Annotated in this window: 101 protein-coding genes and 4 pseudogenes (2 of these 105 cut by a window edge); 45 read left to right on the top strand and 60 right to left on the bottom strand. The window is 71.0% G+C overall.

The annotated features are described in order from the left end of the window. Window positions 1–25, top strand: partial view of a prephenate dehydratase gene (locus ACP4E5_RS07020; protein WP_425825978.1) — the end only. The gene continues 821 nt to the left of window position 1, outside the view; the window shows 25 of its 846 coding nt (coding positions 822–846); the start codon falls outside the window, past its left edge; it ends in the stop codon at window positions 23–25. A gap of 195 nt (window positions 26–220) precedes the next feature. After that, window positions 221–1,201, top strand: a complete 981-nt coding sequence (locus ACP4E5_RS07015; protein ID WP_425841129.1) for an NADPH:quinone reductase — start codon at window positions 221–223, stop codon at window positions 1,199–1,201. 18 nt (window positions 1,202–1,219) lie between these two features. Here the strand turns inward: ACP4E5_RS07015 and ACP4E5_RS07010 are convergent, their stop codons facing one another. The 7 genes from ACP4E5_RS07010 to ACP4E5_RS06980 form a co-directional block, all read right to left on the bottom strand. Beyond that, complete coding sequence (locus ACP4E5_RS07010) at window positions 1,220–1,465, bottom strand: hypothetical protein (protein WP_425825976.1); 246 nt, start codon at window positions 1,463–1,465, stop codon at window positions 1,220–1,222. Window positions 1,466–1,727: 262 nt separating this feature from the next. Next, a complete protein-coding gene (locus tag ACP4E5_RS07005; RefSeq protein ID WP_425825974.1) occupies window positions 1,728–3,074 on the bottom strand; it encodes a serine hydrolase domain-containing protein in 1,347 nt (448 codons plus the stop codon). Between the two features lie 153 nt (window positions 3,075–3,227). Next, entirely contained in the window at window positions 3,228–3,755 is a 528-nt protein-coding gene (locus ACP4E5_RS07000; protein ID WP_425841126.1) for an NUDIX hydrolase family protein, read from the bottom strand. A 68-nt stretch (window positions 3,756–3,823) separates the two neighbouring features. After that, complete coding sequence (locus ACP4E5_RS06995; RefSeq protein WP_425825972.1) at window positions 3,824–4,348, bottom strand: P-loop nucleotide/nucleoside kinase family protein; 525 nt, start codon at window positions 4,346–4,348, stop codon at window positions 3,824–3,826. Window positions 4,349–4,399: 51 nt separating this feature from the next. Further along, window positions 4,400–5,086, bottom strand: a complete 687-nt coding sequence (locus ACP4E5_RS06990; RefSeq protein ID WP_425825970.1) for a DUF4232 domain-containing protein — start codon at window positions 5,084–5,086, stop codon at window positions 4,400–4,402. Between the two features lie 141 nt (window positions 5,087–5,227). Further along, the gene (locus ACP4E5_RS06985) at window positions 5,228–6,703 is read right to left on the bottom strand and encodes an amidohydrolase family protein (protein WP_425825968.1); all 1,476 of its coding nucleotides are present in this window, start codon (window positions 6,701–6,703) and stop codon (window positions 5,228–5,230) included. A 163-nt stretch (window positions 6,704–6,866) separates the two neighbouring features. Then, the gene (locus ACP4E5_RS06980) at window positions 6,867–8,519 is read right to left on the bottom strand and encodes a glycine/sarcosine N-methyltransferase (RefSeq protein ID WP_483030241.1); all 1,653 of its coding nucleotides are present in this window, start codon (window positions 8,517–8,519) and stop codon (window positions 6,867–6,869) included. 394 nt (window positions 8,520–8,913) lie between these two features. On the opposite strand from ACP4E5_RS06980, the gene ACP4E5_RS06975 reads away from it, so the two are divergent. Further along, window positions 8,914–11,286 carry a glycoside hydrolase family 127 protein gene (locus ACP4E5_RS06975; protein ID WP_425825966.1) on the top strand — a complete coding sequence of 791 codons (2,373 nt, stop codon included), beginning with the start codon at window positions 8,914–8,916 and terminating at the stop codon, window positions 11,284–11,286. 8 nt (window positions 11,287–11,294) lie between these two features. On the opposite strand, the gene ACP4E5_RS06970 is transcribed toward ACP4E5_RS06975, so the two are convergent. From ACP4E5_RS06970 to ACP4E5_RS06960, 3 genes are all read right to left on the bottom strand, one after another. Next, on the bottom strand, window positions 11,295–12,665 hold the full coding sequence (locus ACP4E5_RS06970) for a M1 family metallopeptidase (protein WP_425825964.1): 1,371 nt from the start codon (window positions 12,663–12,665) through the stop codon (window positions 11,295–11,297). A gap of 95 nt (window positions 12,666–12,760) precedes the next feature. Beyond that, window positions 12,761–16,654, bottom strand: coding sequence for a Pls/PosA family non-ribosomal peptide synthetase (locus ACP4E5_RS06965; RefSeq protein ID WP_425825962.1), 3,894 nt, complete (start codon window positions 16,652–16,654; stop codon window positions 12,761–12,763). 205 nt (window positions 16,655–16,859) lie between these two features. Then, on the bottom strand, window positions 16,860–18,458 hold the full coding sequence (locus ACP4E5_RS06960; RefSeq protein ID WP_425825960.1) for a GMC oxidoreductase: 1,599 nt from the start codon (window positions 18,456–18,458) through the stop codon (window positions 16,860–16,862). Between the two features lie 137 nt (window positions 18,459–18,595). Between ACP4E5_RS06960 and ACP4E5_RS06955 the strand changes: the two genes are divergently transcribed. Beyond that, window positions 18,596–19,249 carry a TetR/AcrR family transcriptional regulator gene (locus ACP4E5_RS06955; protein ID WP_425825958.1) on the top strand — a complete coding sequence of 218 codons (654 nt, stop codon included), beginning with the start codon at window positions 18,596–18,598 and terminating at the stop codon, window positions 19,247–19,249. Window position 19,250: 1 nt separating this feature from the next. Here ACP4E5_RS06955 and ACP4E5_RS06950 read toward each other — a convergent pair whose 3' ends face one another. Both ACP4E5_RS06950 and ACP4E5_RS06945 read right to left on the bottom strand, forming a co-directional pair. Continuing rightward, window positions 19,251–20,567: a glycoside hydrolase family 125 protein gene (locus ACP4E5_RS06950; RefSeq protein ID WP_425825956.1), complete on the bottom strand. Its 1,317-nt coding sequence runs from the start codon at window positions 20,565–20,567 to the stop codon at window positions 19,251–19,253. 87 nt (window positions 20,568–20,654) lie between these two features. Then, window positions 20,655–21,242: a dihydrofolate reductase family protein gene (locus tag ACP4E5_RS06945; protein WP_425825954.1), complete on the bottom strand. Its 588-nt coding sequence runs from the start codon at window positions 21,240–21,242 to the stop codon at window positions 20,655–20,657. 161 nt (window positions 21,243–21,403) lie between these two features. Here ACP4E5_RS06945 and ACP4E5_RS06940 point away from each other — a divergent pair, with 161 nt between their 5' ends. The 3 genes from ACP4E5_RS06940 (at window position 21,404) to ACP4E5_RS06930 (ending at window position 25,321) form a co-directional block, all read left to right on the top strand. Further along, window positions 21,404–22,609, top strand: a complete 1,206-nt coding sequence (locus ACP4E5_RS06940; protein ID WP_425825952.1) for a cytochrome P450 — start codon at window positions 21,404–21,406, stop codon at window positions 22,607–22,609. Between the two features lie 171 nt (window positions 22,610–22,780). Continuing rightward, window positions 22,781–23,725 carry an alpha/beta hydrolase gene (locus ACP4E5_RS06935; RefSeq protein WP_425825950.1) on the top strand — a complete coding sequence of 315 codons (945 nt, stop codon included), beginning with the start codon at window positions 22,781–22,783 and terminating at the stop codon, window positions 23,723–23,725. A gap of 3 nt (window positions 23,726–23,728) precedes the next feature. After that, window positions 23,729–25,321: a flavin-containing monooxygenase gene (locus ACP4E5_RS06930; RefSeq protein ID WP_425825948.1), complete on the top strand. Its 1,593-nt coding sequence runs from the start codon at window positions 23,729–23,731 to the stop codon at window positions 25,319–25,321. Window positions 25,322–25,347: 26 nt separating this feature from the next. Here ACP4E5_RS06930 and ACP4E5_RS06925 read toward each other — a convergent pair whose 3' ends face one another. Further along, on the bottom strand, window positions 25,348–25,881 hold the full coding sequence (locus ACP4E5_RS06925; RefSeq protein WP_425825946.1) for a TerD family protein: 534 nt from the start codon (window positions 25,879–25,881) through the stop codon (window positions 25,348–25,350). A 206-nt stretch (window positions 25,882–26,087) separates the two neighbouring features. On the opposite strand from ACP4E5_RS06925, the gene ACP4E5_RS06920 reads away from it, so the two are divergent. Then, window positions 26,088–26,525: a VOC family protein gene (locus ACP4E5_RS06920; RefSeq protein ID WP_425825944.1), complete on the top strand. Its 438-nt coding sequence runs from the start codon at window positions 26,088–26,090 to the stop codon at window positions 26,523–26,525. A gap of 24 nt (window positions 26,526–26,549) precedes the next feature. Here the strand turns inward: ACP4E5_RS06920 and ACP4E5_RS06915 are convergent, their stop codons facing one another. Then, window positions 26,550–27,722 carry a cytochrome P450 gene (locus ACP4E5_RS06915; protein ID WP_425825942.1) on the bottom strand — a complete coding sequence of 391 codons (1,173 nt, stop codon included), beginning with the start codon at window positions 27,720–27,722 and terminating at the stop codon, window positions 26,550–26,552. 246 nt (window positions 27,723–27,968) lie between these two features. Here ACP4E5_RS06915 and ACP4E5_RS06910 point away from each other — a divergent pair, with 246 nt between their 5' ends. The 3 genes from ACP4E5_RS06910 (at window position 27,969) to ACP4E5_RS06900 (ending at window position 30,385) form a co-directional block, all read left to right on the top strand. Next, window positions 27,969–28,508 (top strand): hypothetical protein, encoded by a 540-nt coding sequence (locus tag ACP4E5_RS06910; RefSeq protein WP_425825940.1) that lies wholly within the window; start codon window positions 27,969–27,971, stop codon window positions 28,506–28,508. 100 nt (window positions 28,509–28,608) lie between these two features. After that, a complete protein-coding gene (locus tag ACP4E5_RS06905) occupies window positions 28,609–29,718 on the top strand; it encodes a sensor histidine kinase (protein ID WP_425825938.1) in 1,110 nt (369 codons plus the stop codon). Next, window positions 29,711–30,385: a response regulator transcription factor gene (locus ACP4E5_RS06900; RefSeq protein WP_425825936.1), complete on the top strand. Its 675-nt coding sequence runs from the start codon at window positions 29,711–29,713 to the stop codon at window positions 30,383–30,385. The genes ACP4E5_RS06905 and ACP4E5_RS06900 overlap by 8 nt, the downstream gene beginning before the upstream one ends. A 7-nt stretch (window positions 30,386–30,392) precedes the next feature. Here the strand turns inward: ACP4E5_RS06900 and ACP4E5_RS06895 are convergent, their stop codons facing one another. Next, window positions 30,393–30,743 carry an STAS domain-containing protein gene (locus ACP4E5_RS06895; protein ID WP_425825934.1) on the bottom strand — a complete coding sequence of 117 codons (351 nt, stop codon included), beginning with the start codon at window positions 30,741–30,743 and terminating at the stop codon, window positions 30,393–30,395. A 243-nt stretch (window positions 30,744–30,986) separates the two neighbouring features. Next, window positions 30,987–32,573 (bottom strand): FadD3 family acyl-CoA ligase, encoded by a 1,587-nt coding sequence (locus ACP4E5_RS06890; RefSeq protein WP_425825932.1) that lies wholly within the window; start codon window positions 32,571–32,573, stop codon window positions 30,987–30,989. A 232-nt stretch (window positions 32,574–32,805) separates the two neighbouring features. Between ACP4E5_RS06890 and ACP4E5_RS06885 the strand changes: the two genes are divergently transcribed. Next, window positions 32,806–33,762 carry a GlxA family transcriptional regulator gene (locus tag ACP4E5_RS06885; protein ID WP_425825930.1) on the top strand — a complete coding sequence of 319 codons (957 nt, stop codon included), beginning with the start codon at window positions 32,806–32,808 and terminating at the stop codon, window positions 33,760–33,762. A gap of 128 nt (window positions 33,763–33,890) precedes the next feature. After that, window positions 33,891–34,889, top strand: coding sequence for a type I glyceraldehyde-3-phosphate dehydrogenase (gene gap / locus ACP4E5_RS06880; protein WP_425825928.1), 999 nt, complete (start codon window positions 33,891–33,893; stop codon window positions 34,887–34,889). Between the two features lie 114 nt (window positions 34,890–35,003). On the opposite strand, the gene ACP4E5_RS06875 is transcribed toward gap, so the two are convergent. The 3 genes from ACP4E5_RS06875 to ACP4E5_RS06865 form a co-directional block, all read right to left on the bottom strand. After that, window positions 35,004–36,527, bottom strand: coding sequence for a catalase (locus tag ACP4E5_RS06875; protein WP_425825926.1), 1,524 nt, complete (start codon window positions 36,525–36,527; stop codon window positions 35,004–35,006). A 162-nt stretch (window positions 36,528–36,689) separates the two neighbouring features. Beyond that, on the bottom strand, window positions 36,690–37,406 hold the full coding sequence (locus ACP4E5_RS06870; RefSeq protein ID WP_425825924.1) for a hypothetical protein: 717 nt from the start codon (window positions 37,404–37,406) through the stop codon (window positions 36,690–36,692). A 422-nt stretch (window positions 37,407–37,828) separates the two neighbouring features. Next, a complete protein-coding gene (locus tag ACP4E5_RS06865) occupies window positions 37,829–38,515 on the bottom strand; it encodes a DUF2848 domain-containing protein (RefSeq protein ID WP_425825922.1) in 687 nt (228 codons plus the stop codon). 148 nt (window positions 38,516–38,663) lie between these two features. Between ACP4E5_RS06865 and ACP4E5_RS06860 the strand changes: the two genes are divergently transcribed. Both ACP4E5_RS06860 and ACP4E5_RS06855 read left to right on the top strand, forming a co-directional pair. Then, window positions 38,664–40,013, top strand: a complete 1,350-nt coding sequence (locus ACP4E5_RS06860; protein WP_425825920.1) for an MFS transporter — start codon at window positions 38,664–38,666, stop codon at window positions 40,011–40,013. A 37-nt stretch (window positions 40,014–40,050) separates the two neighbouring features. Continuing rightward, a complete protein-coding gene (locus ACP4E5_RS06855; RefSeq protein ID WP_425825918.1) occupies window positions 40,051–40,875 on the top strand; it encodes a carbon-nitrogen hydrolase family protein in 825 nt (274 codons plus the stop codon). 39 nt (window positions 40,876–40,914) lie between these two features. Here ACP4E5_RS06855 and ACP4E5_RS06850 read toward each other — a convergent pair whose 3' ends face one another. Continuing rightward, entirely contained in the window at window positions 40,915–41,544 is a 630-nt protein-coding gene (locus ACP4E5_RS06850) for a GntR family transcriptional regulator (RefSeq protein WP_425825916.1), read from the bottom strand. A gap of 115 nt (window positions 41,545–41,659) precedes the next feature. Between ACP4E5_RS06850 and ACP4E5_RS06845 the strand changes: the two are divergent. Continuing rightward, window positions 41,660–42,053, top strand: a pseudogene (locus tag ACP4E5_RS06845) (NAD-dependent dehydratase); the annotation flags it as partial. Window positions 42,054–42,090: 37 nt separating this feature from the next. Here the strand turns inward: ACP4E5_RS06845 and ACP4E5_RS06840 are convergent. After that, window positions 42,091–42,951, bottom strand: coding sequence for an alpha/beta fold hydrolase (locus ACP4E5_RS06840; protein ID WP_425825914.1), 861 nt, complete (start codon window positions 42,949–42,951; stop codon window positions 42,091–42,093). 120 nt (window positions 42,952–43,071) lie between these two features. On the opposite strand from ACP4E5_RS06840, the gene ACP4E5_RS06835 reads away from it, so the two are divergent. The 4 genes from ACP4E5_RS06835 (at window position 43,072) to ACP4E5_RS06820 (ending at window position 45,836) form a co-directional block, all read left to right on the top strand. After that, window positions 43,072–43,506 (top strand): winged helix-turn-helix transcriptional regulator, encoded by a 435-nt coding sequence (locus ACP4E5_RS06835; protein WP_425825912.1) that lies wholly within the window; start codon window positions 43,072–43,074, stop codon window positions 43,504–43,506. Between the two features lie 8 nt (window positions 43,507–43,514). Continuing rightward, on the top strand, window positions 43,515–43,997 hold the full coding sequence (locus tag ACP4E5_RS06830; protein ID WP_425825910.1) for a hypothetical protein: 483 nt from the start codon (window positions 43,515–43,517) through the stop codon (window positions 43,995–43,997). 34 nt (window positions 43,998–44,031) lie between these two features. Then, entirely contained in the window at window positions 44,032–44,931 is a 900-nt protein-coding gene (locus tag ACP4E5_RS06825) for an NADP-dependent oxidoreductase (RefSeq protein ID WP_425825908.1), read from the top strand. Between the two features lie 89 nt (window positions 44,932–45,020). Further along, window positions 45,021–45,836, top strand: coding sequence for an alpha/beta fold hydrolase (locus ACP4E5_RS06820; protein WP_425825906.1), 816 nt, complete (start codon window positions 45,021–45,023; stop codon window positions 45,834–45,836). Between the two features lie 69 nt (window positions 45,837–45,905). Here the strand turns inward: ACP4E5_RS06820 and ACP4E5_RS06815 are convergent, their stop codons facing one another. The 3 genes and pseudogenes from ACP4E5_RS06815 to ACP4E5_RS06805 form a co-directional block, all read right to left on the bottom strand. Then, window positions 45,906–46,583 (bottom strand): TIGR00266 family protein, encoded by a 678-nt coding sequence (locus ACP4E5_RS06815; RefSeq protein ID WP_425825904.1) that lies wholly within the window; start codon window positions 46,581–46,583, stop codon window positions 45,906–45,908. 274 nt (window positions 46,584–46,857) lie between these two features. Further along, window positions 46,858–47,193, bottom strand: a complete 336-nt coding sequence (locus ACP4E5_RS06810; RefSeq protein ID WP_425841120.1) for a PPOX class F420-dependent oxidoreductase — start codon at window positions 47,191–47,193, stop codon at window positions 46,858–46,860. After that, window positions 47,186–48,441 (bottom strand): annotated as a pseudogene (locus ACP4E5_RS06805) (RNA-guided endonuclease InsQ/TnpB family protein); the annotation flags it as partial. The gene ACP4E5_RS06810 and the pseudogene ACP4E5_RS06805, both read right to left, overlap by 8 nt. Before the next feature lie 25 nt (window positions 48,442–48,466). On the opposite strand from ACP4E5_RS06805, the gene tnpA reads away from it, so the two are divergent. Then, window positions 48,467–48,883 carry an IS200/IS605 family transposase gene (tnpA, locus tag ACP4E5_RS06800; protein ID WP_425825902.1) on the top strand — a complete coding sequence of 139 codons (417 nt, stop codon included), beginning with the start codon at window positions 48,467–48,469 and terminating at the stop codon, window positions 48,881–48,883. A 41-nt stretch (window positions 48,884–48,924) separates the two neighbouring features. Here tnpA and ACP4E5_RS06795 read toward each other — a convergent pair whose 3' ends face one another. Next, window positions 48,925–49,269 (bottom strand): hypothetical protein, encoded by a 345-nt coding sequence (locus tag ACP4E5_RS06795; protein ID WP_425825900.1) that lies wholly within the window; start codon window positions 49,267–49,269, stop codon window positions 48,925–48,927. A 240-nt stretch (window positions 49,270–49,509) separates the two neighbouring features. On the opposite strand from ACP4E5_RS06795, the gene ACP4E5_RS06790 reads away from it, so the two are divergent. Genes ACP4E5_RS06790 through ACP4E5_RS06780 form a run of 3 tightly spaced genes read left to right on the top strand, consistent with a single transcriptional unit; the run spans window position 49,510 to window position 52,939 of the window. Further along, window positions 49,510–49,776, top strand: coding sequence for a DUF3311 domain-containing protein (locus tag ACP4E5_RS06790; protein WP_425825898.1), 267 nt, complete (start codon window positions 49,510–49,512; stop codon window positions 49,774–49,776). Next, window positions 49,773–51,269 (top strand): sodium:solute symporter family protein, encoded by a 1,497-nt coding sequence (locus tag ACP4E5_RS06785; protein WP_425825896.1) that lies wholly within the window; start codon window positions 49,773–49,775, stop codon window positions 51,267–51,269. The genes ACP4E5_RS06790 and ACP4E5_RS06785 overlap by 4 nt, the downstream gene beginning before the upstream one ends. Then, on the top strand, window positions 51,266–52,939 hold the full coding sequence (locus tag ACP4E5_RS06780) for an HAL/PAL/TAL family ammonia-lyase (RefSeq protein WP_425825894.1): 1,674 nt from the start codon (window positions 51,266–51,268) through the stop codon (window positions 52,937–52,939). The genes ACP4E5_RS06785 and ACP4E5_RS06780 overlap by 4 nt, the downstream gene beginning before the upstream one ends. A 23-nt stretch (window positions 52,940–52,962) precedes the next feature. Here the strand turns inward: ACP4E5_RS06780 and ACP4E5_RS06775 are convergent, their stop codons facing one another. Continuing rightward, complete coding sequence (locus ACP4E5_RS06775; protein WP_425825892.1) at window positions 52,963–53,916, bottom strand: PDR/VanB family oxidoreductase; 954 nt, start codon at window positions 53,914–53,916, stop codon at window positions 52,963–52,965. 206 nt (window positions 53,917–54,122) lie between these two features. On the opposite strand from ACP4E5_RS06775, the gene ACP4E5_RS06770 reads away from it, so the two are divergent. After that, window positions 54,123–55,328, top strand: a complete 1,206-nt coding sequence (locus ACP4E5_RS06770) for a cytochrome P450 (protein WP_425825890.1) — start codon at window positions 54,123–54,125, stop codon at window positions 55,326–55,328. Between the two features lie 15 nt (window positions 55,329–55,343). On the opposite strand, the gene ACP4E5_RS06765 is transcribed toward ACP4E5_RS06770, so the two are convergent. Next, window positions 55,344–56,162 carry an IclR family transcriptional regulator gene (locus ACP4E5_RS06765; protein WP_425825888.1) on the bottom strand — a complete coding sequence of 273 codons (819 nt, stop codon included), beginning with the start codon at window positions 56,160–56,162 and terminating at the stop codon, window positions 55,344–55,346. A gap of 336 nt (window positions 56,163–56,498) precedes the next feature. Between ACP4E5_RS06765 and ACP4E5_RS06760 the strand changes: the two genes are divergently transcribed. Then, window positions 56,499–58,412, top strand: coding sequence for a serine/threonine-protein kinase (locus ACP4E5_RS06760; protein ID WP_425825886.1), 1,914 nt, complete (start codon window positions 56,499–56,501; stop codon window positions 58,410–58,412). Here ACP4E5_RS06760 and nhaC read toward each other — a convergent pair. The 3 genes from nhaC to ACP4E5_RS06745 form a co-directional block, all read right to left on the bottom strand. Next, complete coding sequence (gene nhaC / locus ACP4E5_RS06755) at window positions 58,400–59,896, bottom strand: Na+/H+ antiporter NhaC (protein WP_425825884.1); 1,497 nt, start codon at window positions 59,894–59,896, stop codon at window positions 58,400–58,402. The two genes, ACP4E5_RS06760 and nhaC, sit on opposite strands and share 13 nt — an antisense overlap. Before the next feature lie 114 nt (window positions 59,897–60,010). Then, a complete protein-coding gene (locus ACP4E5_RS06750) occupies window positions 60,011–61,147 on the bottom strand; it encodes a DmpA family aminopeptidase (RefSeq protein WP_425825882.1) in 1,137 nt (378 codons plus the stop codon). Next, a complete protein-coding gene (locus ACP4E5_RS06745; protein ID WP_425825880.1) occupies window positions 61,144–61,875 on the bottom strand; it encodes a GntR family transcriptional regulator in 732 nt (243 codons plus the stop codon). Before ACP4E5_RS06745 ends, ACP4E5_RS06750 begins: the two co-directional genes overlap by 4 nt. 285 nt (window positions 61,876–62,160) lie before the next feature. On the opposite strand from ACP4E5_RS06745, the gene ACP4E5_RS06740 reads away from it, so the two are divergent. The 4 genes from ACP4E5_RS06740 (at window position 62,161) to ACP4E5_RS06725 (ending at window position 65,489) form a co-directional block, all read left to right on the top strand. Next, window positions 62,161–63,189, top strand: a complete 1,029-nt coding sequence (locus ACP4E5_RS06740; RefSeq protein ID WP_425825878.1) for an asparaginase — start codon at window positions 62,161–62,163, stop codon at window positions 63,187–63,189. A gap of 86 nt (window positions 63,190–63,275) precedes the next feature. Further along, a complete protein-coding gene (locus ACP4E5_RS06735; RefSeq protein ID WP_425825876.1) occupies window positions 63,276–63,566 on the top strand; it encodes a hypothetical protein in 291 nt (96 codons plus the stop codon). Next, window positions 63,553–64,302, top strand: a complete 750-nt coding sequence (locus tag ACP4E5_RS06730) for a hypothetical protein (protein ID WP_425825874.1) — start codon at window positions 63,553–63,555, stop codon at window positions 64,300–64,302. Before ACP4E5_RS06735 ends, ACP4E5_RS06730 begins: the two co-directional genes overlap by 14 nt. Window positions 64,303–64,310: 8 nt before the next feature. After that, entirely contained in the window at window positions 64,311–65,489 is a 1,179-nt protein-coding gene (locus ACP4E5_RS06725; protein WP_425825872.1) for a putative T7SS-secreted protein, read from the top strand. Window positions 65,490–65,500: 11 nt separating this feature from the next. Here the strand turns inward: ACP4E5_RS06725 and ACP4E5_RS06720 are convergent, their stop codons facing one another. From ACP4E5_RS06720 to ACP4E5_RS06710, 3 genes are all read right to left on the bottom strand, one after another. Further along, a complete protein-coding gene (locus ACP4E5_RS06720; RefSeq protein WP_425825870.1) occupies window positions 65,501–65,695 on the bottom strand; it encodes a ferredoxin in 195 nt (64 codons plus the stop codon). Between the two features lie 49 nt (window positions 65,696–65,744). Next, the gene (locus ACP4E5_RS06715; protein ID WP_425825868.1) at window positions 65,745–66,977 is read right to left on the bottom strand and encodes a cytochrome P450; all 1,233 of its coding nucleotides are present in this window, start codon (window positions 66,975–66,977) and stop codon (window positions 65,745–65,747) included. A gap of 256 nt (window positions 66,978–67,233) precedes the next feature. Beyond that, window positions 67,234–68,568, bottom strand: coding sequence for an NAD-dependent succinate-semialdehyde dehydrogenase (locus ACP4E5_RS06710; protein ID WP_425825866.1), 1,335 nt, complete (start codon window positions 68,566–68,568; stop codon window positions 67,234–67,236). A gap of 274 nt (window positions 68,569–68,842) precedes the next feature. Here ACP4E5_RS06710 and ACP4E5_RS06705 point away from each other — a divergent pair, with 274 nt between their 5' ends. Next, the gene (locus tag ACP4E5_RS06705; RefSeq protein ID WP_425825864.1) at window positions 68,843–70,060 is read left to right on the top strand and encodes an alpha-hydroxy acid oxidase; all 1,218 of its coding nucleotides are present in this window, start codon (window positions 68,843–68,845) and stop codon (window positions 70,058–70,060) included. Window positions 70,061–70,117: 57 nt separating this feature from the next. Here the strand turns inward: ACP4E5_RS06705 and ACP4E5_RS06700 are convergent, their stop codons facing one another. Beyond that, window positions 70,118–71,662 (bottom strand): FMN-binding glutamate synthase family protein, encoded by a 1,545-nt coding sequence (locus ACP4E5_RS06700; protein ID WP_425825862.1) that lies wholly within the window; start codon window positions 71,660–71,662, stop codon window positions 70,118–70,120. A 162-nt stretch (window positions 71,663–71,824) separates the two neighbouring features. Further along, a complete protein-coding gene (locus tag ACP4E5_RS06695) occupies window positions 71,825–72,340 on the bottom strand; it encodes a DUF4232 domain-containing protein (protein ID WP_425825860.1) in 516 nt (171 codons plus the stop codon). A 313-nt stretch (window positions 72,341–72,653) separates the two neighbouring features. Between ACP4E5_RS06695 and ACP4E5_RS06690 the strand changes: the two genes are divergently transcribed. Together ACP4E5_RS06690 and ACP4E5_RS06685 are read left to right on the top strand one after the other, a co-directional pair. Continuing rightward, window positions 72,654–74,642 carry a glycoside hydrolase family 3 protein gene (locus ACP4E5_RS06690; RefSeq protein ID WP_425825858.1) on the top strand — a complete coding sequence of 663 codons (1,989 nt, stop codon included), beginning with the start codon at window positions 72,654–72,656 and terminating at the stop codon, window positions 74,640–74,642. Window positions 74,643–75,094: 452 nt separating this feature from the next. Continuing rightward, a pseudogene (locus tag ACP4E5_RS06685) lies at window positions 75,095–75,340 on the top strand (LLM class flavin-dependent oxidoreductase); the annotation flags it as partial. A gap of 24 nt (window positions 75,341–75,364) precedes the next feature. Here the strand turns inward: ACP4E5_RS06685 and ACP4E5_RS06680 are convergent. After that, entirely contained in the window at window positions 75,365–76,477 is a 1,113-nt protein-coding gene (locus tag ACP4E5_RS06680; RefSeq protein ID WP_425825856.1) for a Gfo/Idh/MocA family protein, read from the bottom strand. Beyond that, window positions 76,462–77,205 (bottom strand): ThuA domain-containing protein, encoded by a 744-nt coding sequence (locus ACP4E5_RS06675; protein WP_425825854.1) that lies wholly within the window; start codon window positions 77,203–77,205, stop codon window positions 76,462–76,464. The genes ACP4E5_RS06680 and ACP4E5_RS06675 overlap by 16 nt, the downstream gene beginning before the upstream one ends. 224 nt (window positions 77,206–77,429) lie before the next feature. Here ACP4E5_RS06675 and ACP4E5_RS06670 point away from each other — a divergent pair, with 224 nt between their 5' ends. Then, complete coding sequence (locus ACP4E5_RS06670; protein ID WP_425825852.1) at window positions 77,430–78,497, top strand: LacI family DNA-binding transcriptional regulator; 1,068 nt, start codon at window positions 77,430–77,432, stop codon at window positions 78,495–78,497. Between the two features lie 37 nt (window positions 78,498–78,534). Here ACP4E5_RS06670 and ACP4E5_RS06665 read toward each other — a convergent pair. From ACP4E5_RS06665 to ACP4E5_RS06620, 10 genes and pseudogenes are all read right to left on the bottom strand, one after another. Then, a pseudogene (locus tag ACP4E5_RS06665) lies at window positions 78,535–78,579 on the bottom strand (hypothetical protein); the annotation flags it as partial. 51 nt (window positions 78,580–78,630) lie between these two features. Then, the gene (locus ACP4E5_RS06660) at window positions 78,631–79,839 is read right to left on the bottom strand and encodes a sulfite oxidase (RefSeq protein WP_425825851.1); all 1,209 of its coding nucleotides are present in this window, start codon (window positions 79,837–79,839) and stop codon (window positions 78,631–78,633) included. Window positions 79,840–79,917: 78 nt separating this feature from the next. Beyond that, the gene (locus ACP4E5_RS06655) at window positions 79,918–81,534 is read right to left on the bottom strand and encodes an acyl-CoA dehydrogenase family protein (protein ID WP_425825849.1); all 1,617 of its coding nucleotides are present in this window, start codon (window positions 81,532–81,534) and stop codon (window positions 79,918–79,920) included. Next, the gene (locus ACP4E5_RS06650; RefSeq protein ID WP_425825847.1) at window positions 81,531–82,754 is read right to left on the bottom strand and encodes an acetyl-CoA C-acetyltransferase; all 1,224 of its coding nucleotides are present in this window, start codon (window positions 82,752–82,754) and stop codon (window positions 81,531–81,533) included. Before ACP4E5_RS06650 ends, ACP4E5_RS06655 begins: the two co-directional genes overlap by 4 nt. A 78-nt stretch (window positions 82,755–82,832) precedes the next feature. Next, entirely contained in the window at window positions 82,833–83,573 is a 741-nt protein-coding gene (fabG, locus tag ACP4E5_RS06645; protein ID WP_425825845.1) for a 3-oxoacyl-ACP reductase FabG, read from the bottom strand. Window positions 83,574–83,581: 8 nt separating this feature from the next. Beyond that, a complete protein-coding gene (locus ACP4E5_RS06640; protein ID WP_425825843.1) occupies window positions 83,582–84,862 on the bottom strand; it encodes a CoA transferase in 1,281 nt (426 codons plus the stop codon). Between the two features lie 38 nt (window positions 84,863–84,900). Beyond that, complete coding sequence (locus ACP4E5_RS06635) at window positions 84,901–85,671, bottom strand: enoyl-CoA hydratase/isomerase family protein (RefSeq protein WP_425825841.1); 771 nt, start codon at window positions 85,669–85,671, stop codon at window positions 84,901–84,903. Further along, on the bottom strand, window positions 85,668–86,816 hold the full coding sequence (locus ACP4E5_RS06630; protein WP_425825839.1) for an acyl-CoA dehydrogenase family protein: 1,149 nt from the start codon (window positions 86,814–86,816) through the stop codon (window positions 85,668–85,670). The genes ACP4E5_RS06635 and ACP4E5_RS06630 overlap by 4 nt, the downstream gene beginning before the upstream one ends. A gap of 23 nt (window positions 86,817–86,839) precedes the next feature. Beyond that, window positions 86,840–88,987 (bottom strand): acetate--CoA ligase family protein, encoded by a 2,148-nt coding sequence (locus ACP4E5_RS06625; protein WP_425825837.1) that lies wholly within the window; start codon window positions 88,985–88,987, stop codon window positions 86,840–86,842. A gap of 46 nt (window positions 88,988–89,033) precedes the next feature. Beyond that, on the bottom strand, window positions 89,034–90,359 hold the full coding sequence (locus tag ACP4E5_RS06620) for an MFS transporter (protein WP_425825835.1): 1,326 nt from the start codon (window positions 90,357–90,359) through the stop codon (window positions 89,034–89,036). A 232-nt stretch (window positions 90,360–90,591) separates the two neighbouring features. On the opposite strand from ACP4E5_RS06620, the gene ACP4E5_RS06615 reads away from it, so the two are divergent. Further along, window positions 90,592–91,497 carry a LysR substrate-binding domain-containing protein gene (locus ACP4E5_RS06615; protein WP_425825833.1) on the top strand — a complete coding sequence of 302 codons (906 nt, stop codon included), beginning with the start codon at window positions 90,592–90,594 and terminating at the stop codon, window positions 91,495–91,497. 37 nt (window positions 91,498–91,534) lie between these two features. Here ACP4E5_RS06615 and ACP4E5_RS06610 read toward each other — a convergent pair whose 3' ends face one another. Both ACP4E5_RS06610 and ACP4E5_RS06605 read right to left on the bottom strand, forming a co-directional pair. Then, window positions 91,535–92,227 (bottom strand): class F sortase, encoded by a 693-nt coding sequence (locus tag ACP4E5_RS06610; RefSeq protein ID WP_425825831.1) that lies wholly within the window; start codon window positions 92,225–92,227, stop codon window positions 91,535–91,537. A gap of 58 nt (window positions 92,228–92,285) precedes the next feature. Beyond that, the gene (locus ACP4E5_RS06605; RefSeq protein WP_425825829.1) at window positions 92,286–92,699 is read right to left on the bottom strand and encodes an excalibur calcium-binding domain-containing protein; all 414 of its coding nucleotides are present in this window, start codon (window positions 92,697–92,699) and stop codon (window positions 92,286–92,288) included. A 255-nt stretch (window positions 92,700–92,954) separates the two neighbouring features. On the opposite strand from ACP4E5_RS06605, the gene ACP4E5_RS06600 reads away from it, so the two are divergent. Then, on the top strand, window positions 92,955–94,838 hold the full coding sequence (locus ACP4E5_RS06600) for a TerD family protein (protein WP_425825827.1): 1,884 nt from the start codon (window positions 92,955–92,957) through the stop codon (window positions 94,836–94,838). Between the two features lie 177 nt (window positions 94,839–95,015). On the opposite strand, the gene ACP4E5_RS06595 is transcribed toward ACP4E5_RS06600, so the two are convergent. Further along, window positions 95,016–95,708, bottom strand: coding sequence for a GntR family transcriptional regulator (locus ACP4E5_RS06595; RefSeq protein ID WP_425825825.1), 693 nt, complete (start codon window positions 95,706–95,708; stop codon window positions 95,016–95,018). A gap of 151 nt (window positions 95,709–95,859) precedes the next feature. On the opposite strand from ACP4E5_RS06595, the gene ACP4E5_RS06590 reads away from it, so the two are divergent. From ACP4E5_RS06590 to ACP4E5_RS06560, 7 genes are all read left to right on the top strand, one after another. Next, a complete protein-coding gene (locus ACP4E5_RS06590) occupies window positions 95,860–96,969 on the top strand; it encodes a DUF1989 domain-containing protein (protein ID WP_425825823.1) in 1,110 nt (369 codons plus the stop codon). Beyond that, complete coding sequence (locus tag ACP4E5_RS06585) at window positions 96,962–97,594, top strand: flavin reductase family protein (RefSeq protein WP_425825821.1); 633 nt, start codon at window positions 96,962–96,964, stop codon at window positions 97,592–97,594. Before ACP4E5_RS06590 ends, ACP4E5_RS06585 begins: the two co-directional genes overlap by 8 nt. 62 nt (window positions 97,595–97,656) lie before the next feature. Next, window positions 97,657–98,859, top strand: coding sequence for a substrate-binding domain-containing protein (locus ACP4E5_RS06580; protein WP_425825819.1), 1,203 nt, complete (start codon window positions 97,657–97,659; stop codon window positions 98,857–98,859). 12 nt (window positions 98,860–98,871) lie between these two features. Next, window positions 98,872–99,672, top strand: a complete 801-nt coding sequence (locus tag ACP4E5_RS06575) for an ABC transporter ATP-binding protein (RefSeq protein WP_425825817.1) — start codon at window positions 98,872–98,874, stop codon at window positions 99,670–99,672. Continuing rightward, complete coding sequence (locus ACP4E5_RS06570) at window positions 99,669–100,472, top strand: ABC transporter permease (RefSeq protein WP_425825815.1); 804 nt, start codon at window positions 99,669–99,671, stop codon at window positions 100,470–100,472. The genes ACP4E5_RS06575 and ACP4E5_RS06570 overlap by 4 nt, the downstream gene beginning before the upstream one ends. Window positions 100,473–100,765: 293 nt before the next feature. After that, entirely contained in the window at window positions 100,766–101,377 is a 612-nt protein-coding gene (locus ACP4E5_RS06565) for a class I SAM-dependent methyltransferase (RefSeq protein ID WP_425825813.1), read from the top strand. 121 nt (window positions 101,378–101,498) lie between these two features. After that, window positions 101,499–102,095, top strand: coding sequence for a gamma carbonic anhydrase family protein (locus tag ACP4E5_RS06560; RefSeq protein WP_425825811.1), 597 nt, complete (start codon window positions 101,499–101,501; stop codon window positions 102,093–102,095). Between the two features lie 94 nt (window positions 102,096–102,189). Here the strand turns inward: ACP4E5_RS06560 and ACP4E5_RS06555 are convergent, their stop codons facing one another. After that, on the bottom strand, window positions 102,190–104,205 hold the full coding sequence (locus ACP4E5_RS06555) for a GxGYxYP domain-containing protein (protein ID WP_425825809.1): 2,016 nt from the start codon (window positions 104,203–104,205) through the stop codon (window positions 102,190–102,192). Window positions 104,206–104,406: 201 nt separating this feature from the next. Next, window positions 104,407–104,817, bottom strand: coding sequence for a RidA family protein (locus ACP4E5_RS06550; protein WP_425825807.1), 411 nt, complete (start codon window positions 104,815–104,817; stop codon window positions 104,407–104,409). A gap of 120 nt (window positions 104,818–104,937) precedes the next feature. Between ACP4E5_RS06550 and ACP4E5_RS06545 the strand changes: the two genes are divergently transcribed. Both ACP4E5_RS06545 and ACP4E5_RS06540 read left to right on the top strand, forming a co-directional pair. Continuing rightward, the gene (locus ACP4E5_RS06545; protein WP_425825805.1) at window positions 104,938–105,306 is read left to right on the top strand and encodes a winged helix-turn-helix transcriptional regulator; all 369 of its coding nucleotides are present in this window, start codon (window positions 104,938–104,940) and stop codon (window positions 105,304–105,306) included. 143 nt (window positions 105,307–105,449) lie between these two features. Further along, the gene (locus ACP4E5_RS06540) at window positions 105,450–106,421 is read left to right on the top strand and encodes a D-alanyl-D-alanine carboxypeptidase family protein (protein ID WP_425825803.1); all 972 of its coding nucleotides are present in this window, start codon (window positions 105,450–105,452) and stop codon (window positions 106,419–106,421) included. A gap of 91 nt (window positions 106,422–106,512) precedes the next feature. Here ACP4E5_RS06540 and ACP4E5_RS06535 read toward each other — a convergent pair whose 3' ends face one another. From ACP4E5_RS06535 to ACP4E5_RS06500, 8 genes are all read right to left on the bottom strand, one after another. Continuing rightward, window positions 106,513–108,087 carry a PTS ascorbate transporter subunit IIC gene (locus ACP4E5_RS06535; RefSeq protein WP_425825801.1) on the bottom strand — a complete coding sequence of 525 codons (1,575 nt, stop codon included), beginning with the start codon at window positions 108,085–108,087 and terminating at the stop codon, window positions 106,513–106,515. Window positions 108,088–108,124: 37 nt separating this feature from the next. Further along, the gene (locus tag ACP4E5_RS06530) at window positions 108,125–108,913 is read right to left on the bottom strand and encodes a PTS sugar transporter subunit IIAB (protein WP_425825799.1); all 789 of its coding nucleotides are present in this window, start codon (window positions 108,911–108,913) and stop codon (window positions 108,125–108,127) included. A 182-nt stretch (window positions 108,914–109,095) separates the two neighbouring features. Beyond that, the gene (locus tag ACP4E5_RS06525) at window positions 109,096–109,350 is read right to left on the bottom strand and encodes a hypothetical protein (protein WP_425825797.1); all 255 of its coding nucleotides are present in this window, start codon (window positions 109,348–109,350) and stop codon (window positions 109,096–109,098) included. A gap of 125 nt (window positions 109,351–109,475) precedes the next feature. Continuing rightward, entirely contained in the window at window positions 109,476–110,414 is a 939-nt protein-coding gene (locus ACP4E5_RS06520; protein WP_425825795.1) for an ABC transporter permease, read from the bottom strand. Then, entirely contained in the window at window positions 110,401–111,198 is a 798-nt protein-coding gene (locus tag ACP4E5_RS06515; protein WP_425825793.1) for an ABC transporter ATP-binding protein, read from the bottom strand. The genes ACP4E5_RS06520 and ACP4E5_RS06515 overlap by 14 nt, the downstream gene beginning before the upstream one ends. Before the next feature lie 56 nt (window positions 111,199–111,254). Continuing rightward, the gene (locus ACP4E5_RS06510) at window positions 111,255–112,361 is read right to left on the bottom strand and encodes an ABC transporter substrate-binding protein (RefSeq protein WP_425825791.1); all 1,107 of its coding nucleotides are present in this window, start codon (window positions 112,359–112,361) and stop codon (window positions 111,255–111,257) included. Window positions 112,362–112,493: 132 nt separating this feature from the next. After that, window positions 112,494–112,595: a putative leader peptide gene (locus ACP4E5_RS06505; RefSeq protein WP_425825789.1), complete on the bottom strand. Its 102-nt coding sequence runs from the start codon at window positions 112,593–112,595 to the stop codon at window positions 112,494–112,496. Window positions 112,596–112,715: 120 nt separating this feature from the next. Continuing rightward, window positions 112,716–113,160: the end of an acyl-CoA dehydrogenase family protein gene (locus tag ACP4E5_RS06500; protein WP_425825787.1), read on the bottom strand. The gene runs 785 nt beyond the window's last position; only the last 445 of its 1,230 coding nucleotides appear in the window; the start codon falls outside the window, past its right edge — the gene reads right to left on this strand; the stop codon is at window positions 112,716–112,718.

Genomic DNA, 113,160 nt, shown 5'->3' with positions numbered 1-113,160 from the left:
CCGGCTGGGGGAGCGGAGCGTGTGAGGAGCGGGGCGCCGCGGCACGGGCGGGGTACTGCTCGGCCGCGTGTCGGGCCGGGCAGTGGCGGTGGAACGCCCCTGGTCGTGGATCATGAGGGGCCGGCGGCACTGCCGTGACCACGAACGACGACCAGACTGGCACGGACGCCCCTCCATGCTCGTCACATCCGTGGACCCATAGCCGATGAAAGGCGCTCCCGTGCTTGCTTCCTGGTACGACGCACAAGGCCCGGCCACCGAGGTGCTGCAGGTCGGCGAGCTGCCCGACCCCGCCCCCGGGCCCGGAGAGGTCCGGGTCCGCGTCAGTGTCTCCGGCATCAACCCCGGCGACACCAAGAAGCGGCGCGGCTGGACCGGATCCGGCATGGCTTATCCGCGGGTGATCCCGCACAGCGACGCCGCCGGCGTCATCGACGCGGTCGGCGACGGCGTCGACGCGTGCCGCACGGGCCAACGTGTGTGGGTATATGGCGCCCAGTCCTACCGGGCCTTCGGCACCGCCGCCCAGTACACCGTCGTGCCCACCGAGCTGGCGGTCCCGCTCCCCGACCACCTCCCCGACGAGCTCGGCGCGAGCCTGGGTATCCCCGGTGTCACCGCGCACCGCACCGTCTTCGCCGACGGCCCCGTCGACGGGAAGGTCGTCCTGGTCAACGGCGTCCTCGGCGGGGTCGGCTCGCTGGCCGCGCAGCTCGCCGCCTGGGGCGGCGCCACAGTCATCGGCACCGTCCGCCGCGCCGCCGATCTGGACCGCGTCGACCCGGCGGCCGTCTCGCACGCCGTCGCCCTGGACGCCACCGATCCGGCCGCGGAGATCCGCGCCCACGTCCCGGGTGGCGTGGAGCGGATCATCGAGGTGTCCCTGTCCGACAACGCCGACCTGGACGATGCCGTCGCCGCGAACGGGGCGACCATCGCCGCGTACGCCACCCGCGCCGACCGCACCGAAATCCCCTTCTGGACCCTCCTGTTCAACAACGTCACCCTGCGCCTGATGGGCAGCGACGACTTCCCCGCCGACGCCAAACGCCAAGCCGTTCGGGACCTGACCTCCGCCGCCGCTGTCGGCGCGCTGACCGTCAATGTCGGTGACCGCTACCCACTCGCCGACATCGCCGAGGCCCACGACCGCACCGACGCCGGCGGCCCCGGACGCGTCCTCCTCACGATCCCCGGCTGACGCCTTCCCCCGGGACGTTCAAGCAACGATCCGCTGCCGAAAGGTCACGCAGGTGGACGCGGCGCTGACCGAGGGAGCGGTGCTCACGATCGCGTACCTGATGTCGGCCTCGGAGCATCCGGAGTCCTTGAGCGTGGCGATGAGTTCGACGTGGAGTTCCGCGAGGAGCAGGTGAGCCGTGTATTCCGCGCCGTTCGTCTCGCGCGCCGCGAGCAGGCCCGGGTTCTCCAGCTTGAAGTTCAGCAGTTGCTCCAGGATCGACACGACCCGGTCGGCTGCCGGTACATCGGGGCCGATTGGGGATCCGGCGCGGTACAGCTCCTTGCGCCAGGGATTCAGAGCGTGCCCTTGTCGACCGGCCCGCTGCCGCGATGTCGTCCATCGTGACCGCGTCGGGGCTGTGGAGGCGGCCCCACGGATGCCGCTCGCGTGTTCCGGCTCGCGGCTGTGCGCGGTGCCCGGGACTGCTGGAGGACCTCGACCGATCCGAGTACTTCACCAGCTGAGCACAGTGACAGGCTGCCGGTCAGCCCGGGAAGCGGGCCGCCGCGCGGCTGTTGTGGAGGTACTGCGACCGGCCGTTCGCGTCCTTGCCGACCAGGACGAACACCTCGTGCCGGCCCGCGCGTTCCTCGACGGTGATCAGTCGGTCGGGGCCGAGCCCCACCAGTTGCTGGGTGATGCTGTCCGTGCCGAGCAGTACGCGTGCCTCGCTGGTGCGCGGCGTCGTGGTCAGCCACGTGGTGCCGTCGTCGTGGACGGTCAGGTCGAAGTCGAGCATCGTGGAGCGGTACGTGCCGGTGGCGCGGTGCGCGTCGACCGGCACCGGCTCCTCGGGGACCCGGGGCAGGGCCGCGAGTCGTACGCCGGCGAGTTCGCCCAAGAGGTGCGTGCCGACGTCCTGGAAGAGTGCCGCGGCGTCGCCGCCGTTGGTGAGCACGGCGACCGCGACGCCCGTCTCCGGCACGACCCGCAGGAACGCGTACTGGCCGATCGTGCCGCCGTCGTGGCCGATCATGGAGTGCTCGGGCTGGTCGAAGAGCATCCATCCGAGCCCCCAGCGGTCACCCAGTGCTCCCAAGGGCGGCACGGTCACCTGCGTCTCGCGCATCACGTCGAACACGCGGTCGTGGAGGTGAAGTTGGACGAATTCGAGCAGGCTCCGCGCCGGCATCGCCAGTGACGCGCCGGCCGGGGCGGTGGACGGCGGCAGCCCGTAGACCGGCGCGGGCTGAGGGTCGGGGCCGAGGTGGCCGATGGCCGGCAGCTCCAGGATGGCCTCATCGACATGGGTCGCCACGTGGGGGAGGCCCAGCGGCGTGACCAGGCGCTCGCGCAGCGCCGCGTTGAAGGTCTGCCCGCGCAGCACCTCGACGAGGCGGCCGAGGACGACGTAGCCGCTGTTGCAGTACGAGAACTGCTCGCCCGGCGGGTACAGCTGCTCGGCGTCCGCGAGGGTGGGCAGGTAGCGTTCGACCGCGTCGTCGTTCGCGCCCGTGTCGGTGAACCGGTCGCCCTCGACGCCCGAGGTGTGGCATAGCAGTTGGCGGACGGTGACGGTGGCGGCGGCGTGCTCGTCGGCCAGGGTGAACTCCGGCAGGTACTCCCGCACGGGACGGTCGAGGTCGAGCCGGCCCTCGTTCGCGAGCTGCTGGATCAGGGTCGCCGTCCAGACCTTGGTGATCGAACCGATCTGGAAGACCGCGTCCGGCGTCACGGGAACCCCGGTGGCCCTGCTCACCACACCGGAGGCGGCGTCCACCACCTCGTCGTCCACCAGCACGGCGACCTGGGCGCCGGGCACCTTGTGCACGGCGATCAGCTTGGCCAGATTCTCCGTGATCCAGGTCTGTGCGGCGGCCGCTCGTGACATGACGTCTCCTCGTGGGCGCGGGCTCGTTGGCGCAACTGGGTCAGCCAATGGTGCTACCGGCCCCGGCATTTCGGAACTGCGCGCGGGCGCCGGGCCGGTGCCCGAAGCCGAACCGGTTCACGTTCACGAAGCCGGCCGGCCGCCGCGGCGGGGTCAGAGGCCGAGGCCCGCGTGCGCGAGGGCCTGCTTGAGCAGGGCGCCGTGGCCGCCGGGCATCTCGCTCTGCATGGCCGCCGAGACCGCGTCCTCGGGGCTGAACCAGACCAGGTCGAGCGCGTCCTGACGGGGCTGGCAGTCCCCGGCCACCGGAACGATGTAGGCCAGCGAGACCGCGTGCTGGCGCGGGTCGTGGAACGGCGTGACGCCCTGCGTCGGGAAGTACTCGGCGACGGTGAACGGCTGAAGGGAGGCCGGTACGCGGGGCAGCGCCACCGGGCCGAGGTCCTTCTCCAGGTGGCGCAGGAGGGCGTCGCGGACGCGCTCGTGGTGCAGTACGCGGCCGGAGACCAGGGTGCGGCTGACGTTGCCGTCGGTGCCGATGCGGAGTAGGAGGCCGACGCTGGTCACCTCGCCGCTGTCCGCGACGCGCACCGGCACGGCTTCGACGTAGAGGATCGGCATGCGGGCACGGACCAGCTCCAGCTCATCGGAGGCCAGCCACCCGGGCGTTGTCTCTGTCATGTCGGGCATGGCGTGATCATATTTCAGCGTCCGCGTCCTGTGGCCGAATTGGGCCCGGCCCGAGGGAATCAGCCGAGTGACGGCCACCGGTGCGCGGCCCACTCCCGCCACCCCGGCCACCCGGGCGGCGGGCCGTCGATCCGCTCGCCCCCGAGCTCCGCCGCGTCGGGTTCCTCGAACAGCGACCTCCAGCGCAGGAGTTCCGCCTCGCTCATGGGAAAGGTCTGGTCCGGGGTGGTCGCCTGGCGGTGGGCGACGCGGGCGCGCTGGGTGGCGTGGTCCACCGGCACGTACACCAGATGGAAGGACGCGCCCTCGGATGTCACGAGCCAGCGGATCGCGGATCTTTCGTCACGGGTCCAGCAGCCGAAGTCCAGTACGACGTCGGTACCGACCCGCAGTGCCTCCAGGGCGACCCACAGCAGGCGCCCTTCCAGCACGTCGCGCTTTCCGTTCGCGTCCGGGTCGCCGTACAGCGGAATCATCCACTCGTCCGGCGTCAGCCGAAGAGCCCCGTGTTCCCCGGCCAGTTGCCGGGCCCGCGTGGTCTTGCCGGCCCCGGGCAGGCCGACCGTCAAGAACAACTTGGTCATGCCCGAAGCATCGCCGTACGAGTGGAGGGATTGCACGCAGCCCCGACGGTTCTACTTCGTGGTGTGCGTGGGGTAGACCTGAACGTCGGTGTACGCGCCCTTGATGTCTCCCGCGCCCGCGGGCCAGTCAAGGGTCACGCTGTGGGTCTCGTTCGGGGGCGTCACCAGGATGTTGGTCGGGGACGCGAGGCTCTTACCGGAGCTGTCGATGTCGTAGGCGAGGTCGAAGATCGCGGCGTCGCCGGGCTTGAGGATGGTGACACGCGGCTCGGCGTGGCCGCGCTCGATGGGGCTGGAGGTGTTGTCCGCGTCCTTGATGTCGACGCCCGCGAAGCCCGTCGCCGAGCAGGTGGTCGAACCCCGGTTGACCATCGTGATGTTGATCCGGCCTGAGGTCTTGTCCGGCGCGGCGTCCGTCGCGTCGATGGCCAGGTCCTCCGTCTTGCAGAACGTGGTCTTGCCGCCGGACTTCGTCCCGCTGTTCGCGGCGTCGGCCTGGACCTCGGTGTCGCTGCCGGAGCCCGCCTTCGCGTCGCCGGCCTCCGAGCCGCCCTCCGACTTCGAGCCACTGTCCGAGGACGGGGACGAAGACGTGGACGAAGACGCGGACGAATTCGACGAGGACGAGGAGCCCTTGGAGGAAGTGTCCGTACCGGAGTCACCGCCGCCGCACGCGGTCAGCGACAGGGTGGCGGCGACGCCGATCGCGGCGAAAGCGGAGATGCGGGTGTACTTCATGGTGACTCCCCGTGGGTGGTGCGGTGTCTTGCGGTCTGAAGTATTTGTATCCCGCACCGAGTCACAGGGAGTCCTCAGCGACGTCTTCGTTCTGTCACAGGCGCCCTGGTGACAGGCCTAATGCGACGGATCCCGGCCGCGTCAGACGGGTTCGCCCCGCAGCGGCCGGCCGGGAAGCGCGTCCGCCTGGAGGACTCCGTCCGAGACGACCGGCACCCCTCCCACGTACACGTGCCGGACGCCGCGCGAGGAGCGTGTGGGATCGGCGTACGTGGCCGTGTCGGTCACCGCATCCGGGTCGAGTGCCACGAGGTCGGCGTCGGCGCCGACGCCGAGGTGGCCCTTGGCGCGGGCCGCGGGCGCCACGTCGTCGAGGACCCGCGCAGGCAGGAAGGAGCAGCGGCGGAAGGCCTCCAGCCAGCTCCAGGCCCCGCTCTCACGCACCATCAGGCGCAGTGTCTTGGCGAAGGTTCCGGCGGTGCGCGGGTGGGTCGTGCCGCCGGCCGGCAGCGGCCACCGTGTGCTGTCGTGGCTGCCGTCCGGGAAGAAGACCGGCATCGCGTCGCTGGCGACGATCGCGTCGGGGAAGGCGAGGGCCTGCCGCAACAGCGCCAGGTCGCGCGGGTTCTCCTCGTCGAGGAACTCCAGGAGGCAGGGCGCGCCCGGATCCTGCGCCCGCAACTGCTCCAGGCGGGCCGCGTCCGCGATCCGCTCGCCGGTCTCGACCATGATGACGCTGCTGGGGCCGAGGCCCTTCAGGCGCAGCCGCTCCGGGGCGATGAAGGCCGCGCCGACGGCCGTGCTGCCCGCCCCGTACGGATACGCCTCCACCGTGACACGCGAGCCCGACCGCCGTGCGTCCTCAAGGGTGTTGAGAACCCGGTCGACGTGCCGGCCCGAGGTGCTGTTGACATGGCAGTGGTGCATCGCCGCGCCGGTCTCGGCGGCCGCGATCGCGATCTCCGTGGATCCGTCGACGGGGATGGCCGGATCCATTTCGACCAGTTCCCTGACGTGTGTGAACGTGGGCGCGCCGGCCTTCGCGGCGAGCCGCGCCACGGCCTGGAACTCGGCGGGCTCGGTGGCGGGCGCGTAACCCATCAGGACACCGATCCCGAGCGCTCCCGCCGCAAGCTCCCCCTCCAGCAGCGACAGCCAGGCCGCCAACTCCCGCGGGGACGAGGACCGTTGCCAGCGCGGGTCGCCGAGCACGGCGAGGCTGGACGCGATCCGGGCGTCGGGTGCGATACCGGCGAGCACCTGAGCCCGCGCGCCGCCCCAGGAGGCGGAGAAGCCGAAGTGGAGCGGTCGGCCGGCGGCCGAGGCCTCGGCGTAGGCCCGCTCCACCGGCATCAGTCCGGCCTCCAGGTCGAGCGCGGTGGTCACGCCGTCCATCGCCTGCAACCGGTGCCCGGCGATGGAGTGGACGTGACTGTGGAGGTCGACGAAGCCGGGCCCGACGACGAGCCCGCTGGCGTCAATCACCGTGGCGTCGGGCGGTGGTGTGAGGCCGGTGCCGACAGCGGCGATCTTCCCGTCCGTCACGAGCACGTCGGCCGTCCCGTCGAACCCGCCGGCCGGATCGATCACGCGGCCGCCCCGCAACAGTGTCTGCATACCCGTCTCCCTCTCAACGCCACTCGGCCGCACGGCCGTTGGGGATCAAGGCTATGCCGGTCCCGACCGGCCGGTCCCGTACGTCTCTCGGGGCCGGCCAGTGGAACGTCACCCAGTCGCGGTGCTCAGCCGTTCGCTCAGTGGTGCCGCTCAGTCGTCCCAGTCAGGCGTCGGTACCGAGCCTGAAGTGGAAGATGCCCCACGTGAGGTGGGCGTCGCGGCCACCGTCGACCCAGTGGCCGAGCCCCGCCTTCATCTGGGTGAGGTAGTCGTGGCTGATCCTTCTGGCGAGACCCTCGGCCTCCAGGCGTTCGGTCTCTTCGAGGACCCGCGCGTAGTGGTTCACCAACTGCTCGCGGTGCTCCTCGAAACCGCCGTCGACGGCGGTGAATCCGAGCTTGTTCAGCTCCCGGGTGTAGAAGCCGGGGGAGCCCATGTCGTCCAGGTGGATCCGGTCGAGGATCGGCTGAAGCACGTCGGCGCTGCCGCCGTCCTTCGCCGCCATCGGGTCGGTGAAGATGACATGGCCGCCGGGCCGCAGCACCCGGGCGATCTCCTTGAGGACCTGGGTCCTGTTCCCGCTGTGCAGGAAGGCGTCCTGGGACCAGACGACATCGACCTGGCCGTCCGGGTAGGGGATGTCCTCGAAGGACCCGTCCACGACCTCGATCCGGTCGGTGAGCCCGCGGGCCGCGTTCAGCTCCTTGTGGCGCTGGTTCTCCACCTCGCTGAGGTTGAGGGCCAGGACCCGGCAGCCGTACGTCTGCGCCAGGTACCGCGCCGAACCGCCGAAGCCGGAGCCGAGGTCGAGCACCACGGAATCCCGGGTCAGTTCGAGCTTCGACGCCATCTGCTCGACGGTCCGCCGGCTCGCGTCCGCGATGGGTTCCTCGGGGCGCTCGTACAGGCCGATGTGGATGTCCTCGCCGCCCCACACCGTGGCGTAGAAGGTGTCGGCGTCGGGCGAGTTGTAGTAGCTGCGGGCGGTGCCGACCGCGCCCTTGTACTGCTCCTCTCCCTCCGTCCTGTACTCCTTCTCCGCCACATGGATGAAGAAGTCCGGCTGCTCGCGCCGGTAGGTGTGCTGGAAGTCGCCGTACGTCTCGATGCGCTGGAAGCCCACGTCGGACATCAGCCGCCGCGTGTAGTCCTTCCGCAGCGGAAACATGTTGAGGTAGTACATGGAGCTGTCCGGGAAGCTGTACCGCATGCGGCACAGGCCCTCGTCGACGTACTCCGGTTCCACGATGACGTCCTCACCGCAGTAGTAATAGCGGTGCTTGCTCGTGTACCCGTCGTCCAGGATCGCGTCGTAATTGCGCTGGTCCAGGATGAGAATTCCGTCGTGCTTGAGCATCGCGTAGAACTCGGCCAGTGCCTTGCGCCGGTCGCGTTCCGAGAAGAGGTGCGTGAAGGAGTTGCCGAGACACACGATGGCGTCGTACTCCCCGTGGACGTCCCGGTTGAGCCACCGCCAGTCCGCCTGAACTACCCGCAGGATGTGCCCGCCCTGCTTCTGGCCGTTCTCGAAGGCCCTCGCCAGCATTTCCGCACTGCCGTCCGCGCTGACCGTTTCGAATCCGGCGGACGCAAGCGCCACGGAGTGGAATCCCGTGCCCGTCGCGACGTCGAGCACGCTCTTCACCCCCCACTTCCGCAGCAGGTCGATGAAGAAATTGCCTTCGCTTTCCGCCCTCTTCTCCCAATCGATGAGGGAGTCCCACTTCTCGACGAAGCTGGGGACGTACTCCTCCGTGTAGTGCCCGGTTTCGCGTACTTCGACAGGGTTGTCGCCGAACTCTTGGGCCGGTTGCACGATGATGGGGAACCCTTCAGCTAGGAGGAAACTTGCCCTGGCGCGGCAGCCCAAGACGGCACAGAACTCCAGAACCCGGGAGCCGCACGGTCTGAGCGGATCGCTGTCCAAGACTGCGCGGTCTCATGCCTCCAAAATTCGTATACAGGTACGGAGGTGAGGCGAAGAGCGGCTCTGGCCAGCACCTCTGCGCGTCAGGATTACTTGGCGCGGACAGGGTGCAGGTGTCTCGCATTCGGGTCATTCGCGGGCGAACCACCGAACCGGCCATGCAGAGGTGTTGACGTGCGGTCCGCTCTGCGTGAGATCTTGGGGCCCGTTCAGGACTGTTCGGTAGGTCAGAGGCAGTTCGGTATTCCGAACAAAGCCGCAACTCCCGTGAAAGGGGAGGGACATGACGACATCCGGTGGCGGGCCCATACGTCGGCGTCACTTCATGGCCGCTTCGGCCCTCGGCACCGCCGCCGTGGCAGCCGGATCCTGGCCGGCGTCCGCCCAGACGGCCGCGCCCGGCATCGGCACCGGCACCGGTGCGGGTCACGCGCTCGCCAAGGAGCTGCCGCCGTACGTCGGCGCCGGCAGCACCGCGCCCGTCCGGCCCTTCCGGCTGAACGAAGTCGCCCTGGGTAAGGGCCTGTTCCAGGAGAAGCGCGACAGAGTGAAGGCGTTCGTCCGCGCCTACGACGAGCGGCGCTTCCTCGTGCTGTTCAACCAGACCGCGGGCCGCCCCAACCCGCCCGGTATCGAGGTGCCCGGCGGCTGGGAGGACGGCGGCCTGCTCAGCGGCCACTGGGCCGGCCACTACCTCACCGCCCTCGCCCAGTCCCACGTCGACCAGGGCGAGAAGGTCTACAAGGACAAACTTGACCGGATGGTGTCCGAACTGGCCGCCTGCCAGGACGCGTTGAAGGGCAAGACGGTGCATCCGGGCTACCTCGGCGCGCTGCCCGAGGACACCGTGCTGCGCGCGGGCCCGCCCCGGTTCGCCGTGTACGGCAGCGACCCGGACAAGAACACGTGGGCGCCCTGGTACACCCAGCACAAGATCATGCGCGGGCTCCTCGACGCGTACACCCTCACCGGCAACGAGCAGGCCTTCGGGGTCGTCAAGGGCATGGCCGACTGGGCCCATCTGGCCCTGACGCTCGGCGACATCGAGCACCCCGACTACAAGGGGCCCGTCACCCGCGACGACCTGAACTACCTGTGGGACACGTACATCGCGGGGGAGTACGGCGGCGCCAACGAGGTGCTCGCCGAGATCCACGCCCTCACCGGCGACGCACGCCACCTGGAGACGGCCCGGCTCTTCGACAGCCGCGAGTCCCTCTTCCAGGCCTGCGTCGAGGACCGCGACATCCTCGTCACCACCGACGCGAACCGCCCCGGCCGCAGACGCCCCAACCATCTGCACGCCAACACGCACGTCCCCAACTTCATCGGATATCTACGGGTCTTCGAGCAGAACCGGGACGACGACTACCGGCGCGCGGCGGAGAATTTCTTCGGCATGGTCGTCCCCCACCGGATGTTCGCGCACGGCGGCACCAGCGGGACCGTCCCCGGCAGCAACACCAACCCCGAGGCGTTCCAGAACCGCGACAACATCGCGAACGCCATCGCCGGTGACGGCGCCGAGTCCTGCACCACGTACAACCTGCTGAAGCTGGCGCGCAATCTCTTCACCCTCGACCCCGACCCGGCCTACATGGACTACTACGAGCGCGGACTGGTCAACATGGTGCTCGGGCAGCGCGCCGACACGGACCTGACGGACGATCCGCAGCTCGCCTACTTCCAGCCGCTGACCCCCGGCGCCGCCCGCGAGTACGACAACACCGGGACCTGCTGCGGCGGCAGCGGACTCGAGGGCGGCACCAAGTACCAGGAGACGGTGTACTTCCGCTCGGCCGACGACAGGACCCTGTGGGTCAACCTGTACATCCCCTCCACCCTGCGCTGGCGGGACCGGGACTTCACGATCACCCAGAAGACCGGCTTCCCGCGCGAACAGAGCAGCACGCTGAAGGTCGACGGCCGCGGCCGGCTCGCCCTCAAACTGCGCGTCCCCGGATGGGTGGACGACACCCGGGACGGCTTCGCGGTCTCGGTCAACGGGCGCCGCGTCACCGGCCCGCGCCCGAAGCCGGGCAGCTACCTCACGATCGACCGCGACTGGCGGCCCGGCGACACCGTCGACGTCTCGATGCCGTTCACCGTCCGCATCGAGCGCGCCATCGACCGGCCGGAGATTCAGTCGGTCTTCTGGGGCCCGCTGATGATGCCGGTGCTCGGCGAGGTGGCCAAGGGCGAATTCCAGGAACTGACGCTCTACCCGCACCTCAAGCGCGACGGCGACTACGCCCGCGCGGCGCTCACACCGAACCGCGCCCAGACCCTCGCCGCCGGCAACCGCACCCTGCGCCCGCACTACGTCGGCGACCGGCAGCCCCAGTCCGCCTACTTCAAGCGCGTCGAACCCGAGGTGGTCTTCGGCTCCCTCGCCACCGGCGTGCCCAACCGCAAGCGCGACGACAACCTGCCGAACTACGACGTGCCGGTCGAGGGCGTCACCTCACCCGGCGACGAGGGCCTCACCTTCCTCGACGTGGTGTGGGACGGCGCCCCGTTCGCCGCACACCGCGACTTCGTCCGCCGGGTGGAGCGCACCGCGGACGAGTGGGTTGCCGCCGGCCTCTTCACGAAGGACCAGCGCGCCACCGTCGTCGAGCGCGCGACCGCGGCGGAGCGGGAGCTGACGCCGTAGGCGCGTCCCTACGGCGTACCGGCCAGGGCAGGCAGTTCCGGCAGTGCCGTCTCGTACACCCACGTCCGGAACACGTCGTCCACGGGCTGTCGCGCGAAGCGCTCCATGTGGGCGGCGAACATCTCCGTCGTGACGGCGCCGTGGCGGTGCAGGTCGGTCCAGGAGCGCAGGGCCTGGAAGAACGCCTGGTCGCCGAGTGCGCAGCGCAGCGCGTGGAGGGCGAGGGCGCCGCGTTCGTAGAGGCGGTCGTCGAACATGTTCTTGCGGCCGGGGTCGGCCAGCGACAGGTTCTCGGGGAGGCCGGCGAGCAGGCGGTGGGCCGAGGCGGCCAGGTCCTGGGCGCCTCGGCCGCCCGAGCGTTCGCACCAGAGCCACTCCGCGTACTTGGCGAGGCCCTCGTTGAGCCAGATGTGCTGCCAGTCGGCGACGGAGACGCTGTTGCCGAACCACTGGTGGGCCAGTTCGTGGGCGATGAGGCGCTCCGCCCCGCGGGCGCCGTCCACGTGGTTGGTGCCGAACAGCGACAGGCCCTGCGCCTCCACGGGGACGTCGAGCTCCTCGTCGGCGACCACGACCGCGTACTCGCCGAAGGGGTAGGGGCCGAACAGCTCCTGGAACAGGTCCATCATCCGCGGCTGGCGCGCGAAGTCGCGGGAGAAGTCGGTGAGCAGATGGGCCGGGAAGTGGCCGGTCTGCGGGACCCCGTCGAGCCCCGGATCGCCGAGCAGCGCCGTCTGGAATCTGCCGATGGCGAGGCCCACCAGATAGCTGGAGGTGGGCGCGGCCTGTTCGTACACCCAGGTCGTGGTGGAGGCCCTGGTCGTACGGGTGAGGAGGCGGCCGCCGATCACCACCTGGTACGCGGAGGGCGTGGTGAGCGAGATCTGGTACGCGGCCTTGTCGGCGGGGCGGTCGTTGCACGGGTACCAGGAGGGGGAGCCGACCGGCTGGCTGGCGACGAGCGCGCCGTCGGTCAGCTCCTCCCAACCCAGGCCGCCCCAGGGGCTCTTGACCGGCTTGGGGTTACCGGAGTAGTGCACCTCGACGGTGAACGCGGCGCTCGCGGCCAGTGGCTTCGCGGGCCGGATCCGCAGCCGGCCGCCGCGCAGCGTGTAGTGCGCGGGCCGGCCGTCGACCCTGACCCGGCCGATCCGGAAGTCGGCGAAGTTCAGCTGGAACTCGTCCAGTTCGGCGCGGCCCGCGATGGCGCTGAGCCGGGCCGTGCCGGCCAGCCGGTTGGGCTCGGGCCGGTAGTCCAGGTCGAGTTCGTAGCGGTGCACCCGGTAGCGGGGGTCCCCGTTGGACGGGAAGTACGGGTCCGGCCCGTGCTGCCCGTGGTGCCCGCTGTTGTGGTTCTGACCGTAGTGCTGCCCGTTCACGACTCGTCCGCTCCCTGTCCCCGTACCCGTACCCGTTCTCGTCCTCGTGCGCGTCCTTCGACGGCACGGCCAACGCCCGGCCGGGGCCCGCCGGTTCACGGGCGCCAGGCCTCGATCGGGTTGCCCAGCCACCGGCTGTCCGGCGGCACCGACTCGCCGGCCATCACCAGGGACGCGGGTCCCAGCGTGCTGCCGCGGCCGATCTCGCTGCCCGGCAGCACGATTCCGCCCGGTCCCAGCGTGGCGCCCTCGCGGAGGATCACAGTATCCGTCCGCAAGATCCGGTCGTGGAAGAGGTGCGTCTGCAGGACACAGCCCCGGTTCACGCTCGCCCCGGCCTCCAGGGTCACGAGGTCGGTCTCCGGCAGCCAGTAGCTCTCGCACCAGACGCCCGCCCCGATGTGCGCGCCGAGCCCGCGCAGCCAGGCGGTCAGGACCGGGGTGCCGGGCACCGAGCCGGCGAGCCACGGCACGGCGAGCATCTCGACGAACGTGTCGGCCAGTTCGCCCCGCCACACGAAACCGCACCACAGCGGGTGCTCGCCCGTGCGGTGGCGGCCGACGAGCAGCCACTTCGCCACGATCGACACCGCGCACGCGAGGACGCCCGCGGCCAGCAGGACGGGGCCGCTGACGAGCGCCGCCGCCCACAGCCCGTGCCCCGCCGCGACGGCGGCCAGCGCGCCGAGCACCAGCATGACGAGCGCGGCCGAGCAGAACACCGGGACGAGACGGCCCAGTTCGACCACGGCACGCGCCCAGCGCAGCCGGACCGGCGGCGCGTAGGTGCGGCTCGGATCGGCGCCGGTGGCCGGGCGGGGCAGCCGGACCGGTGGCAGCCCCAGGTACGAGCTGCCCTGCTTGGCCTTCTTCGGGGTCGCCGACAGGACGCCCACCAGACCGTCGTCCGGCACCGAGCGGCCGGGCGCCGTCATGCCCGAGTTGCCGAGGAACGCCCGGCGGCCGATCCGGGCGTGCCCGATCCGCACCCAGCCGCCGCCGAGTTCGTACGGCGCGGTCAACGTGTCGTCGGCGAGGAACGCGCCGTCGCCGACCGTGGTGAGGCCGGGCAGCGCGAGCACCGTGGACACCTCGGCGTCCCGGCCCACGCGCATGCCGAGCAGCCGCATCCACACGGGCGTGACAAGCCCCGCGTACAGGGGGAACAGCGTCTGCCGGGACAGGTCCATCAGCTGGGTGACGGTCCAGGACTGCCAGCCCGCCCGGCTGTGCACCGGGAACGTGCCGGCGGCCAGGCCGAACCCGGCGAGGCGGACACCGGCCAGGATCAGCACGGCGTACGTGAGCCCGTAGGCGAGCGCCGCGGGGGCGACCGCGAGCAGCCCGCCGCGCACGGCCGCGCCGAGCCCGGCGCCCGCGGGCACGAAGGTGCGCGCGACCAGCAGGGCCGGGAGGGCGGACAGGAGCGGGAGGAGCGTGAGGGCGAGGCCCGCGGCGCCGTACATCGCACGCCAGCCCGCCGTACGCGCGGGCCGCTGCTTCGGCCACTCACGCTTGGCCTTGCCGAGCTTGACCGCAGGGGAGCCGGCCCAGCGCTGACCGGTCGGGACGTGGCCCTGGACGGCGGAGCCCGGCACGATCTCGGCGCGCTTGCCGACCCGGGCGCCCGGGAACAGGACGCTGCGGGTGCCGACCACCGCGCCGGCGCCGACCTTCACGGCGCCGATCTCCAGGCGGTCTCCGTCGAGCCAGTGCCCCGACAGGTCGACCTCGCTCTCGACGGCGCAGCCGCGGCCGAGCTTGAGCAGACCGGTGACCGGGGGCAGCGAGTGCAGGTCGACCTCGGGTCCGACTCGGGCGCCGAGCGCGCGGGCGTAGCGCTGGAGCCAGGAGCCGGTCAGCGAGGTGGCTCCGCTGTGCTCGGCGAGGCGTTCGGCGGCCCACAGCCGCAGATGGACGCTCCCGCCGCGCGGATACGTGCCCGGGCCGACGCCGCGCAGCAGCAGCCGGGCGCCGCCCGCCGCGACGGCGAGCCGCCCCGGCGGACTGAACAGCAGCAGCGCCGCAGGGGCAAGCAGCCACCACGAGGCGGACGGGGCCCACGCGTAGCCGCCGAACCGGTGCAGGACGTCGGCCGCCGCGCCGAGTGCGACGGTCCAGCGCAGGCCGTTCAGGGTGAACAGCGGTATGAGGAGCAGCAGTTGGACGAGCTGCGCGCGGGTCGGGACCGGGGCGATCACGCGGTCCGTGCCGTCGTCCTGGGCCGACTTCTCCAGGCGGCGGGCCAGCTTGCGCAGGACGGGCCGCTCGTAGAGGTCGATCACGGCGGCGCTCGGGTAGCGGGTGCGCAGCCGGGTGGTGAGCTGGGCGGCGGCGAGGCTGCCGCCGCCGATGGCGAAGAAGTCGTCGTGCGCGCTGGTGACGGGGACGCCGAGGGTCTCGCTCCACTGCTCGGCGAGCCAGGCCTCGGTGCCGTAGAGCTGCTCGGCCGGGGCGTGCGCGGCCTCCACGTCGGGCAGCGGCCACGGCAGGGCGTCGCGGTCGACCTTGCCGGAGGTGCGCGTGGGCAGTTCGGCGACGGGGGCGAGCAACGGCACCAGCGCGGCGGGCAGTTCGGACCGCAGCTTGTCAACGGCCGCCGCGTGCTGCCAGCCCTCCTGGGTGACGAGGTAGCCGACGAGCAGCTGGTTGCCGCCGCGGGCGGTGCGCACGGCGCAGGCCGCGCCCGCGACACCGGGCAGCGCCTGCAGCGCGGCGTCGACCTCGCCGAGCTCGATGCGCCGCCCGCCCAGCTTGACCTGCTCGTCGCCGCGCCCGAGGAAGACCAGGCCCTCGGGGTCGGCCTTGACCAGATCGCCGCTGCGGTAGGCGCGCTCCCAGCCCAGGGCGGGGAGCGGCGCGTACTTCTCGGCGTCCTTGGCCGGGTCGAGATAGCGCGCCAACCCGACGCCGCCGATGACGAGTTGACCGCTGGCGCCCATCGGAACGGGCCGGTCGGCCTCGTCGACGACGGCCAGTTCCCAGCCGTCCAGGGGCAGCCCGATGCGGATCGGCTCGGCGCCGGTCATCAGGGAGGCGCAGGTGACGACGGTGGCCTCGGTGGGCCCGTATGTGTTCCACACCTCGCGGCCCTCGGTGACAAGGCGCTGGACGAGTTCGGGCGGGCACGCCTCGCCGCCGAAGATCAGCAGCCGGACGTCGTTGAGGGCCTCCGGCTCCCACAGGGCGGCCAGCGTCGGCACGGTGGAGATGACGGTGATCTCCTGCTCGGCCAGCCAGGGGCCGAGGTCGGCGCCGCCGCGCACCTGGGCGCGCGGCACCGGCACCAGGCAGGCGCCGTGCCGCCACGCCAGCCACATCTCCTCGCAGGACGCGTCGAACGCGACGGACAGGCCCGCCATGACCCGGTCGCCGGGCCCGATCGGGTCATCGGCGAGGAAGAGCGAGGCCTCCGCGTCCACGAACGCCGCGGCGCCTCGATGGCTGACGGCGACACCCTTGGGCCGCCCGGTCGAACCGGACGTGAAGATGATCCACGCGTCGTCGTCGGTCCCGGGCCGCCCGGCGGGGGCGGAGGAGGGCAGCGCGACGCTGAAGGCGAGTTCCGCACCGATCACGGCCCGCACTCCCGCCTCGCCGAAGACGAGTTCGGCCCGCTCGTCCGGGTCCTCCGCGTCCACCGGGACATAGGCGGCGCCCGCGGCGAGGACGCCGAGGATCGCGACGTACAGGTCGTTCGTGCCCGAAGGCACCCGCACGCCGACCCGGTCGCCGCGCCCCACACCGGCCGCGGCCAGACGGCGGCGCAGCCGGCCGACCTCGGCGTCCAGCGCGCGGTACGTCAGACGGCGCACGCCGTCGTCGAGGGCGAGTTCGTCGGGATGTTCGCGGACGGTCGCGTCCAGGATGTCGACCAGGGTGCGCGGGGCCGCGGCGTCCTGCGCGAAGTAGCGCGCCGGAGCGTCGAGCCGTGCGGTCAGCTCCGCTTCGAGCAGGCTGAGCTCGTCGTGTGCGCGAGTGGCGTCCATCGGGTCCCAACGTCGAGAGGGCGGCAGCCCGGCGGGCGTGACGCACATGCCCCCGAACTGCCCCGGAGTTGTCCGGCCGGGGCCGGACAACCGGGACATGTTACGGCTACCGGGGCGTTGGGCGCGGATCGTGCAGGTCAATCGGGGCGTGGTGAACTCCCCTGGGGCGGTGCCCGGTTGGCTGTGGGCGCCGTGCGTCGGGCGGTCAGATGACCGTTCCGACGTCCTTCGCGGTGATGCTGTCCATCGCGCGTTCGGCCACCGCGGCGATGGTCATCGACGGGTTGCAGGCGCCGGTGGTGCCGGGGATGAGCGCGCCGTCGAGTACGTAGAGGCCGCGCTGCCCCTGGACGCGTCCCTCCAGGTCGCACACGGTGCCCATCGGGGCGCCGCCCAGCGGGTGCCAGGTGCTGTTGACCAGGGAGTTGGTGTCCGTGAGGGTGCCGAGGCCCCGGGAGATCGTCGTGACCCGCTCGTGGATGGCGCGGTAGCTCGTGGTGTCGCCGTTCTTGGGCCAGTGCAGGGACACGGAGTCGGTGGCGGCGTCGTAGCGCAGGTGGCCGCGGTCGGGGCTGACGCCGAAGCCGACCAGCATGGTCGTGCGGATGTCGAGGCCCAGGGGCGGGAGGGAGGCCTGGATGACGGTGTTCGCGGTGGACGGGTCGGCCCAGTCCTTGCTGCCGTAGACGACGGGCCCGCCCTGCTTGCCGCCGAAGTCCTCCTGGAGGTTGCTCCATGCGTAGATGCGGTCGCCGTTGGTGCCCCAGCCCTCGCCCACGCCGTCGGGGAGGTCGGGGATCGCTCCGGTCGCGCCCGCCCGGACCAGGAGCTTGCTGGAGTTGATGCTGCCTGCCGCCATGATCAGCGCACGGGTGGTGAGCACCTTCTGTTCCAGCACGGTGCCGGAGTCGTCGGTGCGGTCGACGTGCACCTCCCAACGGCCGTCGGCGGCGCGGGCCACGGACGTGACGTTGTGGTGGGTGGCGACGGTGACTTTGCCGGTCGCCTCGGCCTGCCTCAGATACGTCACGTCCACGGAGTGCTTGCCGCCGTTGTTGACGCCGAGCGCGCAGTCGCCGTTCGTGTACGAGGGCTTCATCTCGCCGCGCAGCTCGGCCAGGGCGTAGTCCCAGTCGATCGGCATGGGGATCTTCTCCAGCCCGTATCCCGCCTTGCGGACCCGCTCGCCGAAGACCCGTGACGCGTAGTACGTGGGCGAGTCGATCAGCTGGTCGGGGGCGGTGTCCGCCTGGAGCATGCGGGCGACGCGGGGGTAGTGGAGCTTGTCCATGCGCCGGTAGTCCAGGGCCTCGGGCAGCCAGGTGTTGAACACGCTCTCGGAGGGCTGGAGGGTCATGCCCTGGTAGACGAGCGATCCGCCGCCGACGCCGGCCGCGCACATGCTCAGGATGTTCTCCCCGAGAATCGGTTCGAGGAGGCCCGTGTAGGGCGCGAAGCCGAGCGGGGTGCCGATCAGCCGGGCGAGCGGCCGGACGGCCTCGGGCAGGGTGCCGTACCAGAGCACGCGCTTGTCGAGGCTGGAGATGCGGGGGAACGTGTCGGCGTTCGGGCCGGTCGGCCAGCGCCGCCCGCGCTCGAGGACGGTCACCGGGACGCCGGCCTCGGCGAGCCGCAGCGCGGAGACACCGCCGCCGAATCCGGATCCGATGACGACGACGCGGTGTTCCTCGCGGGTCAGCCGTACGCGGGCCGGCGCGGCTGCCGCGACCGATGACGGAAGGGCGGTCGCGGCGGTGAGGGCGGCGGCGCCGGTGAGCACGGCGCGCCTGGTGGGGGAGGGCATGAGCGACTCCTTGACCGAGTGAGGGGGGGAGGGCAAAGGGGCAGACGCCTGCCAACTCCGGTCGAGAGCACGGTGGTTACTCGCCGGTCAGCTACCGCAGGGTAGAGTCGCGTGTCACTCAGTGACAAGATGGCGGCATGCGACAGATGCCATGGGAAGAGTGGCGGCAGGAGGATCCGACGGGCTCGGGCGAACGGCCGTCGCTCGCCGAACGCCGCAAGGCCGCGCTCCGGTTCGAGATCGCCTGCGAGGCGGTGCGCCTGTTCACCTCCCAGGGCGTCACCGCCACGACGGGGGAGCAGATAGCGCAGGCCGTCGGCGTCTCCTCACGCACGCTGTGGCGCCACTTCCCGACGAAGGAGAGCTGCGTGCTCCCGCTGCTCGCGGCGGGACTCGACTTCGCCGTGACCCAACTGCGCCACTGGCCCGCGCGGATGACCCTCTTCGACTTCTTCACCGAGACGCGCGGGACGGGCGACCTGCCGCCGGGCACGCCCACCATCCTCGCCCTGATCCGCATGACCTCGACCGAGCCCGCGCTGCGCGCCGTCTGGCTCCAGGCCCACGACGACGCGCTCCCCGTCCTCGCCCGGCTGCTCGCGGAACGCTCCGGCGGCGCGGCCGACGACCTGCGCGTGACGGTGCACGCGGCGACACTCAACGGCGCCCTGCGCGCGGCCGCGGAGGACTTCGCCCGACGCTACGCGGACCACCCCGAGGCCTCGTACGACGAGTTCGCCGTGTGCCTCGAAATCGCCCTGCGCGCGGCGTCGGAAGGGCTGCCGTACTGAACTAGGCCAATGCCCCCAACGACGCGTCCCACAGGGAGCGGGTGCCGAATCCGGCCAGGTCCAGGGCGAGTTCGGCGTACATGGCGTTGGCCCAGGAGAACCAGTCGCGCGTGAACCTGTCCGGGTCGTCCTTGTGGAAGGACTCGTGCATCGCCCCGGTTCCGGCGTCGGTGTTGACGAGCGTGTGCAGCAACTGGAGTCGCCGGGCCGGGTCGTTGCTGGTCAGTCCCTCCACCGCCAGGGCGATCGGCCAGATGTGCCCGTCAGGCGTGTGCGGGCTGCCCACGCCCTCGGCGGCCGTTCCGCGATACCAGGTCGGGTTGGCGGGCGAGAGCACGAACGCGCGGGTGGCGAGGTAGCGCGGATCCGTCGGCGAGACGTCGGCGACCAGCGGAAGGGACAGCAGGCTGGGCATGTTGGCGTCGTCCGTCAGGAGCGCGTTGCCGAGCCCGTCGACCTCGTAGGCGTAGATCGAGCCGTGGTCGGGGTGGTCGACGATGCCGTGCCGCTGGGTCGCCGCGCGCAGCTCGCCGGCCAACTCATCTGCTTCGTCGGCGAGTTCGCTGTCCTGTACGTGCCGCGCCATCCTGGCGACCCCGTCGAGAGCAGCGGCGGCGCACAGGTTCGCGGGCACGTTGTACCCGTAGGTGCACGCGTCGTCGCTGGGCCTGAACCCGCTCCAGGTCATCCCCGTGGGGCCGACGGGTGTTCCGCGTCCTCCGTCCGACAGGGTCTCGGTCGGCGGGACGTTCGCCCGCACGAAGCGGTACGTGGAGAGGTGCTCGTGGTCCTGCTCCGTGCGCCATACGGAGATCGCGGAGCGCGCCGCGTCCAGCGCCTGAGCCACGTGGTCGACGCGCCCGGTCGCCCGCCAGAAGCGGTGGGCCAGCAGGAGCGGGAAGGCGAGGGAATCGACCTCGTACTTCTCCTCCCAGACCCACGGGTCCTCGCACAGGTCGTCCGGATCGTAACCGGCCCCGGACGCCTCGGCGTTGAACGCGTTGGCGTACGGATCGTGCGCGATCTGCTGGAACTGGCGGCGCAGCACGGCGAGAAGGAGATCCTGCAACGCCGGGTCGTCCTTCAGGAGCGCCAGGTAGGGCATCATCTGCGTCGTCGAGTCGCGCAGCCACATCGCGGGGATGTCGCCCGTCACGACGAAGGCGGTGCCGTCGGGCATCGGGCGGATGGTGCGGGCCAGCGTGTCGTCCAGGCAGCGCAGCAGCGTCTGCCCGAAGCGGGGGTCGCCGAGCTCGTCGAGCCGGCGGACCGCCCGCTGTACGACCGGATTGTTCTTGACGCTGGTGGGGAACGGCATCGTCGGCCTTTCGGTGGCGGGGCGATGCCAAACGTAGATCACGACTGAGGGGCGGGGAAGGCCGAGGGCGCCGCCCCGCCGCCCCGGCTATCGACGGACCGGGTATCGCAGGTGCAGGGCGCGGCGCCCCTGGATGACGATGGGGTCGTCGAGCAGCAGGTGGCCCCGCGCCAGCTTCGCGAAGTAGGGGATCCCCTCGCCGAAAAGCACCGGCACGAGGCTGACGCACACCTCGTCCACCAGGCCGAGGTCGAGCGCCTGCTGGGTGACGGCCGCGCTCGCGATCGTGACGTCCTGTTCGCCCGCGATCTCCTTGGCCCGGGCGATCGCGGCCTCGACTCCGTCGACGAACGTCGTGGTCGGCCACTTCGTGGCGGCATCCTCGGGCGCGCGATGCGTGACCACGACGACGGGCGCGCCCGCCGGATGCTTGTCACCCCAGCCCTGAGCGATGTCGAACAGGCGCCGGCCGGCGACGAGAGCACCGCAATTGCCGGTCATCTCCTCCAGCATCCGCGCGCCGGCGTCGTCGACCTGGAAGGTGACCGTCTCGTTCGGGTTCGGGACGTTCACGGGCCCGGCCTCGTACCACTCGAACAACTCCCCGACCTCGTCCCGCGGACTCGCGATGAACCCGTCGAGGGACATCGTCATGTGCGTGAACACCTTGGCCACGGTGCGTCTCCAGCCACTCGTCGTCCGACTCGTCCGTCACGGTCACAGACCTCCCGTGACCGTGAAACTCATCGGCGTCCCGGGACCGTCCCTTGAATCCGTGCCCGGCGCCCGCCCGCCCCGCCATTGACAGTGCGTCAGGTCTCGCCCACCGTGCCGCCATGAGTATCGTCCCGCCGCCCGCCCGATTCCTTCCCCGCGGTGCCGAGTCCTGGCGCGATCCCTACGCGATGTACGCGGCCCTGCGCGACCACGATCCGCTGCACCACGTCGAGGAAGGCGACTACTGGGTGCTCTCGCGCTACGACGACGTCCTGGACGCGCTGCGCCACCCCGAGGTGTTCTCGTCGCGCCAGGGGCTGACGGTCACCCGCGACGACATGGCCGCCGCCGGTGTCGACGTCGCGCCGCCGCTGGTCATGCTCGACCCGCCGGAGCACACGGAGTTCCGCGGGCTGCTCACCAAGGGGTTCACACCGCGCCGCGTGGAATCCGTGGCGGACCCGGTACGCGACTTCGTGCGCGCCCGGCTCGACGCGATCGCCGAGCGGGCCGCGGCGGGTGACACGGTCGACATCGTCGCCGAACTGATGCGGCCGCTCCCGTGTTTCGTCGTCGCCCACTATCTGGGTGTCGACGCGGCCGACCGGCGGCGATTCGCGGGCTGGACCCAGGCGATCGTGCAGGCGGGCGCCGACGGCCACGCGCTCGACGCGCGGGAGGCGGTCGCCGACCTCTTCGCGTACTTCGCGGAACTGGTCGAGCGGCGCCGCGCGCACCCCGCCGACGACACCGTCTCCGACCTCGTCCGTGTCCTGGCCGACGATCGGCGGGCCGTGATCCGGATCCTCGGATTCGCCTTCACCATGATCGCCGGCGGGAACGACACGACCATCGGCCTCCTCACCACGGCAGCCCAACTACTCACTGAACAGCCCGGGTTGAGGAGCCGTATCGCATCGGACCCCGATTCGGTCGGCCCATTCGTCGAGGAGGCGCTGCGCCTGGCGTCGCCGGTGCAAGGGCTGGCCCGCACCCTCACCGAGGACCTGACGCGGCACGGCAGGACGGTGCCCGCCGGTCGCAAGGTGCTGCTGCTCTACGGCTCCGCCAACCGCGACCCGCGCGCCTTCGGGCCCCGCGCGGACGAGGCCGACCTGGGGCGGACGACGCCCCAGCACCTGGCCTTCGGCTATGGCCCGCACCACTGCCTGGGCGCCGCCGCGGCCCGCCTCCAGGGCCGCGTGGTGATCACCGAACTGCTCGCCCGGTTCCCCGACTTCACGGTCGACGCGCTCCGCGGTACGTTCGCGAACGGCTGCTACGTGCGCCGGTACGAGACGCTGCCGTTCGCGGCCGGCGGGTGACGACGAAGGGGAACGGGCGCGAGCCGACCCGTGCCGAGGTCTGGACCCGGTCCGGATCTCCGGCGACCATGGTCCGTGCACGGTACAGCGGCCGGTGCGCGGGGCCGACCCGCGTGCCGTACGAGCATCACCTCCGAGAAGGCCCGGCGGGATCGACGAGGGGACGGCCGTATGCCACTGGAACCGGTGACCCAGGCGTTTCTGGCGGAACTGGCCAAGGCCGAAGGACCGGCGATGCACGAGTCCACTCCGGCCGTCGCCCGGCTGCACGGCCCGATCCTCTCCGGCCTCAGCGGCCGGGGCCCGGAGGTCGGCGCGGTCCGTGACGTCAAGATCGAGGGGCGGGACGGTGGACGGTTCCGCACACGGGTGCTTCGCCCCGCGGGCACGCCGCAGGCGGTCGTCGTGTACTTCCACGGCGGCGGCTGGGTCCTCGGCGACATCGACCTGCAGTACGACCACGTGGGCCGCAGGCTCGCGAACGCGACGCAGGCCACCGTGGTGCTGGTCAACTACCGCAAGGCGCCCGAGTATCCGTTCCCCACGGCGATCGAGGACAGCTGGGCGGGACTGACCTGGGCCGCCGAGCACGCGGCCGAACTCGCCCCGCAGGGCGCCCCGTTGCTCGTCGCCGGCGACAGCGCGGGCGGCAACATCGCCGCCGTCATGGCCCGCTGGGCCCGCGACCGCGGCGGGCCCGCCGTCGACTACCAGGCCCTGATCTACCCCGTCACCGACTGCGACCTGGACCGGCCCTCGTACACGGACCCGCAAAACCAACTCCTCCTCGCCCGCGACACCATGGTCTGGTTCTGGGACCACTACCTGCCGGACGAGCGGGCCCGCACCCGGCCCGACGCCTCCCCGCTGCGCGCCGACCGGCTCACGGGGCTGCCGCCCGCGCTCGTGTACGTAGCCGAGTACGACCCGCTGCACGACGAGGGCGTCGCCTACGCGCACGCGCTGCGCGACGCGGGTGTCCCGGTGGCGCTGGAGGAGGCGGCGGGGCAGATGCACGCGTTCTTCCAGATGGCGGGCATCCTGCCCGGCTTCGAGGACGGGCTGCGGCTGGTGGCCGAACACATCAACAAGTTCGTCGCCGAAAGGGCGGTGTGAGCCATGGCCGACCACGACGTCATCGTCATCGGCGCCGGTTTCGCCGGCCTCTACCAGCTGCACAGGCTGCGGGCGCTCGGCTTCGACACCCGCGTGATCGAGGCCGGTGGGGACGTCGGCGGCACCTGGTACTGGAACCGGTACCCGGGCGCCCGCTGCGACATCGAGTCCGTCGAGTACTCCTACTCCTTCGACGCCGACCTGGAGCAGGAGTGGGACTGGAGCGAGCGCTACGCCGCGCAGCCGGAGATCCTCGCCTACGTGCGGCACGTGGCCGAACGCTTCGACCTGCGCAGGGACATCGTCCTCAACACCCGTGTCGAAGCGCTCCGTTGGGACGACGCGGCGCAGCGGTGGACGGTCACGGCCTCCGACGGCGTGCCCCGCACCGCCCGCCATGTCATCGCGGCGACCGGTTGCCTGTCCGTGCCCTCCCGGCCCGCCTTCGAGGGCCTCGCCGACTTCGCGGGCGACGTGCTGTGGACGTCCAGCTGGCCCCACGAGGGCGCCGACCTGGCCGGCAAGCGGGTCGCCGTGATCGGCACCGGTTCGTCCGGGCTACAGACGATCACCGCGATCGCCCCGCAGGTCGGCTCCCTCACCGTCTTCCAGCGCACCCCGTCCTACGCGGTGCCGGCCCACAACGGGCCCAACGCCGCGCGGCTCGCCGAGGCGCGGGCGCGCTACCCCGAACGGCGCGAGATCTCCCGCGCCTCGTCGAAGGGCTTCGACTGCGACGAGGACGCACAGGTGCGGCTCGTCGAGACTGAAAAGGAAGAGATTCTGGGGGAGTTGGACCGGCGCTGGGACACCGGCGGCCTCTGCTTCGGCAGCGGATTCAGCGACCTGCTCAGGGACGCGGACGCCAACGAGGCCGTCGCCGAGTACGTCCGCGCCCGGATCCGCGAGAAGGTGAAGAGCCCCGAACTCGCCGAGCGGCTCACCCCGCGCACGTACCCGATCGCCAGCAAGAGGATGTGCGTCGACACCGGCTACTTCGAGGTGTTCAACCAGGACAACGTCACGCTGGTCGACCTCGCCGAACGGCCGATCGCCCGGATGACCGAACGCGGGATCCGCACCGAGGACGGGTCCGCGTACGACGTCGACGTCATCATCATGGCGACCGGGTTCGACGCGATGACCGGCGCCCTGAACGCCATCGACATCCGCGGCGCCGACGGGGCCTCCCTGCGCGACAAATGGGCCCACGGCCCGCGCACGTACCTGGGCCTGATGTCGGCCGGCTTCCCCAACCTCTTCACGGTGACCGGACCCCAGAGCCCATCCGTCCTGTCGAACATGATGACCTCGATCGAGCACCACGTGGACTGGATCACCCGCGCGCTCACGCACCTGCGCGAACGCGGACTGCGACGCATGGAGGCCGACCCCGACGCCGAGGACAACTGGGTCAACACCACGAACGACCTCGGCGACCTCACGCTGATGCCGCAGGCCGCGTCCTGGTACATGGGCGCCAACATCCCCGGCAAACAACGGGTGTTCATGCCGTTCGTCGGCGGCGTCGGCCTCTACCGCGACCTCACCAACGGCGTCGCGGTGAGCCACTATCACGGCTTCGACCTCAGCTGACCTACCGACCGGCGCGGCGAGCGAGGTCAACCGTGCCGGGCGCTGCCCATCACGGTCGGGAACGTCGTCGCGTCGCAGTCGAAGCCCAGGATCAGTTCGTGGAGCTTCCAGGCGCCGGCGTCATTGCGCCGGAACTCCACGATCGTCGCTGCGGTGGACCCGGCCACCGGCGTGAAGTCGGTCTCCAGGAGATCCGTGTACTTCTCCACGATCACGACGCCGGCGTTCTCGATGTCGGAGAAGGTGCGCGGGTCGGCGTCCTGATGGATCACCACTCCGACGACCACGCGCGCGTAGGACGACGCCAGCCGGTCGAGTTCGAGCGCCATGACCTCGACGAAGCCGAAACCCATCCCGGTCTCGCTGTGCCGGGTCATGTTGATGGTGCCGTCGGGGGAGCGGCTGTCGTAGTGGACGACGTACGCGGGTTCCCCCTCGGGCGCGTCACTGGAGTACGTCGCCGCGACGATGTCCAGATGGCGCGGTGACTCCCCCACGGGACTTGGGTCCCAGCGAAGCCTGACTTCGATCTTCTTCAGTCCCGTCGTGACGCTGCTCACCGGACGCCGCCTCCCTGCTCCGAATCAACGAGAGGCCATCCCGCCCCCGTGCCCTCAAGTATGGCCCGCGACCAGCACCTTGATGCTCCCTTGACACAATCCGCAAATGCGTGACCTACCCCCGGACCAAGGAGGCGCTGCCGCACTTCCTGGTGTCGCGGCGCAACGACCGCCCATCGGGCCCTCCGGCTCGTAGCATGCAGCGCATGCCCATCAAACTTGAGAACGTCGCCATCGCTGTCCGCGACCTCGAAGCAACGATCTCCTTCTTCACCGACCTCGGTCTCAGCGTGCTCGGCCGGGACACTGTCAGCGGCGAGTGGACCGACACCGCCGTCGGTCTCGACGGAAACCACGCCAAGATCGCGATGCTCCAGACGCCGGACGGCCACGGCCGCCTCGAACTCTTCGAGTACATCCACCCGGACGCGATCGAGACGGAGCCGACGCTTCCCAACGAGATCGGGATGCACCGCGTCGCCTTCTCGGTCGACAACATCGACGAAGCCCTGGAGACGGCGGCCAAGCACGGATGCCACCCGCTGCGCGGTGTGGCCACCTACGAGGACATCTACAAGCTCACCTACGTCCGCGGCCCCAGCGGCATCATCGTGATGTTCGCCGAGGAACTGAAGAAGGGCTGACGCGACAGCCGGTCGGGTCACCGGCTACGTGGCGACCCGGACCTCCAGGTGTTCGAGGCCGCGCAGGCCGTTGTTCAGCAGTGGCGTCGAGGACAGGGTCTCGAAACGGGTCACCCGGTCGGCGAGGCGGTCCAGCAGCGCGCTCATTTCGAGACGGGCCAGGTGCATGCCCACGCAGACGTGCTCGCCGCGGCCGAAGGCCAGGTGGTCCGAGGGGCGGCGGGTGATGTCGAAGCGTTCCGGGTCCGGGTAGTGGCGGTCGTCGCGGTTGGCGGAGCCGTAGAGGAGGGCCACCCGGCTGCCGGCGGGGAGGGCGACGCCGTCGATCACGTGGTCCTCGGTGAGGACCCGGCTGAACTGGGGGACCGGGGTCTCCAGGCGCAGCGACTCGTTGATCGCGTGGGGGATGAGCGACCGGTCGGCGCGCAGCAGGCCCCACTGGTCCGGATGGGCGGCGAAGAGGGCGATCGTGTTGGCGATCGCGAGGATCGTCGTGTCGAGGCTCGGCGTGACGTAGTCGAGCATCAGCGCCGGGCACTTCTCGCGCGGCAACTCGCCGCGGTCCGCGGCCTGGTGGAGGTTGGCGGCCCAGCCGTCGGGGTCGATCCGCCCGGGGACCGCCTCGTGGGCGACGTAGTCCATGAACTCCCCGACCACGGGCGCCGCCTTCGCGAAGCGCTCGTTGGCCGGGCCCTGCATGTCCCACATGGCCGCGGCCCACTCCAGCATCTTGTCGCGCCCCCGGTCGGGCAGGCCGACGAGGTCCGAGACGACGGTCATGGGAAGGTGCTCGGCGAGCTCCGTCGCGGCGTCGAACCGGCCCCGCTCGACCAGCTTCGCGACGATCCGCTCGGCCTCCGCCTCGATGGTGGGGGTGACGTCGCGCATCCGGTCCTGACGCAGCGGGCGGCCCAGTACCGCGCGCATCGCGGTGTGCTCGGGCGGGTCGCTGCAGAGCGTGATGCCTTCGAGCTGCGCGTTCATGTCCGGATCGACGAACACCCCGCGGGCCGAGGAGAACGTCCGCCAGTCCATGAGCGCCGCGCGCACCTCCTGGTAGCGGGGGAGGGCGTAGAGGTCGTAGCGGGACAGGTGGACCACCGGCCCGAGCGCCCGTAACTCCTCGTAGATCGGGTACGGGTCGGCCCGCGCCCCGGGCGTGTAGAGATCGACATCGCTGACGGGTATCGCGGACATACACGCTCCTGGGGACGGGGGGCCCAACACCGGTCGGCGCGGGCCCGGTTCGTCATCGGGCACGGAAGGTCACTTCGATCGTTGCATGCGGTACGCGACGGTGTGGGGAGGACTGTCGAGAAGATTCGGTTTTCGGCCGGAGAAGACGGAGAAGGCGGTCTCCACCGTCCCGCCCGGTCGATGTCCACCCGGAGGTCCACCCGTGGGTCCAGGTGATCGGCGCCCCGCCGCAGCAGTCTTAGGGGCATGAACACGACTGAGTGGATCACCGACATCGTTCTCGTCCTGGTCGTCTTCCGGCAGCTGCGCGAGGGCCGGCTCGACTGGAAGTCCTTCCTCATCCCGCTGGGAATCGTGGGCTTCGTGGCCTACAAGTACCTCGGCTCCATTCCGACCGACGGCAATGACCTGGCGCTGGTCGGCACCCTGGTGGCCGTGGGCGCCGCGCTCGGAATCGGTGGCGGCGTCTACACCCGGATCCGGGTCTCAGGGGACCACCTGCTGATCAAGGCCGGCGTGGTCTCCGCGGTGCTGTGGGTGCTGGGCATGGGCGCACGCCTGGGGTTCCAGCTGTGGACCGAGCACGGTGGCGGTGACGACGTCGCCCGCTTCAGCATCACCCACCACATCACCAGCGACCAGGCGTGGGTCGCCGCCCTCGTCCTCATGGCTCTCACCGAGGTCGTGACGCGGCTGGCCACCATCTTCATCCGCGGCCGCGTCATGGGCCGTGACCTGCGCAAGCCGGTCGCACCTGCTGTCCTGAGCGTGGACCGCGCCGCCTGATGGTGGGTTATCGTCGCGCCGTGGCAGTAGCTGAGAGCCGTACGGACCCCGGGCCCGCCCGGGGTCCGGGCACGCGTCGGTCCCGCGCAGGGACCCGAGGATGCACTGGGCCGTCACGCTGGTCGTCATCGCCAGCGGCTTCGTGACCGTCCGGCCGTTGGGCATCAGCGGCCGGGGTCTGGCGGTCGCCGCCCTCCTCGTCGTGTGTTCGGTGGCGGTGCTGGCCCGGCATCTGCCCCAGGACAGGTTCCCCCCGCGCCGCGTTCTCGCGGGAATGACGGTGGGAGTCGTCGCCTCGGCCGCGCTGATCGGCGTCAGCAGCACCGGGACCAGCTATCTGTTCTCGTTCTTCCTCATCGGCCACATCGGCTACCGCTTTCCTCCCAAGTGGTCGGTTCCGCTGGCCGCGTTGAGCGGTCCCCTGTGCGGAGCGGTGCTCTACTTCGACGTCGGCCCGGGGCACACGGAGCTGCCCTGGGGCCTGGGACTCACCACCGGTCTCCCCGTGGTGGCGGGCATGCTCAGCCGGAGCAAGCAGCGTGCGCTGGAAGCGGTGATCGGAGCGGCCGAGTCCGCCGAGCGCGCCGCGCGCGCCGAGGCCCGGACCGCCGTACTGACCGAGCGCGGCCGGATCGCCCGCGACGTGCACGACGTCCTCGCGCACTCGCTGGCCGGGATCAACATGCAGCTGGAGCTGGCCGACGCCCTGCTGGACACCGGCGACCTGGACAAGGTCCGCGAGGCGAACCAGAAGGCGCACAGCATGGTCAAGGAGAGCCTCAAGCAGGCGCAGTGGACGGTGCACGCACTGCGCGAGGACGCGCTGCCGCTGGTCGAGACGCTGACCGCGATGCTGGAGTCGTCCGGCCACCGCGACGTGCTCACCGTCACCGGCACCGTACGGCCGCTCTCGGCACGCGGCACGCAGAACCTGCTGCGGATCGCCCAGGAGGCCCTGACCAACGCGGGCCGGCACGCTCCTGGTGGGACGGTCGCGGTGGAGCTCGCGTTCGACGAGGCGTCGACGAGGCTGACGATCCGCAACGGACCGGCCGCCCGCGCGGTGACCGCGGCACTCGGCAGCGGGATGGGGCTCATCGGGATGCGTGAACGGGTGGCACTCCTGGGTGGCACTCTTACTGCGGGACCGGTCGCCGAAGGACCGGACGCAGGCGGCTGGCAGGTGGAGGCAGTGATCCCCGATGAGTGAACAGGCAGATGGGCAGCGGCGGTTGAAGGTGATCGTCGCCGACGACCAGGCGGCCGTCCGTGAACCGCTGGCGGCGGTACTCGCCCTGTCCGAGGACATCGACGTGGTCACGGCCGCGGCCAACGGCACGGAGGTGCTGGCCGCCGTGGCGGCGGGGCCGGTCGACGTGGTGCTGATGGACCTGCGGATGCCGGAGATGGACGGCACCGAGGCGACCCGCCGGCTCAGCGAGGAACACCCCGGCGTGGCCGTGGTCGTGTTGACCACCTTCGCCGACGACGAGTCCATCCTGGCCGCGCTGAGCGCCGGCGCCCGCGGCTATCTGACCAAGAACGCCGGCCGGCAGGACATCCTGCGGGCGATCCGCGCGGCCGCCGCCGGCCAGTCCGTCCTCGACCGCGAGGTCCAGGACCGGCTGCTGGCCACGGCGCGCACCACCGCTCCCGCTGCCGCGGCCGCCCCGCAGTCGCTGCCCGCGGACCTCACGCCGCGCGAGCGCGAAGTGCTCGCCCTCATCGGCCAGGGCCTGCCCAACCGCGCCATCGCCGAGAAGCTCTTCATCAGCGAGGCCACCGTCAAGACGCACATCAACAACCTCTTCGCCAAGGCCGACATCCGCGACCGCGCCGACGCCGTCCGCCGCGCGATCTCCGCGGGCCTGGCCTGACCCGGGGTCAGGAGCCGGTGGCCTCCTGCGGCGGGGGTTCGGGGGCCGCGAGCAGGAGGCAGGCGGTGCCGGAGATGTCCAGGACCCGGCGGACCGGCTTGCTCACCGCGATCAGGCGCAGGCTGCCTCCCGCGTCGGCGGCCGACTGCTGATGGCGCACGAGCAGGTTGATCCCGGTCGAGTCGGTGAACGGCACGTCGGCGAAGTCGAGTTCGCAGCGCCGCGGGTGCAGGGGGACCAGCGCGCGGTCGAGGGCGGGCGCGGTGTTCAGGTCGAGTTCCCCGCGCGCATGGAGGAGGACGAGGTCTCCGGCGTCGACGACGTGGATGTCGAAGAGGGGTGAGGTCGGCGTGCTCATTGTTGTTGCTCCTCGGCCTACCCGCTTGAGGTGCGTTGAATGTTCCATGGAAGCACCGAGCGCACCGTCCTGGCACCGGATCCGGCAGAAGCCGGCCAAGGTTGCTTGCTGGTCATGCCTACGGCATATGGTGGAGCACTCTGTCGGCGGCGAACAGACGGTCCTCGACGCGCGTTGGCATGTGGCACTGCCAACTTGCTGCCGCCGTCGTGCCGCCGCCGAGGCTCAGCGTCGTACCGTACTTCATGAGGGCTCCGTACGCCCCGAAGTGGTCGGGGACGGCCGCTCCTTGCGGGCGCGTTCGCGCAGCGCGACCTTGTCGACCTTGCCCGCCGCGTTGTGCGGCAGGGCGTCGACGGGGACGAAGGCGCGCGGCACCTTGAAGTTGGCGAGCCGCTGCCGCGCCCAGCCGGTCAGCTCCGCCGGGTCGATCCCGCAACCGTCCGCCGCGACGCAGTACGCGACACCCACCTCGCCGAGCCGCTCGTCCGGAGCGCCCACGACGGCCACGTCGGCGAGGGCCGGGTGGCCGCGCAGCGCCTGCTCGATCTCGGCCGGGTAGGCGTTGAACCCGCCGACGAGGAACAGGTCCTTGAGCCGGTCGGTGATCGTCAGGAAGCCGCGCTCGTCGAGGCGTCCGACGTCCCCGGTGCGCAGCCAGCCGTCGGCGTCGAGCGCGGTGGCGGTGGCGTCCGGGTCGTCGAGATAGCCGCGCATCACCTGGTAGCCGCGGACCAGGACCTCGCCCTCGCCGTCGGCGAACCGGCCGACCGAGGCGTCGATACGGATCTCGGTGCCGGGCATCGCGGGCCCGACCGTGTGGGCGAGGGTGTGCGCGTCCTCGTGGGGCGGGCAGATGGTGGCGAAGCCGTTCGTCTCGGTGAGCCCGTACGCGGTGAACACGGTGTGCGCGCCGAGTTCGCGGATCTGCTCGATGAGCTTCACGGGGATGTTGGAGGCCCCGGTTCCCGCCATGCGTAGCGACGACAGGTCGTGGGCGGGCCGCCGCGGGTGGTGCAGCAGGGAGAGGAACACGGTGGGCGCGCCCGTGAGCACGGAGACACGGTCGCGCTCGATCCGCTCCAGTGTCCGCGCCGCGTCGAACAGCGGCTCCGGCAGCACCGTCGCCCCCGTCAACAGGCAGGCCACGAAGCCCGCTTTGTAGCCGAACGTGTGGAAGAACGGGTTGACCAGCAGATACCGGTCGCCGAACTGGAGGGTCACCGACCGCGCCCAGTCCCGGGACGCCCGCACCACCTGGCCGTGTTCGCCGATCACGCCCTTGGGGTGGCCCGTGGTGCCCGAGGTGAACAGCAGGTCGCTCGGTGCGTCCGGGGTGACGGCCGCCGACCGTTCCTCGCGTTCGCGGGTGGTGACCGCGTCACCGGAAGCGAGGAACGTGGCCCATGCGACGTCGTCGTGCAGGGCCACCACTCGTTCCAGGGCGGGCAGTTCGTGGCCGTGCGCGAGTTCCGCGCGGTAGTCGCGGCCCAGGAAATCGTGCTCCGTCAGCAGCACACGGGCCCGCGCCCGGCGCAGGATGTCGGCGGCCTCCGCCGCGCGATAACGGGTGTTGACCGGGACGAGGACGCCGCCCGCGGCGAGTGCGCCCAGCGCGGCGATCACCCACCGGTCACTGTTGGACGCCCAGACCCCGACCGATTCGCCGGGCCGCAGCCCTTGCGCCATCAGGGCCCGCGCGGCGCGGTCCACTTGATCGCGCAGGGTACGGAACGTCCAGACCGTTCCCCGGAACGTGAGGGCCTCCGCGTCGCCGTGGACGTCGGCCGCCCAGTCGGCGAGACGGGCCAAGGTGTGCGGGCCGCCCATGTGTTGTCGTCCTCCCGGTCGCCGTGGCAGTGCAGAGCATCAAGCGGTCGGAGCGTGGCACGGGGGAGGGGCGGGCGCAGCGGGGTGTTCCCGGTGGGCGGGAACTCCGGCGGATCGACGGGGTGCCGACGGCGGACCGACGGCGTATCGACGGCGTATCGACGGCGTATCGACGGCGCCGACCGCGGGGCGGGTTCCCGGCCTCGCGGGGGCCGCCACGTACCCTCCTCCTGTGCCAGCCTCCCGCCCGCATCGCGTCGCCGTCCTCGTGCTCGAGGGCGCGAAGCCCCTCGACGTAGGAATTCCCGCGCAGGTGTTCACGACCCGCGCGAGCATGCCGTACGAAGTGCGCGTGTGCGGCGCGGCGCCCGGGCTCGTGACCGGCGGCGACGGCCTCGCGTACTCCGTGGCGCACGGCCTCGAAGCGCTCGCGTGGGCCGACATCGTGTTCGTCCCCGGCTACCGGTTCCCCGACCGTGAGGACCCGCCGGAGGCCGTCGTCGACGCGCTGGTCGCCGCGCACGAGCGGGGCGCGCGGCTCGCCGCCATCTCGACCGGCGCCTTCGCGCTCGCCGCCACGGGACTCCTCGACGGCAGGCGCGCCACGACGCACTGGCACTACACGCGTGCACTCGCGGCCAGGTACCCGCGCGTCCAGGTCGACGAGAACGTGCTGTTCGTCGACGAGGGCAGCGTGCTCACCTCCGCCGGTGCCGCCTCCGGCATCGACCTGTGCCTGCACATCCTGCGCGGCGACCTCGGAGTGGCCGCGTCCAACCACGCCGCCCGCCGCCTCGTGGCCGCCCCCTACCGCAGCGGGGGCCAGGCCCAGTACGTGCCACGCAGCGTCCCCGAGCCCCTCGGCGAACGCTTCGCCGCCACCCGCGAATGGGCGCTGCACCGACTCGGCGAACCCCTCACCCTCGACACACTCGCGCGGCAGGCCGGCGTGTCACCGCGCACCTTCTCCCGGCGCTTCGTCGACGAGACCGGCTACACGCCCATGCAGTGGGTGATGCGCGCTCGTATCGACCTGGCCCGCGAACTGCTCGAGCGCTCGCAGCGCAGCGTCGAACAGATCGCGGCCGACGTCGGGCTCGGCACCGGCGCGAACCTGCGCCTGCACTTCCAGCGCATCCTCGGCACCACACCGAGCGAGTACCGGCGCACCTTCACTCCCGGCGAGTGACCCGCCGCGGCAGCATGTGGCCGCACGTGGCTGCATGTGGCTGCATCCTTGCGAACCCTGGCGATCCCGCCACTGTCAGCGGCGCGGGCCGCGAGCGAGCCTGGAGGGGAACGGAAGGGACACCATTCATGACTCGCATCGCCATCAACGGATTCGGCCGCATCGGACGCAATGTGCTGCGCTCCCTGCTGGAGCGCCACAGCGACCTCGAGGTCGTCGCCGTCAACGACCTGACGGAGCCCGCCACGCTCGCCCGGCTGCTCGCCTACGACAGCACGGCGGGACGGCTCGGGCGCCCGGTGACCGCGGACGGGGACACCCTCGTCGTCGACGGCCGGCGGATCAAGGTGCTGGCCGAGCGCGAACCGGCGCGGCTGCCGTGGGCCGAACTCGACGTCGACCTCGTCCTGGAGGCCACCCGCCGCTTCACCTCGGCCAAGGCCGCCCGCGCCCACCTCGACGCGGGCGCGAAGAAGGTACTCGTCAGCGCCCCGTCCGACGGCGCCGACGTCACGCTCGCGTACGGGGTCAACACCGACGCCTACGACCCGGCCGTGCACACGATCGTCTCGAACGCCTCCTGCACCACCAACGCGCTCGCCCCGCTGGCCTCGGTCCTCGACGAACTCGCCGGTATCGAGCACGGGTTCATGACGACGGTGCACGCCTATACGCAGGAGCAGAACCTCCAGGACGGCCCGCACCGCGACGCCCGCCGCGCCCGCGCCGCCGGGGTCAACATCGTGCCGACCACGACCGGCGCCGCCAAGGCGATCGGCCTGGTCCTCCCGAACCTCGACGGCAGGCTGTCGGGCGACTCGATCCGCGTGCCCATTCCGGTGGGCTCGATCGTCGAACTCAACACGACCGTCGCCCGCGACGTGACGCGCGACGAGGTGCTGGCCGCCTACCGCACGGCGGCCGAGGGCCCGCTCGCCGGCGTCCTCGAGTACTCGGAGGACCCGCTCGTGTCGTCCGACATCGTCGGCAACCCCGCCTCGTCGATCTTCGACTCGGCCCTCACCCGCGTCGACGGCCGCCACATCAAGGTGGTCGCCTGGTACGACAACGAGTGGGGCTTCTCGAACCGCGTGATCGACACGCTGGAACTCCTCGCCGCCGGCTGACCGGACGGCTCCGCCCCGGCCCGCTGTCGCGCGGACCGGGGCGGCTCACTGCCTCGTGTACTCAGCCTCGTGTACTGAGCCAGGGCCAGGTGTACTGAGCCTGGTGTATTTACCTCAGGCCTTGTCCTGCATGCTGCTGCGCGCCGGGTTGGCCTGCTCCGCGGCCTTGGGGTCCTTCTCGTCCGCCTTGGCGCGCACGCCCTGCCGGATGCGCTCGCCGATGGACTTGTCGATGTTGGACCAGTACTCGAAGGCCCTGGCCAGGACCGGTTCGCTCACGCCGTTGAGCAGGTGCCCCACGACGTTGTCCACGAGCCGGTCGCGCGCGGCGTCGTCGAGGACCTCGCGCACCATGGTGCCTGCCTGGCCCCAGTCGTCGTCCTCGGCATGGTCGACGTACGCGGCGCGCGTGATGTCACCGTCCGCGTACCAGCTGGGCGGGGTGCCGTAGCGGTCCGTGTCGGCCGCCGGGCCGCCCTTGGAGTTCGGCGCGTACACCGGGTCGGAGGCCTTCCGGTAGGCCATGGCCCCGTCCTTGGAGTACGTGTGTACGGGGGCGATCGGCGCGTTGACCGGCAGTTGCTGGTAGTTGCCGCCGATGCGATGACGGTGCGCGTCGGCGTAGGAGAAGAGCCTCGCCAGCAGCATCCGGTCGGGGCTGGGGCCGATGCCCGGGACCAGGTTGTTCGGCTGGAACGCGGCCTGCTCGATCTCCGCGTGGTTGTCCGTCGGATTGCGGTCCAGCGTCATCTTGCCGACCTCGACCAGCGGGTAGTCGGCGTGCGGCCACACCTTCGTCAGGTCGAACGGGTTGAAGCGGTAGTCCGCCGCGTCCTCGTACGGCATGACCTGCACGTACAGGGTCCAGCTCGGGAAGTCCCCGTCACGGATGTGCTCGAAGAGATCCCGGGTGTGGTAATCCGTGTCGGCCGCGGCCATCTGGTCGGCCTCGTGCTGGGTGAAGTGCTCGACGCCCTGGTCGGTCTTGAAGTGGTACTTCACCCAGAACCGCTCGCCCTGCGCGTTGATCCACATGTAGGTGTGCGACGTGTAGCCGTTCATGTGGCGCCAGGTACGGGGGATGCCCCGGTCGCCCATCAGCCACGTCACCTGGTGCGCGGACTCCGGCGAGAGCGTCCAGAAGTCCCACTGCATGTCGTGGTCGCGGAGGTTGTTGTCCGCGCGGCGCTTCTGGGATCGGATGAAGTGCTGGAACTTCATCGGGTCCTTCACGAAGAACACGGGGGTGTTGTTCCCCACCATGTCGTAGTTGCCTTCGGTGGTGTAGAACTTCACCGCGAACCCGCGGGGGTCGCGCCACGTGTCCGGGCTCCCGCGCTCACCGGCGACGGTGGAGAACCGTGTCACCAGCTCGGTCCGCGTCCCCGGCTGGAACACCGCGGCCTTCGTGTACGGGCTGACGTCCGCGGTGACCTGGAAGTGGCCGAAGGCGCCGCTGCCCTTGGCGTGCGGCTGCCGCTCCGGGATCCGCTCCCGGTTGAACTGCGCCATCTGCTCGATCAGGTAGGAGTCCTGCAGCAGGATCGGGCCACCGGCGCCGACCGTGAGCGAGTGCTCATCGCTTTCGACCGGAACGCCGGCATCCGTGGTCGTCGCTTTGGCTGTGTCGTCACTCATGGGCTACGCGTGCCTTTCGACGGGGGGTGCTAAACGCCGCGGCGCCCTGCGGATGCAGCCTCGGAGGACGTTTCGGGCGAAGCCTCCTGTGGAGGGGCACACCGGGCAACCGACGACATGACCATGCTGCGGCCTCCGTACGGACACGGCCATTCGGGCGGCTCAGGCCGAGTGGGCGCCCACCCGCCGCGCGGCGACGCAGAGCAGGGCGACCGCGGCGACGGCCAGGAGGACGTGACCGGCGAGGTTGACGGCGCCCGCGGAACCCTGGTCCGGGGCCTGGCCGAAGCCCACCCAGGCGTACGTCAATGTGGCGCCCGCGGCGAGGGCGAAGGTGTGGGACGGACCCCAGTCACGCGCGTGTGACCAGTGGTGAACCAGGCCCGCCGCCGCGACGGCGATCGCGAGCGAGGCGGCCACGCCCAGCCAGCTCGGCTGAAGGACCAACCAGAACGCACTGGTGGCCGCGCACGAGGCGACACCGGCGATCAGCGGCCGGGGTGCGCCGCGGGAGCCGAGACCGGCGCGGGTGCGGGGGATCAGGAACGCGGCGGCCACGAGCGCGGCCACCACGGCGGCCGTGCCGGCCAGCAGCGGCCACGGGGCCATGAAGCCACTCTCGTCATAGCTGCCCCAGCCGACGACCACGGCCCCCACCACCAGCAGCACGGCCGTGACGGTGAGCCCGGCGCGTCCGAGCCACGGACGCGCCGCGCGCCGCGGGACGAGGGCCTCCATGAGCGCGATCGGCACGGTGATGCTCCACAGTGCGTGCACGGCCAGGACGGAGATCAGGCCGTAGGCGCCGGTGCCGACCAGGGGGATGGGCGTCACGGTGACCATGTCGTAGTTACCGGAGTAGTCGGCGTTGAACAGCATCTGGTCCAGCAGGCCCTCCTCCAGCAGCGCGTACGCGGCGCCCAGCAGCAGGATGGCCCCCCACCCGCGCCCGCTTCTGCGAACGACCTCGCGGATGAGCAGCGCCCACCGCCGGTATGCCGCTTCTCATATCGCCGACGCTACGGACACCCGCCCCACGCGCGGGTCGACCGAGCGGTGGTGGTGGGTGGCCGGGCGGCTACGGATGAGCGGCCACAAGTATCCGAAGGTAGGTGGCGGGGCGACTTTGGGTGGATGCGGTAGGACGCACTCGACTGCGCGCCGCCGGTCAGTTCCGCCTCTCCCAAGGGACCGCACGATGAGCACCCCGGCGCCTTCGGGAGCACCGGCTGGTGGGGACTGGCCTGGCTCAGGGCCTACGATCGCCACGTGCACCCGACTTCTGTGTGCTGCGCCCCCGCTCAGCCGATCGGCACCGGCAGCCGTGTCACCGTGTAGGACAGCGTGATGGTGTCGCCGGCCGACGGGTCCGAGAGTTCCACGCGCCAGGCCTCGCCGAACTGGTCGACGTTCTCGGCCATCGGGATGGTGCCGGAGATCAGTACCGTGCCGGGCAGCAGCTCGCCGCGCTCGCGCAGCACCTCGGCCCAGTAGGACGGCGTGAGCAGTTCCGCGAGGGAGCCGTCCTGGATCAGGGACTCCTCGCCCTGCACCGTGACCCAGGCGCGCAGCGTCAGGTCGTCCAGGCGGCCCTCCACGTCCGAGAGGCGCCAGGCGCGGCGGGCCAGGACGTCCGGGCTCGCGTTCTTGCTCCAGGCCACGCCGTGCACCTCGAGCTCGCGGTCCGTGTGGTCGCACGCCGCCGTGAGCAGCAGCTCGCCGTCCTCCGCCACGACGAGCGCCCACTCGGCCTCGCCCGAGGTCCGGCCGTGCTGCACCGCGACCCGCTCGGTCTGCTGCGCGAGGTAGGGGGAGATCGGGTAGAGCGCCGGGGTCGTGGTCGGCGCGGGCACACCGAGTTCGGCGAGTTCGGCGACGTGCGCGGCGACATCGTCCTGGCTGCGCCCGGCGTAGCCGGCGTTGAGGACCTGGGTGACATGCACGTCGCGGGTGGAGCCGTCGGGGAGTTCGAAGGTGAGCAGGGCCATGGAAATCTCCAGGGGTGGGCGGGGCGGAGGGTTGCGAAGCGGTTAACTTCCCGTTCGGGGCTTGCGCATACGACCTGTATACAAGAAGTATGCCGGAAGGTCGATGTCTCGCCCCGATACCCCCGAGTCCCCCGATCCGAGGACCGAAATGCTGCAAGACTCCCCACGCGGCCCGGCCGCCGCACCGGTCGTCGCCCCGAACCGCTCCGGTCTCGTCCGGGCCTTCTTCGCGAGCCTGACCGGCACCGCCCTGGAGTGGTACGACTTCGCGGTCTACTCGGCCGCCTCGGCCCTGGTCTTCGGTGACCTGTTCTTCCCCTCCGAGGACCCGCTCACCGGCACCCTGCTGGCCTTCTCCACGTACGCCGTCGGCTACGTCTCGCGCCCGCTCGGCGGCATCGTCTTCGGGCGGCTCGGCGACGTGATCGGCCGCAAGAAGGTGCTGATCGCGACGCTCGTGCTGATCGGCGCGGCCACGTTCCTGATCGGTCTGCTGCCCACCCACAGCAGCATCGGCGCCGCCGCGCCCATCGCGCTCGTCGTACTGCGGTTCGCGCAGGGCGTGGGCGTCGGCGGCGAGTGGGGCGGCGCCGTACTGCTGTCCAGCGAGTTCGGCGACCCCAAGAAACGCGGTTTCTTCGCCTCGGCCGCACAGGTCGGACCCCCCGCGGGCAACCTCCTCGCCAACGGCGTCCTGGCGGCGCTCGGCGCCCTGCTGACCGAGGACCAGTTCCTCTCCTGGGGCTGGCGCGTCGCCTTCCTGGTCTCCGGTGTGCTGGTCGGCTTCGGCCTGTGGATCCGCGCGAAGCTGGAGGAGACCCCGGTCTTCAAGGCGATGGAGGCCGAGCAGACCCGCCCCGAGGCGCCGGTGCGCGAGGTGCTCACCAGGCAGCCCCGCGCCCTGATCGCCGCGATCCTCGCCCGCGTCGCCCCGGACGTGCTGTACGCGCTGTTCACCGTGTTCGTGCTGACCTACGCCACCGACGAGCTGGGCATGTCACGGGGCTCGGCGCTGACCGCCGTACTGATCGGCTCCTCGCTCCAGATCGTCCTCATCCCGCTCGCGGGCGCCCTGTCCGACCGGGTCAACCGGCGTCTGCTGTACGGCTGTTCGGCCGTCGGCGCCGGTGTGTGGCCGTTCGCCTTCTTCGGCATGGTCGACGGCGGCTCGTGGGGGCTTCTGGTGCTCGGCGTCATCGTCGCGCTCGTGCTGCACTCGCTGATGTACGGCCCGCAGGCCGCGTTCGTCGCCGAGCAGTTCTCGCCGCGGCTGCGCTCCACCGGGTCCTCGCTCGCCTACACGCTGGCCGGCCTGATCGGCGGCGCAATCGCTCCGCTGCTGTTCACGGCGCTGCTCGGCTCGTTCCACAGCTGGGTACCCCTCGCCGTATACGTTGCCGTCACCGCGGCCGTGACCGTCACCGGGCTGCTGCTGGGGCGTGACGCGGTGGCGGCCACGGACGAGGACAATCGACTGGTCGCGCAGGCGACCGCCTGATCCGTCACACCTACCGCCCCACCAGGAGGGACACCTCATGCGCATCGCCCTGAGCCAGCTCACCACCGGGCCCGACCCGGCCAAGAACCTCGACCTGATCGAGGAGCAGGCGCGGCGCGCGGCCGACGCGGGCGCCCGCGTCGTCGTCCTCCCCGAAGCGGCGATGGCCTGCTTCGGCACGCCGCTCGCCCCGCTCGCCGAGCCCCTCGACGGCGCGTGGGCGAACCGGCTGCGGGCCATCGCCGAGGCGGCCGGCATCGTGATCGTCGCCGGGATGTTCACCCCGGCCGACGACGGGCGGGTGACCAACACCCTGCTCGCGACCGGCCCGGGCGTCGAGGCGACGTACGACAAGATCCACCTCTACGACGCCTTCGGCTTCGCCGAGTCCAAGGGTGTCGCCCCCGGTACGCGGGTGGTGACCGTCGACGTCGACGGCGTCCGCCTCGGCCTCGCCACCTGCTACGACGTACGTTTCCCTGAACTCTTCCGGGCCCACGCCGACGCGGGCGCCGTCGCCACGCTGCTGCCCGCGTCCTGGGGTGCGGGCCCCGGCAAGCGCGAGCAGTGGGAACTCCTCGTACGGGCCCGGGCCCTGGACGCCACGGTGTGGGTCGCCGCGGTGGACCAGGCCGACCCGGCGGCGAGCGGCATCGCCGCCTCGGGCACGGCGCCGACGGGCATCGGGCACAGCATGCTGGTCGGCCCGGACGGCACGGTACGCGAGTCGCTGGGCGCCGAACCGGGCCTGATCGTCGCGGAGTTGGACGTCGCCGAGGTCGACCGGGTGCGCGAGAAGACGTCGGTCCTCGCCAACCGCAGGCTGGGGCAGGCCGATTCGGTGATCACGTACCCGAAGTGACCCCGCAGGGCCGGTCCTTGGACTCCGGGCCGGCCCCGGTCACCCCGCGAGCAGTACCTTCAGCGTCGACTCCAAGTGGCTGTCGATCGCCGCGACCACCGCGCCCGCGTCACCCGCGGCGAGCGCGTCCAGGATCAGTTTGTGCTCGTCGATGACCGACTTCTGCCGTCCGCTCTGGTTGTACAGCGCCACGACGCCCGCGCGCACCTGGCGGCTGCGCAGCCCGTCGTAGTGGCGGTCGAGAAGGCCGTTGCCGACGGCCGAGACGATCGTCGCGTGGAAGAGGTGATCGATGGCGATGAACTCCTTGGCGTCGTCGGGCCCGCTCAACCCGCGCTGCCGCTCCAGGAGTTCGCCCAGCTCGTCGAGCGGCACCCGGCCCGCCTTGATGGCCTGTTCCGCCGCGTACCGTTCCACCATGCCGCGCAGTTCCATCAGTTCGCTGATCTGCCGCCCGGTCAGCCGGGAGACCCGCGCGCCGCGCCGCGGCACCATCTCGACCAGGTCCTCCGCGGCGAGCAGCAGCAGGGCCTCGCGGATGGGTGTGCGGGAGACGCCGATGCGGTCGGCGATCTCCTGCTCGGAAAGGAACTCGCCCTGCATCTCCGGGTCGGTGAGCACCGTCCCCTTGAGGTAGGCGTACGCCTTCTCCCGACCGGACGTCGCCATGAGAGCTCCTGTGGACCGTGGACCAGAATCGCATACAAGTTGTATACGGAAGTTACCACGGGGCGGGGTCACCGGGCGTGCGGGATCGTGAGGCGGAACAGGGCGCCGCCGCCGGGCGCGCGGTATCGGCGCGGACATGATGCCCCTGTCGCACTGGTACGCCTTCGAGCTGCCGGTGACGATGGTGCGCCCGTTCAACACGTACGGCCCCCGGCAGTCGGCCCGCGCGGCCATCCCCACCATCCTCGCGTCCCGGCGCCCGGTCGCACGCGGCGAGCGCGAGGAAGCAGCGGGCGGTGTCGGTGGCGTAGGAGAAGTCGCGGATGGGGGTGGGGGAGCCGAGCTTGATCTCGCGTCGGCCGGCGTGCAGTTGGCTGTCCGGCAACTCCCCCACCCGCGACTGGGCGGGCCGGGAACCGGAGGTCCCGCTCGACGAGGGGCTGCGCCGCACCTCCGCCTGGGTCGCGGACAACCCGCGCCTCTTCACGGGGGATCGCTACCAGGTCTGACGGTCGGTGGGCCGCGCACGGATGGCGGCCGTGCTCATCAGTCGCACTGCGCCGCTCTCGACTCCGTACCGGCCAGGAACGGACGTAGCAGCGCGAGCAGGGCGCGTGGCCGGTGCAGCGGGATGATGTGGCCGCAGTCCTCGATGAGGTGGGCGGTCAAATCGTCGGTGACCGGGCGGAGTTGGCGTTCCAGGGCCGGGCCGACCGGCCGCGCGCCCAGCGCCATCGTCGGCACCGTCAGGCGGGCCGCGGCGACCGCGCCGGCGATCTGTGCCGCGCTCTCGGGCAGGGCCCGGTAGTACGAGAACGCGCGGCTCAGCGCCTGGCGCCCTGTGTACGCGCGCACGAAGGCGTCCCGGACGGCGGGGCGGACGCCGTCGCCGAGCGTGCCGGCGTTCAGGAACCAGTCGACGTATTCGGCTTCATGGCCCTCCAGCACGGTCTCGGCCAGGCCGGGCGCGGCGGAGTGGAAGCCGAACCACCACGGCGGGCCGCCGGCGAGGAAGTCCTCGGCGCCCGGCAGCGTGCCCAGCAGCGACTCCATCACCACCAGGCGGCGGACGAGCCCCGGGCGGCGCACGGCGAGGAGGAACGCCGGCGCGGTGCCCGCGTCGATGCCCACCACCGCGGCCGAGGACACACCGAGCGCGGTGAGAAGCGCCGCGGCGTCCTCGGCCAGGGTGCCCGCGTCGTACCCGGACTCGGCGCCGCCGCTCGCGCCGAACCCACGCAGGTCCGGGGCGATGACCCGGTAGCGGTCGGACAGTCCGGCCATGACGTCCGTCCACAACTCCCAGGTGTGCGGGAAGCCGTGCAGCAGCAGGACGGCCGGACCCGATCCGGCGAGGGCGACGTTGAGTTCGACACCGTTGGCGCGGACGCGCCGGAGCTCGGGCATGGCGGGACTCCAAGGGAGAGAGGCGTAGAGGAAGGCGGTGAGGAATAGTGACAACGTCACGGTAGGCAACTAGCCTGGTCCGCCCAAGACGGCACTTCTCCTTCAGGTGGTGAGTCCCAGGTGACCACGTCGAAGTCCGACGCACGTGACCAGCGGCGCGGCGGGCGCGGTGACCTGCTGGACCCGCTCTGCCCGACCCGCCGGCTGCTCGACCGCATCGGCACCAAGTGGACGTCGATGGTGGTCAAGGTGCTGGCCGAGCAGGCCCCGGGCGAGCTGCGCTTCGCGGAACTGCGGCGCCGCGCCCCGGGCATCTCGCAGAAGATGCTGTCCGTCACGCTGCAGAGCCTGGCCCGCGACGGCCTGGTGGCGCGCCGAGTGGAACCCACCGTGCCGCCCGCCGTCCACTACCGGCTCACCGAACTCGGCCTGTCCCTCGAAGCACCGCTCGCGGCCCTGCGGGTCTGGGCCGAGACACACATGCCGGAGATCGACCACAACAACCAGCTCGCCGACGGCACAACGACGTCGGGCCCTCTCGCCCATGAGGCATGATCGGGGCCATGGAGCATCCGCATCTGGCGAGTACCGAGGCCGCCGTGGCGGCGGTTCGTGAGGTCGCCCGGGAGCACCACCTCGAGGTGTCCGTCACCGACGACATCGGCGCCGACCAGACGTCCCGCCGTACCTCGGCCGGCGCCTTCGCGGTACTGGACCCGGACGGCACGCTGCCGCACGAGGCACACATCGACCTCGGCGGCACGCCCGCCGTGTCCGTCCGGATCTTCCCGGACGACGATGCGAAAATCACCGTAGAGAACGTCGACTTCGACGACATCCCCCAGGACGCAGTCCCTGCGTTCCTGCGATCCGTCTACGGCGGCCTGGCCCACGTAAAGCGAAGGGTGTTCCCTCCCGCGCTGTGGCTGATCGTTCCGCTGCCCGGTGATGACACCTACAAGGAGCTGATCCTGCCCAATGCGCTCAGCCCCTGGCTCGCCCGCAACGTCCGCGACGCCCACACGGTCCGCAACGTCCGCGACTAGGACGACAGTCCGCTCAGGAACGGAACAACACCCCATGAAGGCAGCCCAGTTCAGCCGGTTCGGCGGGCCCGAGGTGCTCGAGATCGTCGAGCTGCCCGATCCCCACCCGGGAGCCGGGGAGATCCGTATCGCGGTGCGCGCCGCCGGTGTCAACGCCAGCGACTGGAAGAAGCGGCAGGGGCTCATGGACCAGGAGCTGCCCCAGACGATGGGGTACGAGGCCGCCGGAATCGTCGACGAGATCGGGGACGGGGTCGAGGGGGTCGCCCTCGGTGACCCGGTGTTCGGCTTCGGTGGTGGCGGCGCCGCGCAGGCGGAGCGTGCCGTGCTGTCCGCATGGGCGCGCATCCCCGCCTCGCTCGACTTCGCCGGCGCCGCGGCCCTGCCGTCAGCCGTCGAGACGGCGGCGAGGGCCCTCGACCAGCTCGGCGTCCGCGGCGGCGTCACACTCCTCATCAGCGGGGCGTCCGGCAGCGTAGGCAGCGCCGCCGTCCAACTCGCCGTCGCGCGCGGTGCGCAGGTGATCGGCACCGGCAGCCCGGCCACCCACGACCGGCTCCGCGAACTCGGCGGGGAACCCGTCGCGTACGGCGAAGGCATGGCCGACCGTGTCCGGGCCGTCGCACCGCGTGGTGTCGACCTGGCGCTGGATGTCGCGGGCAGCGGGATCCTGCCCGAGCTGATCGACCTGGCCGGCGGTGCGGACCAGGTCATCACCGTCGCCGACTTCGCCGGGGCGCAGGAGCACGGTGTGCGCTTCAGCCGCGGAGACACCGGCCGTGCCGTCTACGCACTCGGTGAAGTGGCGGATCTGGTCGAGGCCGACCGGTTCACGCTTCCCGTCGGGCGGGCCTTCGCCTTGGCCGACGTCGCGGAAGCGCACCGGGTGGGGGAGTCCGGCGCCGTACGCGGAAAGCTCGTCCTCCTGGTCTGACACGCACCATGCGGCGATGAGGTTTGCCCCCGGCCGGAGTCCTACCTTCGTCACCGCGATCGCGGTGACCGCCCATGGAAGGACGACCCATGACCACCACCCACACCCTCGACGTAGCCGGTGCGCGCCTGCACTACGAAGTCCGCGGCTCCGGACCGCTGTTGCTGGTCATGGGGTCGCCGATGGACGCGGAGGCGTTCGGGCCGCTGGCCGACGCGCTCGCGAGCGACCACACGGTCGTCACCCACGACCCGCGGGGCATCTCGGGCAGCGTCCTCGACGACCCGGAGCAGGATTCCACCCCCGAACTCCGGGCGGACGACGTCGCCGCCCTCCTCGACGCCCTGGAAGCGGACTCCGCCGACGTGTTCGGCAGCAGCGGCGGGGCGGTCACGGGGCTCGCGCTGGTCGCGCGGCACCCCGGGCGGGTGCGCACGCTCGTCGCGCACGAGCCTCCGCTGCTGGAGCTGCTTCCCGACGCCGCGGAGCAGGTCGCCGCGGCGGCCGCCATCGTCGAGACCTTCCACCGGGAGGGCGTGGGCGCGGCGTGGATGCAGTTCATGGGCAACGCGGGATTCGAGGTCGGCGGTGGCGAGGATGCCGCACCCACGCCGCCGCCCGGAGAGCCCTCGGAGCGGGACCTCGCCAACAGCGCCCGCTTCTTCGCCCACGAACTCATGGGCACCAGCCGCTACGCACCCGACATCGGCGCGCTGACGGCCGGCGCGGCCCGCGTCGTCGTCGGCATCGGCGCCACGTCGGGAGGCCTGATCACGGCCCGGACCTCCAGGACACTGGCCGACCGCCTCAAGGCATCTCCGGTCGAATTCCCGGGCGACCACGGCGGGTTCGTCGAACAGCCCAAGGAGTTCGCCGAGCGACTGCGGGAGGTACTGAAGGGCTAGGCAGGCAGTGCGCACGGGCGGGGCGGCGCCGTCAGCCCCGCGCGCCAGCGTCAGTTCCGCGCGGCGGCGTCAGCTCCGCGTGAAGGGGAGCTTCGCCGTGAGCCACGTGATCAGCGCGCTGGGGTTGCGGCTCTGGGTCCACACGCGGCCGGGGCCGGTCATCTCGAAGACCAGGCCCTCGCCGGACTTGAGGGTCTGCATCAGCCCGCGGCTCACCTTCCGGGTGGTGTACGTGACGCTGTCGTCGAACGCGACCATGTGTCCGGAGTCGAGGACGATCTTCTCGCCGGCCTTGAGGTCGAGCACGTCGAGCGCCCCGTAGCAGGACGCGAGGACCGTGCCCCGGCCCTCGGCCCGCACCAGGAAGCCGCCTTCCCCGCCGGCGAGGTTCTTGAAGCCGCCCCACTTGGTGTCGAGCTCGATCCCGTCGGACGAGCAAAGCCAGGCGCCGCGGGCCAGGTTGAGGCCGCCGTCCACCTCGACGTCGGTGACGTCGCCGGGCAGGTTCGCCGCGAGGTCGACCCAGCCGCCCTCCGGACCGGCGGTCAGCCGGGTGACGAACAGCGACTCGCCGCCCAGGACGCTCCGCTTGAGCCCCTTGAACAGGCCGCCCTCGGTCTTCGCCTCGACGTCGATCCCGCCGGACATGGCCATCATCGCGCCGGACTCGGCCCGGACGCTCTCCCCGGCGGCCAGCAGGACGCGCGCCACCGCGAAGGACGGACTGTGACGGACCTCGATGTGCATGCCTGGCCTCTTCTCGCGTGGGGGAGGACGACGGTTCGCCGTCCTCTTCCATCGTCCCGCGCGGATCGTCGCCGCAGGTCAACCCGTACGCCCGACTCGCCTGCGACCGGAGGAGGATCCACCCCGTGGGCCGATCCTCCTGACGGATGACCGGCCCTCCCGGCCGGCGGCCCAAGAGCGTACGGGCCTGGCTAGAAGGTGACCTCGAGGCCGATCACGGGATGCCTGCGGTGGCGTCCTGAGATCGCCGAGTACCAGTCGCCGATGCGTGCCATCACGTACTTCCGCCGCAGCAGCGCCCCGCCTTCTTCGTCCCCTCCTCGTCCAGCACCCGGCCGGTCCCCGTCGCCCGTACGGCGTCCGGGGCGACGCGCCCGCGAACGTCGCAGACGGCGACCTCGGCCCGGGAGTCGCGCCGCAGCCGCTTGACCTTCCAGGCGTCGGCCGCGCTGCGCACGTACAGCCGCTCCCCGTCCATGGCGTGCCAGACCGCGGTGGCTCTCGGCGTGCCGTCCTTCCGGTACGTGGTGAGACTGACTTGACATGTAACTCCTTCCCGAAGGAAGGAGATTCTGGCCGTCCCGCTCGGTGCTGTGCCCCTTCGCGGCACTGGCCACGGGCGGGATTCCGTGACTTCCCGTTTCTTCACGCTGTGCCCCCACGCAGGGTGGGGGTCTTACCTGCGCTCCACCGGCTTGAGTAACCGCTCGTCCAGCGGCCCGTCGAATCCCAGTCCCGCAGCTCGTTTCACATTGCGTGCGGCGTTCACGTCCCGGTCATGGACGCCCCCGCAGGTGAGGCAGGTCCATTTGCGGATGTGCAGCGGTTTGGGGCCGTCGCGGTGTCCGCAGGCCGAGCAGACCTGGCTGGTGGGCTCGAACCGGCCGATCCGCACAAACTGCCGCCCGTACCGTTGCGCCTTGTACTCGATCATGTCCACGAACTGGGACCAGCCCGCGTCATGGACGGACTTGGCCAGTCTCGTACGCGCCAGACCCTTCACCGACAGGTTCTCCACCGCGACCGCTTGGTTCTCGCGGACCAACCGAGTGGAGAGCTGATGGTGGAAGTTCTTGCGCGCGTCGGCGGCCTGCGCGTGTGCGCGGGCCACCTTGAGCCTGGCCTTCTCCCGATTCCTGGACCCTTTCTGTTTGCGTGACAGCTCGCGCTGGGCGCGTTTGAGTTTCTTCTCCGCGCGGCGCAGGAACTTCGGCGTCTTGATCTTTGTGCCGTTGGAGAGGGCCACGAAGCAGTCCAGGCCCAGATCGATCCCGACCCCCGCGTCCTCCTCCGGCTGCGGCATGGCCTCGTGGTCGGTGTCCGGGTCGGTCTCAATGACGAAGCTGGCGAAGTACCGCCCGGCCGCATCCTTGATCACCGTGACCGAGGACGGCACCACCGGCAACTGCCGCGACCACTTCACCATCACCTCGCCGATCTTCGGCAGGCTCAGACGCCCCTTGCCGGTGATCGACCAGCGGGCGTTGGCGGTGAACCGGATCGCTTGACGGTGGTCCTTGCGTGACTTGAACCTGGGCTCACCGACCTTCGGCCCTTTGCGCTTGCCCGAGAGGGAGCAGAAGAAGTTCCGGTAGGCCGATTCCGCGTCGCGCAGCGACTGCTGCAGCACGACCGCGGGGGCCTGGCCCAGCCAGGAGCGTTCGGGACTCTGCTTGGCCTGGGTGATCAATCGCCTGGACAGCTCCCCGATCCCGGGGAACGCGTCCCCGTCCGCGTACGCTTCCCTGCGGGCTTGGACAGCGTCGTTGTACACCACGCGTGCGCACCCGAACGCCTGGGCCAGCGCGGTGCGTTGGCCCGGCTGCGGGTAGAGGCGAAAGGTGTACCGGAGCTGCATGAGACACAACCTACATAATTGGGTTATGGCTGAGACGGAGAACATCAGGGCTGGTCGCCACCGTGCGTTCGTGATGCATGTCCACTTGGTTTTTGTGACAAAGTTTCGGCATCATGTCTTCGCCGACCGGCACTTGGCCCGCATGGAGGAGATCATGCGGGCGGTGTGCGCGGACTTCGAGTGCGAACTGGTCGAGTTCAACGGCGAGGACAACCATGTTCACCTCCTCGTGAACTTCCCGCCCAAAGTCGCCGTGACCAAACTGGTCAACTCCCTCAAGGGCGTCTCCTCCCGGCGCCTGCGCCAGGAGTTTCCCGACCTGGTCCGGCACTACTGGCGGGCCAACAAACTCTGGTCCGGCTCCTACTTCGCCGGCACGGTCGGCGGCGCACCCCTCAGCGTGGTGCGGCAGTACATCGAGCAGCAGAATCGTCCCGCGTGAGCAGAGCCCGGCTCCGCCAGGACGAACCACGACGCTCCGCGTCACAGCCACAGATTCGCTTCACCACCGGCCTGAGGGCCGAGCACCGCGAATGAATCCCGGTAGCGGCGGCGCTCGAGCGCGGCGAGTGTGTCGCGGTCGAGTGAGGTCGCAGGGGGACGGTGCCGGGAGGTGAGGGCGGGGTTCCCCTCGGCGTCAGCGGCCGGAGAGTATCCGTGGCTGGATCGTGGTGGGCGAGACCAGGATCGACCGCCGGTGGGCCACAGCTCGTGCTGTTGCACGGTCGCGGCCCACTGCTCGTACAGCTCGGCGAACGCCTCGCGCTCACCCGCGCGCAGGCGTCTGCGCAGATCTACCCAGGAGATCGTCGTGGGAGCGAGCGTCAAGTAGGCATCTGAGCACGACGGAACGAGTACGGCGGAACGAGCACGACCGATACGCGTACGACAGCCCGGCGCGGAGCGATACCGCGCCGGGCTCCGCCGTTCCTGCACCGTGAGAATCCGCCATTGCCAAGATCCGTTCACCGGGCAAGCATTCCCCGCGCGCCCGCCCGGTGGCCCGATGGCCCGGTCCTCCGGACGGGGGCCTGCCCATGGCCCGTCCGTCCGGAGGGAGCACGTCCCGTGTCACGCCGCTGGATCCTCTATCTGCTCAGCGCCGTCCCGGTCGCCGGGTCGTTGATCGTCGTCAATACCGAGCGGCCCTACGTCCTGGGGCTGCCGCTGGTGGTGTTCTGGGCCGCCCTGTGGGTGGTGCTCACCACCGTCGTCATGGCGGTCGTCTACTGGCTCGACCCCGCCAACCGCGAACCCGATGAACTGCCCGACGAGCGCGGCGAGTTGGCGGGCGACGCGGCGCCTGGTGCCACCGTTGAAGGAGCCGCCCGATGAACACCGCCCTCGCCATCCTCGGCAGCGCGTTCGTCCTCGTGCTCATCCTCGGGCTGCTCGCCCGCCGCGGTCGCACCATGGACCTCGAACAGTGGTCCCTCGGCGGGCGCGGCCTCGGCAGCCTGCTCGTGTTCCTCCTCGCGGCCGGCGAGAACTTCACCACGTACACCTTCCTCGGTGGCAGTGGCGGCGCCTACTCGATGGGCGGGCCGATGATCTACATGTTCTCGTCGATCTGCTACGTCGTCTTCTACTGGCTGGCCCCGCCGATCTGGGCGTACGCCCGCCGCCACAAGCTGCTCACCGCCCCGGACCTGTACGCGCACAAGTACCGCTCGAAGGGCTTCGGCGTGCTCACCGCGGTCGTCGGCGTGGTGTCACTCGTGCCGTATCTGGTGTTGCAGCTCAAGGGGCTCGGCATCATCGTCCACGAGTGCTCGTACGGGCGGATCTCGCAGGGCGCCGCCGTGTGGATCGGTGTCGCCGTCATCGCCGTGTACGTCACCGTGTCCGGGCTGCGCGGCACCGCCTGGAACGCGATCATCAAGGACACGTTGATGCTCGTCCTCGTCGTGGGGCTCGGCCTGTACCTGCCGATCCACTACTACGGCGGGCTCGGTGACATGTTCCAGGCGCTCTCCGCCGCCCACCCGCACTTCCTGACGCTGCCGGACCACGGGTACAGCGTGTGGTGGTACATCTCGACCAGCCTGCTGTTCGCCCTCGGCATCTGTACGTGGCCGCACATGATGCCCGGCATCCTGGCCGCCCGCAGCGCCAAGGCACTGCGCCGCAATGCCGTGATCACACCCGCGTACCAGATCGTTCTGGTGATGGTCCTCGTCATCGGGTTCACCGCCGTGCTCAAGGTGCCGGGGCTCAAGGACGGGGACCTCGCGCTGCTCTCGCTGGCCAAGGACGCGCTGCCGCCGTGGCTGGTCGGGCTCGTCGGGGTCGCCGGCATGCTCGCCGCGCTGGTGCCCGGCGCGATGCTGTTGCAGTCCGCCGCGATGCTGGTCGCGAAGAACATCTACCAGACGGCCCGTCCCGCCACGAGCGAGCGGACCGTCGGGCGGCTCAGCCGTCTCCTGGTGCCGGTGCTCGCGCTGGTCGCCGCCGTGCTCACCTTCCGCGGCGGCGAGGCCATCGCGATGCTGCTGATCATGGCGTACGGGTTCGTGGTGCAGCTCTTCCCGGTGCTCGTCGCGTCGATGTGGCGGCGCAACCCCGTCACGACCGCCGGTGCCTGGGCCGGTGTGTGCACCGGCGTCGCCATCGTCAGCTGGACGACGCTCACCGACGCCACCAGCGCGAGCCTGCTGCCGTGGGCGCCGCGGCCCGTGCAGGACCTCGACGTGGGTGTCGTCGCCATGGTCGCCAACATCCTCGTACTCGCCGTCGTCAGCGCGGCCACCCGCCACCGCGCCGGACACCGGGACGACGACCCCCGCCCCGCCGCTGCCACCACCGTCCCGGAAGGAGCCGCCCTGTGACCACCACAGCCGTCACGGCCACCGCACCCCTCGTCCTCGGCGACGGGCCGCTCACCCTCGACGACCTCGTCGCCGTCGCCCGCCACCACCGGCCCGTCACCCTCGGCGAGACCGCGGAGAAGGCCATGGGGCCGAGCGCCGCGTGGATCGCCCGGCTCACCGACGACATGGCCGAGGGTGAGGCCGCACGCCCCGTCTACAGCGTCAACACCGGCTTCGGCTCGCTCGCCGGACGGCAGGCCTTCGAGGCCCCCGAGGACGCCGTCGAACTGTCCCGCCGCCTCATCGTCTCCAACGCCTGCGGCGTCGGCCGCCACTGCGGCGAGGACATCGTCCGCGCCACCATGCTCATCCGCGCCTCCAGCCTAGCGCGCGGCTACGCGGGCGTGCGCCCCGACGTCGTGCACACCCTGCTCGCCATGCTCAACTCCGGTGTCCACCCGGCGATCCCCGAGTACGGATCGCTCGGCGCCAGCGGCGACCTCATCCCGCTCGCCCACCTCGCCCTCGCCCTCAGCCGTCCCGCCGGTGACACCGACCCGGACGAGGACAGCGGACTCGCCCACTACGAAGGCGAGTTGGTCAGCGGGCGCGCCGCGATGGCGGCCGCGGGCATCGACCGGCTCGCCCTCGGCGCCAAGGAAGGCCTCGCCCTCACCAACGGCACCTCGTACTCCACCGCGCTGTGCGCCCTCGCCCTCGCCGACGCCGAGAATCTCCTGGCCACCGCCGAGGTGACCGCCGCCATGAGCATCGAGGCGCTCCTCGGCTTCGGCGACGCCTTCCTGCCGCAACTGCACGAGGCCCGCGGCCACCCCGGGCAGATCGCGACCGCGGCCCGGCTGCGCGAACTCCTCGACGGCAGCGCCTTCGTCGACGGCGCCGCCGACACCGATCCCGTACGCCAGCCACCCCAGGACGCGTACTCGCTGCGGTGTGTGCCGCAGGTGCTCGGTCCTGTGCGGGACACCCTCGGCTTCGTCCACGGCATCGTAGAGACCGAACTCAACGCGGCCACCGACAACCCGCTCGTCGTGCCCGGCCTGCCGCGCGACCTCAAGGCCGTCTCCGGTGGCAACTTCCACGCCCAATACCTGGCGTTCGCCTCGGACTTCCTGTCCATCGCCGTCACCGAGATCGGGTCGATCGCCGAGCGCCGCCTGTTCCGGCTCAACGACGGCACACTCAACCGCGGGCTGCCGGACATGCTCGTCGACGGGGAGAAGGTCGGCATGGACTGCGGGTACATGCTGCCCCAGTACCTGGCCGCCGCCCTGGTGTCGGACTGCAAGACGCTCGCGCACCCGGACAGCGTCGACTCCATCCCCACCTGCTCCAACCAGGAGGACCATGTCTCGATGGCCTCCAACGCGGGACGCCACGCCCGCCAGGTCGTCGCCAATATCGAGGCCGTCGTCGCCACCGAACTGTTGATGGCCGGTCAGGCGCTGGAGCTGCGGCTCGCCGAGCAGGGCAGGGGCCCGGAGGCCCTCGCCCCGGCCACCCGCGCCGCACTCGACCGGCTGCGCGCCACCCCCGCCACCGACGGACGGCCGATCGACCACCTGACGCGTGATGTCGTCCTGTACCCGAGGGTGCACGCGGCGCTCGACCTCGTCCGGTCAGGTGCGGTCGTGACAGCGGCGGACGAGGCGACGCACGTGGGGTGACCCCTACGAGGGGTGTCCGGGCCTCACACGTCGAGGACCAGACGATCCCCCTGGCACCGCGATACGCAGATCATCATGACGTCACCCGCGGCCCGCTCCTCCTCGCTCAGGAGCTGGTCGCGGTGGTCGGGGGTGCCCCCGAGCACCGGTGTCTCGCACGTCCCGCACACACCCTCCCGGCACGACGTGAGCGTACGCACCCCGGCCCCCGTCAGGGCGTCGACGATGGACTGACCGGCGCCCACCTCGATCTCCTGCCCGTCGGCGGTCTCCACCGTGAACGGCCGGTCGTCATCCCGCACATGGCCCTCCGGCGCCGCGGCGAAGCGTTCGAGCGTCAGCTGCGACCGCGGGTGCGCGTCGGCGTACTCCTGCACCGCCGCGAGCAGCCCGGCCGGGCCGCACGCGTACACATGGGACCGCGCCGCGCCCATGCCGTCCAGTTCCGCGGCCAGGTCCGCGACGCCCGAGACATCATCGCGGTGCAGGCGCACCCGGTCGCCGTACCGGGCGAGCTCCCCGGTGAACGCCATGCTCTCCGCGCTGCGCCCCAGGTACAGCAACCGCCAGTCGGCACCCGCCTGTTCGGCCGCCGCGAGCATCGGCAGGATCGGCGTGATCCCGATGCCGCCGGCGACGAACACCAGCCGTGGTGTGTCCAGATCCAGCGCGAACGTGTTGCGGGGCGCGCTCACAAGAAGGGTGTCGCCCGCTTCGACCCGGTCGTGCAGATACGCCGAACCGCCCCGGCCCTCGGGCTCCCGCAGCACCGCGATGCGCCAGCCGGCCTCCTCGGGCGCCGACGACAGCGAGTACTGCCGGACGAGGTCCCGGGACAGGACGACATCGATGTGCGCGCCGGGAGTCCACGCGGGCAGCGTCCCGCCCTCCCGCGCGGCCAGCACCAGGGAGCGCACCCCCGCGGCCTCGGAGCGCGTCTCCTTCACGGTCACGGTCAGACGGTGCTGCGTAGGCATGCCGCTTCCTCCCTCTCGTTCCGGCCGGCCCGCCCCGCCCGACGGCGGAACGTTCCGTGCACAGCCGCATCGTCAGAAACCCGGACGCACGGCGGCAACAGCGGTTCTCAGCAGGTGATAACGCCCATGTCCGGCCGCCCGCCCGCCGGTCTACGTTGCGTGTGCCGGACCTGCCAGGCCCGCCCCGCCGTACCCAAGGAGGCCAGATGTCCGCCCCGGCCGACACCCCCGTCGCACACCTCGCCGACGACCCCTACGACGACACCCACCTCACCGACCCGTACCCGCTCTTCACGCGGATGCGCGACGCGGGGCCCGGGGTGTGGCTGGAACGCTACGGGGTGCACGCCTTCACGCGGTACGCGCAGTGCCGGGAGATCCTCACCGACCACGAGACGTTCCTGTCGGGCGCCGGGGTCGGCCCGCGCAACTACCACCAGGAACCCCCGTGGAAGCCGGCCGGCATCCTCGACTCCGACCCGCCGACGCACACACCGCTGCGGACCGCCATGTCCGGTGTCATCTCCCCGCGCAACGTGCGCGCGCTGCGCACCGCGTTCCGTGCCCACGCCGAGCGGCTCGTCGACGAACTCCTCGACAAGCGCGAGTTCGACGCGGTGACCGAGATGGCGGAACCGTTCCCCATCGAGGTCTTCGGCAACGCCGTCGGCATCCCCCGCGAGGGCCGCGCCGAGAACCTGCTCCCGCACGGAGCCATGAACTTCTCCGCCTTCGGACCCGAAGACGCCCGCTACGCCGAGTACTTCGCCGCCGGCGAGCACACCGTCGACTGGGTCATGGAGAACTGCGCCCGCGAGAACCTGACGCCCGACGGACTCGGCGCGAAGATCTGGGAGTACGCCGACCAAGGTGTCATCACCGGCGACGACGCCACCCGCCTCGTGCGCGCGCTGCTGTCGGCGGGACTCGACACCACGGTGCTCACCCTCGGCAACACCATGAGGTGTCTGTCCGCCAACCCCGACCAGTGGGCGATGCTGCACGCCGACCCGAAGCTGACCCGGTTCGCCGTGGACGAGGCGCTGCGCCACGAATCGCCGTTCCAGTCCTTCTTCCGCACCACGGCGCGCGAGGTCGACTTCCACGGCGTCCGCATCCCTGGGGACACGAAGATCGCCCTGTTCACCGGGGCCGCCAACCGCGACCCGCGCCGCTTCGGCGACGACGCCGACAGCTACCGGATCGAACGGGACGCCTCCGGACACCTCGCGTTCGGCTTCGGCATTCACCAGTGCGTCGGCCAGCCGATCTCGCGCCTGGAGGCGGAGGTCCTGATCGGTGAACTGGCCCGCCGGGTACGGACGGTGGAGCCTGCCGGGGACCCGGTGCCCTTCTTGCACAACACACTGCGCGGCTGGAAGCACCTGCCGGTGCGGATCGTCCCGGCGTGACGGTCAGTCGGTCGGTCAGCCGGTCAGCGGCTCGGCGGTCCCGTACTCCAGGATCTCCGCGAGCCGCGCGCCCGCCGCTTGCAGCCGCTCCCGGGCCTGCCGCCGCCACGCCGGCCCGCACCGCGACTCGGGACCGGCCACGGTCAGCGCACACACCACCTCGCCGGTCGCGGTCACCGGCACGGCGACGGCGACCGCGCCCTCGTTGAGTTCACCCTGCGAGATGAGGAAGCCGCTGGTGCGGATGCGTTCCATCTCCCGGGCCAGCCGGGCGCGGTCGGGCGTACGGTCCGTGATCGTACGCATCGGCCGGCCGAGCACACGGTCGATCACCGGGGGCGGCGCGTGGGCCAGCAGGATGCGCTGCCCCGCCCCCGCGTACAGCGGCAGCAACTGGTTGATCCGGAACGCCATGCGGATCGCGTGCGGCGACTGGGTCTGGCGCAGACACATCGCCTGCGACCCGACCCGCACGGTCAGCACGGCCGTCTCACCGGTGGCGTCCGTCAGTTCCTGGAGCAACGGATGCCCGAGCTCCACGAGGCGGGTGTGCGTCAGATGCTGACCCGACAGCTCCAGGAGCCGCCACCCGGGAACGTAGGTCCCCGAACTCTCCTCGACCAGGTCCAACTCCCGCAAAGTCCGCAGATACCGGTACACCGTGCTCACCGGGATCCCCGCGTCGGCCGCGATCTGCTCGACGCGGGTCTCGCCGGACTCGGCGACGCTGATGAGCACCTTCAGCCCACGCTGGAACGAGACACCCGCACCGGACGCCGCGGGGCGCGCGGCCGGCGGCGTCTCGGCGGAATCGTGCGGGACAACCCTGGACATCGTCTTCTCTTCTCGGACCGGTTCTTCTCAGACCGGCTTTTCTCGGGCCGGTCTTTCTCTGACCGGTTCTTCTCGGGCCCGTTCTTCTCGGGCCGGTTCCTCTCGGGCCGGCGCGCTGAGCACCGGCGTGGCCTGTCGACGGCGCCGCCAGAGTAGATCAGCGGACCGGTTCGCAGGAGACGTGTCCGGTGCGAGAGACGCCCCCCACGCGCCGCACGTCGGATGTGACGCCCGGCCGAACCCAGGCCGCGCCGCCGCAGGAGTGCCGATGGCCCCGTGGACGCGGGACCTTTGGCGCTGGGGCGACCCGGGAGTCGCTGTCTACGCTCGGATGATGTGACCCAATTCCTCCCCAATGCGTCCCACGACGCCACCGTCGCCGCTGCCCCCGCGCTCGCGCCACCGCTCGCCACGGATCCCGAGCGCGTCGGCCCCTATCGGGTGGTGGGCCGGCTCGGCGCGGGCGGGATGGGTGTCGTGTACGCCGGCGTCGACGCGGCGGGGGAGCGGGCCGCCGTGAAGGTGGTGCGCGCCGAGATCGCCGACGACCCCGGGTTCCGGGCCCGCTTCCGCCGCGAGGCGGACGTGCTGGCGCGGGTGCACGGTGCCGGCCTGGTGCCGCTGCTCGCCGCGGACCCGGACGCCGAGCGGCCCTGGCTGGCGACCGCGTACGTCCCAGGCCCCACCCTCCAGCAGTACCTCGACGCCTACGGGCCGCCGCCGGAGAACCTGCTGCGTGCGCTGGCCGTGGGCACGGCCGCCGCGCTGGAAGCGGTGCACGCCGCCCGTGTCGTGCACCGCGACCTCAAGCCCGGGAACGTCATCCTCGGCCCCGAAGGACCGCGCGTCCTCGACTTCGGCATCGCGCACGTACTGGACGCCACCGCTGTCACCCGCACCGGCAGCTGGGTCGGATCCTGTGGCTGGGTCAGCCCCGAACAGTACGAAGGGCGCACGGCGGGACCCGCCGCCGACGTCTTCGCCTGGGGTGCCCTGCTGGCCTACGCGGCCACCGGCACCCATCCGTTCGGCACCGGCGCCCCCGACGCGGTGGCCTTCCGTGTCATGCGCGAGGAGCCCGATCTCAGCGCGCTCCCCGAGCCTCTGCGTCCGCCGGTGCACGCGGCCCTGCGCAAGGACCCCGCGGACCGGCCGACCGCAGCCGAACTGGGCGCCCGCCTCGAACAGTTGGCGCCCTGCGACGTGACCGAGGTCCTGCCGACCGCGGCGAGCGTCGCGGCCTTCACCCCTCAGTGGCCCGACGCCGCCGGGCCCCGCCCCCCGAAGCGGCGCCGCCGTGCCGTGCTCGCGGCGGCCGCGGCCGGAGCGGTCCTCACCGTGGGCGCGACCGCGGGCTATCTGGGCGTGAGCGCCGGATCGGACGGCCCCACGGCCAAGGGCGCGGCGACGGAACACACGACGGCGGCGGAGACCACCGCGGCCAAAGAGGACACCGCGGCGAAGGAGAACACCGGGGACAAGGAGGACGTCGCACGGCAGGCCGACACACCCACCAGCGCGGCGGCCGCGGCCGAGGGGCACGTGCCCGACCTGACGTTCAGTGTGCCGTCCGGCTGGCACCTCAGCGACGAGGTGAGCGGCAACAAGGCGCGCCTGCTGCCGGACGGCACCGACGGTGAGGCCGACCCCACCAAGGGCCTGTGGGTCCGCTACCTCCCCGGCAACAACGGTGCGATGCAGGACGGTTGGGGCCCCGACGCGCAGGACGAGATGCGCGCGAAGTTCCAGGGCATGTACGACGGCGAGCCCACCACGACCGAGGTCGCGGGCCGCACGGCCAACCACTACACCTCCGCCGACGTCGAGATCTGGGAGGTCCCGGGGGAGAAGTACGCCTTCTACGCGGTCGGGCTCTCCGCCGCGCAGCACCACGCGGTCCAGCAGGTCCTGGACTCGGTCGAGTACAACGCCGATCCCGCCACGGAGACGGAGAAGGCGCTTCTGGACAAGCTCACCGCCGTGCACGAACAGACGCAGGAGGTGCTCCGCCAGGACACCTCCGGCAATGTCCAGACGCTGGGGATCCTCGTCGACGAGTGCAAGTCCGCCGCCCGCCCCGATTCCGGTGGAGGCACGCTGACCGACCGCGAGTCGCAGCTCGCCGACGAGGTGTGGTTCTACTGCACGGACGTCAACGCCTGGCAGTTCGGGGACCAGGAGGACGGCGGGAACACGGCCCAGGGCCTCGCCGACACGTACGCGGACATCATGGCGCGCTACGCGGACTGACTGAGCGAGTGCGGCTGTGACTCGGGCTCCACGCTCCGATCCGCCGTACCCGTCCCGCCGCGGGCGATGCCGATGCCGGTGTAGCCGCAGATCACCGCGAACACCGCGCCCAGGTAGCAGAGGAAGGCGTAGGGGGCGTACGAGATCGTCGCGACGCCCAGTGTCGTCGACATGTACATCGCGGCCTCGCTCCAGGGGATCAACGGCACCATCACCGTGCCGGAGTCCTCAAGCGTGCGGGAGAGGTTCTTGGGGGCGAGGCCCTTGTCGGCGTAGACCTGCTTGAAGCCCTCGCCGGGGATGAGGACCGTCAGGTACGAGGTGCCGGTGGCCAGTGCCACGCCGATCGACGAACCCACCGTCGCGAGGACGATGCCGCCGGTGCGGCGGACGCGGTGCAGCAGGCGCGCGATGAGGACGTCCATGAAGCCGGCCTCGGTGATGATGCCCGCGAACGCGAAGCCCGCGAGGCCGATGAGGACGACGCTCGTCATGGAGGAGAGTCCGCCGCGGTCGAGGAGCGTCCGGGCCGCGTCCGGGACGGCCTGCGCGTCCCAGCCGTGCGCGGCGAGCATGTCGGAGCTGAAGCCCTCGGACGCGGCGGCGCTCAGGTCGGACAGCGAGAAGCCCTGCACCACACCGCCCAGGACCGCGGCCACCACCGACGACAGGATGATCGTCGGCAGCGGCGGCTTGCGCATCACCGCCCCCACCAGGACAACGAGGGGCGGCAGCAGGAGCAGCGGGCTGAAGGTGAACGCCTTGCCCAGGAAGCCGAGAAGCTCCTCCGTCTGCTTGCCCGCGCCCTGCGACGCACCCGTGTGCATGGTCAGGCCGAGGAAGAAGTAGGCGATCAGCGACACGACCGCGGCCGGCACCGTGGTGTACAGCAGGTGGCGGATGTGCTCGAAGAGGTTGGCGCCCGCGACGACCGGCGCGAGGTTGGTTGTGTCCGACAGCGGTGACATCTTGTCGCCGAAGTAGGCGCCCGCGACGATCGCCCCGGCCGTCATGGGCAGCGAGGCACCAAGACCCCCGGCCACGCTGATGAGCGCGACACCGACCGTGCCGACCGAGCCCCACGACGTTCCGGTGAGCGTGGAGACGACCATGGTGATCAGGAACGACACCGGGAGGATCCAGTGGGGTTCGATCACCTGGAGCCCGAAGTCCACCACCATGGGGATCGTTCCGCTGATCATCCAGGTGCCGGTGAGCATGCCGATCGAGATCAGGATCAGGAGCGCGGGCATGGTCGAGTCGATCTTGCGGCGGATGCCGGTGAGCATCTGCTCCCAGGTCAGGCCGAACCACAGCGCGTACACCCCGGCGAAGCTCGAGGCGACGATGAGCAGGATCACGGGATCGAGGCCGAGCCACACCGTGCCGACCACCAGCAGCGCGATCATCACGGCGATCGGGGTGAGGGCCTGGAGGAAGGTGGGTGTCCGGCGCGGCGCCGCGACCGGAGCGGTTTCGGGCATGGTTCGCTCTTTCCGGGGTGGTTGCGGGCAGGCCGGGCCGGGCCGCGGGCCGAGCCCGGCGGCCGGAGTCCTGCTCCGATGTCTGGGGGTTGTGGGGAATCGCGCGCGGAACGTCTACGGGGTGGGTTCCGGCGGCGCGCCGTGTCGGGTCAATGGGGCGGTGTCGCGTAGTAGTTGGGCCACCCGGTTCGTGGGCAGCGCGGGTGCGTGATGGCCTCGGATGCCGGTCACCGCCCGGGCGGCGAACAGGGAGCCGAGGACGGCTTCCTCCGTCGCCTCCGCGACGGCCCGGAACATCAGGTCCATCAGGGGTCCGTCCTCGGCCAGGGTCGAGGACGTGCGGATGGGCCCGGACGGTACGTGGGGTGTGCGGTGCGTCGTGGACCAGGCCAGGGCGTACTCGCCGCTGCCGTGTTGGACGATGCCGCCGGTGCGGGCCAGACCGACCGAGGCGCGCTTGGCGATGCGCCGCAGCTGGCGGGCGTCCGCCGGGGCGTCCGTGGCGACGAGGACGACACAGGAACCGGCGCCACGGGCGAACTCGGCCTGCTCGGCCGCCTGGTGAGGTGTGATCAGGCGGCCGACCGGGGCGCCGAGCACGGTCAGGTCCGCCGCCTGACCGAAGTTGGCGAGGACGAGGACGCCCACGGTGAAGCGGCCGCCGTCGCCGCTGTCGACGAGCCGGGAACTGGAACCGATGCCGGCCTTCCAGCCGAAGGACACCATGCCGGTGCCCGCCCCCACGGCCCCTTCCTCCACGGGTTCGTCGGACGCCGAGGCCAGCGCGTCGAGGACATGGCCCGGGCGCACGAGGAGTCCGCGGATGTCGTTGAGCCAGCCGTCGTTGCACTCCAGGACCACCGGGTTGACGGTGCCCGTGGAGACGCCGATCTCCGGGTGGTCGAGCAGCGCGTGCCGGGCCAGGCCCTCGAAGGCGGCCCCGACGCCGAGCGTGTTCGTCAGCGCCAACGGTGTTTCCAGGACGCCGAGTTCGGTGACCTGGCTGAGGCCCGCGGCCTTGCCGAAGCCGTTGACGACCTCAAGGCCGGCCGCCGGTTTGTCGCGGAACACGGAGCCGGGGGCGGGGACGACGACGGTCACACCCGTCCGCGCCGGCTGCGCCTCGTCGTCGTGGTGAAGGGTGAGGTGTCCCACGCGGACACCTCGTACATCGGTCAGGGAGTTGGCGGGGCCGGGCGGCAGTGTGCCGGGGGCGATCCCCAGGGCGCGCGGGCGGGGCCGAGGTGTCACGTCGCCTCCGCCCGTCCGGCGCGGCGCGCGGGCGTGGGCCCCTCGCCGCGGTCCGGCTGCCGCGGGTCCGATTGCGGGGAGCTCGATTGCAGGGAGTGCAGCAACTCGGTCTCCACCAGGGCGAGATGAGCCTCCATCAGGCTCGCGGCGAGATCCGCGTCGCCGTCCGCCACCGCCTCGGCCATCGCCTCGTGGTCGCTCAGGGACGCCTCCGTGTGGGCGGGCCGCGACACCAGTCCGCTGCGCAGCACGATCACCTGCTGCTGCACCAGCCACACCTGTTCGGCGATACGGGGGCTGTGCGCGGCCTCCATCAGCGAGCGGTGGAACTCGAGGTCCAGGTTGTACGGCAGCTTGCGTCCCGTCTCGCGCGCCGTGCGGGAACGCACGCACACCTTGCGCAGGCGGGCCACCTCCTTGGGCTGCCTGCGGAGCGCGGCCAGGCGCGCCGCCCGACACTCGAGCGCCGAGCGCAGCTCGAACAGGGCGGCCACGTCCTCGGGGCCCGCTGTCAGGACGGCCGCGCCCTTGTTGGGGACGTGGACGAGCAGCCCGTCGCTCACCAGCTGGCCGATGGCCTCGCGCAGCGGGCTGCGGCTGATGCCCAGATCGCGGGCGATCTCCACCTCGTTCAGGCGGGAGCCGAGCGGCAGCACACCGGTGAGGATCTGCTCGCGCAGCATCTCGACGACCTGTCCCGCCAGACGACGGTGGACCAGTCCGGTCACGGGAACCTCCGAAGGACAAAGAGCCGGTGCGCCGCGCACACGGCGGCGACGGCAGCGATGCTGATCTGCCGAAAGACGCTGCCGAAGTGTCGACAGACCACAGTTGAAAGTGTGGACAGACGACAGTGGACAGGCGCTCCGAACTCCGTGTCAAGGCTTCCCGGCGGCAGTCTTTCATCGCGGACAACTGTCGACACTTGCCGCTGGAACTGATAACTGTCGACACTTGAAAAGCCGTGGCGTCCCCCGCCAGGGCCCAGCAGCACCGACCGTCGAAGGACACACATGACCGCCGCAGCGCCCAGCAAGTCCACGCCCGTGTCATCGGTTTCGCGTCCGGAGTGGCCCGTGCTCGCGGAGGTGTGGCGCGGTGACTTCCTCGAGTCGGTGCACCACGGATCGGTCGTGGTGCTCGCCGCGGACGGCGCCCCCGTGCTGGCGGCAGGACCCGTCGACAGCCCCATGTACCCGCGGTCGTCCAACAAGCCGCTCCAGGCCGTCGGCATGCTCCGCGCGGGCCTCGACCTCGACGGCGAACTCCTCGCCCTCGCCTGTGCCAGCCACTCCGGCGAGGCCCACCACCTCGACGGGGTGCGCCGGATCCTCGCGGGAGCCGGGCTGGCCGAGGACGCCCTGCGGTGCACCGCGGCCCTGCCCATCGGCGCCGAGGCGCAGCCCGCCCACCTCGCCGCCGGTCTCGGCCCCACCCGCATCACGATGAACTGCTCGGGCAAGCACGCGGCGATGCTCGCCACCTGTGTCGCGGCGGGATGGCCCGTTGACGGCTACCTCGACCCCGGCCACCCCCTGCAACTCGCCCTGCGCGACGCCCTGGAGGACCTCGCGGGCGAGAAGTCGACGGCCGTCGGCATCGACGGCTGCGGCGCCCCGCTGTTCGCCCTCACCCTCACCGGCCTGGCACGCGCCTTCGCGAGGATCGCGACCGCGGCCGATGGCACCCACGAGCGGCGGGTGGCGACGGCGATGAACACCCACCCCGAGTACGTCGGCGGAACCGGCCGCGACGTCACCACCCTCATGCAGGCGCTTCCCGGCGTCGTGGCCAAGGACGGGGCCGAGGGTGTCTACACCCTCGCCCGCCCGGACGGCTCCGCCGTCGCCCTCAAGATCGCCGACGGTGCGCAGCGGCCCCGCCCCGTGGTGATGACCGCCGCGCTGCGCCACCTCGGGGTCGACGTCGACTCCGACCCGCGACTGGCGGCACTGACCGAGGCGCCCGTCCTCGGGCACGGTGAACCCGTCGGTGCGGTGCGCCCGTCGGCGGTGCTCGACACCGTTCCGCGCCAGGTGTGAACCGCCTGGCCAGGTGCCCCGTAGAGCCTGGTGTGCGCGGATCGCCGTGCGCGGAGCGGTGATCCGGAGACGAGAGAAGGGGGCCCATGTCGCGTATTCACATCCCGGTGGACGATCTCGCCGACACCATGGACGCGCTGGGGGACATCCGCGAACGGATCGCCAGGACCGCGAAGTTGAGCAACGTCGGTTCGGACGACGACGTGGGCGACTCCGGCCTGACCGGGGCCGTCAACGGCTTCGACGCGGCATGGAAGGCCGGACACGAACGGGTCCAGGACAACGTGGACACGTTCAAGGAGGCCGCGCAGGGCATCGTCGACAACTTCACCGACACCGACAACAAGGGTACGAAGGCACTGGATGACACCGCTTGAGACGCAGGAAGGGGGCGGGCGGCCGGGGCTGCTGCCCGTCGGCGAGCGGCCGCAGGGCGCTCCCGCGCGCTACACGCTGAAGTACCCGTCCAGTTGGACACATCTCGACCTCGACCCGAACATCCGCGATGTGGCGATCCGGCGCCGCATCGAGGAGCAGGCGAAGGGCATCGAGGTCGACCGCGAGCAGGTGGACAGCCTGATCCGCGACACCCGCAGGAGCGCCCGCGAGGCCTACGCCCAGGGCGCCCTGCAGGTCGGCTACATGCTCGGGTTCCTCCGCGACGGCAGCACGCTGAACGCCACGGCGATGGTGCTGCGGGCCCGGATCCCCGACGGCGAGGCCACCGAGCTGACGCAGATGATGCTCGCCGCGGGCATGCGCAACAGCCGGACCTCGGTCGGCCGGCACTCCGAGCTGAACCGGGTCGAGATCATGGAGCTGCCCGAGGTGGGCAGCGTGGGGCGGATGACCTCGATCGAGGACTTCGACTACTTCGGGCGGGCCACGGTCCGTACCGCCGTGCACCAGGTCGTCATCCCCGTGCCGTCGAGCCGGGACCTGATGATCCTCGCCGGTACGACGCCCAACATCAGCCTGGCGGCGAAGTTCTTCGAGGTCTTCGACGCCATCGCCGAGACCTTCCGGTTCCATGACTCGCAGGGCCCCGAAGCCGCCGACGCCGACGCCGGAATCGACACGGACACCGATGCCGGCACCGAGAACGGGAAGTGAGGTCCGACATGACACGGCCGCCCCTGGCCGACTGGGAGACGGTGTTCGGCTTCTCGGAGGACCCGACACCCGGCGACCCCGAGACCCTCGAGAAGCTCGCCGCCGAGTACCGGTCCGTCTCCCACGACGCCCAGTCCGCCCACTCCGTCGTCGCCCGCCTGGACTCAGACGAGCTCGGTGAGGGCAGGTCCATGGAGAAGCTGCGGACCCAACTGGGCGAACTGCCCAAGCAGGTGGGCAAACTCCAGTCGTCCTACGAGGCGGCCGCCGACGCGATCGCCCAGTACGCCGTGCGGCTCAAGGAGTCCCAGCACCAGGCGGACCGGGCCCTGGACAAGGGCCGCGACGCGAAGGAGCGACTCGACTCGGCCACCGACGTGGCGGCCGCGGCGAGCGCCCACGTCAAGCACCTCGACGGCGCGGAGCCCCCGCCGCCCGACGACCAGGAGGCCCGCGGCAGCGCCCTGCGCGCGCTGGCCGACGCGCGGGAGGCGGAGGGCGAGGCCGCCCGGTCCGTCGAGTCGGCGGAGGCGGACCTGGAGGCCGCCCGGATGCTGGCCGTCGACGCGCGGGAGCTGCGCACGTCCGACGCGGGCGTCGCCAAGCGGGCGTTGGAGGACGCCGAGGGCGAGGCGGTCGAGGGCAAGAGCTTCTGGGACCGGATCGGCGACCTCCTGAACACGATCTTCTCCGTCATCGGGACCGTCCTCGGCGTCATCGCCATGTTCATCAGCGGCCCGGTCGGTATCGCGCTGGCCATCGGCTCGGTCGTCTTCGGGGCGGCCTCGCTGGGCATGACGATCGGGAAGGGGTTCGACACGGGGAAATGGGACATCCCGAGCCTCGTCCTCGGCGCGGTCGGGCTCGCCGCGGGCGGGTTCTCCGTCCTGAGCGGGTTCAAGGGTGTCGGCGGCGTCGCGAAGGTCGGCCTGGGGGACTGGATCAAGAACCTCTTCACGTGGAAGCCGACCCAGGTCTTCATCAACGCCCCGCAGATCGAGCTGGACTTCCTCGCGGGAGCGGCCAGGGTCGTCGGCACCGCGACCAGGCCGGCCGCCCCCGCGCCCGCTCTGTCGGTCCTCGAAGGCATCCTGGACGGCCTCGGTCTCACCACCGGGATCGCCGGACTCATCTACGGGCCGCTCGGCCTCGCGGGGAAGGTGCCGGGCGGAACCGTGGAGGCGTGAGGGCCGAGACGTTACTTGTCCGTCAGGCGGATGGCCGCGGCCGGGCAGACGGCGGCCGACTCCCTGACGTCCTCGTGGTGTGCGGCGTCGGGGGTGTCGGTGAGCAGTTCGACGATGCCGTCGTCGTCCTGGTCGAAGACGTCGGGGGCGAGCATGACGCACTGGCCGGAGGCGACGCATTTGGGCTGGTCCACGGTGACGTGCACGGCAGTTCTCGTTTCTCTGGGTGGGGAGCGTACGCAGGCGGGTGGGGAGTTACCAGGTGACCGGGAGTTCGTAGACCCCGTACACCAAGCCGTCGTGCTTGAACTCCAGTTGGTCGATCCCGGTGGCCAGGGCGAGGTCGGGGAGGCGCCGGTAGAGGGTGCTGTAGACGACCTGGAGTTCGACGCGGGCCAGCGGCTGGCCGAGGCACTGGTGCACGCCGTAGCCGAAGGCGACGTGACGGCGGGCGTCGCGGGTGATGTCGAGCTCGTCCGGGTCTCCGGCGAAGGCCCGCGGGTCACGGTTGGCGACCTCGTTGGCGAGGATGATGCCCTCGCCCGCGCGGATGACCTGGCCGTCGATCTCGATGTCGTCCAACGCCACACGGCGGCGCCCGGAGTGGGTGATGTTGAGGTAGCGCAGCAGTTCCTCGACCGCCGACGAGACCGCCTTGGGGTCGTCCGTCCCGCGCAGCGCGGCCAGTTGATCGGGGTGCTCCAGCAGGGCGAGGGTGCCCAGGGCGATCATGTTGGCGGTGGTCTCGTGACCTGCGGCGAGCAGCAGGACGCCCATGTGCGCGGCCTCGCGCCGTGTCATCTCCCCGGTGGCCACCCGCTTGGTGGCGAGTTCGGAGAGCAGGTCGTCCTCGGGCCGGGACTGCTTGTGCGCGAGCAGTTCCTCCAGGTAGTCCGCGAGGGCCGTGGTGGCGGCGACGGTGTCCTCGGGTGCGGCGTCGCGCTTGACGATGACCTTGGTGTGACGCTGGAACAGGTCGTGGTCCTCGTAGGGCACGCCGAGCAGTTCGCAGATGACGAGGCTGGGGACCGGCAGGGCGAACGCCTGGACAAGGTCGACCGGTTTCGGTCCGGCGAGCATCTCGTCGATCAGACCGTCGACGATCCTCTGGACCGAGGGGCGCAGCGCCTCCACCTTCTTGATGGCGAAGGGCGCGGTCACCATGCGCCGGATCCGCGCGTGCTCGGGGTCGTCCATGTTGAGGAACGTGCGGCGGGCCCGGGAGCCGGCCATATGGCCGGCCGAACGGTGGGGATATCCGGCCCCGTTGACGTCGGCGCTCACGCGCGGGTCACCGAGCAGGGCGCGCAACTGGTCGTAGCGGGTGACCAGCCACGGGCTGCTGCCGTCCCAGATCCGCACCCGGGACAGCGACGGCTCCGACTGGAGGGCGTGCAGGGCCGGGGGCGGGTCGAAGGGGCAGCCGCTCGCACGCGGGCTCGGGTGGCGGAGAAGGCCGACCGCCGTGTCGGTGGGTGTCTCGGTCATGGAGATGCCTCCGTGGGGGAGAGGGAGTGCGTCCCACATGCCTAATACACTTAGGTGCCTAGGGCAACGATGTGATCGAGTTCGTTCCGTCGAAACGTCGCTATCCAGCCGACTCTCACCAACAGCGTTTTGCCAGTACGGACTTCACGCCCGGAGGGCCCCGGACGGACCCGGAGGGCCCAGCAAGCAAGCGGATCGGCGGCGCGTCGAGGGAACGCTTCCCGTCGACGCCACCGCCGTCCGCCTGGCTCTCCGCTTACGCGACGGTGCGGATGAGCTTCTTGTTGACGAACTCCTCGATACCCGGGCGGCCCAACTCGCGGCCGAAACCGGAGCGCTTGACGCCACCGAAGGAGAGCTCGGCGCCCTCGGCGCCGACGCCGTTGATGAACACCATGCCGGCCTCGATCCGGTCCGCGACCCGCTGGGCCTGCTCGGCGTCGGTGGTGAACACGTACGAACCGAGGCCGTACGGCGTGTCGTTGGCGATCCGCAGGGCGTCGTCCTCGTCGGCGGCCTTGAAGACCATGGCGACGGGGCCGAACAGCTCCTGGCGGGCCGTGGCGTGCTCGGTGGTCAGGCCGGTGAGGACACCGGCCGGGTAGTGGGCGCCGTCGCGCTTGCCCTCGGAGTGCAGCGTGGCGCCCTCGGCGACGGCCGCCGCAACCTGACGCTCCAGAGTGTCGGCCGCGGCCACGGAGGACAGCGGGGCGCCGGACTGGCGCGCGAGGAGCTGGGCGGCGAACTTCTCCACGAACGCGTCGTACAGGTCGGAGACGACGACGAAGCGCTTCGCGGCGTTGCAGGCCTGGCCGGTGTTGTCGAGGCGGGCGGCGACCGCGGACTCCACGACCGCGTCGAGGTCGTCGGCGGACAGCACGACGAACGGGTCGGAGCCGCCCAGTTCGAGGACGACCTTCTTCAGGTTCCGACCGGCGATCTCGGCGACCGCCGCGCCCGCGCGCTCCGAACCGGTCAGCGAGACACCCTGGACGCGCGGGTCCGCGATGACGTCCGCGATCTGCTCGTTGGTGGCGTACACGTTGACGTACGCGCCTGCGGGGAAGCCCGCCTCACGGCACAGCTTCTCCAGGAGCGCCGCCGTGGCGGGACACTGCGGGGCGTGCTTGAGCACGATGGTGTTGCCGATGGCGAGGTTCGGGGCGGCGAATCGGGCGACCTGGTAGGCGGGGAAGTTCCACGGCATGATGCCGAGGAGGACGCCCACCGGGCTGCGGCGGACGACCGCGCGACCGGGGCCGGACGTGACGTTCACCGCCTCGTCGGCGAGGTACTCCTCGGCGTGGTCGGCGTAGTAGTGGTAGATGTCCACGCAGAAGTCGACCTCGCCCTCCGCCTCATCGCGCGGCTTGCCCATCTCCCGCACGATGCTGTCCGCGAGCTCGGTACGGTGCTCGGCGTGCAGGTCACCGAGGCGGCGCAGGAGCGCGGCGCGGTCGGCCACGGTGCTGGTGCGCCCCCACGCGGTGGCCTGGTGCGCGGCGTCGACGGCCGCGGCCACCTCGGCGTCGGTGGCGGTGGAGTAGGTCTCGACGATCTCGCCGGTGGCCGGGTCGGTGACTGCGTACATCGAATCTCCAGAAGAGTGCGAGGGAAAAGGAACCAGGTCGGCGTGCGGTCCTCACGTGCCGCGGCGCCGCCTGGGAAGAACCCTACGACCCCGGGACCGGCCACCCACACGCCCACCACGGCCGCCGCCGCGCCGCCGGGAGGGACCACGGATCATGAACCTGTAATTTGCGGTCCACGGCGCGCCGTCCGACGCCATGACGCCCGATGCCATGACGCCCGTCGTCGCGACGCCGCCCGCCGGACCGCACTCGTCACGCATGGTTGGAGCCCCGATGAAACACCGTCTGCCGCAGATCTCCGAGCTGCGCCCCCTGCTGAAGTTCGACGGCTTCAACCCCGACAGGCGCGCCGCCCGCCTCGGGAAGGCCGCCGACGTATGGGACCTGCGCGCGATAGCCAGGCGGCGCACACCACGCCCGGCGTTCGACTACGTGGACGGCGCCGCCCAGCGCGAGTTGACGGTGCGTCGGGCGCGCAGGGCGTTCGACGACGTCGTGCTCCTGCCGCGCATCCTGCACGGGACCGAGAAGGTGGACCTGAGCACCGAGGTCGCGGGCGCGTCCTCCGAGCTGCCGTTCGGGATCGCGCCCACCGGGTTCACCCGCTTCATGCACGCCGAGGGCGAGGACGCCGGAGCCACCGCCGCGGCCACGGCGGGCATCCCGTTCTCCCTGTCCACCATGGGCACCCGCTCGCTCGAACACGTCGCCGCCGCGGCACCGGACGGGCGCCGCTGGTTCCAGCTGTACCTCTGGAAGGACCGGCAGAAGTCGCTCGACCTCCTCCAGCGGGCCACCGCGAGCGGCTTCGACACACTCCTGGTCACCGTGGACACCCCCGTCGCGGGGCAGCGGCTGCGCGACACCCGCAACGGGATGGTGATCCCGCCGAGGCTCACGCTCAAGACCGTGCTCGACGCCTCGTACCGGCCCGAATGGTGGTTCAACTTCCTCACCACCGACCCGCTCAGCTTCGCGTCCCTGTCGGGCACCAGCCAGGACCTGCCGACGCTCATCAACTCGATGTTCGACCCGACCCTGTCCATCGAGGACCTGGAGTGGATCCGCTCCCAGTGGCCGGGAAAGCTGTTCGTCAAGGGTGTCCTGACGGCCGAGGACACGCGCCGCTCGCTCGACGCCGGGGCCGACGGCCTCGTCGTGTCCAACCACGGCGGACGCCAACTCGACCGCGCACCCGTCTCGTTGCACGCCCTGCCCGAGGTACGGGCCGAGGCCGGCGACGACGTGGAGATCATCCTCGACTCCGGCATCATGTCCGGCGCCGACATCGTCGCCGCACTGTGCGCCGGGGCCGACTTCACCCTCATCGGGCGCGCCTACCTGTACGGGCTGATGGCCGGCGGCCGCGAGGGTGTCACGCGGGCCATCGAACTGCTCGCCAGGGAGATCGAGGTGACCATGCAGCTGATCGGGGCGGCGACGATCGCGGACCTCGGACCGCATCTTCTGCGCACGCGGCACACGGGCTGACGCGGATACCCGCGGACGGTGGCCGGACCGCGGCCGGTCACCGTCCGCGGGCGCCGCTCAGACGGCCGACTCCGTCTGCGGAGCCGGGTGGGTGGTGAGCAGGTCGGTGATCTCCTGGGCGAGCTTCGGGTCGAGTTCGCCCCAACCGTCCTTGTAGCCGTACACGCTCGCCAGGGTGCGGGCCTCGTAGTCGCCGTTCATGATGTCGATGTCATTGGGCGTGATGAGCGACGGGTGGGCGACGCCGACCGCCGAGGAGACCTTCAGCAACTCCCGGCGCAGAGTGCGCAGATACATGGCGGCACGGGTCGCCTTCGAGGGCGCGTCGATACCGCGCGCGAGCCACGGGTCCTGAGTGGCGACGCCGGTGGGGCACTTGCCGGTGTGGCACTTCTGCGCCTGGATGCACCCTATGGACAACATCGCCTCGCGGGCTACGTTGATCATGTCGACGCCCAGGGCGAAGGCGACCGCCGCGTTCTCGGGCAGGCCCAGCTTGCCCGAGCCGATGAAGGTGAGCTGGTCGGTCAGGCCGTGCTCGGCGAACGTGCTGTAGACGCGCGAGAAGCCCATCCGGAACGGCAGCGACACCGAGTCACTGAAGATCAGGGGAGCGGCGCCCGTGCCGCCCTCGCCGCCGTCGATGGTCACGAAGTCGACGCCGCGGTCACCGCGCGCCATCAGCGTGGCCAGCTCCTCCCAGAAGCTCATCTCGCCGACGGCGCTCTTGATGCCGACCGGCAGACCGGTCTCGCTCGCGAGCAGCTCCACGAAGTCGAGCATCGAGTCCACGTCGTGGAACGCGGTGTGCCGCGAGGGCGAGGCACAGTCCTTGCCCGCGGGGATGCCGCGGATCTCGGCGATCTCCGGAGTCACCTTCGCGCCCGGCAGCATCCCGCCGAGCCCCGGCTTGGCGCCCTGCGAGAGCTTGATCTCCAGCGCCTTGACGGGAGCGCTGTCGACCACGGCCTTGAGCTTGTCGAGGTTGAACGTCCCGTCCTCGTCGCGGCAGCCGAAGTACGACGTGCCGATCTGGAGGACGAGGTCACCGCCGCCGCGGTGGTACGAGGAGAGGCCGCCCTCGCCGGTGTTGTGCATCGTGCCGGCCAGCGCCGCGCCCTTGTTGAGCGCCGTGATCGCCGCGCCGGACAGCGAACCGAAGCTCATCGCCGAGATGTTGACGACACTCGCGGGCCTGAACGCCTTGGCGCGTCCGCGCGGCCCGCCGAGCACCTTGGCCGAGGGCAGCGGGGCCTGCGGGTCGTGCAGGTCGGGGAGCGCGCCCGCGAACGTGCGCTGCTTGACGTACGCGTGGCCCTGCACGTGCTCGACGTCGTTGTCGGTGCCGAACCCGAAGTAGTTGTTCTCCTCCTTCGCCGACGCGTAGATCCAGCTGCGCTGGTCGCGGCTGAAGGGGCGCTCCTCGTCGTTGGACGTCACGACGTACTGGCGCAGCTCGGGGCCGATCGTCTCCAGCAGGTACCGGGCGTGCCCGACCACGGGGAAGTTCCTCAGCAGCGCGTGCTTCTTCTGTACGAGGTCGCGGGCCGCGACCACCGCCAACGCGGTGGCGGCGACCGCACCGATGTTCCGAGCACGCATGACGTTCCTCTCCTCGACTTCCCGGTACCCGACGTCACCGCTGTGCGGCGGACGACGCGGGCGCGCGCCGCCGAACTCGGCCGGGCAGGCTCGGGCGTTCGACGGCGAAGCGCCACCTGATCGTAGAGGTCGGGGGTGGAGGAGGGCAGGCCCGGGGGAGCGTCAGGCGCCGGGCATGACCGGGCCGAGGACGGTGCCCTCGCTGACCCGCAGCGGGCCGGACGCGGAGGACTCGCCGGGGATCTGTCCGCCCGGCGCGGAGAGCGTGAAGGTGGCCTCGTCCGCGGGCACGCCGGGCAGGTAGTTGGGGACCTGGATGTCGAAGTGGACGGGGTGGCCGGGCCCGAACAGCACCGGAACGTTCTGCGGTCCGTAGCCGCCCGCGGGGAGGTGGCTCGGGACGCCGTGGAGGTAGAACCGCACGTCGACGGGGGACCCCGCCAGCGTGCACGGCTCGTAGCCGGGCGCCGCGGTGAGGGTGACGCGGTAGTGGCTGTGCCCGGCGGACGAGGCGTCCTGGGTGATGCGGGCGGTGTGGTTGGCGGGGCGGCAGGAGGAGGGCGCGGGGCCCTCCGAGGCGGCTCCGGGAGCGGCGGCCTGCGCGAGCCCGCCTCCCAGGGCGGTGGCGAGGACGGTGGCGGTGGCGGTGACGGCGATCTTCCGAGGGGTCGTACGCACGCGGGTGCACTCCGATTCTGTGTCTGTCCGGTGTGTGGTGTGCCGGTTTCCCTCCATCCCTCCCACAGACAGAACCGGGTGTATGTCACGAACAAGTCATAAAACCCCCAAAGGGAGAGGCTGCAGCGGCCGGACGCTTTGAACGTCAGGACTCTTGCAATGCTTGAACCTGCAACCTACTTTGAAGGCGCTCCGGTGATGTATCGCTTCACAGCATGAAGACGTGGCCCTCCGCTGCCGCCGCCCACCGGGCGGCGAATCGGCTGAAGGGGGCCCTGCACGCGCTCAAGTGGACCTCGATGGAGAGGAACGCATGCGTTCACGCAATCACCCCACGGGCGGCCGACGAAGACTGGCCGTCGGCGCCGCCATCACCACCCTCGCCGCCCTCATCGCCCAGCCGGGCATGCTCGACGCACCGGCCGGCGCCCACGGGAAACCGTCCGTCCAGCCCCAGTTGACATCACGCGACGTACCGATCCTGGCCAAGGACGGCATCCGCTTCCGCGACCTGAACCGCGACGGCCGCCTCACCCCCTACGAGGACTGGCGACTGACCGCCACCGCGCGCGCCCGCGACCTGCTGTCCCGGATGACGCTGGAGGAGAAGGCCGGACTCCTCGTCCACGGCACCCTCCCCACCTCGGGCGACGGCTACGACGCCGCCGCGACGGCCCAACTGGTCGGCGACCGGCATGTCACCACCGCCATCACCCGCCTGTCGAAGTCGCCGGAGAAGGTCGCCGCGGCCAACAACAGCGTCCAGGCGATCGCCGAGAAGCAACGCCTCGGCATACCCGCCGTGATCTCCACCGACCCGCGCAACGGGTTCGCCGTGGTCGAGGGCCAGACCGTCGCGGGCGCGGGCACGACGGCCATGCCCGACGCCATCGGCATCGCCGCCGCGCACAGCCCCCGACTCACGGAGAAACTGGGCGACATCGTCCGCCGCGAGTACCGGGCCGTAGGCATCACCGAGGGCCTGTCGCCGCAGGCCGACATCGCCACCGAGCCCCGCTGGACCCGCATCAACGGCACCTTCGGCTCCGACCCCGAGACCGCGGGCCGCCAGGTGAACGCCTACATCAAGGGCATGCAGCACGGCGCCGACGGCCTCGGCCCGGACAGCGCGGCCACCGTCACCAAACACTGGGTGGGCTACGGCGCCCAGGCCAACGGCTACGACAGCCACTACTACTACGGCCGCTACGCCACGTTCCCCGGCAAGAACTTCGCGGACCACATCACGCCGTTCAAGGGCGCGTTCGCCGCGCACACCTCCGGCATCATGCCCACGTATTCCATCCTCAAGGACCTCACGTACAAGGGTCACACCCTGGACCAGGTGGGCGCGGGCTTCAACTCGTACCTCCTGAAGGACCTTCTGCGGGGCACCTACAAGTTCGACGGTGTCATCGTCTCGGACTGGGGCATCACCGGCGACTGCCCGCAGCAGTGCCGCGACACCCGGCCCCCGGCGTCCTTCATCGGACCGTGGGGCGTCGGCATGCCCTGGGGCGTGGAGAACCAGTCCGTCCTCCAGCGCACGGCGCTCACCCTCAACGCGGGCGTCGACCAGATCGGCGGCAGCGACCAACCCTCGTACGTCGTCCAGGCCGTACGGCAGAAGCTGGTCACCGAGCAGCGGGTGAACGAGGCGGCCCGCCGCGTCCTTGAGCAGAAGTTCCGCCTCGGTCTGTTCGAGAACCCGTACGTGGACGAGGGCGCCGCCGGCCGCCTGGTCGGCAACTCCGCCTTCCAGGCCGTGGGCGACAAGGCGCAGGCCGACTCGCTGACGCTGCTCAAGAACGACGACCGTACGCTGCCCGCCCGCCGCGACAAGGTCCGCACCGTCTACCTCCACGGCGTCTCCGCGGACGCGGCCGAGGCGCGCGGCCTGAAGGTGGTCGACGACCCGGCCGACGCCGATCTCGCCGTGGTGCGACTCGCGGACCCGAGGGCCGGCTCCGACCTCACGGGTCTGGAGTTCCCCGCCACCGACCCCGCGTACAAGGCGCTGCGGAAGGCGGCCGCCAGCGGCACGCCGACGGTCGCCGTCCCCAAACTGGAGCGCCCGCTGATCCTCACGAACGTCGCCCACGAGGCCGACGCGGTCCTCGCCAACTTCGGCGTCTCCGACCCGGTACTCCTCGACACCCTCTTCGGCGCACGCCGCCCGAATGGCACGCTCCCCTTCGAGTTGCCGTCCTCCATGAAGGAGGTGGAGACGCAGCGGGGCGACGTACCCGATGACACGGCGCATCCGCTGTATCACCGGGGGTACGGGCTGAACTACCGCTGAGCATACGGGCGTTGAAGGGCGGTCGTGCGGATCGACGGCGCCGGGTGCGAAGTTGTCCGGCGGAAGTGCTGACGAACTCTGGGTAAGGGTTGTACGTTCAGTTGCGGTGGTTGCGCGAGCGCCGCCACGGCCCCCTGCCCCTGGGTCGCTTTGTGCAGACCATGGGCCGCTGGGGCCGCGTCGCCGACCGTGGCGGCTCCAGCTCACGCCCTGTCATGTGCTGAGCGGAGCGGCCTCCCGCACTCTCCGCCCCGTGCAGGGCGTCTGCGTGGGGGAGGGAGCGGAAACTTCCCTCCCCCACGTGCGGCGGCGTCCGTGATTTCATACTGCCGCAACGAACCTCCCGCCAACTCCCCGCTACACACAGAAGTCGACCCACGAACGCTTCCGCGAAGTGCTCGAACACGCGGTACTCGCCGAGGAGTTGGGGTTCGACGGGTTCGGTGTGGGGGGCGTTGATCGGCAGCCCGCAACAGGTCATCGAGAAGGTGCACCGCTACCACGAGCGGTTCAGGCACTCGGTGCTGCATCTGCACGCGGACGGCGGCGGACTGACGGAGGCTCAGCACCGCGCCTCCCTCGAACTGTTCCAGTCCGAGGTCGCCTCGCGGCTGCGGCACGAGCTCCCCGACCCGCCGTTCGCCTGGGAGTCCGTGCTCCCGGCGCCGCCGGTCGTCGAGGAGCCCGTGCGAGCCTGACCCCGATCGGCTCCCGCAAGGACGCTAGGGTGCGTCGACCCCCGTACGCGCCAGGTCCGTGAGCGGCACCGCCGCCGGGCGCGTGGCGCGGCTGGAGACCGTGACGGAGGCGCCGCCCGCCGCCGATTCGAGCAGCGACTCCATGATGTCCAGGACGTGGTACGCGAGCGTGCCCGAAGCACGCGGCTCGTGTGTCGGGGACGTGGCGGCCAGGTCGGCGATGCCGTAGCCGCGGCCGGAGTCGAGGTAGCCGGCCGAGACCGTGAGGGTCTCCCACGCCTCGGCGCCGAGACGGAACAGGCGTGTGTCGCCGGCGAAGTGGTTCGGGTCGGGCACGGCGAGCGTCCCGCGCGGCCCGTGGACCTCGATGTTCGCGGAGTGTGTCGCGACCGCGTCGAAGCTCACCACGAGCGTCGACAGCGCGCCGGACTCGTGCACGAGCACCCCCGTGACATGGGTGTCGACGTCGACCGGCACCCGCTCGCCGGCCCGCGGCCCGCTGCCGATCTCCCGCTCCGGGCGGGGGCGGCTCGCGGCCCCGATCACCGAAGTGACCGGCCCGAGAAGGGTGACCAGGGCCGTGATGTAGTACGGGCCCATGTCGAGGAGCGGGCCGCCGCCCGGCGCGTAGTAGAAGTCCGGGGCGGGGTGCCAGCGTTCGTGGCCCGGTGTCACCATCGTCGCCGTCGCCGCGACCGGTCGGCCGATGAGCCCGTCGTCGATGGCCTTGCGCGCGGTCTGAATGCCCGTGCCGAGTACGGTGTCCGGCGCGCAGCCGACGGTGACACCCTTGTGCCGGGCGGCCTCCAGCACCTGGCGGGCCTCGTCCGTGGTGGCCGCGAGGGGCTTCTCGCCGTACACGTGCTTGCCGGCCGCGATCGCCTTGAGGGCTATCTCGGCGTGCGCGGCGGGGACGGTGAGGTTGAGGACGAGGTCCACGTCGTCGGCCGCGAGCAACTCGTCGACGGCGACCGCGCGTACGTCGCCGTCCCACTCCTTCGCCACCGCGCGCGCCCGGTCCGCGTCCAGGTCCGCCACGGCGACGAGCTTGACGTCCGCCAGCCTGCGCAGACTGGCCAGGTACTGGCCCACGATGGTGCCGCACCCGATGATGCCGACGTTCAACGGCTCGCCCACAGCAGGCCCCTTTCGACGATGGTGCGCACGCTCGGGTGCTCCAGGTCCTCGACGTGATGTCCCGGTGTGCACACGAAGATGCGGCCCTTGCCCCACCTCCGCGTCCAGATGGCCGGCGAGGTGACCTCCCGGTGCCACGGGTCCCAGGCACGGATCTTCTGCGTGGTGGTGGCCAGCACGTCGATGTAGTCGTCCGCGAGGACCCAGTACTGCTCGGTGACGAGGTCGAAGTCCCCGACGCCCTCGGTGATGGGGTGTTCGGCCGCGGCCGGGAGCATGTTCACCGTGTACGGGACGTAGTTGTCCGCCTGCTCGCCCTTGCGCTCGTCGGGGTGCTTGCCGGGGTGGCAGGCGAACTGGCCGCCGATGAGGTGCAGATAGTCCGCGGTGTTCCGGTAGGAGTCGGCGATGCCGCCGTGCCATCCGGCGAGCCCGGTCCCGTTCTCGACGGCCGCGCGCAGCCCCGCGAACTCCTCCCGCTCGATCGTGGACATCGTCATGCACTGCATCACCAGGTCGACGCCGGCCATGTACGAGGCGTCGGCGTAGACCTTGGGGGAGTCCTCGATGCGTACCTCGTAGCCGTTCGCCTCAAGGTGCGGAATGAACAGGTCGGTGGCCTGGACGGGTTGGTGCCCGTCCCACCCTCCGCGTACGACGAGAGCCTTCTTGGAGGTGGTGGCAGGTGCGGTGCCGGCTGGTGCGGTGGTGGCTGGTTCGGTGGTCACTGAACTCCTTTACCCGGGCTACGTGTTGGGGGAGCACTTGACGAAGCCTGGACGACGGGTATCGAAATATTTCGACGATTTTTCGAGCCACCGGAACCGTAGAAGTGGCGACGAAGACGGTCAAGAGGCCGCACAGCGGAAAGATTTGGCGCCTGGGGTTGACGCCGATGGCACCGCGTCCCAAGCTGCCGTCACCGAAAATATTTCGAGACCCAGGAGACCCAGTGCCACTCCCGTCCTCCTCGGCCAAGCCGACGCTGGCCGCCATCGCGCGCGGCACCGGCGTCTCCACGGCCACGGTGTCCAAGGTCGTCAACGGCCGGGCGGACGTGGCCGACGAGACCCGTACGAAGGTGCTGGCCGCGCTGGAGGAGGCCGGCTACCGCTCGCCTTCCCAGCGCCGGGCACCCGCCGGGCCCGACGTCGTCGAGGTCGCCTTCGAGACGATCGACTCCGCGTACCCCTCGGCGCTCCTGGGCGGCATCCTCGACCACGCCGCGAACACCGACGTCGAGGTCGTCGTCAGCACCACCGGACGCCAGCGCGCCACCGAACCCGGCCTCGGCCGCAAGGCGCAGCGCATCGTCAACGAAGGCCGCGCCGGTGTCATCGTCGTGACCTCGGCCTACGGCGAGGCCGCCCTCGCGGCCTTCCTGCGCCGCGACATCCCCGTCGTCGTCATCGACTCGTACAACCCGCCGCCCGCCGACGTCGTCAGCGTGGGCGCCGCCAACTGGGCGGGAGGCAAGGCCGCCACCGAACACCTCCTGGACCTCGGCCACCGCCGGATCGCCTACCTCGGCGGCCCGGAGGAGGTCGAGTGCAACCAGGCGCGCCTGCACGGCCACCTGTCCGCGCTCGCCTCCCGCGGCATCGAGACCGACCCCGGCCTCGTCCTGTACGGCCAGTTCCGCGCCGAATACGGCATCGAGGGGCTCACCGCGCTGCTGTCCCGCCCCCGCCCGCCGACCGCCGTCTTCGCGGGCAACGACGCGATCGCCGTCGGCGTCCTGCGCGAGGCCCGCAGGCGCGGCATCCGGGTGCCGGAGGACCTCAGCCTCGTCGGCTTCGACGGCACGGCCCTCGCCCGCGACTGCGTCCCCGCCCTGACCTCCGTCGCCCAGCCCTTCCAGGAGATGGGCCGCGCGGCCCTGCGGGCGGTGCTGCGCCACGCCCGCGGCGAACAACCGGACACGCATCGCGTGGAGTTGGCCACGCAACTGGTCGTGCGGGAGTCAACAGCCCCTCTGAAGTTTGAAGTTCGCCCCTACGATTCCTCGCCGGGGCGGTGACCCCAGCGAGCAGCCGCGCCCACCCCGTCGTGAACTCCAGTACGGCCATGGCCAGTTGGACCTCACCGGCGGCCTCCTTCAGTAACTTCCCCTGCTCACGTGCGATCGCGTACGCCAGTTCCCCCTCGCTGCCCTATGGCAGGTGGACCGCCTGGTGGCCGGAGAGTGACTCCCACGACCGGCTGACCGGCACGCTCACCCTCAAGGACGGCACGACGCGGCCCCTCAAGGGGAATTGAGGACGGGGCAGCCCATTCAGCTGGTGACCGTCGCAGCGACCCGCGATCTGGTTGTTGAGGTAGCCGAGGCGGTTCCATGGGACGTGGGTCGGCTGGGTGCGGCCCGTGTCGTCGGTGGCGCGGACCGAGATGGTGTGGTCGCCCGGGGCCGGGGTCCAGGTGAAGTGCCACCGGGTCCAGGCGCCCGCCTCCCGGGAGCCGGTGAGGCGGGCCTCGTACCAGGGGCCGCGGTCGATGCTGTAGGCCACGGAGGCGATGCGCTGCTCGCCGGCGAAGGACCGGCCGCGTACGAGTTGGGGGACCGGCTTCAAGTGTGCGGGCCAGTCGAGTTCCACCAGGCTGGTCACCGGGAGTTCGTTGATGGGGGTGCCGAGGACGGGGCCGTGCGCAGGGTGTTCGGGGCCGATGAGGACGTAGTCCTCGGTGTTCCAGGGGACGTGGATCGGTCTGCGGGACACCTCGATGCGGCCGACCCATTTGATGCTGGCCGCGCCCAGCCAGCCGGAGACGACGACCCGGGCCGGGAAGCCGTGGTCCGGTGGCAGCGGCTCGCCGTTCATGGCCAGGGCGAGGAGCGTGTCGTCGGCCATCGCCTTGGCCAGGGGCATCGGGCGGCGGGCGCCGCATTCGTCGAGGGCCACGGGCATGACGTCGTGCGCGTCCGCGGTCACCCCCGCCGCTTCCAGCAGGTCACGGAGGCGTACGCCGGTCCACTCGGCGGTGCTGACCGCCCCGCGGCCCCACGGTGTACCGGCGATGTGCTGCCCGTGCTGCTTGCCGAACAGCACGCGGCGATTGCCCGCGCACTCGATCGTGCGCGTGACGGAGACCAGCGGGAACGCCCGCCACAGATCGTCGTAGCCGAAGGTGACGGGCGACCGTACGGCGTCGCCGCCGATCCGCAGGGACCACTGGTCGGCGTCGATCCGGGGCGTCGGGGAGTGGCTGCGCACGAAGAACCGGTCGTTGGGGGTCAGATGGCCCGGCATCCGGTCCGCCCGCGTACCGAAGTCGAGCCCGGTCCCCGTGTCCTCCATGACCTCGGCCGAGGTCGGCTTGACCACTCCGGGCACCGCGCCGGCTGCCGTGTCGGTTGTCGTCATGCCCTCAGCGTCGGCGCGCGGCGTGCGGGCCGGTAGCCGCTTGTTCCCTATGGGCCCATAAGCGCGGTCTATGTCTTCTCAGGTGGTTGGTGTGTCCCGCGTCGCCCCCTTCGCCAGCTGTCGCGCGATCACGCGGAGCGCGAGAACCTCGTCCGCTCCCTCGAAGATCGACAGGACGCGGGCGTCGACGAAGAGGCGGGACACCGCGTACTCCTCCGCGTAGCCGTAGCCGCCGTGCAGCTGCTGGGCCTCGCGGGTGACCCACTCCGCGGCCCGGCACGCCAGTTGTTTGACCTGGGCCGCGGCCAGGACGCCGTCGCCCGCCGTGATGGCGCGGGCGGCCGTGGCGGTGAAGGCGCGGCAGGCCGCGATGTGCGCGGCCATGCGGGCGAGTTTGGCGCGGGTGAGCTGGAAGGAGGTGAGGGGGTGGCCGAAGACGGGGCGTTGGCGGGCGTGATCGAGAGCGAGTTCCAGGGCCGACTCCATGACGCCGACCGCGCGGGCCGCCGTCTGGAGGCGGGCGTTGGCGAAGGCCTGCATCTGGAGGTAGAAGCCCCGGCCCAGGCCCTCGTCGAGGCCGATGAGATTCTCCGCCGGGACCCGGAAACCGTCGAAGGTGACCTCGTACGAGTGCATGCCGCGGTAGCCGAGCGTGCGGATCGCCCGGCCCGCCGCCGAGCCGCCGCCGTCCTGCGTGACCTGCCACTCGTGGCCCGGGAACGACGGCTTCTCCACCACGAACAACGACAGGCCGCGGTGGCCCGCCGCGCGGTCCGGCTGCGTACGGGCGAGTACGAGGAGGTAGTGGGCGCGGCCCGCGAACGTGCACCACGTCTTGACGCCGTTCAGCACCCAGTCGTCGCCGTCGCGCACGGCGGTCGTGGTGACGCCGCCGACGTCCGAGCCGTGGTTGGGCTCGGTGACGGCCACGGCGCACAGCCTCTCGCCGGTCGCGATCCGCGGCAGCCAGCGCCCGCGCTGCTCGTCCGTGCCACCGCGCGCGATCGCCGTACCGATGATCTCGGGCCGGGTGATCAGCGAGCCCGCCGCGCCGAGCGAGGCCCGTGACAGCTCCTCCGTCACCACGACCATGCTCAGCAGCTCGTCGGCGCCGCCCTCCGCGAAGCCGCCGTACTCGGCGGGGATCGACAAGCCGAAGCAGCCCATCTCCGAGAGGCCGTCGACGATGTCGGCCGGGATGTCCTCGTCGCCCGCGTGGATGGCGTCGGCGACCGGCTTCACCTTCGCCTCGGCGAAGTCACGGAACGTGGAGCGCACCAGCTGAAGCTCGTCGGAGAGATGGCGTGGCGCCGCCTCACCGCCCGCCGCCAGGACGCGTTCGGCGACGGCGTCCAGGAACGCGGGCGCGCGCCCCGCCGTGATGTGTTCGGCGACCGCGCCCAGCACCGTCCCGTCCACGCCCCACAGGGCTTCGCGGCCGGCCGCCCGGCCCGCCAGATCGGCGGCCGTGTCGGCGGCGAAGAGCAGCGCCAGGTCCGCCTCGGCCTCGCTGTGCGGGCCCAGGTCCAGGAGGTGGCGGGCAGCCGCGACCGCCGATGACACCGACGCGATGTCGTACGGGACGGTCTGGTCGTCGTCCGTCGCGGGGGCCGCGGCGAGCCGGGCGGAGGCCTTGCCGACGACCTCCTCCAGCGCCTCGACGAGCGCCGTCGCGCGCACCAGTGCCGAGGTCACGACGCCACCCGCTCGAAGACCGCCGCCAGGCCCTGCCCGCCGCCGATGCACATGGTCTCCAGGCCGTACCGCGCCTCACGGCGCCCCAGTTCGCGCGACAGCGTGGCGAGCATCCGCACACCCGTGGCGCCGACCGGGTGACCCAGCGAGATGCCCGAGCCGTGCACGTTGGTGCGCTCCAGGTCCTTCTCGCCGAACTCCCACTCGCGCATCACGGCGAGCGCCTGCGCGGCGAACGCCTCGTTCAGCTCGATCAGGTCCATGTCGGAGAGGCTGAGACCCGCCCGGTCCAGGGCCACCGCGCTCGCCGGGACGGGCCCGATGCCCATCGTCTTCGGTGGCACACCCGCCACACCCCACGACACCAGACGTACGAGCGGACGCAGCCCCAACTGCTCAGCGCGCTCAGGGGTGGTGACGACACACATCGCCGCCGCGTCGTTCTGTCCGCTCGCGTTGCCCGCGGTGACCGTGGCCTCCGGGTCGGAGTGGCGCAGGATCGGCTTGAGGCGGCCGAGGGACTCCAACGACGTGTCGGCGCGCGGGTGTTCGTCCGTGTCGATGACGGTTCCCTCGTCGCCGCGGCGCCGGCCCGGCACCGTCACGGGGATGATCTCCTCGGCGAGGACGCCGTCCGCCTGCGCCCGCACGGCGCGCTGGTGGGAGGCGAGGGCGAGGCGGTCCTGCTCCTCGCGGCCGATCGCGTACTCGCGGCGCAGATTCTCGGCCGTCTCCAACATGCCGCCCGGAACGGGGTAGTTGCGGCCTCCGGCGGTGGACCGGGCGCGCGCGAGGCCGTCGTGCATCCGGATGCCGTCGCCCTTCGCGCCCCAGCGCATGTCGGTCGAGTAGAACGCCGCGTTGCTCATGGACTCCGTGCCGCCCGCCACGACGACCTCGTGCGCACCGGTCTGCACCTGCTGGGCGGCGTACAGGACGGCCTGGAGGCCGGAGCCGCAGCGCCGGTCGAGGTGGAGTCCGGGGACGGTGACGGGCAGGCCCGCGTCCAGCGCGACGACGCGGCCGATGGCGGGCGCCTCGCTGTTGCCGTTGCAGTGGCCGAGGATGACGTCCTCGATGACCTCGGGGTTGATCCCGGTGCGTTCGAGGAGGCCCTTGAGGGCGGCGACGCCGAGATCGACGGCGGTCAGCGACGTGAACATGCCGCCGTAGCGGCCGATGGGGGTGCGGACGGGTTCGCAGACGACGGCTTCACGCATGGGGTGCTCCTGACGGGGTGCGGGTGTGCGGGCGTGCGGTGTGCGGACGGGCCAAGACCTGATGTCGCCTGAGTCAACTCACATGAACCGGCCGCCCGTTACCTCGAGCACGGTCCCGGTCATGTACGACGACAGGTCCGATGCCAGGAAGAGAGCCACGGAGGCGACCTCCTCGACCTCGCCCGCGCGCCGCATCGGGATCTCGGCCATCTTCTGGTCCCACGCCTTCTCCGGCATCGCCTCGGTCATGGCGCTGCGGATCAGGCCGGGCTGGATCGCGTTGACACGCACACCATGGTGGGCCATCTCCTTGGCGGCGGCCTTCGACAGCCCGACGATGCCGGCCTTGGCGGCGGAGTAGTTGGTCTGTCCGACCATGCCGACCTTGCCGGACAGCGAGGAGATGTTGACGATCGCGCCGCGCTTCTGCTCGCGCATCACGGCGGCGGCCTTACGGGTGCCGTTCCACGTGCCCTTGAGGTGCACGTCGATGACCTGGTCGAACTGGTCCTCGGTCATGGTGCGCATGGTGGCATCGCGGGTGACGCCGGCGTTGTTGACCATGATGTCGAGGGAGCCGAAGGTGTCGATCGCGGCCCGGATCAGGGCGTCCACCTGGTCGGCTTCGGTGATGTCGCAGCGTACGGCGTGGGCGACGGAGGTCCCGCCGAGCTCCTTGGCGGCGGCCTCGGCGGCTTCCAGGTTGAGGTCGCCGAGCACGACCTTCGCGCCCTCGCGGACGTATGTCCTGGCGATGGCGAGCCCGATGCCCTGGGCGCCGCCCGTGATGACTGCGGTCTTGTCGGCCAGTAGTGCCATGAGTGTGCTCAGCTTCCTGTTCCGGTGGTCGTGGTGAGCGGGTGCGCGGAGTGCGTGGATCGGCGAGGTGGATGGATGACGCCCGCCGCGCCGAGCTTCTCCAACTCCGCGTCACCGAGCCCGAGTTCGGTGCGCAGTACGTCGTCGGTGTGCTGGCCGACGATCGGCGAGGGCTCGGGCCGGGACTGGGTGTCGTCCATGACGACGGGGGAGCCGGGCGCCCAGTGCGCGGGGATGCCGTCCTGGCCGACGCGGGCCATCAGCGGGTTCTCGCGCAGCAGTTGGGCGTCGTCGGCCGCGAGGTCGGTGAAGGTGCGGTACGTGGACCACAGCACGCGCGTGCGGGCGAGCGCCTCCTGGGCCTCGTCGAGGGTGTGTGCCGCGAACCAGCCGGCGAGGAGTTCGCCGAGGACCTTGCGGTGGGTGTAGCGCTCGAACTCGTCGGAGAGGTCGGCGCCGAGCGCGCGCCCGACGGCGTCGACCGCGTCGGTGAGTCCGGTGGCGGCGAGCAGGCGCCGCCAGTGCCGGTCGGTGAGGGCGACGACCATGAGGCGGCCGCCGTCGGCGGTGGTGAAGTCGCGGCCGAAGGTGCCGTAGACGTAGTTCCCGGCGCGTTCACGCGGAACGGCACCGAGCTGGGCCTCGGCCAGATAGCCGAGGTTCCCGGCGGTCGCCAGGGCCACGTCCTCCAGGGCGACGCGGACCTGCTGGCCCTGGCCGGTACGCAGCCGGTGGCGTTCGGCGGCGAGCAGCCCGACGGCGAGGTAGAGCCCGGCGGCGACATCCCAGGCGGGCATCAGGTGGTTCACCGGGTCGGGGGTGCTCTCCGGGCCCGTGAGCTGCGGGAATCCCGTGGCGGCCTGCACGGTGTAGTCGACGGCGGCCGAGCCGTCCCGGCGGCCGGTGAGCAGCACGTGGATCAGGTCGGGGCGGCGGGCGGACAGCGCCTCGTACGAAAGGTCCTGGTAGCGCTCGGAGTTGGCGAGCACGATGCCGCCGCCCGGCCCGCCCCCGGTGGCCAGGCCCGCGACGAGCTCGCGCCCCTCTTCGCCGCGCAGGTCGACCTCGACGGCCCGCTTGCCCTTGTTCAGGCCGGACCAGTACAGGCTCGTGCCGCTGTCGGCGAGCGGGTGCCGGGTGCGGTCCGGCGCGCCGTTCAGCGGCTCGACGCGGATGACGTCGGCGCCCAGCTGGGCCAGTGTCATCCCGCCGAGGGGGCTGGCCACATAGCTGGAGAGCTCGACGATCCGCATGCCCTCAAGGGGGCGGGACGCCGTGGGGTGAGGCATGCGTTCTCCTCTCATTCCTTGCACGTACGGGATCGGGTTCACGCCGGGAAGGCCGGGCGGCGGCGTTCCAGGAACGCGGCCCGGCCCTCCACGAAGCCCTCGCCGCCCAGCAGTTGGACCTGTGCATCCGCCTCGGCGTCGAGGATCGCGTCCAGGTCCTGCGCCTCCTGGGCGAAGATCCGCTTGGTGGCGGCGACCATGGCGGGGGACGCGGCGGCGAGCCGCTCGGCCCGCTCCCGTGCCCGCACGGACACCTTCGCGCTCTCGACGATCTCGCTGACCAGGCCGATGCGTTGGGCCTCCATGGCCTCCAAGTCCTCGGCGAACAGGATGAGTTCCTTCGCACGGGCCGGTCCGATCCGCTGGGCGAGGCTCCAGCTGAGACCGGCGTCGGCGGTCAGTCCGATCTTGGCGAAGGAGGCCGCGAACCGGGCGTCGTCGGCGGCCACGACGTAGTCGCAGGCGGCGGCGAGCCCGAGGCCCAGGCCGTACGCGCCGCCGCGCACCGCGGCGACCACCGGCTTCGCCGAACACACCAGGGCGCGAGCCACGTCGCCCACGACGGCCAGGCGCTCGCGGGCGACGTGCGGGTCCTGCGACATGGAGCGGATGTCACCGCCCGCGCAGAACACCTCTCCCGCGCCGGTCAGCACGATCGCCCGGCACTCGGGGTCACGCTCCGACTCCCGCAGTGCGGCGAGGAGTTCGCGCCGGTCGGCGAGGTCGAGGGCATTGCGGCGGGCGGGCCGGTTCAGGGTGAGGGTGTGGACCGGCCCCTCGCATGTCACGTCCACGGCGGGTTCGATCATGACCGGGCCGCCGTCCGCAGCAGCTGCTTGGCGATGATGACCTTCTGGATCTCGCTGGTGCCCTCGTAGATGCGGAAGAGGCGGGCGTCACGGAAGCAGCGCTCGACGACGGTGCCGCGCATGTAGCCCATGCCGCCGTGGATCTGTACGGCCAGGTCGGCGGCCTTGGAGACCATCTCGGAGCAGAACAGCTTCGCGGCCGACGGGCGGATCCTGCGGTCCTCGCCGGAGTCGTACTTCTCGGCGGCGTCCACGACCATGGCGCGGCCCGCGAGCACACCCGTCTGGATCTCCGCGAGCATGCCCTGCACGAGCTGGAACTCGCCGATCGGCCGGCCGCCCTGCTTGCTGGTCGCCGCGTGCGCGACGGACTCCTCAAGGATCCGCTCGGCCATCCCGACGCACAGCGCCGCGATGTGCACACGCCCGCGTACCAGGGACTGCATGGCCGTGCCGAAGCCCGCGCCCTCCTCGCCGCCGACGAGCGCGGCCTTGTCGACCCGTACGTCGTCGAAGAACACCTCGGCGGTCCAGGCGCCCGCCTGCCCGGTCTTGGCGTCCTTCGGGCCGACCGTGACACCAGGCAGCCCCGCCTCGACGAGGAACACGGAGATGCCCTTCGTCCCGGACGCCTCCTCGCCGGTGCGGGCGAAGACCACGAACAGGTCGGCGAGCGGGGCGTTGGTGATGAACCGCTTGCTTCCGTTGATGACATATCCGTCGCCCTGGCGGACGGCGCGCGTGGTCAGGCCGGACGGGTCGGAGCCCGCCTCCGCCTCGGTCAGGGCGAACGACGCGACGGCGCCCTCGGCGAGCCGGGGCAGCCAGTGCTTCTTCTGCTCCTCGGTGCCCGCGTTGTCGAGCACCTTCCCGGCGATGCCGTTGTTGGTGCCGAACATCGAGCGGAACGCGGGCGTCGTGTACCCGAACTCGAAGGCGAGCCGGACGTCCTCGGACAGGCTCGCACCGAGGCCGCCGAACGCCTCCGGCAGCGTGTACCCGAACAGGCCCATCTCGACGGCCTTGCGGCGGACGTCCTCCGGGATGGCGTCCGTCTCCTCGATCTCGTCCTCGCGCGGGACGACGTCCTCCCGTACGAGGGTGTGGACGGCGGCGACGACCGCCTCGAACTCCTCGGCTTCCATCGTGAATCTCCCTTCCAGGTCGGTCAGTTGAGGGGTGTGAGGTGGGCCAGCGCGTCCACCGCGAGCGCGCCCTCGCCCGCCGCGCCGAGCAGCAGCGGATTGACGTCCAGCTCCGCGAGCTCGTCGGCGAGGTCGGCGGCCAGCCAGGACAGGCGGGCGATGGTGTCGGCGGCGGCCTCGACGTCGCGGGCGGGCTTGCCGCGCACCTCGCCGAAGAGGCGGCTGCCGCGCAGCGACAGCAGCATGCGGCGGGCGCCCGCCGGGTCGACGGGGGCGACCGCGACGCGGCTGTCGGCGAGCGCCTCGACGAGGATGCCACCGAGCCCTGTGACCACGACGGGACCGAACACCGGGTCGTTCTTGACGCCCACGATCAGCTCGGTGCCGCCGCCGTCGGCCATCCGCTGGACGAGGACGCGGGCGTCGTCCACACCGGCCTCGCGGGCGATTCGCAGGACGTCGGCGGCGGCCTCGCGCACGGCGTCCGCGCCGTCGAGGCCGAGCCGCACGCCGCCGATGTCACTCTTGTGCCCGATCCGCTCGGACAGCAGCTTCACGGCGACGGATCCGCCCAACTCTTCGGCGACGGCTGCCGCTTGATCCGGGTCCGCGGCCGGTCGCGAGGCGGCGGCCCGCACCCCGTAGGCGGCGATGAGCTGAGTCGACTCGTACTCGTCGAGCTGAGTGCGGCCCTCGGCGCGGGCCCGGGCCAGGACGGCGCGGGCGGCCTTGGTGTCGACGTCGGCGGGCCGCTCGGGGGCCGGAAGGGCGGGCCGCAGGCTGAAGTCGGCGAGCAGGCCGAGGGCGCGGGCGGCCTGGGCGGGGTCGGTGTAGCAGGGGATGCCCAGTTCGCGCAGCCGGGTGCGGGGGCGGCCGCTGCCGCCCGTCCAGACCACGACGAAGGGGCGGTCCGTCGAGCGGTACGCCTCGTCGAGCGCCTCGATGAGCGTGTCGGCGCAGTTGTCCGCGCAGCCCAGGAGGACGGCGATCATGTCGGTGCCCGGATGCTCGACGGCCACCTTCAACGAGCGGCGCAGGATGTCGGGTTCGGCGATGAGACTGCCGGTGAGGTCGACGGGGTTGCGCGGCGATCCGTAGACGGGGATCGCGGCGGCCATCGTGCGCTGCCACTCCTCGTCCCAGGCGCGGACCTCGATGCCGTGCGCCGCCGCCGCGTCGGCCATCAGGGCGCCGGCGCCGCCGGACACGGACAGCGAGGTGAGCCTGCGCCCCGCCGCGCGGCGGCCGGTGGAGAAGATCTGCGCGGCCTCCAGCATGGACTCCGGGCCGTCCACGCGCAGGATGCCGTACTGCCTGACCGCGCCGTCGAACACCGCGTCCTCGCCCGCGAGCGAGGCCGTGTGGGACTGGGCGGCGCGCGCCCCTGCCTCGGAACGCCCGACCTTCACGGCGATGATCGGCTTGTCCCGCTCGTGCGCCTCCCGGGCGGCGTCCAGGAGACGGCGGCCGCCGGTGACACCTTCGAGGTAGGCGAGGATCACCTCCGTACCGTCGCTGCGCACGAGGCCGTCGACCAGCTCGGCGACCGAAAGGTCCACCTCGTTCCCGGTGTTGAGGTAGTGGGATATCCCGATGCCGAGGTTCTGGGCGGCGTTGAACACGAAGCCGCCGAAGGCGCCGCTCTGGCTGAGGAAGGCGATCGGGCCCTCGACAAGATCGGCGTCCTCGTCGAGCGCGGAGCTGAAAGTGGGCAGCGCCCGCTCGTGGGAGGCGATCATGCCGAGGCAGTTGGGGCCGAGGACGCGTACGCCGCTCTCCGCGATCGCGGCCTTCAGGTCCTCCTGGAGCTCGACGCCCCGCCCGCCGACCTCCGCGAACCCCGAGGCGCCCAGGATGGCGGCGGGGATGCCGCGCCGGCCGCAGGCGCGGACGGCGTCGGCGGACTGCTCGGCCGACAGCATGATCATGGCGAGGTCGATGTCACCGTCGATGTCGTCGACGCTGCGGTAGGCGGTCAGGCCCTGCACCTGGTCGCGCTTGGCGTTGACGGGCAGGATCCGGCCCGTGTACCCGAACCGCTTGAGGTAGTCGACGGGCCGGCCCGACAGTTTCGTCGGGGTGTCGGAGGCGCCGAGGATCGCGATGGAGCGGGGGTGGAGGAGCGAGTTCAGGGCGTCGTCGGTGCGGGGGCGGACTGCGTGCTGCTGCACGGTTTCTCCTCGGGGCTGCGAGACACGAAGTGCGAGTGGGGGAAGGTCAGTTGACGCCAGCGGGCGACGCCTCGGTCTGTCGCTCCTTGTCGGTGGTTCTGGCCGACAGCGTGAGGAAGGCGCGGGCCGCGATGAGTGAGACGGCGCCGAGGACGACCACGAACAGGACCGGAAGCACGATCGTCCCGGAGGCCGAAAGGAGCGACTGAAGGATGACCGGTGCCAGGCCGCCGAGCACGCCCGCGAGCCCGTACGCCGTGGAGATGCCGGTGTAGCGGACCTGGGCGGGGAAGGCCTGGGCGAACATGCCCGCGACGATCGCGTAGTACATGACGTCCGGGATGGTCGCGAGGACCGCGCCGGTCACGGCCAGCGGGAAGCTGCCGGTGCCGATGAGGGCGAACATGACGGGGATCGTGGGGATCTGGCAGGCCAGGATGACGGTGACGGCCTTGCGGACACCCCAGCGCGTCGCCAGCACGGCGCCGAGAGGCTGCACGAAGAACTGCACGACGCTCGCGACCAGGATGACGGTCAGGAAGTCCTGCCGGCCCATGCCGACCTCGCCGGTCGCCCAGGACAGGGCGAAGGTGTCACGTGCGTAGACGATCGCGAAGACGGTGAACGCGGCGCCGACGCCGAGCAGCAGCAGCTTGGAGTGCTCCCGGAACAGCGTGACGACCGGCACCTTCACGGTCTGGTCGGCGGCCCGCAGGGACACCATCGCCGGGGACTCCTCCAGGCTGAGCCGGATCACCAGGCCGATGATCACCAGCAGGGCGGAGGCCAGGAACGGGACCCGCCAGGCCCATGCCAGCAGGGCGTCGTCGGAGAGCCGGCCGACGGCCAGGAAGGACAGGGTGGCCAGGATGCGTCCGGTGGGCGAGCCCTGCTGGGCGAAGGCCGCGAACATGAACCCGCGTTCCTTCTTGGCGTGTTCGGTGGTGATGAGGACGGAGCCGCCCCACTCACCGCCGAGCGCGATGCCCTGAACGGTACGGAACACGGTCAGCAGGATCGGCGCGGCCACACCGATCTGCCCGTACGTCGGAAGACACCCGATGCCGACCGTGCTGACGCCCATCAGCAGCAGGGTGGCGACCAGCGCCTTCTTGCGGCCGAGGCGGTCGCCGAGGTGGCCGAAGAGGATGGCGCCGAGCGGTCGGGCCAGGAAGCCGACCCAGAAGGTGACGAAGGAGAGCAGCACACCGATCGTCGGCGGGACGTCGGCGAAGAACAGCGGGGCGAACACCAGGGCGGAGGCGGTGCCATAGACGTAGAAGTCGTACCACTCGATCGTCGAGCCCAGAAAGGAGGCCCAGCCCGCCCTGCGGGCCATCTTCTCCTCTGCGGGAAGCCGTCTGCTCGGCATCTCGTCCCGTCCTTCCGGTCGGCCGCGGACGTCGTCGTCCGGGCACGCGTGGGTGAACTCCGTTGAGAAACAACGTGATCGCGCTCACAGGGAAGCTATGACTGCCAACTGGTTTCGTCTAACACCAAATATCCGTACGGTTGATTCGGCAGCGCGACATAATCGCCGGTGACCTGCGAAGAAGCACCGACCAGTCGCGCCCCGAACAGGTCGTGCCCAGGCGGGAGTTCAGGTGGAATTGCGTCATCTGCGGTCGTTCGTGACCGTCGCGGAGGAGCTCAACTTCCGGCGGGCGGCGGAGCGTCTGCAGATGTCGCAGCCGCCGCTGTCCCAGCAGATCAAGCGCCTGGAGCACGAGGTGGGCGTGGAACTGCTGCGGCGCACGACCCGGCAGGTGGCGCTCACGGTGGCGGGCGAGGCGTTCCTGGTGGAGGCCCGGCGGGCGCTACGAGCCGTGCAGGAGGCGCCGCTCGCGGCCCGGCGCGCGGCGAGCGGTCAGACCGGCGTGGTGCGGCTCGGGTTCAGCGGGCCTACCTCGCACGAGGTGCTGATCCTGATGACCAGAAGGTTTCGCGAACACCGCCCGCGCGTACGGCTCGAGATCCACGGCCCGTTGTACGGCGGCGAGTTGGTGACCCGGCTCAGCGAGGACGAGATCGACGCGGGCCTGATGCGCCTGCCGGTGTCGGGCACCGGCATCCAGGCCCGCGAGCTGACCCGGCACGGCATGGTGGTGGCCCTCCCGGCGGGCCACCGCCTCGCGTCGAGGCGGGACATCGGCATGGCCGACATCCGCGACGAGCCCGTCGTCAGCCACCCCACCAACCGCGGCGCGGGCATCGTGGCACTGATCCACAGCGCCTACCTGGCGCACGGGTCGAGCCCGCGCATCGTCCAGGAGGCCCCCGACACCCACACGATCCTGACGCTGGTCGGCGCCGGCGTGGGCATCGGCTTCGTCCCGTCCTCCGCCGCCCACCTCAAGGTCCCGGGCGTCGTCCTCATCCCGGCCCGCGACATCCCACCCCTGCCGCTGGCCCTGGCCTGGCGCGCGGGCGACTCGAACCCGGCGCTGCACGCGCTGATCGACCTGTTGGACGAGATCGAGGAGGAGTGCGGGAGGAGTGGGAGGGGGTGAGGGCTCAGGTACGAGGGGGTGATGTCCGCAGCCGGAGTCACGGGTCGATCATCTTGGCGTACACGACCGTGTTCGCGAGGTAGCGGTCGGCCGCGCGGTCGTAGGTGCCGCCACAGGTGATCAGACGCAACTGGGCGTCGGGGGTGGGCCCGTAGACATTCTTCGCGGGGAAGTCGTCCTGGGGGAACTGCTTCGTGGAGCGCACGGCGAAGACCGCCGTGCTGCCGTCGGCACGGGTGATCTCGACCCGGTCGCCGGGGCGGAGTTCGGTCAAGCCCGCGAAGACGGCGGGACCACTCCTGGTGTCGAGGTGGCCGACGATGGCGGCCGGGCCCGCCTCGCCGGGTGCGGGACCCTCGCGCCACCAGCCGACGTCGGTGGGTCCGGCCGGGGCGGGGAGTCGCCCCTCGGGGTCCAGGGACAGCGGGTCGATGGCGGTGTCGACGCCGATCGCGGGGATCCGCAGGCGCGCCGGATCGGCGGCCCGGTCGAGCGGCCGCGGCGCCGGGGAGTCGTCAGGGGCGTCGGGTGTCGTGGGCCGCGCCGTGTCGGTCGCCGCCGAACCCGCGGGCAGGCGGGCCGGGTTGGCCGCCCCGGCGTCGTAGGGGGAAGCGGGGCCGCTGAACCAGCCGAGTACGGCGTTCAGGGCGAGCAGCGCGCACAGCACGGTGGCCGCGATCCACGGGAGATCGCGGCCACGGCGGCGGCCGGGAGACGGCGAACTGGTCATGGCATGGCCTCCCTGTCACGTCGTCATGCGGCAACCGCACAGATCGTGCGGACCGTCGTCAGTGGTCCTGCTTGGCGCGGCGGCGCAGCACGACGGCGCCACCGGCGGCGAGCACGGCCGCGGCGGCGAAGCCGATCGGCAGCGCGGTGGGGGTGCCGTCCTCGGCGAGGCCGCCGGCACCGGCCTTGACGCCGTCCTGCGGCATGGCCGGGGTGGCGGAGGACGTGTCCGAGGGGGTGTCGGCCGACGAGTCGGACCCGGCGGGGAGCCCGCTGTCCTCGCAGGCCATGCCGTCCTTGTCGCGGTCGAGGCGGTCCGGGTCGCCGGGGTGGGCGTCGAAGTAGGCCTGCGCTTCGGCCTGCGTCGAGAAGTCCGGGCAGTCCTTGTCGGGGGCGGCGTACGCGATCCCCGAGGTCGGTATGAGAGCGGCTCCGGCCACTGCGGACGCGAGCAGAACGGACTTCACACGCATGAATTCCTCCATGGGCTACGGGTTGGGCTTGGGTGTCATCGAACGTAGGAATGCCGCCCTGGGGTCGCGACTTGGCTGGGCCATCCGTGCTCGATTTAGCTCGATCGGCCGGGCTGAGTGTTCGGGGCGGGGTGTTTCTGACGGTGCGTGACCCGCACGGCCCGTCCTGGGCGAAGGGCGGTCGGCAGAGGAGTCGCATCCGGTCGTTCTTGCACCAGAATGTGTACGGCGAGAACAGGGAGACGGGAGGCAGCCATGGGATTCGGCTTCCGGGTCGGCGTCCCCGGGATGAGTGTGCGCGTGTCGACGCGCGGCGTACGCACCTCGGTCGGGCCGCGAGCGGCGCGGCTCAGCGTCGGCAGCGGCGGGGCCAGGGTCTCGTCCGGCCTCGGCCCCTTCTACGCCTCCTCATCCGTCGGCGGGAATCGCCGGCGTACCACCACACGCCGAACCGCGACACGGTCACGGACGGTGGCCCCCTCGGCCGCGCAACTGGACCGGGCGCGACGGCAGGCGGAGCGCGCCCAGCAGCAGGCTGAGCGCGACGCCGCGATCGCCCGGCTGACGGAGCTGCGGCGCGAGATGACCACGGTGCACCTGCAGTCGTTCCCCGACGCCCACGCTCCCGTCGTCCCGGAAACGCCTCAACTGGGGGAACCCTGGGCGCTTGCCGAGGCGCAGGCGTTCCATCTGCGGGGTGTGCGGCGTCTGGCGCGCGCCGAGCGGGCGGCCGCCCGGCGCCGGGCCGAGCTGGACGCGCCCGTGTATCTCGCGGCCGAGCGGGCGCGCCTGCGCGACATACGGCAGCAGTGGCAGGCCGACGCCGACCGGTGGTGGCGCGCCCTGAACGCCAACGACGAGGACACCGTCTGCGAGGCGGTGAACACCGCCTTCTCCGACAACCCGGCGGCCGGTTGCGCGGTCGGCGTGGACGGATCCGTCCTCTCGGTGGTCATGCGGCAGCAGGACCTCGATTCGCTGCCCACCCAGACGCCGGGCACCACCCCGAGCGGGCGGCCGACGCTCAAGAACCTCACCAAGCGCGACCGCGTCCTGTGGTGGCTGACGGCCATGGGGTCGAACATCGTGGCCACGCTCAAAGAAGGCTTCGCCACGGCGCCGGGCATCACCGCCATCGACCTCGCCGTGCTGACACGCCTTCCCGACACGCAGCGTCTCGGTTTCGTCGCCTACGGACGCTGGACGCGGCGCGCGATCGACACCACACCCTGGCGCGAGCCCGGCGACGCGCTGCGCTTCCTCGACATTGGAGAGGACGTCGTCTGCTCCGTGACGACGACCGCCTCGGGCAATCTGTCCAGCACGTTCCGGCCGTTGGACACCGGCAGGACCCCCGGCCTCCAGGATCTCCTCGACCACGCCCAGGATCAGCCGGACACCGGTGAAGGGTCCCTCGGCGACCTCGACATCGAACTCGGGGCCAACCATCCGGACGGTGGACCTGCGGCGGTCACCGACCCCTTCCTGATCAGATCGTTCGCCGAGTGGAAGCAGGCGACGCCCGCCGCGCAGGCTGTCGCACAGCCCGCCGCGCAACCAGTCGCGCAGCCTGTCGCTCCCGGCGCACCCGCGGACCCCCCTGTCCCACTCGTCCCGGGTCAGACACTCGTACTGCCCGAGGAGGCCTGCCATACGCTGTCCGTCGCGTTCGCCTTCGCCGGTGCGGATGCCGATCTCACCCTCTTCCTCGGCGGAGAGGACGGGCGCGTGTCCGGGGACGAGGACTTCGTCTTCTACCACCAGCCCTCCGCGGCCGGCGGCGCGGCACGCCTTCTGGGCAAACACCAGGATGGGCCGGTCGTCACGGAAAGGGCCACGGTCCATCTGGCCGCTTTGCCCGACCTCACGCGCCGGGTCACCATCGCCGTCAACATGGACGTGGACACCGGACTGAGCTGCGCGTCTCTCACCCACGCCCTGCTCACGTTGGACGGCGGCCCGGGCGCGGCCTGGGCCTTCCGCCCGCCCGCCGACCCGGACATCCGGGCCATGGCCGTCGCCGAGCTGTATCGCCACGTGGTCGAAGGCCGGCCCGTTTGGAAGCTTCGGGCCATCGGACAGGGCTGGAGCGAGGGCCTCGACGCCCTCGCCCGCGCGTACGGAGTGGACGTCGAGTGACCATTGGCCCGCCGCCACAGTGGGGGCGCGACCGACGGGGACCGGGGCAGCCGCTCTCCTGCACCACGTGAGCCGCTGGCCGCTCATGGCGACCGCGCCGCAGGCGCCACCCCGCGACGTGAGCATGCGGACCGCGGCATCGAGCGTCGGGAGTCCCTCCCTGCGGCCTCGGCGGTCTCAGTACCGCCCGAGGATCGCCGCCAGGTTCGGAGCCGCGGCCTGCGTGGCACGTGCCAGCGTCCGCGTCTCCACGGCGCGTACATGTCGCAGTACCGACTCCTCGGCCCCCTCCGCGTCCCCGGTCTCGATCAGACGCAGCAACTCTTCATGCTCGTCGATCGATTTCCGCTGATCGTGCGGAGCGCCATGCACGGAGAGGATCAGCGAGCACCGCCACACCACCTCGCTGAGATACCGCTCCATCAACGGATTTCCGCACAACTCCGCGAGTCGGACGTGGAATTCGGCGGCGAGCCGCCCCGAGACGCGGTGGTCGTCGCGCTCCGACGCCTCGCGCTCGGCGCGCACGTGGCGGGCCATCGACGCCGAGGCATCCTTGTCCCATGCCGCGGCCGCGAGCCGCACCGCGTCGCGCTCCAGCGAACGACGCACCTCGAAGACCGCCCGCGCCTCGTCGGCGTCCGGCCGGGCCACGGTGGCGGACTTCGCCTTGCCGGTTTCCACGAGTCCCGCCGCGACCAGGCGGGCAAGCACGGAACGGACCAGGGTGCGACTGACCCCATACTGCGCCGCGAGCACGTCCTCCGGGAGCCGGGTGCCGGGCGGCACGGCGCCGTCCACGATGGCCGTACGCAGGCTGACGAAGGCGCTTTCGGCGCGTTCCGCCGGGCGGATGGGGGTGGTGGTCATGGCGACATGCTAGCCGTTGCGTATACGTAAATCAGCGTCAGGACCGGCGAGAGTACCTGGACACCGGGGAGAAACGCGGGCGAGATGTGCCCGTAAGGAGACGGTGTTGGTATACGGAAATCCAAGTCTCCGTATACAGAAACGAGTCGCGATGCCACGCCTGGTGCTCCGCCTGACCGAGCAGCAGCTCCACCTCGTCGACGCCTCCCTGGGGGCGGGCGAGGCACCGTCGCGCGCCGGCCTCGTGCGTCTCGCGCTCGCCGAGTCGGCCGCCGGTGCGATCGGTACCCGCCCGCACCCGCACCCCACCGGCCGCCCCTGGCGCTGGCGGGAGGCCATCGACCACGAGCCGCCGCGGGAGAAGCGGAAGGAACTGGAGTGCCGGCGGATCGAGCCGGGAACCGGCAAGGCGATCGAGGTGCGCGTCGGCCAGGTCCTGCGCATCGAACAGATCACCGGCGGTCAGTGCGTCGACCTCAACGCCTTCAACCTGGCCGACTACCGCGAATTCCTGCACGTCGGCCGCACCCGCACGCTGCACGGCCTGGGCCCCACACAGGGCGACTTCCTGTGGTCCGCGCCGCCGCGCGAGCGGGCCATGATGTACCTGCTGACCGACACCGCGGGGGTCAACGACACCCTGTTCCCGCGGTGCAGCGCCAACATGTACGACTCGATGCACGGCTTTGAGCAGCACACCAACTGCGCCGACATCCAGGCCGAGGCGCAGCGCGAGTACGGACTCACCCCGGACGACGTGCACGACTCGTTCAACCTGTTCATGGCGACCCGCGTGAACGATGGCCGACCCGAGATCCTGCGTCAGCGCACACGCCCGGGTGACCACGTCGAACTGCTCGCCCTGATGGACCTGTTGGTCGTCCCGAATGTCTGCGGCAACGACATCATGGGCACCAGCAACTACGCCCTCGAACCCGTACTCGCCGTACTCAGTGAGGCCACGCAGGCCGAGGTCGACGCCGTGCCAGAACTACGCGAGTACGACACCCAGCGCGCCCCCGACCAGTTCCGCCAGCCCCACATCCGCACCGAGCGACGCCTCGTCCGGGACCCCTCCTATGTAGCGGGATTCACCGGAGCACCCGTCCAACTCGTCGATATGCCGGTCGAATTGGATGCCGACGAGGCCGCGGGTTTTGAGGCGCTGGGCGCCGCCGACCCCTACCGCGCCGCGTATCCGGACGACGCATCCGTGCTCCGGGACGTCCTGCTGTCCTGGTGGGTGACCACCCATGGGTGAGCAGGCGCTGAACGTGGATATGAGCGAGCTCGGTCCCTACGAGCGCTACAAGCTGATGGCGTCGCTGATCGTGCCGCGCCCCATTGCCCTGGTGACCACGCTGGGCGAGGACGGGGTGGTCAACGCCGCGCCGTTCAGCATGTTCGCGATGGCCGCCGAGGACCCGCCGCTGGTCATGATCAGCCTCGACCGGCGGGCCGGACACCTCAAGGACACGGCCGTGAATATCGCCGCCAATGGCGAGTTCGTCGTACATCTCGCCGACGAGGCGATGGCGCAGCAGATGCACGACTGCGGCTTCGCCCACCCGCCCCACGTCGACGAACTGAAGGAAGTCGGACTCACCGCCGTGGCCTGCGCCCGGGTGCGGCCCCCGCGCATCGCCGAGGCCCCCGTCGCCTTCGAATGCACTCTGCACGAGCGGATCACCACCAGCACCCGCGAAATCTTCTTCGGGCGTATCCATCACCTGTGGGCGCGTGACGGACTCGTCGACACCGAGCGCTGGCACGTGCGCCTGGCCGACTTCCACCCTGTCGGCCGCTTCGGCGCCAGCTTCTACGTCACCACCCGAGACCGTTTCTCGCTCAACGCCGGCCGGTCGACCGAAATCGACTCGCTGTGACTCCGGCCCCGGCCAACGTCCCTGTCCTGAATCCGACGTCCCCGTCGAAGGAGGCCCGCGCCATGGAGCGCACAACCGGCAAGCGAGCGCGCGGTGCTTTGACCGCCGCCTTGGGTACTGCCCTGGTCCTGACGCTGTCATCGGCGTGCGGCCCGGGTGGCGGCGCCGCGGCGAGCGCCGACCACACAGGGCTGACCATCGGGTCCCTCGACCTGTCCAGCGACTGCCCGAAGAAGGTGGTCGTGCAGACCGACTGGAACCCACAGGCCGAACAGGGCGGCCTGTACCGGCTGTTGGGCCCGCACCCGACCATCGACGCCGACGCCAAGCAGGTGCGCGGCCCGCTCTTCGCGCACGGCAAGTGGACCGGCGTCGACGTCGAGATCAGAGCAGGCGGCCCGGCCATCGGCAACCAGCCCGTGCCGACACAGATGTACACCGACCCCGACATCCTGCTTGGCTGGGTGAACACCGACGAAGCCGTGCAGAACTCCGCGCACCGGCCGATCACCCAGGTCTTCGCCACGTTCGAGAAGGCCCCTTGGATGATCATGTGGGACCCGAAGACGTATCCGAAGGTGAAGACCATCGCCGATCTCGGCAGGACCAACGCCAAGGTGCGCTACTTCGAGGGCGCCACGTGGATGGACTACCTCGTCGGCAAGGGCCTGCTGCACCGCGGCCAGACCGACGGCGGCTACGACGGTTCGCCGGGCGCCTTCCTCGCGGCCGGCGGCAAGGACGCCCAGCAGGGCTTCGCCACCGTCGAGCCGTATCTCTACGCCCACGACCTGGACAACTGGCACCGCCCGGTCGCCCACCAGCTCATCCACGACACCGGATACCCGCTCTACGCCGTGGCCCTCTCGGTGCGCAGCGCCGACGTGAGCAAGCAGTCCGCCTGCCTCAGCAAGCTGATACCCGTGGTCCAGCGGGCGACCGCCGACTACTTCGCCGACCCCACCCCCACGAACAAGCTCATCGGTAAGGCGGTCGACGCCTTCGACAACGGCTGGGTGTACACCCCGGGGCAGGCTGCTTACTCGGCGAAGCAGCAGTTGAAGGAGGGCCTCGTCAGCGACGGTGACAATGCCACGCTCGGCGACTTCGACCAAGCCCGCGTCCAGAAGATCCTCGACATCACCACGCCGATCCTGAAGCGCAACGGCGCCGCGCCCGCCGCCGGGCTGAAGGCCACCGATCTGTTCACCAACAAGTTCCTCGACCCGGGCATCGGCCTCGGCGCCGGGGCCGGCAAGAAGTAGGGAGCCTCCGTCATGCCTCAGTCCTCCCCGTACTCTCCGCCGAGCACCGGTCCCCGTACGGCCGTCGCCGCGGACACGGCCCCCGTACTGGACTTCCACGGCGTCGGCCTTACCTACGCCGACGGCACGACCGCGCTGACAGGCATCGATCTCGCCGTACGGCCGGGCGAGTTCGTCTCCGTCGTCGGTCCGTCGGGCTGCGGCAAATCCTCACTGCTGCGGATCGCTTCCGGCCTTTCCACGGCGACCAGCGGCGTTGCGGACGTGACCGCCGAACGCATCGGCTACGTCTTCCAGGAGGCCACGCTGCTGCCCTGGCTCAACGTATTGGAGAACGTGGACCTGTTCCCCCGGCTCGCGGGCCGGACCAAGGCCGAGCGCCGGGAACGGGCCCGGGAGGCGCTGGCCACCGTGGGACTCACGGAATTCGAGCGGCACCTGCCGCACCAGCTCTCCGGCGGCATGCGCATGCGCGCCTCGCTCGCCCGCTCCCTCACCCTCAGCCCCGACCTCTTCCTCTTCGACGAGCCATTCGGCGCCCTCGACGAACTCACCCGCGACCGGCTCGGAGAGGAACTGCTGCACCTGTTCGCGGACCGCCTCTTCGCCGGCGTCTTCGTCACCCACTCGGTCAGCGAGGCGATTCATCTCTCCACGCGAGTGGTCGTCCTCTCCGGGCGGCCCGGACAAGTGGTGGACGTGGTCGACGTGCCGTTCGGCACCGAACGGGGGCCCGACGTCCGGTACTCACCCCAGTTCGCCGCGCTCGCGCAGCGAATCGGCACCGCCCTGCGGAAGGGATACGAAGCATGAGGAACACGACGGCCACCGCCACCAAGCGCCTGCGATCCGCACTCCCGCCGCTCGCCGTCGCCCTGCTCATCATCGGCGTCTGGTACGCCATCAGCTACCTCGTCCTCGACCCGGCCCGCCGCTTCCTCATGCCGCCGCCCCACACCGTGCTGGTGGACTCCTTCGGTGACGCGGCGGTGCGCGACGCCATCGGGTCGGCCCTGTGGCAGACCACGCAGGTGGCCTTCAGCGGGCTCGGCGCGGCGATCGTCCTCGGTGTCCTGTGGGCGATCACCATGAACCACGCCTCCTGGCTGGAGCGCTCTCTCTTCCCGTACGCGGTGATGCTGCAGTGCATCCCGGTGCTCGCGCTCGTGCCGCTGATCGGTTTCTGGTTCGGCTTCGACTTCTTCGCGCGCGTTGTGGTCTGCGTGCTCGTGGCGCTGTTCCCCATGGTGTCGAACACGCTCTTCGGGCTGCGTTCCGTGGACCGTGCCCAGCGCGAACTGTTTGCGCTGCAGCGGGCCTCGTGGTGGGTGGTGCTGATCCGCCTCGAACTGCGGGCGGCGCTCCCCGCCATCTTTGCCGGGATGCGCATCTCGGCGGGGCTCGCGGTGGTCGGGGCGATTGTGGCCGATTTCTTCTTCCGGCAGGGCGAACCCGGCATCGGGGCGCTGATCAGCAGCTACCAGGCGCGTGCGCAGTCCGCGGAGCTGTTCGCGACGATCCTGGTGGCCGCCCTGCTCGGCGTCGCCGTGTTCGTCGCCTTCGGCCGGCTCACCCGTCGCTGCGTCGGCCACTGGCACGCATCCACCCGGTGATGCCGATACGTGCAGGACGACCCCGTTTGTCGGCCTCCACCAGTCGGGGCGCGGGCATCGTGGCGCTCATCCCGGCCCGTCACACCCCGCCCCGGCCACAGGCGGAACGGCTGGACTCGTCGCCCCAGCGGCAGGATCCGGCACGCTCGGCGGAATCGAGCAGGTGCTGTGCATCTCCGCGGGCTTCACCTTCCTGGCGCTGGTCACGGCGTGCGTCCTGCGCCTACCGGTAGGCGGGGGCGGAGGCTGTGACCAGGCGTGAGTGGTCGCCCGGGAGACCTATAGTCGATCTCATGAGTCGTTGGCAGGAACTGACCGGTGGGAAGTCCGGTGGCGAGTACGCCGCCCGTTTCGAGGCGCTCGCGCGCAGCGGAAAGGACGTGCACGGAGAGGCGTCGTTCTGCGAGGCGCTCGTGCCCGCCGGGGCCCGTGTGCTCGACGCCGGGTGCGGCACCGGGCGCGTCATGATCCGGCTCGCGGAGCTCGGGTACGACTGCGTGGGCATCGACCTGGACGCCTCCATGCTCGACGTGGCGCGGGAGCGCGCGCCCGAACTGCCCTGGTTCCAAACCGATCTCGCCGAGTTCGACCCGGCCGCGCTCGGCATCGCCGCGGACTTCGACCTCGTGGTCGCCGCGGGCAACGTACTGCCGCTGCTCACCCCCGGCACCGAGGCCACGGTGGTGAAGCGGCTGGCCGGGGCCCTGCGCCCGGGCGGACTGCTGGTCGCGGGCTTCGGCCTGGACGCCGCTCACCTGCCGGTGCCGCCGACCATCACGCTGCCGGAGTACGACGCCTGCTGCGAGGCGGCCGGACTGAGCCTCGTCGACCGGTTCGGGACGTGGGACGCCGCGCCGTACGACGGCGGGGGTTACGCCGTCAGCGTTCACCGCGCGGACGCCTGAGCCCGGGCGCCTGAGGCGACGTGCGTCTGGGGCGACGTACCTCTGGGCCGACGTCTGAAACGACGCCTGAAGGCGCGCAGGGACGTGCCGTCCGTCCCCGCCTGCCCTACGCTCCATGGGCATGCTGATCGAGCACCGTGGAAAACGGCCCGTCGTCCCCGACTCCGCCTACGTCGCCCCGTCGGCCGTGCTGTGCGGCGCGGTCGTCCTGGGAGAACGCGCGCGCGTCCTGCACGGAGCGGTCCTCACCGCCGAGGACGGCGAGGTACGCACCGGACGCGACGTCGTCGTGATGGAGAACGCCCTGGTCCGTGGCCGGGCGCAACACCCCGCCGTGCTCGGCGACTCCGTGCTGATCGGGCCGCACGCGCACATCAACGGGGCGCACATCGAGGACGAGGTCTTCGTGGCCACCGGGGCGTCGCTGTTCCCTGGCGCCGTCGTGGGGGCACGCTCGGAACTGCGCATCAACAGCGTGCTCCACGCCAACTCCCGCCTGCGGCCGGACAGCGTGGTGCCCATCGGCTGGATCGCGGCAGGCGACCCGGCCCGACTGTTCTCCCCGGACCAGCACGACGAGTTGTGGGAGGTACAGGAGGGCCTGGACTTCCCGGGCACCGTCTACGGGGTCCCGCGCGGCACCCCGATGCGGGCGGTCATGGAGCGTCAAACCGACTTCTACGGCGCGCACTTGGACGACAGAACTCTGCCCGACTGATACACCGTGCAGTCACGCGCGCGTGCGCGCATGCGCGCAAGCCGAGCGGGAGCACCAGGAGCACCCGCCCGGCACGCTTGCCGTCGAGACACCCCTACTCGTAGCTGCGATCCACCAACTCGAAGAACACATCACCACGCACGACCTCGAACGGGTCGTCCAGCAGTTTCGCCAGTTCCACGATGTCGCTCGGCGTCCAACTCCACGCGTTGATGGCCGCGGCGATGAACATCGGCTTGTCCGGGTCGCGGCCCTTGATGTGTTCCAGCAGCGCGTCCCGGAAGTCGGTGCCCTTGCCCTGCGGGAAGAAGTTGCCGATCACCGGGACACCCGCCGGGCGGGCCTGCAGATCGCCGGTCTCCCAGGACTGGATGACACCCCGCAGCGGCGTGTTCTTCCGGAAGGACGCCATGACGCTCTCGTCGAACGGCACCCAGCCGTCGTTGTCCGCGTTGCGCGGGTTGTACGCGTAGACGAGATCCATGCCGGTACGCCGCAGATATCGCCCAGTGACCTCGGTGTACGCGTCCAGGTCCGCCTTCGGCCACGAGCCCGGATAGGTGTAACCGGCGCCCGACGGACCGCAGATGAGCAGGTCGTTGTCGGTGGCGGTCCGCTGGTAGTACGCGAGTTGGGCGGGGCCGATGTCGGCGAGCAGCGGGCTGACGGTCCAGTTGACCGGTACGTCGCCCCGCTTGGGGTCGTCCCAGATGTCGCGCATGCGGCGCTGGCAGTACTGGATGTTGTCGCCCTCGCCGACGGTGAACGTGACGTACACGCGGTTGCGCAGCTCGGACTTGGGCCTGCTGGGCACCCGCCCGGAGACCTTCGCCGGGACCCCGGCGTGCACGGTGCCGTTCATGTAGAAGTCGGCGGCGACGACCGGCACACCGGCTTGCGAGGCACGGTCCACGCCGCCCCACTCACCGGCCACGTCATTGGGGAACCATCCGGCGTACGGCGTGGTGGGCTCCACCTTGGCGAGCACCTCGTCGAGCAGCTTCCCGGTGTCGCCGGACGGCGGCAGCCACAGCACCATCGCCCGGCTCGCCACCACGTAGTCCCGGAAGTACGGGAAGGGCTCGACGCGGGTGGGCGCGGTGGCGGTAGCTGTCACCAGATACTGGTTCCACAGGTCTACCTCGACGGTCAACTGCCGTGTCCCGGCAGGGGCGTTGAAGTGGTAAACGAAGTAGCCGCCGCCGTCGGCGAAGCGGTTCGACTTGTCGCCGAGCGAGGAGTTCAGGCCGTCGAACAGATACGGCTTCTCGCCGTCCGTGCCGGGCGTGAAGGACGCGAGCTCCTTGCCGTCCGCCATGACCTTGACGGCGCCGACCGAGGCGCCCCAGCCGTCGTCGCCGAAGGAATCCTGGAAGCGGAGGTAGACATCGTTGTCACCGCCCAGTTCGGGGCTGAGGTCGAGCGTGCGCGACTTCCGGTTGGAGGTGTCCCGGATCCGATCGGTCTCCCGGGCCACCTCCCGCCACTTGACGCCGCTCACGCTCACCGTCCGCGTCGGCGGCAGCCCGGACAGCAGGGCGTGGTCGCAGTGCGGGAAGAGCTTGTCGAGCTGCCAGCGGTAGGTGCCCAGGACGTCGTCCGGGTCGAATCGGCCGCGCAGATCCACCAGGGTCTTCAGGCCGTGGTCGCGCGCCTGGTCGGCGGTCGCGGCCACGCCGTTCTTGAGCCCGGCGAGCGTGGTGGCGACGTTCACGGAGTCCGGCACGTCGGGGTCGACAAGGATCGCGCCGCGCACGCGGTCGCGGTAACGCCCCACCAGATCAAGGGCGTTGTCGTGCTGGGTAGCAGTCGCGCCGGTGCTCGACAGCCAACGCCGGTCCGTCGCGCCGTCGTCGAAGGTGAAGTAGAGGCGGGGGCCGCCACGGTTCACCGTTCCCTGAAGGGTCGTCAACAGCAGCTGGTCGTAACCGTTCAGGTCGCCGACGTGCGCGACGTCGAGCTGTTCCGGGCGGCCGAAGGACGGCAACAGGCGGGCAGACGCGGCGCGTTCGGCGGCAGCGGCCGCCGCCGGATTCGGCAGGGAGATCCCGAAGGTCCCGGCGGCCAGAGCCGCTCCGCCGGTCCGCAGAAGAGTTCTTCGTGTCACCATCGACGTTCACTGCTCCTCGATAGGCGAATCATGAGGCCGACAGGTCTGACATCGTTGTCGACCGTCGGTGAACGTAACCAGAGGGTGGGCCGTTGTCCATGGGGTGCGCACGGACTTTCGGTGCGACGCCGATCTTTGGCCGGTCCTTGGGCTGTCCGGCCGGTCCTCGATCGAGCCGCACCGTCGGTACGCACACGTACGTCAATCGAGAACCGCCGTCGCCTCGACCTCGACGAGCACGTCGGGCTCGAAGAGGAAGTCGACCCCGATCAGCGAGGCCGGGGGAAGCCGGTCACCCAGCCCCAACTCCCCGGCCACGTGGCCGACCCCGGCCATGAACGCGTCGATCTTCTCCGGCGCCCACCGCACGACGTAGAACGTCAGCCGCACCACGTCGTCGAACGTGGCGCCCGCGCCCGCGAGTCCGGTCGCCGTGTTGCGCAGCGCGTGGGCGACTTGGCCGGCCAGGTCACCCGGTGCGACCTGAACCCCGTCCGCCGTGCGGGCGATCTGCCCGCTCACGTACACATGGCGCGTGCCGGTGGCGACGGCGACGTGATCGTACGGGGTGGGCTGCAACAGGCCGGCGGGGGTGAAGCGGTGAACGGACATCGAGGTCTCCTCATGTCTCATGGCGAACGACTCATGTCGCACGACTCCTGGCGAACGATTCGCAGGTATACCTTTGCTACCTGGTACACGAAGGACACTTCAACGAGACCAGGTTTCGGCATGGATACCGCCCCCACCCCGGACAGCGAACTCCGCGTCACCGCCCCGCACCGGGAACTCCTCGACCAGGTGCTGGACAAGTGGTCGCTGAGCGTTCTCAACGAGCTCTGCGAACGGCCCTGTCGCTTCAACGAACTGCGCCGCGCAGTCCCGTCGGTGACACAGAAGTCGCTCACGGCGACGCTCCGCCGACTGGAGCGCAACGGCATCGTCGAGCGCGAGCTGCTCAGCTCCCGCCCGGTCGCCGTCGAGTACCGGATCACGCCCCTCGGCAAGACACTCCGTCGGCCGGTCGACGTACTCCTGGACTGGGCGACGACCCACATGCCGGAGATCGAACGCGCGCGCCGGACCTTCGACAGCGAGTGAGCCGGAGAGGTCAAGTCCGTAGTCCCTGTTACCCGGTTATGACATGGCGATCTTGACGTCGAGGGACGGTGGGCAAGTAGGTTCGGGATGCAACGATTTGCCATGACGAACCGGCGCTCACCCGCCGGAAGGAGGGGGCGCCCATGGGTTCCCATGCCCGGCCCAACCGGCTGCACCGGACCGGAGCCAGATTCGCGACGGTCGCGCTCTTCGGAGCCGTCCTGCCGATCACCGCGGGCGGCATCGCCCAGGCGGCCACGCCGGCCGCCACGCACTCCGCCGGACAGAGCGACGGGCAGAGCGACGGTGCGCCGGCCGCGGATGCCCAGGACGTCCCGGACATCGCGGCCGACCACGCGTACCTCCTCGACGCCCGTGACGGCAGTCAGGAGCGCGAGATGTGGGCCGGGGCCAAGGCCGACGAGAGTGTGTCGATGGCCAGCACGACGAAGATCATGACAGCCGTGGTCGTGCTCAAGCACCCGGAGTGGCTGGACCGGCAGATCACGGTCAAGCAGGAGTACCGGGACTACGTACAGGAGAACGGTGCCAGCACCGCCGACCTCCAGACCGGCGACAAGCTGACCGCCCGGCAGTTGCTGCACGCCATGCTGATCCCCTCCGGCGGAGACGCCGCGATGGCCCTCGCCGACAACTACGGCGTCGGGACCACCACGGAGGCGCGGATCGCCGACTTCGTGCGCCAGATGAACGTCGAGGCGGCTCAACTGGGCATGACCGGCACCCACTTCGACTCCTTCGACGGCATCTCGCACGGCGACAACCGCAGCACCGCCCGCGATCTCGCCAAGCTCGGCCAGCGCGCCATGCTCCAGCCGGTCTTCGCCGACGTCGTGAAGCAGAAGAAGTACGAGGCCGAGGCCCCGGCGGCCAACGGACACACCAGGTACTACACCTGGGAGAACACCAACGACCTGCTCGGTACCTACGACGGCGCCCTGGGCATCAAGACCGGCAGCGGCGAGGAGGCCGGCTACTCCCTCGTCTTCGCCGCGAAGCGGGACAACCGCACCCTGGTCGGCGCGATCGTCGGCGCCGACAAGGAGGTCTTCGGCGACGCCACGAAGATGCTCGACTGGGGCTTCGCGCACTGACGGAACCGTCCATCGCGCCCTGCGAAGCCGCCGAAGGCCCGCTGAACTCCCTGACGTTCAGCGGGCCTTCGGCGGTACAGCGGGAACCCGCTCAGTCCTCCGGCGGAGGCGGTGGCACCGGGGCGCCCGCCGGGGGAGCGATCTTCGTGTACGTGCGGGAGACCGGGGTTCCGCCGGGCGCGGCATCGTCGTGCTGCTCCGGGCGGTCCTCCGGCGGCAGCATCGCGGCCCGCTTGGCGCCCGGGTCCCAGCCCGTCTCCACGACGCGTTTCTGCCACGTGATGGCCGCGGCCAGGATCAGCAGGCCGACCACGAGCATGAGGATCACGCCCGCGACGTCACCCGCCTTGGCGACGTTCCCGAGGATCAGGCCGAGCCAGCCGAAGTCGGCGTCGCCGAACGTGGTGTTCGCCGAGCCGAACGAGCCGAGGACGCCCAGCAGGAACGCGGGCAGGAACGTGATCAGCACACCGTTGAGGAACGATCCGAGGGCCGCGCCGCGGCGCCCGCCCGTCGCGTTGCCGAAGACACCCGCCGCGCCACCGGTGAAGAAGTGCGGAACGAGCCCCGGCAGGACGAGGGCCGTGCCGAACGCGGGCTTGAAGACACCGACGAGCAGGCCGAGGCTGACCAGACCGCCGACGAACGAGCAGATGAAGCCGACGAGCACGGCGTTCTGGGCGTACGGAAAGACGATCGGGGCGTCCAGGGCGGGGATGGCGCCGGGCACCACCTTCTGCGCGATGCCCTGGAAGGCGGGCACCAGCTCGCCGAGGATCGTACGGACACCGAACAGGATGACGGCGACGGCGATACCGAACTGGAGGCCCTGGCCGACCGATGACATCAGATAGTTGCCGACACCCGTGGATGCCGTGCCGCCGTCCGTCGCGAACGCCTTGAACGCCTCCGTCCTCCCGACCTTCACGAGGAACACGATGGCCATGATCATGTAGATGAGCAGCATCGATAGGGCAGTCGCCACCATCGAGTCACGCAGGAAGCGCAGGCCTTCGGGCAGGTTCATCTCCTCCGTCGAGCGGCTCTTCTTGCCGACGGCCTGCCCGGTGGCACCGGAGACGATGTACCCGGCCGTCCCGAAGTGCCCTACGGCGACGGTGTTGTTGCCGGTGACGCGCTTGGTCCAGGGGTGCGCGAAGGCGGGCATCGAGACGAGCATGATGCCGAGCAGTACCGCCCCCGCGACGACCACGATCCACGAGGTGACACCTGCGGTGGCCATCACCATCGTCAACAGCGTTGCCATGAACAGCATGTGATGGCCAGTCAGGAAGACATACGAGAGCGGGGTGAAGCGGGCGAGGAGCAGGCTGACGAGGAAGCCGAGGATCATCAGCCACGCCACCCGTGAGCCGTACTCGGCCTGCGCGATGCCGACGATCGCCTCGTTGGTGGGGATCACACCGTGCGAACCGGTGGCGCCCGTGATCATCGTGCCGAGCGGGGCGAGCGAGTTGGTGACCAGGGTCGCGCCCGCGCCGATCAGCAGGAAGCCGAGGGTCGCCTTGATGGCTCCGCCGATGACCTGGCCGGCGCTCTTCTTCAGGGCGATGAGGCCGACGGCCGTGATGATGCCGATGAGATAGGCGGGGACGCTGAGGATCTCGTTGACGATGAACTTCGCGATGTCGACGAGGGTGTTCATGGGGACTCCTGGGGAGGGGAGCGGTGGGGGCGGGGGATCACACGTCGTAGAGGTCGCGCATCGCCGTGTCGACCTCCTTGGTGCTGGTGAAGTCCTCGATCACCCGCACCGGCACCCCTACGTCGCCGAGCGTCCGCGCGATCTCCCGCGACGTCATGATGGCAACCGCCTCGGACGCCTTGCCCTTGGCGGAGATGGTGTCGGTCGCCTCGGTGGTGATGTACCGGCCCCACTTCCAGCGGTCGAGCACCTTGTCCAGCGTCGACTTGAGGAACAGGCTCGTGCCGACGCCGTTGCCGCACACCGTCAGAATCTTGTGCATACCGTGGCCGGAGCCCTTGGACGCGGCCGAAGGGGGTGCGTCGGCCGGTGGCTCCGTGTCCCCCGCGAGGATCTGCCGCAGGGCCTCAGGTGTCGGCGCTCGGTCGAGTGCAGCGGAGGTGTCCGGGTCGGCGAGCAGTCGCGCGAGGGCGCCCATCGCCTGGGTGTGCGCCCCGGCGTCCTCGGCGGCGAGGGCGACGACGAGGTGCACCGGGTCGTTCGTCTCGTGCCCGAAGTTCACCGGCGTCGAGAGCCGGACCCATGACATGCCCGTACGCCGGACGGCGGGGGAGGGCCGGGCGTGCGCGAAGGCGAAGCCGGGCGCGATGACGATGTAGGGGCCGTTCTCCTCGACGTTGCGGAGCATCTCCTCGGTGTACGTGTCCGTGCTGACGTCCGTGGAGACGAGCAGGTCACCGGCGCTGCGCACGGCGGACCGCCAGTCGGGGGCGGCCACGTCGAGGCGGATGGCCTCGACGGGGATCAGGTCGCTCAGTTCATTCATACGAGCAGTGGTCCCGAGCGGTGGCTTCCGTGTCAGCGCGACACGCCGGTGAGGACACCTTCGTTATGTGGTTCCTCTTCGCCCTGGGGGCCCGAAGCTTCTCCTGCGCACACGCGGAGGCGGCCCCGCCGGAGCGGGGCCGCCTGCGTCATGCGTCATGCGAAGGGGCGAAGCCCTCGGGCTCAGCGACCGGCGTAGTCGATGTACCGGTGGTGGTGCTTCCAGGCGCCGACGTTGTGGTGGGCCGCCAGCGAGTTGGAGATCGTGACCCCGTTCCGTCCGCCGACGTTGACGAACTCCTGGCCCGCGAACCCGGCGTGGTCGTACACGTGGCTGCTGTCGTGACGGCTGTCATCGACGTCGGCCACGGCCGGGGCGGCGGCCAGGAACCCGGCCACCGAGGCGACGGCGACAGCGGCTGCGATGCGACGCACCATGAACTTCTCCTTCTGAGAGGGGTCAAGCGATCACTTAGAACATCAGCAGACCGCGAGGTGACCCGCATCTCGGGAGGGCCCCACAGCACCCGTGTGCAGCAATGTGGCCCCAAGGAGGACCGCTGTCAGCGGGTGACCAGCAGCCCCCGCCCCCGCAGCACCCTGCGCTCCAGGGGACTGAAGATCAGCAGGTCGATGGCGATGCCGACCAGGAGGATCAGGAGGATGGCCAGGAACACCTGCGACATGCTGCTGTTGTTGCGGCCGTTCTCCAGCAACTGGCCGAGGCCCACGCCGAGATCCGGTGACGAGGCGATGATCTCGGCGGCCATCAGCGAGCGCCACGAGAAGGCCCAGCCCTGCTTCAGCCCGGCGAGATAGCCGGGCAGCGCCCCCGGCATCACGATGTGCCAGGCCCCGCGCAGCCCGGTCGCGCCCAGGGTCCGTCCTGCGCGCAGGTACAGCGGCGGGATCTGGTCGACGCCCGCGACGAGGCCGTTGGCGATGGAGGGGACCGCGCCGAGGAGGATCACGGCGTACATCATCGAGTCGTTCAGGCCCAGCCAGATCACGGCGGGCGGCACCCATGCCACCGACGGCAGCGCCTGGAGACCCGACAGGATCGGCCCGATGGCCGAGCGCACGAACCGTACGCGGGCCACCAGCAGGCCGAGTGGTGTGCCGATGGCGAGGGCGAGCAGGAAGCCGAACAGGCCGCGGGACACGGACGTCCAGATGGAGTCGAGGAGTGTGCCCTGGAGCCAGGCCGTGCGCACCTCGCCCCACACATCGGACGGCGAGGGCAGCTTGTAGTCGGGGACGACGCCCGCCCACACCAGGAGCTGCCAGACCACCAGCACCACCGCGACCGCGGTGACCGGCGGCAGCACCTTTCGGCGCAGCGTCTCGCGCAGCGGCGCACGGACGTGCTTCACCGAGTCCAGTGCGTCGAGCCCGGCCTCCAGGCCCGCCAGATCGCTCGGGCGGCGGTGCTCGCCGGGCGTCGGGGAGCCGTCCTCCGGCGTCTGCGTGTCGAGGGTGGCGGTGTGGTCAGTGGCGGCCATGGCGGCGAATCTCCCCACGCAGTTCTTCGGTGATCTCGGCGGACAGTTCGGCGACCGCGGTGTCCTCCAGGCGCCGCGGCCGGGGCAGGCCGACCGTCCACTCGCGGGCGACGCGGCCGGGGCGGGACGACAGCAGGACGACGCGCTCGGCGAGGCGCACCGCCTCGCGCACGTTGTGCGTCACGAACAGCACCGACACACCGGTCTCCTGCCAGATGCGGGTCAGCTCGTCGTGCAGCACGTCGCGGGTGATCGCGTCGAGTGCGGCGAACGGCTCGTCCATCAGCAGCAGTCGGCTGTCCTGCGCCAGCGCGCGGGCGAGTGCCACGCGCTGGCGCATGCCGCCGGACAGTTCGTGCACCCGCTTGCGGTGCGCGCCGGCCAACCGGACGAGGTCGAGCAGGCGCTCCGCCTCGGCGCGCCGCTCCTGCGCCGCGACCCCGCGCATCTTCAGGGCCAGCTCGATGTTCTTGCCGGCGGTCAGCCACGGGAACAGCGCGTGCTCCTGGAACATCAGCGCGGGCCTGCCGTCGGTGGCGATGGAGCCCGCGGACGGCAGGTCCAGGCCGGCGGCCAGATTGAGCAGGGTGGACTTGCCGCAGCCCGAGGCCCCCAGGAGGGTGACGAACTCCCCGGGCGCGACATCGAGTGTGATGTTGTCCAGGACGAGCTGCTGTCCGCCGGGTGTGCCCGGTGCGGGGAAGGACTTCGAGACATGCTCGATACGCGCCGCGTGTGTCACTGTCTCGACGGCCTCGGCCGGCTCGGGTGTCGTGGTGGCCATGGGCGTCACCTCCTGATGGTCCGTCAATTCGTCGACGTACCAGGTTCGATGGGTTGTTACTTCGCGCCGAGGCCGGCGTCGTCGACCTGGTCCCCGCCCTCGGCCTTGAGGACCTTGTTGAGCGGGTCGAGGTCGTAGATGCCCTTGAGGTCGGGCTGCTCGAGGAGGCCGGACTTCACCGCGTGCTTCGCCTCGGTGTCGAGGGTCGAGGCCAGCGGGTCGTCGGTGAAGTCGATGGACTTCCAGGCCGGGTCGATGACGTTGTCCGGCAGCGCCTTGCCCGACAGCTTCCGCAACGCCGCGTTGGCGGAGGCCTTCGCCTTCTCCGGGTTGGCGTTGATCCACTTGTTGGTCTTCACCGAGCCGCGCAGCACGGCCTCGACGACGTCCGGGTGCTCCTTGAGGAACTTCTGCGACACGATGATGTTCGTGATCACGAACTTCTTGTCGGGCCACAGGTCGGACTCGTCGAGGATGGCCTTTCCGCCCTCCGCGACGAGCTTGGACGCGGTCGGCTCGGGCACCCAGGCGCCGTCGATGGAGCCGGACTTGTAGGCGTCCGGCGTGATCTTGTTGTCGGTGCGGACGACGGAGACGTCGCCCTTGCCGCTCTGGGCGTCGACCTTCCAGCCCTTCTCCGCGATCCAGTTGAGGAACGCGACGTCCTGCGTGTTGCCGAACTGGGGCGTGGCGATCTTCTTGCCCTTGAGGTCGTCCAGGGACTTGATCTTCTTCGGGTTCACGACCAGCTTGACGCCGCCCGAGGCCGAACCGCCGATGATCCGCAGGGACTTGCCCCGGGACTTGGTGTAGCCGTTGATGGAGGGGGAGGGGCCGATCCAGCCGATGTCGATGGAACCGGCGTTGAGCGCCTCGATCTCGGAGGGTCCCGCGTTGAAGGTCGACGGCTTGATCTCGGTGCCGCCGAGCTCCTTTTGCAGCAGCCCCTTCTGGACGCCCACCAGGGCGGTGCCGTGCGTCAGGTTGGGGAAGTAGCCGATCTTCACCGTGTCGGCGGAGAGCTTCTTGGCGCCCGACGCGGCCTTGGCCTGGTCGCCGCTGTCGGTCGACTGGGACCCGTAGCCGCAGGCGCTCAGCAGGAGGGGGAGCGCTGCTGCGGCGGCGAGGGTGCGCAGGATGGTGCGGGGGCGTGCGGCAGACACGGAGGTGTCCTCTCGGGGAATGAGTGGTTCGGGGGAGGCGCTCGGGGCGCCGTGGGACCGTGGGCCGGCGTGCTGCCGGCCGGGGCCGTCGTCCTGCGGACGCCTTCGGGCGGTCCTGCGGACGGGGACGGCTCAGGCGGCCCGACAGATGGCGCTGGCCGTGCGGCCGAGGTCGATGTGGCGGCGCGAGGTCAGCAGGAGGCGCGACAGGTCGACGCGGCGACGCGTTCGCATGGCCACCCCCTCACTTCCCCAGTTTTCCTACCTGACAGATAGGGATCGTGGCAGAAGGAAGCGCTCGCCCCAAGAGGGTGTTCATCATATGGACGTACGTGTCTCGTATGGTGAGAACCGTCAGGCCGGGAGGGCGAACGGAGGCTGCGCGCCGTTGAGGAAGTAGTCGCCGATGTCGCGGAGTTGATGCCCGAGCGGCTCGTGGAGCGTGTGGGTGCGGGCGTTGCGCCAGAAGCGGTCGAAGCCGAGGCGTGCGGAGGCGGCCCGTGGGCCGACGATGTCCAGGGCCCGGGTCGTGGACTCTTGTGCAGCCCGCGCGGCGGCGGCCTCCGCCATCGTCACGAGGGCGGCGACCTCCGCGTACTCGTCATAGGCGAGGTCGTCGCCGAGCGCCAGCGCGTCCTGTACGGCCCCCAGTGCCTGGTCGGCGAGCGCCGACGCGGAGCGGATGAGGACGGCGAGTTCCCCGTAGGTGGTCAGCACCTGCGGGTCGTGCGGGCTGCCGACCGGCCAGGCCGGATGCAGCGGCGTCTGCCCCGTCCTGCTGTACTCGCGGGCCTCGGCG

Source organism: Streptomyces fractus, from assembly GCF_049844455.1.
Lineage (GTDB): Bacteria > Actinomycetota > Actinomycetes > Streptomycetales > Streptomycetaceae > Streptomyces > Streptomyces fractus.
Note: the sequence above shows the minus strand (reverse complement) of the source record. Positions and strands in the feature narration are given on the sequence as shown.

Bases quoted from the DNA above. Each gene is read 5' to 3' on its own strand.
- tnpA (WP_425825902.1), top strand. From the start codon at position 48,467: ATGGCTGAGACGGAGAACATCAGGGCTGGTCGCCACCGTGCGTTCGTG.
- ACP4E5_RS06935 (WP_425825950.1), top strand. From the start codon at position 22,781: ATGCCACTGGAACCGGTGACCCAGGCGTTTCTGGCGGAACTGGCCAAG.
- ACP4E5_RS06995 (WP_425825972.1), bottom strand. From the start codon at position 4,348: ATGACCAAGTTGTTCTTGACGGTCGGCCTGCCCGGGGCCGGCAAGACC.
- ACP4E5_RS06585 (WP_425825821.1), top strand. From the start codon at position 96,962: ATGGGTGAGCAGGCGCTGAACGTGGATATGAGCGAGCTCGGTCCCTAC.
- ACP4E5_RS06505 (WP_425825789.1), bottom strand. From the start codon at position 112,595: ATGCGAACGCGTCGCCGCGTCGACCTGTCGCGCCTCCTGCTGACCTCG.
- ACP4E5_RS06725 (WP_425825872.1), top strand. From the start codon at position 64,311: ATGACACGGCCGCCCCTGGCCGACTGGGAGACGGTGTTCGGCTTCTCG.
- ACP4E5_RS06815 (WP_425825904.1), bottom strand. From the start codon at position 46,583: ATGCACATCGAGGTCCGTCACAGTCCGTCCTTCGCGGTGGCGCGCGTC.
- ACP4E5_RS06820 (WP_425825906.1), top strand. From the start codon at position 45,021: ATGACCACCACCCACACCCTCGACGTAGCCGGTGCGCGCCTGCACTAC.
- ACP4E5_RS06915 (WP_425825942.1), bottom strand. From the start codon at position 27,722: ATGTCCGCGATACCCGTCAGCGATGTCGATCTCTACACGCCCGGGGCG.
- ACP4E5_RS06900 (WP_425825936.1), top strand. From the start codon at position 29,711: ATGAGTGAACAGGCAGATGGGCAGCGGCGGTTGAAGGTGATCGTCGCC.
- ACP4E5_RS06985 (WP_425825968.1), bottom strand. From the start codon at position 6,703: ATGCAGACACTGTTGCGGGGCGGCCGCGTGATCGATCCGGCCGGCGGG.
- ACP4E5_RS06590 (WP_425825823.1), top strand. From the start codon at position 95,860: ATGCCACGCCTGGTGCTCCGCCTGACCGAGCAGCAGCTCCACCTCGTC.
- ACP4E5_RS06870 (WP_425825924.1), bottom strand. From the start codon at position 37,406: ATGCTGTTCAACGCCGACTACTCCGGTAACTACGACATGGTCACCGTG.
- ACP4E5_RS06990 (WP_425825970.1), bottom strand. From the start codon at position 5,086: ATGAAGTACACCCGCATCTCCGCTTTCGCCGCGATCGGCGTCGCCGCC.
- ACP4E5_RS06715 (WP_425825868.1), bottom strand. From the start codon at position 66,977: ATGACCGAGACACCCACCGACACGGCGGTCGGCCTTCTCCGCCACCCG.
- ACP4E5_RS06530 (WP_425825799.1), bottom strand. From the start codon at position 108,913: ATGAATGAACTGAGCGACCTGATCCCCGTCGAGGCCATCCGCCTCGAC.
- ACP4E5_RS06600 (WP_425825827.1), top strand. From the start codon at position 92,955: ATGGGATTCGGCTTCCGGGTCGGCGTCCCCGGGATGAGTGTGCGCGTG.
- ACP4E5_RS06565 (WP_425825813.1), top strand. From the start codon at position 100,766: ATGAGTCGTTGGCAGGAACTGACCGGTGGGAAGTCCGGTGGCGAGTAC.
- ACP4E5_RS06730 (WP_425825874.1), top strand. From the start codon at position 63,553: ATGACACCGCTTGAGACGCAGGAAGGGGGCGGGCGGCCGGGGCTGCTG.
- ACP4E5_RS06580 (WP_425825819.1), top strand. From the start codon at position 97,657: ATGGAGCGCACAACCGGCAAGCGAGCGCGCGGTGCTTTGACCGCCGCC.
- ACP4E5_RS06850 (WP_425825916.1), bottom strand. From the start codon at position 41,544: ATGGCGACGTCCGGTCGGGAGAAGGCGTACGCCTACCTCAAGGGGACG.
- ACP4E5_RS06710 (WP_425825866.1), bottom strand. From the start codon at position 68,568: ATGTACGCAGTCACCGACCCGGCCACCGGCGAGATCGTCGAGACCTAC.
- nhaC (WP_425825884.1), bottom strand. From the start codon at position 59,896: ATGCCCGAAACCGCTCCGGTCGCGGCGCCGCGCCGGACACCCACCTTC.
- ACP4E5_RS06840 (WP_425825914.1), bottom strand. From the start codon at position 42,951: ATGCCCGAGCTCCGGCGCGTCCGCGCCAACGGTGTCGAACTCAACGTC.
- ACP4E5_RS06860 (WP_425825920.1), top strand. From the start codon at position 38,664: ATGCTGCAAGACTCCCCACGCGGCCCGGCCGCCGCACCGGTCGTCGCC.
- ACP4E5_RS06515 (WP_425825793.1), bottom strand. From the start codon at position 111,198: ATGGCCACCACGACACCCGAGCCGGCCGAGGCCGTCGAGACAGTGACA.
- ACP4E5_RS06690 (WP_425825858.1), top strand. From the start codon at position 72,654: ATGCGTTCACGCAATCACCCCACGGGCGGCCGACGAAGACTGGCCGTC.
- ACP4E5_RS06620 (WP_425825835.1), bottom strand. From the start codon at position 90,359: ATGCCGAGCAGACGGCTTCCCGCAGAGGAGAAGATGGCCCGCAGGGCG.
- ACP4E5_RS06895 (WP_425825934.1), bottom strand. From the start codon at position 30,743: ATGAGCACGCCGACCTCACCCCTCTTCGACATCCACGTCGTCGACGCC.
- ACP4E5_RS06540 (WP_425825803.1), top strand. From the start codon at position 105,450: ATGGGTTCCCATGCCCGGCCCAACCGGCTGCACCGGACCGGAGCCAGA.
- ACP4E5_RS06865 (WP_425825922.1), bottom strand. From the start codon at position 38,515: ATGGCCCTGCTCACCTTCGAACTCCCCGACGGCTCCACCCGCGACGTG.
- ACP4E5_RS06910 (WP_425825940.1), top strand. From the start codon at position 27,969: ATGAACACGACTGAGTGGATCACCGACATCGTTCTCGTCCTGGTCGTC.
- ACP4E5_RS06905 (WP_425825938.1), top strand. From the start codon at position 28,609: ATGCACTGGGCCGTCACGCTGGTCGTCATCGCCAGCGGCTTCGTGACC.
- ACP4E5_RS06570 (WP_425825815.1), top strand. From the start codon at position 99,669: ATGAGGAACACGACGGCCACCGCCACCAAGCGCCTGCGATCCGCACTC.
- ACP4E5_RS06785 (WP_425825896.1), top strand. From the start codon at position 49,773: ATGAACACCGCCCTCGCCATCCTCGGCAGCGCGTTCGTCCTCGTGCTC.
- ACP4E5_RS06660 (WP_425825851.1), bottom strand. From the start codon at position 79,839: ATGACGACAACCGACACGGCAGCCGGCGCGGTGCCCGGAGTGGTCAAG.
- ACP4E5_RS06930 (WP_425825948.1), top strand. From the start codon at position 23,729: ATGGCCGACCACGACGTCATCGTCATCGGCGCCGGTTTCGCCGGCCTC.
- ACP4E5_RS06955 (WP_425825958.1), top strand. From the start codon at position 18,596: ATGCGACAGATGCCATGGGAAGAGTGGCGGCAGGAGGATCCGACGGGC.
- ACP4E5_RS06940 (WP_425825952.1), top strand. From the start codon at position 21,404: ATGAGTATCGTCCCGCCGCCCGCCCGATTCCTTCCCCGCGGTGCCGAG.
- ACP4E5_RS06535 (WP_425825801.1), bottom strand. From the start codon at position 108,087: ATGAACACCCTCGTCGACATCGCGAAGTTCATCGTCAACGAGATCCTC.
- ACP4E5_RS06650 (WP_425825847.1), bottom strand. From the start codon at position 82,754: ATGCGTGAAGCCGTCGTCTGCGAACCCGTCCGCACCCCCATCGGCCGC.
- ACP4E5_RS06765 (WP_425825888.1), bottom strand. From the start codon at position 56,162: ATGTCCAGGGTTGTCCCGCACGATTCCGCCGAGACGCCGCCGGCCGCG.
- ACP4E5_RS06610 (WP_425825831.1), bottom strand. From the start codon at position 92,227: ATGACCAGTTCGCCGTCTCCCGGCCGCCGCCGTGGCCGCGATCTCCCG.
- ACP4E5_RS06960 (WP_425825960.1), bottom strand. From the start codon at position 18,458: ATGCCCTCCCCCACCAGGCGCGCCGTGCTCACCGGCGCCGCCGCCCTC.
- ACP4E5_RS06525 (WP_425825797.1), bottom strand. From the start codon at position 109,350: ATGGTGCGTCGCATCGCAGCCGCTGTCGCCGTCGCCTCGGTGGCCGGG.
- ACP4E5_RS06605 (WP_425825829.1), bottom strand. From the start codon at position 92,699: ATGCGTGTGAAGTCCGTTCTGCTCGCGTCCGCAGTGGCCGGAGCCGCT.
- ACP4E5_RS06595 (WP_425825825.1), bottom strand. From the start codon at position 95,708: ATGACCACCACCCCCATCCGCCCGGCGGAACGCGCCGAAAGCGCCTTC.
- ACP4E5_RS06705 (WP_425825864.1), top strand. From the start codon at position 68,843: ATGAAACACCGTCTGCCGCAGATCTCCGAGCTGCGCCCCCTGCTGAAG.
- ACP4E5_RS06550 (WP_425825807.1), bottom strand. From the start codon at position 104,817: ATGTCCGTTCACCGCTTCACCCCCGCCGGCCTGTTGCAGCCCACCCCG.
- gap (WP_425825928.1), top strand. From the start codon at position 33,891: ATGACTCGCATCGCCATCAACGGATTCGGCCGCATCGGACGCAATGTG.
- ACP4E5_RS06575 (WP_425825817.1), top strand. From the start codon at position 98,872: ATGCCTCAGTCCTCCCCGTACTCTCCGCCGAGCACCGGTCCCCGTACG.
- ACP4E5_RS06630 (WP_425825839.1), bottom strand. From the start codon at position 86,816: ATGGAAGCCGAGGAGTTCGAGGCGGTCGTCGCCGCCGTCCACACCCTC.
- ACP4E5_RS06545 (WP_425825805.1), top strand. From the start codon at position 104,938: ATGGATACCGCCCCCACCCCGGACAGCGAACTCCGCGTCACCGCCCCG.
- ACP4E5_RS06635 (WP_425825841.1), bottom strand. From the start codon at position 85,671: ATGATCGAACCCGCCGTGGACGTGACATGCGAGGGGCCGGTCCACACC.
- ACP4E5_RS06855 (WP_425825918.1), top strand. From the start codon at position 40,051: ATGCGCATCGCCCTGAGCCAGCTCACCACCGGGCCCGACCCGGCCAAG.
- ACP4E5_RS06950 (WP_425825956.1), bottom strand. From the start codon at position 20,567: ATGCCGTTCCCCACCAGCGTCAAGAACAATCCGGTCGTACAGCGGGCG.
- ACP4E5_RS06920 (WP_425825944.1), top strand. From the start codon at position 26,088: ATGCCCATCAAACTTGAGAACGTCGCCATCGCTGTCCGCGACCTCGAA.
- ACP4E5_RS07000 (WP_425841126.1), bottom strand. From the start codon at position 3,755: ATGACAGAGACAACGCCCGGGTGGCTGGCCTCCGATGAGCTGGAGCTG.
- ACP4E5_RS06825 (WP_425825908.1), top strand. From the start codon at position 44,032: ATGAAGGCAGCCCAGTTCAGCCGGTTCGGCGGGCCCGAGGTGCTCGAG.
- ACP4E5_RS07005 (WP_425825974.1), bottom strand. From the start codon at position 3,074: ATGTCACGAGCGGCCGCCGCACAGACCTGGATCACGGAGAATCTGGCC.
- ACP4E5_RS06770 (WP_425825890.1), top strand. From the start codon at position 54,123: ATGTCCGCCCCGGCCGACACCCCCGTCGCACACCTCGCCGACGACCCC.
- ACP4E5_RS06560 (WP_425825811.1), top strand. From the start codon at position 101,499: ATGCTGATCGAGCACCGTGGAAAACGGCCCGTCGTCCCCGACTCCGCC.
- ACP4E5_RS06740 (WP_425825878.1), top strand. From the start codon at position 62,161: ATGACCGCCGCAGCGCCCAGCAAGTCCACGCCCGTGTCATCGGTTTCG.
- ACP4E5_RS06700 (WP_425825862.1), bottom strand. From the start codon at position 71,662: ATGCGTGCTCGGAACATCGGTGCGGTCGCCGCCACCGCGTTGGCGGTG.
- ACP4E5_RS06975 (WP_425825966.1), top strand. From the start codon at position 8,914: ATGACGACATCCGGTGGCGGGCCCATACGTCGGCGTCACTTCATGGCC.
- ACP4E5_RS06965 (WP_425825962.1), bottom strand. From the start codon at position 16,654: ATGGACGCCACTCGCGCACACGACGAGCTCAGCCTGCTCGAAGCGGAG.
- fabG (WP_425825845.1), bottom strand. From the start codon at position 83,573: ATGGCACTACTGGCCGACAAGACCGCAGTCATCACGGGCGGCGCCCAG.
- ACP4E5_RS06640 (WP_425825843.1), bottom strand. From the start codon at position 84,862: ATGCCTCACCCCACGGCGTCCCGCCCCCTTGAGGGCATGCGGATCGTC.
- ACP4E5_RS06735 (WP_425825876.1), top strand. From the start codon at position 63,276: ATGTCGCGTATTCACATCCCGGTGGACGATCTCGCCGACACCATGGAC.
- ACP4E5_RS06830 (WP_425825910.1), top strand. From the start codon at position 43,515: ATGGAGCATCCGCATCTGGCGAGTACCGAGGCCGCCGTGGCGGCGGTT.
- ACP4E5_RS06555 (WP_425825809.1), bottom strand. From the start codon at position 104,205: ATGGTGACACGAAGAACTCTTCTGCGGACCGGCGGAGCGGCTCTGGCC.
- ACP4E5_RS06890 (WP_425825932.1), bottom strand. From the start codon at position 32,573: ATGGGCGGCCCGCACACCTTGGCCCGTCTCGCCGACTGGGCGGCCGAC.
- ACP4E5_RS06775 (WP_425825892.1), bottom strand. From the start codon at position 53,916: ATGCCTACGCAGCACCGTCTGACCGTGACCGTGAAGGAGACGCGCTCC.
- ACP4E5_RS06520 (WP_425825795.1), bottom strand. From the start codon at position 110,414: ATGGCCGCCACTGACCACACCGCCACCCTCGACACGCAGACGCCGGAG.
- ACP4E5_RS06875 (WP_425825926.1), bottom strand. From the start codon at position 36,527: ATGAGTGACGACACAGCCAAAGCGACGACCACGGATGCCGGCGTTCCG.